At 66.6% G+C, this 112,903-nt stretch carries 111 protein-coding genes (2 of these 111 only partly in view); 50 read left to right on the top strand and 61 right to left on the bottom strand.

Going from position 1 to position 112,903, the window contains the following annotated elements; all coding sequences use genetic code 11:
- The 4 genes in view from ABZ195_RS00820 to ABZ195_RS00805 are tightly spaced (at most 36 nt apart) and all read right to left on the bottom strand, a layout consistent with a single transcriptional unit that may run on beyond the window.
- Positions 1 to 288, bottom strand: the 5' portion of a protein-coding gene (locus ABZ195_RS00820) for a hypothetical protein (protein WP_355213973.1). It extends 105 nt beyond the left edge of the window; 288 of the gene's 393 nt are visible here — the first part of the coding sequence; it begins with the start codon at positions 286 to 288; the stop codon falls past the left edge of the window.
- A 6-nt stretch (positions 289 to 294) separates the two neighbouring features.
- Positions 295 to 1,167 (bottom strand): threonine/serine exporter family protein, encoded by an 873-nt coding sequence (locus tag ABZ195_RS00815; RefSeq protein WP_355213971.1) that lies wholly within the window; start codon positions 1,165 to 1,167, stop codon positions 295 to 297.
- 34 nt (positions 1,168 to 1,201) lie between these two features.
- A complete protein-coding gene (locus ABZ195_RS00810) occupies positions 1,202 to 2,158 on the bottom strand; it encodes a hypothetical protein (RefSeq protein WP_355213969.1) in 957 nt (318 codons plus the stop codon).
- Between the two features lie 36 nt (positions 2,159 to 2,194).
- On the bottom strand, positions 2,195 to 3,628 hold the full coding sequence (locus ABZ195_RS00805) for a CocE/NonD family hydrolase (protein WP_355213967.1): 1,434 nt from the start codon (positions 3,626 to 3,628) through the stop codon (positions 2,195 to 2,197).
- A gap of 244 nt (positions 3,629 to 3,872) precedes the next feature.
- Between ABZ195_RS00805 and ABZ195_RS00800 the strand changes: the two genes are divergently transcribed.
- The 8 genes from ABZ195_RS00800 (at position 3,873) to ABZ195_RS00765 (ending at position 11,815) form a co-directional block, all read left to right on the top strand.
- A complete protein-coding gene (locus ABZ195_RS00800; protein WP_355213966.1) occupies positions 3,873 to 4,505 on the top strand; it encodes a DJ-1/PfpI family protein in 633 nt (210 codons plus the stop codon).
- Positions 4,506 to 4,573: 68 nt separating this feature from the next.
- On the top strand, positions 4,574 to 5,383 hold the full coding sequence (locus ABZ195_RS00795) for a DUF1906 domain-containing protein (protein ID WP_355213964.1): 810 nt from the start codon (positions 4,574 to 4,576) through the stop codon (positions 5,381 to 5,383).
- Between the two features lie 70 nt (positions 5,384 to 5,453).
- Positions 5,454 to 6,119 (top strand): XRE family transcriptional regulator, encoded by a 666-nt coding sequence (locus ABZ195_RS00790; RefSeq protein WP_355213962.1) that lies wholly within the window; start codon positions 5,454 to 5,456, stop codon positions 6,117 to 6,119.
- 170 nt (positions 6,120 to 6,289) lie between these two features.
- On the top strand, positions 6,290 to 7,480 hold the full coding sequence (locus ABZ195_RS00785) for an FAD-dependent oxidoreductase (RefSeq protein WP_355213961.1): 1,191 nt from the start codon (positions 6,290 to 6,292) through the stop codon (positions 7,478 to 7,480).
- The gene (gene glnT, locus ABZ195_RS00780) at positions 7,477 to 8,859 is read left to right on the top strand and encodes a type III glutamate--ammonia ligase (RefSeq protein ID WP_355213958.1); all 1,383 of its coding nucleotides are present in this window, start codon (positions 7,477 to 7,479) and stop codon (positions 8,857 to 8,859) included. Before ABZ195_RS00785 ends, glnT begins: the two co-directional genes overlap by 4 nt.
- A 26-nt stretch (positions 8,860 to 8,885) precedes the next feature.
- Positions 8,886 to 9,785, top strand: a complete 900-nt coding sequence (locus ABZ195_RS00775; RefSeq protein ID WP_355213957.1) for a glutamine amidotransferase family protein — start codon at positions 8,886 to 8,888, stop codon at positions 9,783 to 9,785.
- Positions 9,770 to 10,480 carry a protein glxC gene (locus ABZ195_RS00770; RefSeq protein WP_355213955.1) on the top strand — a complete coding sequence of 237 codons (711 nt, stop codon included), beginning with the start codon at positions 9,770 to 9,772 and terminating at the stop codon, positions 10,478 to 10,480. Before ABZ195_RS00775 ends, ABZ195_RS00770 begins: the two co-directional genes overlap by 16 nt.
- Positions 10,481 to 10,492: 12 nt before the next feature.
- Positions 10,493 to 11,815 carry an FMN-binding glutamate synthase family protein gene (locus ABZ195_RS00765; protein ID WP_355213953.1) on the top strand — a complete coding sequence of 441 codons (1,323 nt, stop codon included), beginning with the start codon at positions 10,493 to 10,495 and terminating at the stop codon, positions 11,813 to 11,815.
- 61 nt (positions 11,816 to 11,876) lie between these two features.
- Here ABZ195_RS00765 and ABZ195_RS00760 read toward each other — a convergent pair whose 3' ends face one another.
- Positions 11,877 to 12,329 carry a DUF2000 domain-containing protein gene (locus ABZ195_RS00760; protein WP_355213951.1) on the bottom strand — a complete coding sequence of 151 codons (453 nt, stop codon included), beginning with the start codon at positions 12,327 to 12,329 and terminating at the stop codon, positions 11,877 to 11,879.
- 79 nt (positions 12,330 to 12,408) lie between these two features.
- Between ABZ195_RS00760 and ABZ195_RS00755 the strand changes: the two genes are divergently transcribed.
- The gene (locus ABZ195_RS00755; RefSeq protein ID WP_355213949.1) at positions 12,409 to 12,867 is read left to right on the top strand and encodes an Lrp/AsnC family transcriptional regulator; all 459 of its coding nucleotides are present in this window, start codon (positions 12,409 to 12,411) and stop codon (positions 12,865 to 12,867) included.
- A gap of 75 nt (positions 12,868 to 12,942) precedes the next feature.
- Positions 12,943 to 13,860, top strand: a complete 918-nt coding sequence (locus ABZ195_RS00750; RefSeq protein WP_355213947.1) for a serine hydrolase — start codon at positions 12,943 to 12,945, stop codon at positions 13,858 to 13,860.
- Positions 13,861 to 13,893: 33 nt separating this feature from the next.
- Here the strand turns inward: ABZ195_RS00750 and ABZ195_RS00745 are convergent, their stop codons facing one another.
- Both ABZ195_RS00745 and ABZ195_RS00740 read right to left on the bottom strand, forming a co-directional pair.
- Positions 13,894 to 14,271, bottom strand: coding sequence for a DUF732 domain-containing protein (locus ABZ195_RS00745; RefSeq protein WP_355213945.1), 378 nt, complete (start codon positions 14,269 to 14,271; stop codon positions 13,894 to 13,896).
- A gap of 12 nt (positions 14,272 to 14,283) precedes the next feature.
- Complete coding sequence (locus ABZ195_RS00740) at positions 14,284 to 14,670, bottom strand: hypothetical protein (RefSeq protein WP_355213943.1); 387 nt, start codon at positions 14,668 to 14,670, stop codon at positions 14,284 to 14,286.
- Between the two features lie 418 nt (positions 14,671 to 15,088).
- Here ABZ195_RS00740 and ABZ195_RS00735 point away from each other — a divergent pair, with 418 nt between their 5' ends.
- Positions 15,089 to 17,023, top strand: coding sequence for a glycosyltransferase family 39 protein (locus ABZ195_RS00735; RefSeq protein ID WP_355213941.1), 1,935 nt, complete (start codon positions 15,089 to 15,091; stop codon positions 17,021 to 17,023).
- A gap of 24 nt (positions 17,024 to 17,047) precedes the next feature.
- Here ABZ195_RS00735 and ABZ195_RS00730 read toward each other — a convergent pair whose 3' ends face one another.
- The 7 genes from ABZ195_RS00730 to ABZ195_RS00700 all read right to left on the bottom strand — a co-directional run bounded on the left by ABZ195_RS00730 (position 17,048) and on the right by ABZ195_RS00700 (position 24,208).
- Complete coding sequence (locus ABZ195_RS00730; protein WP_355213940.1) at positions 17,048 to 17,851, bottom strand: response regulator transcription factor; 804 nt, start codon at positions 17,849 to 17,851, stop codon at positions 17,048 to 17,050.
- Positions 17,848 to 19,290, bottom strand: a complete 1,443-nt coding sequence (locus ABZ195_RS00725; protein WP_355213938.1) for a CotH kinase family protein — start codon at positions 19,288 to 19,290, stop codon at positions 17,848 to 17,850. The genes ABZ195_RS00730 and ABZ195_RS00725 overlap by 4 nt, the downstream gene beginning before the upstream one ends.
- On the bottom strand, positions 19,290 to 19,967 hold the full coding sequence (locus tag ABZ195_RS00720) for a DUF4956 domain-containing protein (RefSeq protein WP_355213937.1): 678 nt from the start codon (positions 19,965 to 19,967) through the stop codon (positions 19,290 to 19,292). Before ABZ195_RS00720 ends, ABZ195_RS00725 begins: the two co-directional genes overlap by 1 nt.
- Positions 19,964 to 20,887, bottom strand: coding sequence for a polyphosphate polymerase domain-containing protein (locus ABZ195_RS00715; RefSeq protein WP_355213935.1), 924 nt, complete (start codon positions 20,885 to 20,887; stop codon positions 19,964 to 19,966). The genes ABZ195_RS00720 and ABZ195_RS00715 overlap by 4 nt, the downstream gene beginning before the upstream one ends.
- A 324-nt stretch (positions 20,888 to 21,211) precedes the next feature.
- Entirely contained in the window at positions 21,212 to 21,808 is a 597-nt protein-coding gene (locus tag ABZ195_RS00710) for an MspA family porin (protein ID WP_355213933.1), read from the bottom strand.
- 131 nt (positions 21,809 to 21,939) lie between these two features.
- Positions 21,940 to 23,373: a HAMP domain-containing sensor histidine kinase gene (locus tag ABZ195_RS00705; RefSeq protein ID WP_355213931.1), complete on the bottom strand. Its 1,434-nt coding sequence runs from the start codon at positions 23,371 to 23,373 to the stop codon at positions 21,940 to 21,942.
- A 133-nt stretch (positions 23,374 to 23,506) separates the two neighbouring features.
- Positions 23,507 to 24,208 (bottom strand): response regulator transcription factor, encoded by a 702-nt coding sequence (locus ABZ195_RS00700; RefSeq protein WP_142271026.1) that lies wholly within the window; start codon positions 24,206 to 24,208, stop codon positions 23,507 to 23,509.
- 1,894 nt (positions 24,209 to 26,102) lie between these two features.
- Between ABZ195_RS00700 and ABZ195_RS00695 the strand changes: the two genes are divergently transcribed.
- Together ABZ195_RS00695 and ABZ195_RS00690 are read left to right on the top strand one after the other, a co-directional pair.
- Positions 26,103 to 27,332, top strand: a complete 1,230-nt coding sequence (locus ABZ195_RS00695) for a bifunctional glycosyltransferase family 2/GtrA family protein (protein ID WP_355214891.1) — start codon at positions 26,103 to 26,105, stop codon at positions 27,330 to 27,332.
- A 61-nt stretch (positions 27,333 to 27,393) separates the two neighbouring features.
- The gene (locus ABZ195_RS00690) at positions 27,394 to 29,361 is read left to right on the top strand and encodes a glycosyltransferase family 39 protein (RefSeq protein ID WP_355213929.1); all 1,968 of its coding nucleotides are present in this window, start codon (positions 27,394 to 27,396) and stop codon (positions 29,359 to 29,361) included.
- Positions 29,362 to 29,374: 13 nt separating this feature from the next.
- Here ABZ195_RS00690 and ABZ195_RS00685 read toward each other — a convergent pair whose 3' ends face one another.
- Positions 29,375 to 30,427 (bottom strand): glycoside hydrolase, encoded by a 1,053-nt coding sequence (locus tag ABZ195_RS00685; RefSeq protein WP_355213927.1) that lies wholly within the window; start codon positions 30,425 to 30,427, stop codon positions 29,375 to 29,377.
- A gap of 139 nt (positions 30,428 to 30,566) precedes the next feature.
- Between ABZ195_RS00685 and ABZ195_RS00680 the strand changes: the two genes are divergently transcribed.
- Complete coding sequence (locus ABZ195_RS00680) at positions 30,567 to 31,442, top strand: LysR substrate-binding domain-containing protein (protein ID WP_355213925.1); 876 nt, start codon at positions 30,567 to 30,569, stop codon at positions 31,440 to 31,442.
- Positions 31,443 to 31,563: 121 nt separating this feature from the next.
- On the top strand, positions 31,564 to 32,334 hold the full coding sequence (locus ABZ195_RS00675; protein WP_355213923.1) for an SDR family NAD(P)-dependent oxidoreductase: 771 nt from the start codon (positions 31,564 to 31,566) through the stop codon (positions 32,332 to 32,334).
- Here the strand turns inward: ABZ195_RS00675 and ABZ195_RS00670 are convergent.
- A complete protein-coding gene (locus ABZ195_RS00670; RefSeq protein ID WP_355213922.1) occupies positions 32,321 to 33,223 on the bottom strand; it encodes a LysR family transcriptional regulator in 903 nt (300 codons plus the stop codon). The genes ABZ195_RS00675 and ABZ195_RS00670 overlap by 14 nt on opposite strands.
- A 207-nt stretch (positions 33,224 to 33,430) precedes the next feature.
- Here ABZ195_RS00670 and ABZ195_RS00665 point away from each other — a divergent pair, with 207 nt between their 5' ends.
- Genes ABZ195_RS00665 through ABZ195_RS00655 form a run of 3 tightly spaced genes read left to right on the top strand, consistent with a single transcriptional unit; the run spans position 33,431 to position 35,971 of the window.
- Positions 33,431 to 34,189 carry an enoyl-CoA hydratase/isomerase family protein gene (locus tag ABZ195_RS00665; RefSeq protein ID WP_355213920.1) on the top strand — a complete coding sequence of 253 codons (759 nt, stop codon included), beginning with the start codon at positions 33,431 to 33,433 and terminating at the stop codon, positions 34,187 to 34,189.
- Positions 34,186 to 34,908 carry an SDR family oxidoreductase gene (locus ABZ195_RS00660; RefSeq protein ID WP_355213919.1) on the top strand — a complete coding sequence of 241 codons (723 nt, stop codon included), beginning with the start codon at positions 34,186 to 34,188 and terminating at the stop codon, positions 34,906 to 34,908. The genes ABZ195_RS00665 and ABZ195_RS00660 overlap by 4 nt, the downstream gene beginning before the upstream one ends.
- Positions 34,909 to 34,963: 55 nt before the next feature.
- Complete coding sequence (locus ABZ195_RS00655; protein WP_355213918.1) at positions 34,964 to 35,971, top strand: LLM class flavin-dependent oxidoreductase; 1,008 nt, start codon at positions 34,964 to 34,966, stop codon at positions 35,969 to 35,971.
- 63 nt (positions 35,972 to 36,034) lie between these two features.
- Here the strand turns inward: ABZ195_RS00655 and ABZ195_RS00650 are convergent, their stop codons facing one another.
- Entirely contained in the window at positions 36,035 to 36,262 is a 228-nt protein-coding gene (locus tag ABZ195_RS00650; RefSeq protein ID WP_355214890.1) for a hypothetical protein, read from the bottom strand.
- Between the two features lie 94 nt (positions 36,263 to 36,356).
- Between ABZ195_RS00650 and ABZ195_RS00645 the strand changes: the two genes are divergently transcribed.
- Positions 36,357 to 37,208, top strand: a complete 852-nt coding sequence (locus tag ABZ195_RS00645) for a sigma-70 family RNA polymerase sigma factor (RefSeq protein ID WP_355213916.1) — start codon at positions 36,357 to 36,359, stop codon at positions 37,206 to 37,208.
- A gap of 7 nt (positions 37,209 to 37,215) precedes the next feature.
- Here ABZ195_RS00645 and ABZ195_RS00640 read toward each other — a convergent pair whose 3' ends face one another.
- Both ABZ195_RS00640 and ABZ195_RS00635 read right to left on the bottom strand, forming a co-directional pair.
- Positions 37,216 to 38,256 (bottom strand): agmatine deiminase family protein, encoded by a 1,041-nt coding sequence (locus ABZ195_RS00640; RefSeq protein WP_355213915.1) that lies wholly within the window; start codon positions 38,254 to 38,256, stop codon positions 37,216 to 37,218.
- On the bottom strand, positions 38,253 to 38,981 hold the full coding sequence (locus ABZ195_RS00635; protein ID WP_355214888.1) for a TetR/AcrR family transcriptional regulator C-terminal domain-containing protein: 729 nt from the start codon (positions 38,979 to 38,981) through the stop codon (positions 38,253 to 38,255). The genes ABZ195_RS00640 and ABZ195_RS00635 overlap by 4 nt, the downstream gene beginning before the upstream one ends.
- A gap of 132 nt (positions 38,982 to 39,113) precedes the next feature.
- Between ABZ195_RS00635 and ABZ195_RS00630 the strand changes: the two genes are divergently transcribed.
- Positions 39,114 to 42,008 (top strand): aminotransferase, encoded by a 2,895-nt coding sequence (locus ABZ195_RS00630; protein WP_355213913.1) that lies wholly within the window; start codon positions 39,114 to 39,116, stop codon positions 42,006 to 42,008.
- A gap of 109 nt (positions 42,009 to 42,117) precedes the next feature.
- Here ABZ195_RS00630 and ABZ195_RS00625 read toward each other — a convergent pair whose 3' ends face one another.
- Positions 42,118 to 42,378, bottom strand: coding sequence for a lipopolysaccharide assembly protein LapA domain-containing protein (locus tag ABZ195_RS00625; protein WP_355213911.1), 261 nt, complete (start codon positions 42,376 to 42,378; stop codon positions 42,118 to 42,120).
- A gap of 295 nt (positions 42,379 to 42,673) precedes the next feature.
- On the opposite strand from ABZ195_RS00625, the gene ABZ195_RS00620 reads away from it, so the two are divergent.
- Positions 42,674 to 43,270 (top strand): sigma-70 family RNA polymerase sigma factor, encoded by a 597-nt coding sequence (locus ABZ195_RS00620; RefSeq protein WP_355213910.1) that lies wholly within the window; start codon positions 42,674 to 42,676, stop codon positions 43,268 to 43,270.
- Positions 43,261 to 43,761 (top strand): hypothetical protein, encoded by a 501-nt coding sequence (locus ABZ195_RS00615; protein WP_355213908.1) that lies wholly within the window; start codon positions 43,261 to 43,263, stop codon positions 43,759 to 43,761. Before ABZ195_RS00620 ends, ABZ195_RS00615 begins: the two co-directional genes overlap by 10 nt.
- Here the strand turns inward: ABZ195_RS00615 and ABZ195_RS00610 are convergent.
- Positions 43,722 to 44,345, bottom strand: a complete 624-nt coding sequence (locus tag ABZ195_RS00610) for a class I SAM-dependent methyltransferase (RefSeq protein ID WP_355213906.1) — start codon at positions 44,343 to 44,345, stop codon at positions 43,722 to 43,724. The genes ABZ195_RS00615 and ABZ195_RS00610 overlap by 40 nt on opposite strands.
- Positions 44,346 to 44,467: 122 nt before the next feature.
- On the opposite strand from ABZ195_RS00610, the gene ABZ195_RS00605 reads away from it, so the two are divergent.
- From ABZ195_RS00605 to ABZ195_RS00590, 4 genes are all read left to right on the top strand, one after another.
- Positions 44,468 to 47,095, top strand: a complete 2,628-nt coding sequence (locus ABZ195_RS00605) for an ATP-binding cassette domain-containing protein (protein ID WP_355213904.1) — start codon at positions 44,468 to 44,470, stop codon at positions 47,093 to 47,095.
- Positions 47,095 to 48,096, top strand: a complete 1,002-nt coding sequence (locus ABZ195_RS00600) for an ABC transporter permease (protein WP_355213902.1) — start codon at positions 47,095 to 47,097, stop codon at positions 48,094 to 48,096. Before ABZ195_RS00605 ends, ABZ195_RS00600 begins: the two co-directional genes overlap by 1 nt.
- A 76-nt stretch (positions 48,097 to 48,172) precedes the next feature.
- Positions 48,173 to 49,216 carry a substrate-binding domain-containing protein gene (locus ABZ195_RS00595; protein WP_355213900.1) on the top strand — a complete coding sequence of 348 codons (1,044 nt, stop codon included), beginning with the start codon at positions 48,173 to 48,175 and terminating at the stop codon, positions 49,214 to 49,216.
- Positions 49,217 to 49,302: 86 nt separating this feature from the next.
- A complete protein-coding gene (locus ABZ195_RS00590; RefSeq protein ID WP_355214886.1) occupies positions 49,303 to 50,310 on the top strand; it encodes a LacI family DNA-binding transcriptional regulator in 1,008 nt (335 codons plus the stop codon).
- A 28-nt stretch (positions 50,311 to 50,338) separates the two neighbouring features.
- Here the strand turns inward: ABZ195_RS00590 and ABZ195_RS00585 are convergent, their stop codons facing one another.
- Genes ABZ195_RS00585 through ABZ195_RS00575 form a run of 3 tightly spaced genes read right to left on the bottom strand, consistent with a single transcriptional unit; the run spans position 50,339 to position 53,687 of the window.
- Positions 50,339 to 51,265 (bottom strand): ATP-grasp fold amidoligase family protein, encoded by a 927-nt coding sequence (locus ABZ195_RS00585; protein ID WP_355213898.1) that lies wholly within the window; start codon positions 51,263 to 51,265, stop codon positions 50,339 to 50,341.
- Positions 51,262 to 52,614 (bottom strand): aspartate aminotransferase family protein, encoded by a 1,353-nt coding sequence (locus ABZ195_RS00580; RefSeq protein WP_355213896.1) that lies wholly within the window; start codon positions 52,612 to 52,614, stop codon positions 51,262 to 51,264. Before ABZ195_RS00580 ends, ABZ195_RS00585 begins: the two co-directional genes overlap by 4 nt.
- Positions 52,611 to 53,687: a phosphotransferase gene (locus ABZ195_RS00575; protein WP_355213894.1), complete on the bottom strand. Its 1,077-nt coding sequence runs from the start codon at positions 53,685 to 53,687 to the stop codon at positions 52,611 to 52,613. The genes ABZ195_RS00580 and ABZ195_RS00575 overlap by 4 nt, the downstream gene beginning before the upstream one ends.
- Before the next feature lie 78 nt (positions 53,688 to 53,765).
- On the opposite strand from ABZ195_RS00575, the gene ABZ195_RS00570 reads away from it, so the two are divergent.
- Together ABZ195_RS00570 and ABZ195_RS00565 are read left to right on the top strand one after the other, a co-directional pair.
- Positions 53,766 to 54,236, top strand: a complete 471-nt coding sequence (locus tag ABZ195_RS00570; protein ID WP_355213892.1) for a DUF4174 domain-containing protein — start codon at positions 53,766 to 53,768, stop codon at positions 54,234 to 54,236.
- The gene (locus ABZ195_RS00565) at positions 54,230 to 54,874 is read left to right on the top strand and encodes a CIA30 family protein (protein WP_355213890.1); all 645 of its coding nucleotides are present in this window, start codon (positions 54,230 to 54,232) and stop codon (positions 54,872 to 54,874) included. The genes ABZ195_RS00570 and ABZ195_RS00565 overlap by 7 nt, the downstream gene beginning before the upstream one ends.
- Before the next feature lie 30 nt (positions 54,875 to 54,904).
- Here ABZ195_RS00565 and ABZ195_RS00560 read toward each other — a convergent pair whose 3' ends face one another.
- On the bottom strand, positions 54,905 to 56,458 hold the full coding sequence (locus tag ABZ195_RS00560; RefSeq protein ID WP_355213888.1) for an FAD-dependent monooxygenase: 1,554 nt from the start codon (positions 56,456 to 56,458) through the stop codon (positions 54,905 to 54,907).
- A gap of 113 nt (positions 56,459 to 56,571) precedes the next feature.
- On the opposite strand from ABZ195_RS00560, the gene ABZ195_RS00555 reads away from it, so the two are divergent.
- Entirely contained in the window at positions 56,572 to 57,399 is an 828-nt protein-coding gene (locus ABZ195_RS00555) for a TetR/AcrR family transcriptional regulator (protein WP_355213886.1), read from the top strand.
- 32 nt (positions 57,400 to 57,431) lie between these two features.
- Here the strand turns inward: ABZ195_RS00555 and ABZ195_RS00550 are convergent, their stop codons facing one another.
- Positions 57,432 to 59,216: a serine/threonine-protein kinase PknD gene (locus tag ABZ195_RS00550; RefSeq protein ID WP_355213884.1), complete on the bottom strand. Its 1,785-nt coding sequence runs from the start codon at positions 59,214 to 59,216 to the stop codon at positions 57,432 to 57,434.
- Between the two features lie 215 nt (positions 59,217 to 59,431).
- Here ABZ195_RS00550 and ABZ195_RS00545 point away from each other — a divergent pair, with 215 nt between their 5' ends.
- The 6 genes from ABZ195_RS00545 to ABZ195_RS00520 all read left to right on the top strand — a co-directional run bounded on the left by ABZ195_RS00545 (position 59,432) and on the right by ABZ195_RS00520 (position 65,657).
- Positions 59,432 to 59,875, top strand: a complete 444-nt coding sequence (locus ABZ195_RS00545; protein ID WP_355213882.1) for a hypothetical protein — start codon at positions 59,432 to 59,434, stop codon at positions 59,873 to 59,875.
- Between the two features lie 207 nt (positions 59,876 to 60,082).
- Positions 60,083 to 60,880, top strand: coding sequence for an enoyl-CoA hydratase-related protein (locus ABZ195_RS00540; protein ID WP_355213880.1), 798 nt, complete (start codon positions 60,083 to 60,085; stop codon positions 60,878 to 60,880).
- Positions 60,877 to 62,412, top strand: a complete 1,536-nt coding sequence (locus tag ABZ195_RS00535) for a CoA-transferase (protein ID WP_355213878.1) — start codon at positions 60,877 to 60,879, stop codon at positions 62,410 to 62,412. The genes ABZ195_RS00540 and ABZ195_RS00535 overlap by 4 nt, the downstream gene beginning before the upstream one ends.
- A gap of 58 nt (positions 62,413 to 62,470) precedes the next feature.
- Positions 62,471 to 63,847: an MFS transporter gene (locus ABZ195_RS00530; RefSeq protein ID WP_355213876.1), complete on the top strand. Its 1,377-nt coding sequence runs from the start codon at positions 62,471 to 62,473 to the stop codon at positions 63,845 to 63,847.
- Positions 63,848 to 64,621: an SDR family oxidoreductase gene (locus ABZ195_RS00525; protein ID WP_355213874.1), complete on the top strand. Its 774-nt coding sequence runs from the start codon at positions 63,848 to 63,850 to the stop codon at positions 64,619 to 64,621.
- Positions 64,622 to 64,640: 19 nt separating this feature from the next.
- Positions 64,641 to 65,657 (top strand): LacI family DNA-binding transcriptional regulator, encoded by a 1,017-nt coding sequence (locus tag ABZ195_RS00520; protein WP_355213872.1) that lies wholly within the window; start codon positions 64,641 to 64,643, stop codon positions 65,655 to 65,657.
- Between the two features lie 9 nt (positions 65,658 to 65,666).
- On the opposite strand, the gene ABZ195_RS00515 is transcribed toward ABZ195_RS00520, so the two are convergent.
- Both ABZ195_RS00515 and ABZ195_RS00510 read right to left on the bottom strand, forming a co-directional pair.
- Positions 65,667 to 66,452: a sugar phosphate isomerase/epimerase family protein gene (locus ABZ195_RS00515; protein WP_355213870.1), complete on the bottom strand. Its 786-nt coding sequence runs from the start codon at positions 66,450 to 66,452 to the stop codon at positions 65,667 to 65,669.
- 23 nt (positions 66,453 to 66,475) lie between these two features.
- Positions 66,476 to 67,627, bottom strand: a complete 1,152-nt coding sequence (locus ABZ195_RS00510; protein ID WP_355213868.1) for a DUF993 family protein — start codon at positions 67,625 to 67,627, stop codon at positions 66,476 to 66,478.
- A gap of 65 nt (positions 67,628 to 67,692) precedes the next feature.
- Between ABZ195_RS00510 and ABZ195_RS00505 the strand changes: the two genes are divergently transcribed.
- A complete protein-coding gene (locus ABZ195_RS00505; RefSeq protein WP_355213866.1) occupies positions 67,693 to 68,148 on the top strand; it encodes a MaoC/PaaZ C-terminal domain-containing protein in 456 nt (151 codons plus the stop codon).
- 41 nt (positions 68,149 to 68,189) lie between these two features.
- On the opposite strand, the gene ABZ195_RS00500 is transcribed toward ABZ195_RS00505, so the two are convergent.
- From ABZ195_RS00500 to ABZ195_RS00490, 3 genes are all read right to left on the bottom strand, one after another.
- The gene (locus ABZ195_RS00500) at positions 68,190 to 69,476 is read right to left on the bottom strand and encodes an MFS transporter (protein ID WP_355213864.1); all 1,287 of its coding nucleotides are present in this window, start codon (positions 69,474 to 69,476) and stop codon (positions 68,190 to 68,192) included.
- A 45-nt stretch (positions 69,477 to 69,521) separates the two neighbouring features.
- A complete protein-coding gene (locus ABZ195_RS00495; RefSeq protein ID WP_355213863.1) occupies positions 69,522 to 70,922 on the bottom strand; it encodes a PP2C family protein-serine/threonine phosphatase in 1,401 nt (466 codons plus the stop codon).
- Positions 70,923 to 71,110: 188 nt separating this feature from the next.
- Complete coding sequence (locus ABZ195_RS00490) at positions 71,111 to 72,523, bottom strand: NCS2 family permease (RefSeq protein ID WP_355214884.1); 1,413 nt, start codon at positions 72,521 to 72,523, stop codon at positions 71,111 to 71,113.
- Between the two features lie 152 nt (positions 72,524 to 72,675).
- On the opposite strand from ABZ195_RS00490, the gene ABZ195_RS00485 reads away from it, so the two are divergent.
- Complete coding sequence (locus ABZ195_RS00485) at positions 72,676 to 72,963, top strand: hypothetical protein (RefSeq protein ID WP_355213861.1); 288 nt, start codon at positions 72,676 to 72,678, stop codon at positions 72,961 to 72,963.
- On the opposite strand, the gene ABZ195_RS00480 is transcribed toward ABZ195_RS00485, so the two are convergent.
- Both ABZ195_RS00480 and ABZ195_RS00475 read right to left on the bottom strand, forming a co-directional pair.
- Positions 72,933 to 73,373 carry a pyridoxamine 5'-phosphate oxidase family protein gene (locus ABZ195_RS00480; protein WP_355213859.1) on the bottom strand — a complete coding sequence of 147 codons (441 nt, stop codon included), beginning with the start codon at positions 73,371 to 73,373 and terminating at the stop codon, positions 72,933 to 72,935. The two genes, ABZ195_RS00485 and ABZ195_RS00480, sit on opposite strands and share 31 nt — an antisense overlap.
- Before the next feature lie 109 nt (positions 73,374 to 73,482).
- A complete protein-coding gene (locus ABZ195_RS00475) occupies positions 73,483 to 74,430 on the bottom strand; it encodes a helix-turn-helix transcriptional regulator (RefSeq protein ID WP_355213857.1) in 948 nt (315 codons plus the stop codon).
- A 158-nt stretch (positions 74,431 to 74,588) separates the two neighbouring features.
- Here ABZ195_RS00475 and ABZ195_RS00470 point away from each other — a divergent pair, with 158 nt between their 5' ends.
- From ABZ195_RS00470 to ABZ195_RS00460, 3 genes are read left to right on the top strand one after another with little or no spacing between them, the layout of a single operon-like run.
- Positions 74,589 to 74,921: a carboxymuconolactone decarboxylase family protein gene (locus ABZ195_RS00470; RefSeq protein ID WP_355213855.1), complete on the top strand. Its 333-nt coding sequence runs from the start codon at positions 74,589 to 74,591 to the stop codon at positions 74,919 to 74,921.
- A 2-nt stretch (positions 74,922 to 74,923) separates the two neighbouring features.
- Entirely contained in the window at positions 74,924 to 75,910 is a 987-nt protein-coding gene (locus tag ABZ195_RS00465; RefSeq protein ID WP_355213853.1) for an aldo/keto reductase, read from the top strand.
- A gap of 23 nt (positions 75,911 to 75,933) precedes the next feature.
- Complete coding sequence (locus ABZ195_RS00460) at positions 75,934 to 76,368, top strand: cupin domain-containing protein (protein WP_355213851.1); 435 nt, start codon at positions 75,934 to 75,936, stop codon at positions 76,366 to 76,368.
- A 10-nt stretch (positions 76,369 to 76,378) separates the two neighbouring features.
- Here the strand turns inward: ABZ195_RS00460 and ABZ195_RS00455 are convergent, their stop codons facing one another.
- The 9 genes from ABZ195_RS00455 to ABZ195_RS00415 all read right to left on the bottom strand — a co-directional run bounded on the left by ABZ195_RS00455 (position 76,379) and on the right by ABZ195_RS00415 (position 85,765).
- Positions 76,379 to 76,924, bottom strand: a complete 546-nt coding sequence (locus ABZ195_RS00455) for an LppA family lipoprotein (RefSeq protein WP_355213849.1) — start codon at positions 76,922 to 76,924, stop codon at positions 76,379 to 76,381.
- Positions 76,925 to 76,932: 8 nt separating this feature from the next.
- Entirely contained in the window at positions 76,933 to 78,759 is a 1,827-nt protein-coding gene (locus ABZ195_RS00450) for an alpha/beta hydrolase (protein WP_355213847.1), read from the bottom strand.
- On the bottom strand, positions 78,759 to 79,058 hold the full coding sequence (locus tag ABZ195_RS00445) for a WXG100 family type VII secretion target (protein ID WP_355213845.1): 300 nt from the start codon (positions 79,056 to 79,058) through the stop codon (positions 78,759 to 78,761). The genes ABZ195_RS00450 and ABZ195_RS00445 overlap by 1 nt, the downstream gene beginning before the upstream one ends.
- A gap of 204 nt (positions 79,059 to 79,262) precedes the next feature.
- Positions 79,263 to 80,417, bottom strand: coding sequence for an SGNH/GDSL hydrolase family protein (locus ABZ195_RS00440; protein WP_355213843.1), 1,155 nt, complete (start codon positions 80,415 to 80,417; stop codon positions 79,263 to 79,265).
- A 173-nt stretch (positions 80,418 to 80,590) separates the two neighbouring features.
- The gene (locus tag ABZ195_RS00435; RefSeq protein ID WP_355213841.1) at positions 80,591 to 82,078 is read right to left on the bottom strand and encodes an amino acid permease; all 1,488 of its coding nucleotides are present in this window, start codon (positions 82,076 to 82,078) and stop codon (positions 80,591 to 80,593) included.
- Between the two features lie 106 nt (positions 82,079 to 82,184).
- A complete protein-coding gene (locus ABZ195_RS00430; RefSeq protein ID WP_355214882.1) occupies positions 82,185 to 82,646 on the bottom strand; it encodes a cupin domain-containing protein in 462 nt (153 codons plus the stop codon).
- Between the two features lie 171 nt (positions 82,647 to 82,817).
- Positions 82,818 to 84,014 (bottom strand): alpha/beta fold hydrolase, encoded by a 1,197-nt coding sequence (locus ABZ195_RS00425; protein ID WP_355213839.1) that lies wholly within the window; start codon positions 84,012 to 84,014, stop codon positions 82,818 to 82,820.
- A gap of 35 nt (positions 84,015 to 84,049) precedes the next feature.
- Positions 84,050 to 84,970, bottom strand: coding sequence for an alpha/beta hydrolase (locus ABZ195_RS00420; protein ID WP_355213837.1), 921 nt, complete (start codon positions 84,968 to 84,970; stop codon positions 84,050 to 84,052).
- Between the two features lie 51 nt (positions 84,971 to 85,021).
- Positions 85,022 to 85,765 (bottom strand): SDR family oxidoreductase, encoded by a 744-nt coding sequence (locus tag ABZ195_RS00415; protein WP_355213835.1) that lies wholly within the window; start codon positions 85,763 to 85,765, stop codon positions 85,022 to 85,024.
- Between the two features lie 77 nt (positions 85,766 to 85,842).
- Between ABZ195_RS00415 and ABZ195_RS00410 the strand changes: the two genes are divergently transcribed.
- Positions 85,843 to 86,463 carry a TetR/AcrR family transcriptional regulator gene (locus tag ABZ195_RS00410; RefSeq protein WP_355213833.1) on the top strand — a complete coding sequence of 207 codons (621 nt, stop codon included), beginning with the start codon at positions 85,843 to 85,845 and terminating at the stop codon, positions 86,461 to 86,463.
- A 33-nt stretch (positions 86,464 to 86,496) separates the two neighbouring features.
- Here the strand turns inward: ABZ195_RS00410 and ABZ195_RS00405 are convergent, their stop codons facing one another.
- The 7 genes from ABZ195_RS00405 to ABZ195_RS00375 form a co-directional block, all read right to left on the bottom strand.
- Complete coding sequence (locus ABZ195_RS00405; protein WP_355213831.1) at positions 86,497 to 87,594, bottom strand: aminotransferase class I/II-fold pyridoxal phosphate-dependent enzyme; 1,098 nt, start codon at positions 87,592 to 87,594, stop codon at positions 86,497 to 86,499.
- A 51-nt stretch (positions 87,595 to 87,645) separates the two neighbouring features.
- Entirely contained in the window at positions 87,646 to 88,143 is a 498-nt protein-coding gene (locus ABZ195_RS00400; RefSeq protein WP_355213829.1) for a MarR family transcriptional regulator, read from the bottom strand.
- Positions 88,144 to 88,188: 45 nt separating this feature from the next.
- The gene (locus ABZ195_RS00395) at positions 88,189 to 89,178 is read right to left on the bottom strand and encodes an amidohydrolase family protein (RefSeq protein WP_355213827.1); all 990 of its coding nucleotides are present in this window, start codon (positions 89,176 to 89,178) and stop codon (positions 88,189 to 88,191) included.
- 14 nt (positions 89,179 to 89,192) lie between these two features.
- Positions 89,193 to 90,194 (bottom strand): 4,5-dihydroxyphthalate decarboxylase, encoded by a 1,002-nt coding sequence (locus ABZ195_RS00390; RefSeq protein ID WP_355213825.1) that lies wholly within the window; start codon positions 90,192 to 90,194, stop codon positions 89,193 to 89,195.
- A 73-nt stretch (positions 90,195 to 90,267) separates the two neighbouring features.
- Complete coding sequence (locus ABZ195_RS00385) at positions 90,268 to 91,161, bottom strand: aldo/keto reductase (protein WP_355213823.1); 894 nt, start codon at positions 91,159 to 91,161, stop codon at positions 90,268 to 90,270.
- Positions 91,162 to 91,231: 70 nt separating this feature from the next.
- Positions 91,232 to 92,140: an alpha/beta hydrolase gene (locus ABZ195_RS00380; protein WP_355213821.1), complete on the bottom strand. Its 909-nt coding sequence runs from the start codon at positions 92,138 to 92,140 to the stop codon at positions 91,232 to 91,234.
- Positions 92,137 to 92,754, bottom strand: a complete 618-nt coding sequence (locus tag ABZ195_RS00375) for a DUF308 domain-containing protein (protein ID WP_355213819.1) — start codon at positions 92,752 to 92,754, stop codon at positions 92,137 to 92,139. Before ABZ195_RS00375 ends, ABZ195_RS00380 begins: the two co-directional genes overlap by 4 nt.
- Before the next feature lie 198 nt (positions 92,755 to 92,952).
- On the opposite strand from ABZ195_RS00375, the gene ABZ195_RS00370 reads away from it, so the two are divergent.
- Positions 92,953 to 93,525 carry a helix-turn-helix domain-containing protein gene (locus ABZ195_RS00370; protein WP_355213817.1) on the top strand — a complete coding sequence of 191 codons (573 nt, stop codon included), beginning with the start codon at positions 92,953 to 92,955 and terminating at the stop codon, positions 93,523 to 93,525.
- A gap of 97 nt (positions 93,526 to 93,622) precedes the next feature.
- Here the strand turns inward: ABZ195_RS00370 and ABZ195_RS00365 are convergent, their stop codons facing one another.
- The 3 genes from ABZ195_RS00365 to ABZ195_RS00355 form a co-directional block, all read right to left on the bottom strand.
- Positions 93,623 to 94,267 (bottom strand): TetR/AcrR family transcriptional regulator, encoded by a 645-nt coding sequence (locus tag ABZ195_RS00365; RefSeq protein WP_355213815.1) that lies wholly within the window; start codon positions 94,265 to 94,267, stop codon positions 93,623 to 93,625.
- 17 nt (positions 94,268 to 94,284) lie between these two features.
- Positions 94,285 to 95,136, bottom strand: coding sequence for an oxidoreductase (locus ABZ195_RS00360; RefSeq protein WP_355213813.1), 852 nt, complete (start codon positions 95,134 to 95,136; stop codon positions 94,285 to 94,287).
- A gap of 156 nt (positions 95,137 to 95,292) precedes the next feature.
- Positions 95,293 to 96,120 (bottom strand): MerR family transcriptional regulator, encoded by an 828-nt coding sequence (locus ABZ195_RS00355; RefSeq protein ID WP_355213811.1) that lies wholly within the window; start codon positions 96,118 to 96,120, stop codon positions 95,293 to 95,295.
- A gap of 139 nt (positions 96,121 to 96,259) precedes the next feature.
- On the opposite strand from ABZ195_RS00355, the gene ABZ195_RS00350 reads away from it, so the two are divergent.
- Positions 96,260 to 96,604 carry a nuclear transport factor 2 family protein gene (locus tag ABZ195_RS00350; RefSeq protein ID WP_355213809.1) on the top strand — a complete coding sequence of 115 codons (345 nt, stop codon included), beginning with the start codon at positions 96,260 to 96,262 and terminating at the stop codon, positions 96,602 to 96,604.
- A complete protein-coding gene (locus ABZ195_RS00345) occupies positions 96,601 to 97,467 on the top strand; it encodes an SDR family NAD(P)-dependent oxidoreductase (protein WP_355213807.1) in 867 nt (288 codons plus the stop codon). The genes ABZ195_RS00350 and ABZ195_RS00345 overlap by 4 nt, the downstream gene beginning before the upstream one ends.
- Here the strand turns inward: ABZ195_RS00345 and ABZ195_RS00340 are convergent.
- Positions 97,457 to 98,335, bottom strand: coding sequence for an alpha/beta hydrolase (locus tag ABZ195_RS00340; protein WP_355213805.1), 879 nt, complete (start codon positions 98,333 to 98,335; stop codon positions 97,457 to 97,459). The two genes, ABZ195_RS00345 and ABZ195_RS00340, sit on opposite strands and share 11 nt — an antisense overlap.
- Positions 98,336 to 98,427: 92 nt before the next feature.
- Here ABZ195_RS00340 and ABZ195_RS00335 point away from each other — a divergent pair, with 92 nt between their 5' ends.
- From ABZ195_RS00335 to ABZ195_RS00315, 5 genes are all read left to right on the top strand, one after another.
- Positions 98,428 to 99,009, top strand: a complete 582-nt coding sequence (locus ABZ195_RS00335) for a TetR/AcrR family transcriptional regulator (RefSeq protein ID WP_355213803.1) — start codon at positions 98,428 to 98,430, stop codon at positions 99,007 to 99,009.
- Between the two features lie 175 nt (positions 99,010 to 99,184).
- Complete coding sequence (locus tag ABZ195_RS00330) at positions 99,185 to 100,048, top strand: NAD(P)-dependent oxidoreductase (protein ID WP_355213801.1); 864 nt, start codon at positions 99,185 to 99,187, stop codon at positions 100,046 to 100,048.
- 342 nt (positions 100,049 to 100,390) lie between these two features.
- A complete protein-coding gene (locus ABZ195_RS00325; protein ID WP_355213799.1) occupies positions 100,391 to 101,389 on the top strand; it encodes a sugar ABC transporter substrate-binding protein in 999 nt (332 codons plus the stop codon).
- A complete protein-coding gene (locus ABZ195_RS00320; protein ID WP_355213798.1) occupies positions 101,386 to 102,873 on the top strand; it encodes a sugar ABC transporter ATP-binding protein in 1,488 nt (495 codons plus the stop codon). Before ABZ195_RS00325 ends, ABZ195_RS00320 begins: the two co-directional genes overlap by 4 nt.
- Positions 102,874 to 102,888: 15 nt before the next feature.
- Entirely contained in the window at positions 102,889 to 103,920 is a 1,032-nt protein-coding gene (locus ABZ195_RS00315) for an ABC transporter permease (RefSeq protein WP_355213796.1), read from the top strand.
- Between the two features lie 13 nt (positions 103,921 to 103,933).
- Here the strand turns inward: ABZ195_RS00315 and ABZ195_RS00310 are convergent, their stop codons facing one another.
- The 6 genes from ABZ195_RS00310 to ABZ195_RS00285 all read right to left on the bottom strand — a co-directional run bounded on the left by ABZ195_RS00310 (position 103,934) and on the right by ABZ195_RS00285 (position 109,166).
- Entirely contained in the window at positions 103,934 to 104,722 is a 789-nt protein-coding gene (locus ABZ195_RS00310) for an SDR family NAD(P)-dependent oxidoreductase (protein ID WP_355213794.1), read from the bottom strand.
- 29 nt (positions 104,723 to 104,751) lie between these two features.
- The gene (locus tag ABZ195_RS00305; protein ID WP_355213792.1) at positions 104,752 to 105,513 is read right to left on the bottom strand and encodes an SDR family NAD(P)-dependent oxidoreductase; all 762 of its coding nucleotides are present in this window, start codon (positions 105,511 to 105,513) and stop codon (positions 104,752 to 104,754) included.
- A complete protein-coding gene (locus tag ABZ195_RS00300; protein WP_355213791.1) occupies positions 105,513 to 106,571 on the bottom strand; it encodes a 2,3-butanediol dehydrogenase in 1,059 nt (352 codons plus the stop codon). Before ABZ195_RS00300 ends, ABZ195_RS00305 begins: the two co-directional genes overlap by 1 nt.
- A 60-nt stretch (positions 106,572 to 106,631) precedes the next feature.
- Positions 106,632 to 107,405 carry an SDR family oxidoreductase gene (locus tag ABZ195_RS00295; protein ID WP_355213789.1) on the bottom strand — a complete coding sequence of 258 codons (774 nt, stop codon included), beginning with the start codon at positions 107,403 to 107,405 and terminating at the stop codon, positions 106,632 to 106,634.
- Positions 107,406 to 107,833: 428 nt separating this feature from the next.
- Complete coding sequence (locus tag ABZ195_RS00290) at positions 107,834 to 108,865, bottom strand: 2-dehydropantoate 2-reductase (protein ID WP_355213787.1); 1,032 nt, start codon at positions 108,863 to 108,865, stop codon at positions 107,834 to 107,836.
- 4 nt (positions 108,866 to 108,869) lie between these two features.
- Complete coding sequence (locus ABZ195_RS00285) at positions 108,870 to 109,166, bottom strand: Dabb family protein (protein ID WP_355213785.1); 297 nt, start codon at positions 109,164 to 109,166, stop codon at positions 108,870 to 108,872.
- Between the two features lie 234 nt (positions 109,167 to 109,400).
- Between ABZ195_RS00285 and ABZ195_RS00280 the strand changes: the two genes are divergently transcribed.
- Complete coding sequence (locus tag ABZ195_RS00280) at positions 109,401 to 110,447, top strand: 2-dehydropantoate 2-reductase N-terminal domain-containing protein (RefSeq protein ID WP_355213783.1); 1,047 nt, start codon at positions 109,401 to 109,403, stop codon at positions 110,445 to 110,447.
- A gap of 41 nt (positions 110,448 to 110,488) precedes the next feature.
- On the opposite strand, the gene ABZ195_RS00275 is transcribed toward ABZ195_RS00280, so the two are convergent.
- On the bottom strand, positions 110,489 to 111,844 hold the full coding sequence (locus ABZ195_RS00275; protein WP_355213781.1) for a dihydrolipoamide acetyltransferase family protein: 1,356 nt from the start codon (positions 111,842 to 111,844) through the stop codon (positions 110,489 to 110,491).
- Positions 111,844 to 112,903, bottom strand: partial view of a thiamine pyrophosphate-dependent enzyme gene (locus ABZ195_RS00270; protein ID WP_355213779.1) — the 3' end only. The gene runs 1,157 nt beyond the window's last position; the window shows 1,060 of its 2,217 coding nt (coding positions 1,158–2,217); its start codon lies off the right edge, out of view — the gene reads right to left on this strand; it ends in the stop codon at positions 111,844 to 111,846. Before ABZ195_RS00270 ends, ABZ195_RS00275 begins: the two co-directional genes overlap by 1 nt.

The following is a 112,903-nucleotide window of genomic DNA, read 5'->3' as shown; positions in this document are numbered from 1 at the left end:
CAGCAATCCGACCGCTATCGCGCTCACCACGGTCACCACCCCGAACGCGTTCGCCCCACCCCCGCCCGGGTTGGTCACCAACGTCGTGGTGGACAGCAGACCCAGACTGCCGGGCACCAGCAGCCAGAAGGCCGGCAGGAACACCACCAGCCGCGGCAGGTTCGGTCGCACGGCCTCGACGAGCGACGACCCGAGCGTGGCGGCGACCGCGCCGAGGAAGCTGCCCAGCGCCGCACCTCCGACGTGCTGCCCGAAGCTCTGCGCGGCGAACGCCAGCACCAAGACCACGGTGATCTAGGGCAGCAGCCGCAGCGGGGGACTCTCCAGGACGCCGATCCCGATGCTGATCAGGATGAGTCCCAGCGGCGCCGCCCACCAACCGAGCTCGTCGACCCGCAGATTGGTCAATTCCGTTGCTGGCACCGGTATCACGTGACTGGCCGCCACGATGCCGAGCGTGAAGAGCAACAGTTGCACCAGTCCGAACGTCAGTCGGGACGCGCCGGCCACCATGTCCCCGGCGGCCAGCTCGGACATCGCGGTGACGATCAACGCGCCGGGAAGCAGCACGGCCAGTGGTGGCAGCAGCGTTCGCAGCGGACCGTCGAGGAGGCCGGCGTTGGAGGCGGCGAACACACCGCACGCCAGCACGAACGCCGCCAGCGTCGGCAGCAGTGTGGCGACCAAGCCGAACCGCTGCCCCAGCCGGAACAGTACGACCACCACGACCGCCCCCACGGCGGCGAAGGCGACGTTCGGCCCGTCGGGTTGAAGGATCAGGGCGATGCCGGTGGCGATCGCGATCCACCCGAGGTTGGCCATCCACTGGGGATATCGGGGCGGGCGAGCACGCAGCGCGCGTAGTTCCGCGGTGGCGTCGGCGACGGTGAGGGTGGATCGCGACAACCGGTGTCGGATCGAGCGCACCTCGGCGGCCTGGTCGAGGCGCAGTCCGCCCCGTACCGACTCGAACGTGGCGGGGAGACCGCTCGCCAAGTTCAGGAACACGCCGGTCGGCGAGGCCGCGATCTGAACGTCGGGATGGCCCAGCACGATGCTCACCTCGGCGAGTTCGTCCTCCACGTCGCTGACCGGCTGCCCGGTGGCGACCATCGCGGCACCCAGGTAGGCCAGAAGGGCACGGACGGCGTCGTCGTCATCGGACACGGAGACACTCTGCCAGGTTCGCCCCGGTCGTCGACTACGTCAGCACCGACGCCGGCGCCGCCTTCACCGCCACCGCGTCGGTGATGGTCGGCAGCGACACCTGCAGGTTGGACACGGTCAGCGCACCGAACGCCCCGAAGTTCTCGTAATTGGCCGTCGACGCGACGAGTTGCAGAGTGAGCGTCTGGCCCGGCTTCAGCGTCTGTGCCACCTGCTCCATCGGGATGCTGATCATGTGCGTCTGGCCGTCGAGGGTCACCGGAATCGGTGTTGCCTGGTTGCCGAGGACTGCGCCGGTCGAATCGTCGACCAGTTGCGCGAAGACGTGCCTGCTGGTGCCGGTCCCGGAGTAGGTCAGGCTGAGCTGCGGCGCCCCCACCACGTACGTCGTCGTCGCGGCGGCCGGGATGGACAGGTTGTAGGCGTTGAGCGCCGCGGTCGCTCCGATCGGCAGGATGCCGAGCAACGGACCGGAACCGAACAACAGCGGCACCAGTGGCAGCACGCCGGGCTGGCCGCTGGCCGCGACGATCGGCGCGCCGGGCGCCGACGGGTAGGAGTTCGACGTGTAGTACTGCCCGCGCTGGTCCACCCACTCGAACTTGGGACCCGTCGACACGTTCTCACCCTTCACGTAGCGCGCCAACCAGTTCAGCGTCGCGTCGGTGACCACCTGTCCGTCGGTGGGGTCGAACAGGTTGTTGGTGCAGAGCCCGTGCCCGCCGCAGAAGTACAGCACCTTGGTCGGAATGCCCTGTGTCGCGAGCGCCTCCGCATTGTCCTGCGCCTCCTGTAGCGAGAACAGGGTGTCGATGGTGCCCTGGATGATCAGCGCCGGCGCAGTCACGCTGCCCAGCAGGGCGGCGGGTCCGCGGTCGGCGAGCAGCGCCTGCTGCGCGTCGGTGAGCACCCCGGTCAGGTCGCCCTGGATGGCGGCGGGATAGATCTCTGGGTTGGGGCGCGCACCGGTGAGCAGGAGCGCGGCAGTCAACAGGGTTCCCCAGCCGCTCTTGAAGGCGTCGCTCTTCTACAGCGACGTGTTCAGGGTGTTCCAGGAGATGCTGGGCACGATCGCGTCGACCCGGTGGTCGGTGGCCGCGGTGGTCCACTGGATGCCCCCGCCGTAGGACGCACCGACCATGCCCATCCGAGGGTCACCGGGTGAATCCAGTTGCGCCTCAGGCTGAGTCGCCAACCAGCTGATGATCGCCGAGACGTCCCTGGCCTCGTAGTCCGCGGAGTCCAACTCGAGCGTGCCGCCCGAGCGATACTCGCCGCGCGGGTCCCAGGTGACCACGTTGTATCCGGCGTGGCGCAGCGTGCCGACGCCTACGGCGCCGAGTGCGTCGGTCAGGATGCCGTCCAGCGGGGTGACTTCCAGGCTCGTCGAGCCGGGCATCCCGAGTCCGGGGCCCTCCAGGATGGTCGGCGCGACGCCCTTGGCCGGCAGCCCGGCCGCCGGCATGAAGTGGACGTAGATCTGCGTGCCGTCGAAGGACGTGACCATCACGTCGCGCGGCACCGGGGCGCCCGGAGAGCCGGGTTGCACCGGGTAGCCGATCAGCGGATGGATGATGTCGCCGACGATCGGAATCATGTGGATGGCGGCGACCACCGGCGTGATGAAGACCGGTCCGATGACCGGAATCTGCTGCAGCCACGCCAGCGGAGGCGTCTGGATCACCGCCATCGGTGGCGTCGTGTCGACCAGCGTCGGGGTCGGGGTGGCGAGGGTCGACGCAGCAGCGGCCGGTGTGCGCGTCGCCGGAACGAGCGTCTCCTTGCGCGCCGCCGCGGCCACCGTCCACGAGACCGGTGAGTCCGGGGGCGTCACCGGGGAACCGCCGGTCTGAGAGCCCGTCACGCTGACGACGCCGGCCGCGGCCGCCGTGACGGTGTCGTGCGCCGGGACGGGGTGCGCCGGCGGCACCTCGGCGACGGCGTTGCCGGTCTCGGGTGCGGTGGCGAGAACCGACGTCGGCTCGACCTCTGACGGCTTCGCGTCGCCGGCGGGCTTGGGGTCCTTGGTCGGCTTGGTGTCCGCGGTTGGCTTGGTGTCCTTGGTGGCGGAGTCTTGGTCGTCGGCCGTCGTCTCCTTGGACGGCTCCTTCTTCGACGGCTTCGCAGTGGTCGACGAATCGGGTCCGGGTTTCGCGGTCGTCGAGTGAGAGCCGCGATTCGGCTTGCTGGCGATCGTCACCGTGGCCACGGGCTTGGCGGTCTCGATCTTCGTCGGCGTGCCCGTGTCGTCCTGCAACGAAGAGGAGCCGGTCGTGTGCCCGGCGGACGAGTCGGCCGTCGACTTCGCCTCGGATCCCGACGACGAGGACGGGGAGTCCGCCGAACTGGACTGTCCAGTCGTGTCGGCCGAGGCGACCCCGCATCCCAGCCCGATGGCGACACCGATCCCCAAGGCTGCGGCCAGGCCGCCGATCCGACCAACGTGTGTTGATGCCCCCATGTGCCGACTGACCCCGATCGCGTGTGCCGTCAAAGAGAAGTGCGTAACGCAGCGGACGGTAGCCGTCTCGGACCGTTGACGAAGCTAGTTCGGCGAACAAAACCGGATGGTACGAATTACTATCCTGGTCAATATCTTTCGTAGTCTGGGCCGCTGGCTGCTCCACAGCTCCTCGGTGGCCGACCCTTGGCATCACCAGGCAGACTCGATCGCACCGCCACGTCGACTGAGTCGGAGCCCCACCATGCAGATCGCCATCGTGCTCTATCCCGGGTTCACCGCGCTCGACGTGGTCGGGCCGTACGAGGTGCTCGCGCGGCTCCCAGGCGCCGAGGTCGTCTTCGTCGCCGAGCGGCCGGGTCTCGTGCGCAACGATCTCGGGAGCCTGTCCATCGACGCCGTCGCCGGCCTCGACGAGGTCACCAGACCAGACGTCGTCGTGATCGGCGGTGGCCCCGGTCAGGCGAACCAGATGTCGGACGGCCCTCTGCACTCGTGGCTCCGCTCGGCCGACACCCACACGACATGGACGATGTCGGTCTGCACCGGATCGCTGATCCTCGCGGCGGCGGGGCTTCTCAGGGGACGTCGCGCGACGACCCACTGGCGCGCGCTGGAACAGTTGACGCAATTCGGCGCCAGCCCGTCGGAGGACCGCGTCGTCGTCGACGGGAATTACCTCATCGGCGCCGGCGTCTCCGCGGGAATCGACGCCGCCCTCACCTTGGCCGGCAAGATCGCGGGTGACGCGACGGCTCAGGCCGTCCAACTGCTCATCGAGTACGACCCTCGACCGCCGTACTCGGCAGGGTCGACCTCGACCGCACCGGCGTCGGTGATCCGGGAAGCCGAGGACATGCTGACGTCTCGACGCTGAACTCAGACCCCGACACGACCGGCCGCTCGTTGCAGCTTCAACATCCGTCACATTGGTAACATCGCCGCATGTTGGACTCGCCGGGCCCCACCGGCCCTCGGCGACCGCGCATGGTGTCCCGTCGGGACGCGCTGCGGTATGCCACCGCCGCGTCGGCCCTGGCCGGACTGGGCGCGGCCGCCGCGGCAACCGCCGCCCCCTCGGCGTCGGCCGCGGCTCCCACACTGATCGACTACGCCATGCGTCAGATCCCGGCCCAGGACATCCGCGCGGCGGGCCACGCCGGCGTCATCAACTACGTCTCCACCTCCCGACCCGGGTCGAGCTTCGGCGCGAAGCCGATCACGCTGCCCTACGCCAAGTCGTTGACCGCGGCCGGACTGGTGATCGTCAGTAACTACCAGTACGGCAAGCCGGGCGGCACGGCACCGTCGGACTTCACGCGCGGCTACGCCGGTGGAGTCTACGACGCTCGGACGGCCTGGCAACTGCACACCGCGGCCGGCGGCGGACAGAGCGCACCGGTCTTCTTCAGCGTCGACGACGACATCGACCGGGACACCTGGAACACAGTGGCACTGCCGTGGTTTCGCGGTATCAACTCCGTGATCGGCGTCCAGCGCACCGGCATCTACGGCGGCATCAACCCCTGCCAGTGGGCAGCCGCCGACCGCGTCATCGGCAATTCGTCATCACCCGGGCATGTGTGGGCATGGCAGACCCGGTCGTGGTCCCGCGGCCAGGTCTATCCCGCTGCAGTTCTCTACCAACGCATCGTGAGCACCGCCTCCAATCCGGGTCCCGTGGTCGGCGGGCTGGAGGTCGACGTCAACGACGTCATGGCCTCGGACGTCGGGCAGTGGAACCTGCACCCGTGAGGTCCACCCGAACGTCTCGGTGAATCCTCGCGTCGCGTCGCGGTCCGGGCCCGGCTTATAGACTTCGCCGATGACGAGCGCCGATCCCGTCGACGAGCACCGCGACACCGGGGACCCCGCCCCGGTGGCGCGCGAAGTTCCTCGCGACACCCCGACGGGCGTGGACCTCGAGAAGGTCATCGCCAAACGTGTTCGTGAGCTTCGTCGTTCGACCGGTCTGTCCGTCGGCGACATGGCCGCCAAGGTGGGCATCTCGAAGGCCATGCTGTCCAAGATCGAGAATGCTCAGACGTCGTGCAGCCTCAACACACTCGCGCGGTTGGCTTCGGGTCTCGACGTTCCCGTGACGTCGCTGTTCCGTGGTGCCGACACCGAACGCGAAGCCGTCTTCGTCGAGTCGGGCCACGGCGCGGTGATCGTCGGACGCGGAACCCGCATCGGCCACCACTACGAATTACTGGGCGCCCTTCGAGGACAACACAAACGACTCGAACCCGTGCTGGTGACCCTGACCGATGCCAGCGAGGTCTTCCCGCTCTTTCAGCATGCCGGCACCGAGATGCTCTACATGCTCGAGGGCGTGATGGTCTACGGCCACGGCGAATCGGAATACACACTTCGGCCGGGCGACTCCCTGCTGCTCGACGGCGAGGGCCTGCACGGTCCCCACGAGTTGGTCCGCTTGCCCATCAGGTTCTTGGCCGTCACCGCCTACCCCGACGAGTCGGACTCCTGACCGATCGCCTGCCGACACCGGCAGTCGACGTCTAACACGCGGAAACGACAGACCTCACCGCTTGACGACGCCTTGCATCGTCTTCAGCGCCCGGTCGAGATGCGGGGTCGTGAGTCTAATGCTAGGTTACGGTGACTCCTATCCGGAAACACGACTATCGCGGGGATCACGTGTCGGACACCACCACCTTCCTCGTCGTCGGGGGCGGTCTCGAAGGACTCGCCATCGCCTACTCGCTGGCCGAGCGTGGTGAGACCGACGTCGTGGTGCTCGAGCGCGACACCCTGTGCTCGGGCATGACCGCAAAGTCCAGCGGCGTCGTGCGTTGCCACTACGGCACGCCGTCGCTGGCCGCGATGGCCTGGTATGGCATCGACGTATTCACCCATGCCACGGAGCTGTTCGGCGACGACATCTCGTTTCGCCAGTGCGGCTATCTGGTCGGCGTCGGCGAGAACAACGTGAAGCCGCTCGAGGCCACGGTGGCGATGATGACGGGCTTGGGTATCACCACGGAATTCGTCGACCACGACACCGTCGCCGATCTGTGGCCCGGGATGTACCTCGACGACTTCGCCCGCTTCGCCTACGAACCCCTCGGCGGTCGTGGTGAGGCCTACATGACGGGCATGGCCTTCGCCGCCACCGCGCGCAAGATGGGCGTCACCATTCGCCAGGGCACCATGGTCACCGAACTCCTGACCGACCACGAGGGATCCGTGTACGGCGTGACCGTGGCCGACGGGTCCCAGATCCACGCCGACCACGTCATCCTCGCCAACGGCCCCTGGGCGCCCGCACTCGCCGCCGGCGCCGGGGTCGACATCGACGTCAAGGCCCAACGGGCCCAGCTGGTGCTCGTCGACCAGGGCATGCCCACTCCCGATGTGCCGGTGCTCTCCGATCTCGCCGGGCTGCAGTACATCTGTCGAGAGCCCAACGGCGAACTGCTGGTTGGCAATTCCGATCACCAGTCCCCCGAGTTCGTCGATCCCGACCGGTACGTCAACCGCGCCGACGACGACGCCATCGAGAAGAACGTCGTCAAGCTCGGCCATCGACTGCCCGACATGCCCGACCCGCGCATCACCAGCTCCTACGTCGGCGCCTATGACGTCACTCCCGACTACAACCCGATCATCGGCCCGTCGCCCGTCGACGGGCTGTTCCTCGCAACCGGCTTCTCCGGTCACGGCTTCAAGATCTCGCCCGCGGTCGGCAAGCTCGTCGCCGACCTGTTGGTCGACGGACGGACCGCACTACCCCACGTCGACACCGACGACTTCCGCTACTCGCGATTCGCCGAAGGCGACTCGACGATCAGCCTCCATCCCTACGAGGGCGCAGGAGAAATGCGATGACTCACACCGACGTCGACTTCGAGACGCGTGTTCCGCCGACCGCGTCGACCCCGGCGGCCGTGAACGGTGAACGGACACCCACCTTGTCGGAGGTGGCGCGGGCCAGCGGCACGACCTTCATCCTCGCCCTGTTCGTGACCCTGTCGGGGAAGCCCTGCGCCAAGCTCGTGCCCATCCAGGCGGTCGGGCAACTCGAGGCCGACGGGGTCGGCTTCGCCGGGTACGCCGCCGGACACATGGGTCAACAACCCAAGGACTCCGACCTGGTGGCGCGGGCCGACGTCACGTCGTTCACCCCGATTCCGTTCATCAAGCCGGGCCTGGCCCTCGTCCACTGCGATCCACACGTGGACGGCAAGCCGTGGCCCTTCGCGCCTCGAATCATCCTGCGGGAGCAGCTGCGTCGGGCCGCAGAGCTCGGATACACCGTCAACGTCGGCGCCGAGATCGAGTACTTCCTGGTCAACAGGGTCGACGGCGAACTGGTCACCGCCGACCGCAGCGACACCAGCGCTACCCCCTGTTACGACGCGCGCGACGTCACCCGCATGTACGACCACCTCACCGAGATCTCCGAGGCGATGAACACCCTTGGCTGGGGCAATTACGCCAACGACCACGAAGACGGCAACGGTCAGTTCGAGCAGAACTTCGACTACGCCGACGCCATGACGACCGCCGACCGCGTCGTCACGTTGCGGTATCTGCTGTCCGTCGTGGCCGAGAAGCGCGGTATGCAGGCGACTTTCATGCCCAAGCCGTTCACCACCCGCACGGGCAGCGGTCTGCACATGCACCTGTCGCTCTGGGACGACACGGGGGCGGTCTTCCCCGACGACGCCGACGAACAAGGGCTGGGGCTCTCCCGCACCGCGTATGCGTTCGTGGCGGGGATTCTCGAGCACGCGTGTGCGCTGCAGGGTCTGATCGCGCCAACAGTCAACTCCTACAAGCGAACCGGGGCGACCTCCACTACCAGCGGAGCGACCTGGTCACCGCGGTACGCCACCTACGGGGGCAACGACCGCACGCACTACCTTCGGGTGCCCGACCACAACCGCGTCGAACTGCGGGGCGGGGACGGCTCGGCGAATCCGTATCTCGCGGCCGCAGGCGCCATCGCCGCCGGTCTCGACGGAGTGCGACGTGACCTGCACCCCGGCAAGCCGGGGACCGGTGACTCCCCCAGCGAGATGCTGCCCATGACCCTGTTGCACGCGATGGACGCCTTGGAGGCCGACGCCGTGCTGACCGACGCCCTCGACGCCGCCGGACCCGGTGTCGCCGAGTACTTCGCGAAGTGCAAGCGCGAGGAATTCTTCGATTGGCACAACACGGTCTCCTCATGGGAGATCGACCGCTACCTCACCTCATTCTGATCACCCTTTCTTCCAGGAGGAAATCCATGTGTGGAATCGTCGGACTTCACCTGCGCGACGCCACGCTGCACCCCCGCTTGGGTGCGCTGTTGTCCGGGATGCTTGACGCCATGTGTGACCGCGGGCCCGACTCCGCCGGAATGGCCGTCTACGGCGACCCCACCTGGTCACCCGACGGCGAGTCGACCGTCTCGCTGCTCGACTCCCCCCTTCCCGCAACTGAACTCGCGCGCCAACTCGGCGCCCTACTGACCACACCGGTCACCGGGCACGACCTCGACCCGACCATCGTGGTGCATGCCGCCGTGGCGACCGAGGTACTGACCGCAGCAGTCCGGTCTGCCGTGCCCACCGCGCGGGTGATCGGATTCGGCGAGCATCTGACCGTGCTCAAGGGCATGGGCAACCCCACGGAGCTCGCCGACCGCTTCGGTCTGCGCACGGCCAGCGGATGGCAGGGGGTCGCCCACACCCGGATGGCCACCGAATCGGCCGTCACCGCCGAGGGGTCGCATCCGTTCGCCGTCGGCCCGGACCAGTGTCTGGTGCACAACGGGTCGTTCTCCAATCACATGTCGATCAAGCACGAACTCGAACGCGCGGGGGTCGGCTTCGACAGCGAGAACGACACCGAGGTGGGCGCGCGGTACGTCGCGAGACAGCTTGCCGAGGGGGTCGATCTGGAGAAGGCGCTGCTGATGCTCAACGAGACGTTCGACGGCTTCTACACGCTGTTGGTCTCCACCAGCGACTCGTTCGCGGTCGTCCGCGACGCCATCGCGTGCAAGCCGGCGATCGTCGCCGAGACCGACCGCTGGGTGGCCATGGCGTCGGAGTACCGCGCCCTCGCGCACTTGCCTGGCGTCGAGGCCGCCCGAATCTTCGAACCCGAGCCGGAAGAGGTCTACGCATGGCACCGACAGTGAGCACCACGACCCCGGCGACGAGCGGCGTCGTCGACCTTCGGACGTCGAGCACCCGCGAGGTCAACGAGTTGCTCAGCTCCCCGGGTGCCCCCAAGAGGCTCACCGTCACTCACCCCGACGGCGCACATGCCTTGGCCTGCGGCCTCGACGCCGAACTCGAGGTCACCGTCGACGGCCACGTCGGCTACTACTGCGCAGGCATGAATCAGAAGGCCACCGTCACCGTGAACGGGAACGCAGGCGTGGGCGTGGCGGAGAACATGATGTCGGGGCGCGTGCACGTCAAGGGCGACGCCTCGCAGTCGGCAGGGGCGACCGCCCACGGGGGCATGCTGATCGTCGACGGCAACGCCGCTGCGCGCTGCGGTATCTCGATGAAGGGGGTCGACGTCGTCGTCGGTGGCAATGTCGGCCACATGAGCGCCTTCATGGGTCAGGCCGGACGCTTGGTCGTCTGCGGCGACGCCGGCGAGGCCCTGGGCGATTCGATCTACGAGGCCCGTCTCTACGTCCGCGGCAGCGTGGCCTCGCTGGGCGCCGACTGCGTCGCGAAGGAGATGCGCGAAGAACACCTCGTCGAGCTCGCGCAGCTGCTCGAGGCGGCCGGGATGCACTACGAGCCAACCGAGTTCACCCGCTACGGGTCTGCCCGCCAGTTGTACAACTTCCACGTCGACAACGCCAGCGCGTACTAGGAGAGCCCGGTCATGACGACACCCACACCCTCGACGCCGCTGCGCGAGTCCGCCACCTTCGACCGCAGTGTGATCGCCGAGATCCAGCGTGCCGCCGAGACCGGCATCTACGACATCCGCGGATGGGGCGCCAAGCGCACGCTTCCACACTTCGACGACCTGCTGTTCCTCGGCGCGTCGGTCTCGCGTTATCCACTCGAGGGTTACCGCGAGAAGTGCGAGACCGACGTCGTGCTGGGCGACACGCATGCGAAGTTCCCTCTTCACCTGGACATTCCGATCACCATCGCGGGCATGAGCTTTGGCGCGCTGTCGGGGCAGGCCAAGGAGGCGCTGGGCCGCGGCGCCAGCGAGGTCGGCACGTCCACCACGACCGGTGACGGCGGGATGACGCCCGAGGAGCGGGGACAGTCCAAACACCTCGTCTACCAGTACCTGCCGTCGCGATACGGGATGAACCCGGTCGACCTTCGCAAGGCCGACGCGATCGAGATCGTCCTCGGCCAGGGCGCCAAGCCCGGTGGTGGCGGAATGCTGTTGGGACAGAAGATCACCGAGCGGGTGGCGGGCATGCGGACGCTGCCGATGGGCGTCGACCAGCGCAGCGCCTGCCGCCATCCCGACTGGACCGGGCCCGACGATCTCGCCATCAAGATCCTCGAGTTGCGCGAGATCACCAACTGGGAGAAGCCGATCTACGTCAAGGTCGGAGCGACTCGGACCTACTACGACGTCAAACTCGCGGTCAAGGCCGGGGCCGACGTCGTCGTCGTCGACGGCATGCAGGGCGGCACCGCGGCCACCCAGGAGGTGTTCATCGAGCACGTCGGCATTCCGACGCTCGCGGCCATACCGCAGGCGGTGCAGGCCTTGCAGGAGATGGGCGTGCACCGATCGGTCCAGCTGATCGTCTCGGGCGGCATTCGCAGCGGCGCCGACGTCGCCAAGGCGATGGCGCTCGGGGCCGACGCCGTCGCCATCGGCACCGCAGCGTTGATTGCTCTGGGCGACAACAGCCCTCGCTTCGCGAGGGAATACGGTGAGTTGGGATCTGCGGCCGGCTTCTACGACGACTTCCAGGCTGGCCGCGACCCGGCCGGCATCACGACCCAGGATCCAGAGCTCGCGAAGAATCTCGACCCGGTCGCCGGCGGGCGACGGCTGGCGAATTACCTGCGGGTGTTGACGATGGAGGCGCAGACGCTGGCGCGGGCGTGCGGCAAGTCCCATCTCCGCAACCTCGAACCCGAGGACCTCGTCGCCCTCACCGTCGAGGCCTCGGCGATGGCCCGGGTGCCGCTGGCGGGGACGAACTGGATCCCCGGCCGGTACTGACCCCGGTTCAGGGTGAGCTAGTTCTGGCGACCACCGACGATCCCCGGGGTCGCCCGCGCGATCAGCGGTGAAGTCTCAGTCCGTCGACGATCTTGTCCACGACCTTGCGCTCACCTCGGATCGCCAGACCGACCACGTCTAGCTCGGGGCGTCGAACGGCAGCTACGGCGGCCCGGTTGGCCTCGTCGTCACCGGTCCCGAACAGCGCCGTGGTGAAGATGGCCGGTGTCACGCCGCGGTCGACCGCCCGGTTGAGTGTGCGGAGCAGATGCGCCTTGTCGGTGCCGAACACCATGACGGGCTGACCGAACATCGGGGTGTATCCGGTGCCGTCGGCGTCCTCGTACCGCTCTCCGATGGAGTCGGCGGCACTTGCTGCGATCCCGCTGGCCACGAACGCGGTCACGTTGAGCTTCTGCCACGTTGGAAGGTCCTCGTCGAGCACGACGGCGATCTTGCTAAGCAGGCGAGTGGTTCGGTCCGAAGAGTCGACAGGCGTCGTTAGTTCGGTCATGGTGGTCACGCTAGACATGCATGCTGCCGATGCCATCCTTCACCGAATTTAATTCGGTCAGTCGTGCGACGATCGTCACGTGGACGAATTGGATGCGGCCATCGTGGCCGCGTTGCAGGCAGATGGTCGGCGCAGCAATCGCGACCTTGCCGCGGAACTCGGCGTCTCGCCGTCGACCACCCTGGAACGGGTACGCGCATTGCGGCAGAGCGGCGTGTTGTCGGGTGTGCACTTCGTCGTCGACCCCGCCCGGCTGGGCCGGCCCGTTCAAGCAATGATCACGGTGCGACTGCGCCCCCAATCCCGCGAGGTGGTCTTGGGGTTCAGGAACTTCGTCCTCACGTTGCCGGAGACCCTGCAGGTGTTCGTCACCACCGGCGCAGAGGACGTTCTCGTCCACGTCGCGGTGTCGTCGACTCAGGCGCTGCGGGACTTCGTGCTCGACTCGTTGACCAAGCGGCGCGAGGTGGCCGGAGTCCGCACCGACGTGGTCTTCGACCACGAGAGACGACACGTCGTCACCCCCGTGAGTCACTAGAGCGGGGCCGCACGGCCGCCGTACGGCGCTCCGGCCGATTAGGCTGGCCAGAACGATCTTCTCCAAGGGGGCTTCATGGGTCAGCGGCGCGCGAAGCAGACCATCACGCGGGCGGCAACCGTCTGCCTGGCGATACTGCTCGTCAACGGCTGCGAGGCTCGGGTCTGGGGTTCGCCTCCGCCCGCGGCCACGCAGACCAACCCGCCCGCCTCCAGCCCGATGCTTCCCGCGGCACCCCCTGCCGTGAACGTGGCGCCGCTGGAGGGACTCGACGCTCGGGTGCGCCAGGCCACCGCCGACGCAGCCGCGGTCGGGGCGGACATCGAGACCGTGGTGATGGACCGGGACACCGGCCAGATCGTCTCCAACGGGAGCAATGCGCCCTTCCCCATCGCCTCGGTCGTCAAGCTGTTCATCGCCGACGACCTGTTGAAGCAGGTCGCCGACGGCAAGACTCAACTCTCCGACGCCGACCGCAAGTCACTGGACGTCATGCTGCGGTCATCCGATGACACTGCGGCCCAGAACTTCTGGGACCGCGACGGCGGAAACGCGATCATCGGACGCGTGGTGGCCCGGTACGGGTTGACCAGCACGGTCGCGCCGTACAACGGCCACTGGGACGTCACCCAAAGCACCGCGAGCGATCTCGTCCGCTACTACGCCATGCTGCTGGACGGCACGGGTGGGTTGCCGCCCGAGCAAGCCACCGTCATCATGGCCAATCTGGCGCAGTCGACGCCGACGGGGACCGACGGATATCCGCAGCGATTCGGCATACCCGAGGGCCTGTATGCCGAGACCGTCGCGGTCAAGCAGGGCTGGTTCTGCTGCTGGAGCGGGTCGAATCAGCTGCACGTGTCCACCGGCGCGATCGGACCCGACCGCCGCTATCTGATGGCCATCAGCTCTCTGGACCCCACCAGCGCCGCAACCGCCCGTGCGAACATCACCCAGGCCGTCAAGACGATGTTCCCCGGGGGCAAGATCTAATCCCGCCAACGGATTCGAACGGTCGCCGGGAGTTCAGGACCCCGCCCCGAGCAGGCTCAGCCATTCCTCGCCCGGCAAGGTCGACATCATCGTCGGGCAGTAGAGACTGACGGAGAGTCCGGTCAAGATCCTGGAGATCCGTGGGGAGGTGCCATCTCGGGCGGCGAGAGCGGATGCGATCGACGTCATGGTCTCACCGGGTTGCCGGATCGCCGTGCAGATCGAGGTACCCAGAGAGGATGAGGGGTCCGCTCCAGTGGTCGACGCACCGGGAGGAGCGGTTGCGTTGAGGACGGGGTCAGTCCCGGTGTCTGCGTACGCCGGTGTCGGCGCCGCAGCCCACATCGAGACGACGGCCAACGGAACGAGGAAGCCCATCGCCGACTTGTGATCTCCATGCTGGCTAGACATTTCGACCCTCGCTCACGTGCCGGGCGTGGCGACGATGCCCGGCAGGGCACCGGTCACGGACGACAGTGGGCCGACACTTGGCGTTGCCAATCCCAGCATGTTCGCTGCGTTGCTCAAGACCGAGAAGTCGCCATTTGCCAAGGACGTCATGAAGTTTGGGCACTGGGATTGGATCGCCAAGCCGGCGATCCCGCCGGCAAGCTGCGATCCCAGCCCACCGTGGCCCCCCGCGGTCGTCACCGTACTGACGACCTGGCTGCCCGGTTGCACCAGCATGGGGCACAACGACGTTGCGAACTGTGCGATGAGCTGGCTGAGCGCGCCGTCGTTGCCGATTCCGAAGTCGCCGAGCAGGGACGAGTCTCCCGCATCGGCGCCGGCGGTTGCAGGAACCGCCATCGCGAACCCGACCGCGGCCGTCGCCGATACGAGAAGTCGTAGGGCAGCTGTGGTGGAACGTGCGCCACCTCGGTGGGTTGGCGTGCTCGCGGGGAGGGTGGAGGTGAGGGTCTCGGTAGTCATTCGTGCGGTGTTCCCGTCGTCCGGTGGGGTCCGCCGAGAGTGAAGAATTGGCGGCACGCGGATAACGTTCTGTCACTCTGGTCACGTTTGGAACACGAATCGATCACCGTCTTGAACCTGTGGGTGTTGCATGAAACGGACGTCTGGCTCGGGGTTGTATGAGGTCGTCGCGCCGCGATGCCATCCACAGCGGGCACAAATACTTCGCCTAGAGGATGCACATGTGCACGTTGCATGATCCTTGGCACCTGGTTCGGAACGCCGCCAGACCGAAGCACCGACCACGAGGGATGCGATGACGACCGCAGCACCAGCTACGGAGAACGACGACGATGCCTTGGGAGCGAAGGGCGTCGCGCGACGGCCCCCGTGGACCGGGCTCGCATTGACCGCACTTCTCGTCGGCACCGCAACGTTCTGGACGATCGGACTCAGCCGAAATGGCTGGGGCAATTCGTTCTACGCCGCCGCCGTTCAGGCGGGCACGCAAGACTGGAAGGCATTCCTGTTCGGATCGTCTGACGCGGCGAACACGATCACGGTGGACAAACCGCCCGCGTCGTTGTGGGTGATGGAGATCAGCGCGCGATTGTTCGGGGTCGACTCCTGGGCGATCCTCGTCCCCCAGGTACTGCTCGGCGTCGCATCGGTGGCACTCGTATATTCCTGCGTCCGTCGGTCTTTCGGACCAGCCGCAGGCTTGATCGCCGGCGCCGTGCTCGCGCTGACGCCGGTCGCCACGTTGATGTTCCGCTACGACAACCCCGACGCACTGCTCGTCTTCCTCATGGTGGCCGCGACGTGGGCACTGCTGCGCGGGATCGAGAACGGCCGTACGCGCTGGGTCGTGCTGTGCGGTGCGCTGATCGGCCTCGGCTTTCTCACCAAACAGCTGCAAGTCGTCCTGATCATGCCGGGTCTTGCAGCCGCCTATCTGCTCGCCGCACCGCCGCGGTTGCGAACACGGCTGCTTCAACTCCTCGCCGGCTTGGCCGCAGCCATGGCGACCGCCGGTTGGTGGGTGGCGCTGGTCGAACTGTGGCCGCGAGGAGATCGCCCCTACATCGGAGGATCCTCCGACGACAGCTTCCTGCAGCTGACACTCGGGTACAACGGGCTGGGCCGCATCCTCGGTGGTGGAGCTGGCGGCGGGGGTGGACTGCCGAGTCCCCCCGCTGGCGGCGGCCCCGGGGGTCCCGGTGGCGCACCGATGTTCGGCTCCGCGGGCATCACCCGGATGTTCGACTCCGCGTCTGCCACCCAGGTCTCCTGGCTGCTGCCCGCCGCCCTGGTGTTCCTCGTCGCCGGACTGGTGCTGTGCGGCCGCGTAGCCCGCACCGATCTCATCCGGGCGTCGTACCTCGCCTGGGGCGGCTGGCTCCTGGTCACCGGCCTGGTGTTCAGCTACATGTCGGGAATCTTCCACGACTACTACACCGTCGCGCTCGCGCCCGGCGTGGCTGCGGTGGTCGGGATGGGCTCGGTGCACCTGTGGCGTCATCGTGACGAGCGTTGGGTGACCATGCTGTTGGCCGGCGTGGCGGCCATCACCACCGGCTGGTCCTGGGTCTTGCTGGATAGGTCACCGGACTTCGTCCCCGCCCTACGCTGGATCGTCGTGGTGCTCGGCGTGGCGGCGACGGTCGGGTTGGTGGTCGTCGCCGCCCGGCCCGGGCTCACCTTTGCGATGGGCGGCCTCAAGACGTGGGCGGCAGGAGTGGCCGTCACCGCGGCACTCGCCGGCCCGGTGGCGTACTGCATCCAGACCGTCGGCACGGCGCACACCGGCCCCATCATCGTGGCAGGCCCCTCGACGAATGGGGGGCTGCCCCAGCCCCCTGATGGTGGCCACTTGCCCGGGCAGGGCAAGCCATCCGAGCAGGTGATCGAATTGCTCGCCGCCGATTCCGAGGACTACACCTGGGTGGCCGCGGCAATCGGATCCATGGAGGCGTCGGGATATCAACTGGCGACCGGTGATTCGGTGATGCCCATCGGTGGCTTTGCCGGCGCGGACCCAGCGCCGACTCTTCGGCAATTCCAGGAATACGTCGGCGAGGGTCGCATCCACTACTTCCTTGAGTCACCCCACCCGGGAATGCCCTCCTTCCGCACGGAGTCGGGTGCGAAGTCGGAGTCCACCGAGATCGGAGACTGGGTCAAGCAGCACTACGTCCCGACCACGGTGGACGGCGTCATGCTGTACGACCTGACGGCCACCGCACGATGACGCCCGCCCGCGCGGCTGGGGTTGTCACGAGATTCGGCCCGCCCGGCCCACGACCGAGGGTGGTGGGCTCGGGCGGATGCTGTCGCGAGCCGGTTTCAGGACGTACCCCGTCTTCCGCAACGTATGAATCATCGGGTCCCGACCGTCGTCGACTCGTCGGCGAAGATAGGACACGTAGAGCCTCACCTGCGGGGCCTGCCCCGTGTAGTCGTAGTGCCATACCCGGCCGAGGATCTCTCGGATGCCAAGGGCCCGGCAGGGATTGCGGATGAAGAAACGCATCAGCGCGAATTCGGTTGGTGTCAGGGCGATATGGTCTCCTCCACGCCACACGCGCAGATGCTCCTCGTCGAGGACGAGGTCGCCGACCGACGCGATGGGGCGGACGGACTCGTGGTCCACGCCATGGTTGCGGAGCGTTCTTCGCACCCGCGACATCGCGTCCTCGATGCTGAAGGGCTTCATCAACCAACCGTGGGGCTCGGCGTTCACCGTGGGACGCGAACCCCTCTGGTGCAGAAGAAGCGTCAGCAACGTCGGGTTGGACTCGTGCAGTCGATCGAGCAGCAGCTGACCGTTCATGTCGGGCAACCTGAGGTCGACTATTGCCAGATCTGGCTTGACGCGACGCGCTTCCGACAGAGCAGAGATACCGTCGCCCGCGGTGGTCGTGTGTATGCCACTGGCATTGAGGGCAATCGACAGCATCTCGGCGACCACCCGTTCGGCGTCGACGACGAGCACCCTGGGCTGCCGACTGGCGAGGTGACTTTGCGACAGGCCTCGGGTCCCGCTCCTTGCCGGCAGGTGCCACGCGTCTGTCATCATTCGGATCTCACCGCATCGAGGGATGCCATGCGCTGCTCGATCCAGGTGTCGAGAGCGCTGACAGCGGTCGAAAGTCGCTCCTCGTCAAGGCCATCGGTGATGGGCACCGTCGATGCGATGTCGTCGAGCGTCACCTTCGCGGTGCCGTCAGCATAGACGCGGTCATACAACTGCCAGTACGCGTCGTGGTACTTAGGCGCCCAGAGGTCGGACTCGAGGAAGCGGGTCTTGAGCGGGTTCCCGAAGTCCGGCGCGCCGGGGGCACCCGAGACCACGGTGCCCGGTGGCGGTCCGATCGCGACCTCGTCATCCGGCCCGGTGGTGGCACTACCGTTCATGGCCAGGTTCAGATCCCAAGAGACGACGGAGATCTTCGTCGTGGACAGGTCGTACCAGAGGTAGTAATTCTGTCCCGGCCCGCCCATGTCGTCACCGTTGGCCAGCAGGTTCTGGGTCGCAAGGTATCGCGCAAGAGAAGTCGTGTCCACCCAGTCCGAGACGTGGGCGTCGAACTCCTTCTGGTCGGCACCGTCCAGCCAGGCGAGGAAGTTGATGATCGGCTGCAGGTTTCCGTCGTCGACGGCGTTGATCTGCTTGAACTGGCCCGCGTACTGCGATTGGTCGGATCCTCGGTATTCCATGCGCGAGTTGGCATCCGCCTTGTAGAGGTACCCGTCGGTGTCGAACAGCGAGTTCGCGTACGCCTCGTCGGGGTGTTCGAGAAGGAGCCGCGTCGTCGTCCTTCCGTTGATGGTGTAGGTGGCGTACGCGTAGCGCTGACTGGGCTGCCCGGTGGCCGCCGTCAGGGACAGTGCCAGCGCTTCGTTGAGCACGGGCGTTCCCGGTCGCACCGACAGCTCGGTGAGTCCCTGGTAGCCGCGACCCTCTGCGTTCTCGTCGAAGCTGATCAGCAAGGGCAATGTCGTGGGGTCCTCGGCCGACGCCGCGGACATTCCCGACATGGCACCCGGTGGAGCGCCAGCACCGCCGGACTCGGGCGCGCCGGGTGGACGCACGCCGTCACCGCGCAATCCCATCAGGGTCGAGTTGCCCTTCAGACGCACCGCTGCATCACCAATCGGTGTGCCGTCGATCACCACGTTCGCGGTCACCCACTTCTTGTCGCCGTCCTTCTCGTAGGCCGAGATCATCCGTTGATACTGGGCATCGGAGACGTCGACGACGAGCGTGTGCGAAACAGTGGGGTCGAAGAGGTCGACCGTCCCCATGATGTCGTCGGTGATCTCCGAGCGCATGATCGTCACGTCGCCGGTGATGTAGGGCTGGATTCGGTAAGTACCCACCACCGAGGTCAATCCGATGGCCACCGTCGCCAACAGCAACAGCACCTTCCAGTGCTGTCGCAGTCGAACGGGCACTCGGTGGCCGATTCGTCTCTGCGGTGGCTCGTGGCGCACCGTCGGGCTGGTCTCCGGCATCAGATGTCTGTCTGGTCGTATCCGGTCAGCACGGTCACTCGTTGGCCAGTGTTGACGGCGCTGAGCGCAGCGATGAGGTCGCTTCCCTTGCGCCCCTTCTTCAACTGCGTGGTGTAGTAGAGCTCGTTCAGCGCGCCAGACCGCGCGGACTCCGTCGAGACCAGCTCGAACTCCGAGCAGAATTCGATGAGCACGTCCTCGACCCGGGCGGCATACTCGGGCTCGGGCGGCACCTGCACCTTGACCACCTGGCGCGCAACGTCGAGCTTGAACCAGTTGAACCGGTACATGATCACCAACACCAGGCAGATGACCACCGTGGCGGCGATGGCCAGCAGATAGAAGCGCGTTCCGGTGGTCATCCCGACCGCCATGGCCAGGAAGATGAAGCCGACGTCGCGAGTCTCCTTGATGGCGTTGCGGAATCGGATCACCGACAGTGCGCCGACTAGCGCGAAGGCTCGGGCGATGTTCGATCCGACGACGAGCATGATCACTGAGATGACCATGCACACCATGACCAGGGTCTGGACGTAGGACTGGCTGTAGGAGACGTTCTTGTGCGTGTAGCGGTATACCCATCCAATGGTCGACGCCAGGAGGAATGACAGGATCAACGACGCCGTCACGTCGAGTACCGTGAACGTTCCGCTGAGATCTTGCAGGTCGATGGTCATTGACGACCGTCCCTTCGAGGTGAGTCGGGTTGTGTGGTGTTCTCGGTTCGAGTCGTCGCGAAGACGTCGGAGGATGTTGGCGCCACGAGTTCCGGCGTTCCGTCGCGTGACCGAGGCACCATGCCGAAGGCCTGGACGGACTGGCAGTACTTGGACACCCGGATCACCGACATGTCGGTGCGTGCCGCGAGATCGGTCACCCAGTACGGCACGCGTTCGTTGGCCTTGATCTCGACGACGGCCAGCTTGGGCGGAATGACGAACTCGTTGGTCGCTCCGGAGGCAAAGTGGAAGTCCCGGTCACGTCCGTGCACTTGGTGGTCGATCGTCACACGCAGGCCCACGTCCGCATCGCGTCCGACGAACGCTTCCCGCAGATATCCCGTCGTCACGATGGGCCGTAGGTCGAGATTGCCAACCAACGTCGTCACCTCGTCGACGAATCCCTTCTGAGAGGGGTGACACTGCAACACCTCTCGGGTATCCAGCCATCGACGCGCGAGACCGTACGGCAATTCGATCCGACGTTTCTGTGTCACCCGGTTGACGCGTTGTTTGATCTCGACCTGAACGGGGGTGTGATCACCGCATTCGGACGGCGGGCCGTAGAGGCGCAAGCGCAACTTGCGCCGAAACCGCAGTCCCTCGATCTTCTCCCAGTAGAACCGCAGGTCCGCGGTGTCGTAGTACAACGAGGTCACCGGGTATCCACCCCGCGGCGAGAACGGATCGGCGGCCATCCGGGCCATGAGTTCGGCACGCAGGTCCGCAACCCTGAACTCGTCGAGGAGGTATTTGATCTCGTATCGGTTGAATGAGTGCAGACGACTCGCCGTCCGTTGAAAGCCAGTTGGCTCCGGCGGCACGTCGTCGTGTACGCGTGCTGGCGGTGAGGACCTACGCGCCAGAAACGTCTTCACGTCCTTCAATGCTGCAATGCCTTTCGCTGATCGTTCATTCATCGTTCGTAGACGAAACCATGTGCGTCTGTGGATGTCGTATGAGACGCGTAACCGATGGGTATCAGCGAACGGGCACGGCGGGTGGCGCCTGCTGGGCGGGGCGGCCCGTCGGTGCCGTCAAAGGTGGCCAGGAAAGCTCTGTCGGAGGCCATGATTCGATCGAACTACTGGCGGGTCCGTCGTCATCGTCGTCATCGTCGTCATCGGCATGGGCCACCCAGGCGACGCCGATCGCGATGGCCGTGGCTGCCAGTAGGGCGGCCATCGTTCTCCATGCCGCCCTCACAGCGGGAGCACTTCGCCGTAGACGTTCAGGGCGTCGTCCGAGGTATCCGAACTGGTCATCGCGGAGGCAAAGAGCCGCGTCGTGACGGCGCCGCCGCATTGGTCCACTTGCACGTGGGCGTCGAGGATGGAGATGCTGGCGGTGGAGCCCTTCAGCGCCTTCGCCCCGAACCCAATCACCTTGATGCCGCCCGACTTCAGCGTCGTCCCGATGCTGGGACCTAGGCCCACTTCGTTGTCGTCGTTGTCGAAGAGGTCGGTGTCGACGTTGACCCCGAGATCCAGCCCGTCGTCGAGATTGACCTGGCAGCCGAGCTGTGCGCCTACCACCAGTTGTCCGGTGTTGATCGGATGATCACCGGCACCGTCGACCGTCACCGTGACCCGGCCGCTGAGATAGCCCTCCTTCGAGAGGAGCGCATTGGCCATGTTCGGTACGGCGTCATATCGCGCGTCGGTCAGCGACAGCGTCACCTGCCACCCATCGATAGTGGTCACCTGCCGGACGACGTCCGGAACCTCCTCGACTTGGGCGTGAACCGCCGCGGTCGAACGGCCGAACATGACCACGATCAGCATCACGACGCCGGACATCCTGCGAAACGCCAACTTAACAACACTCCATGCTCGGTGAGTTCACGTAGTGGGCGTCGTCGCCAACACGTTTGGTCCCGCGAGCATGCCCGGCCAACATGGGCCGTTGCTGTGCAAAGTGTATCGAGGCGCTATCGCCGGGAGGTGACGGACATCGGGTCCGAACGTGCCACCCCGGGGGTGGTGGCCGAGCCGGTCCCGGGCAGCGTGACGGTGAAACAGGTGCCACTCTTGCTGCTGTCTACCTCGATGACACCGTCATGGGCGATCACCACGGCGCGAGTGATCGCCAGTCCGAGTCCGGTACTACCTGCGGCCCGAGATCTCGATCCGTCACCGCGCGCGAACCGCTCGAAGACGTTGGGCAGCAGTTCTTCTGGAATTCCTGGCCCGTCATCGCGGACGCTCAGCGTGACCGAATGATCTGCGTTCGACGCTACGGACGTGACGATCTTCGTCCCCGCCGGAGTGTGAACCCGAGCGTTGGACAACAGATTGGCCAGCGCCTGGAAGAGTCTCGACCGATCGCCGATCACGCTGACGGTGTCGGGAGGAATGTCCAAGACCCACTGGTGTCGGGGTCCCGCAATGTGAGCGTCGTGGACGGCATTGATGAGCAGGTCCGAGAGATCGACCGGCTCGCACTCGACGGGCCGTCCGGTGTCGAGTCTGGCCAATAGCAGCATGTCCTCGACGAGTTCGTTCATGCGTCGAGACTCGTCGCGAACCCTGCAGAGCGCGTGCGCGAGGTCGGATTGGTGGCGAACGTTTCCCTGCTCGTCGGTGTCGCCGACGAGGCGCTCGGCGAATTCGGTGTACCCCTGAATCGACGCCAATGGAGTTCGCAATTCGTGACTGGCGTCTGCGACGAATTGGCGAACTCGTGTCTCACTGGTGTGCCGTGCCGTCAGGCCCTCGGCCACCCGGTCGACCATCGTGTTGAACGCCGTGCCGAGCCGTCCAATCTCGGTGTGTGCCGTCTCGGGAGCCACCGGCTCCAGGGGTGTCGGCAGCCGTACCTCTCCGCGGTCCAGCTGCAGACCGGCGACGCGCTGTGCGGCCAACGACATGCGAGACAGGGGATCCAGCTGACGGCGGATGATCACCATGACAGCGGCGACGGTGGCCAGAAGTGCCGCCGTCGATGAAATGGCGATGATCCACGCAGCCGACGCCAGGGTCGCCTCCACGTCGGCCAAGGGAAGCCCGGACACCACCACGACGTCGGTGCCGTCGATTGGAACCGCGGTCAGCCGGTAGTCGCCGACACCGTCTAGCTCGACGCTGACCGTCCCCGTCGTCGGCACCTGAGAGAGTTGATCGACCGCGGTGGGGCTGAGTCCAACCCGGTTGCCGGTGCGAGTGATGACAGCAGCCTCGGACACGGTGCCGCCTGACCTCACGGCCCCGATCGTGCCGGACGACTGACCCGGACCGTCGAGAAACAGCGGGCCAGGACCGGAGAAGCGGACGACCGGCAGCTTGCCCATCTCGTAGAACATGGTGGAACGTGACTGCGCCTCCATCACCTGGGCGTCGAGTTGGTCCATGAGGTAGCTCCTCATCGCCAGCAGAGTCCCCGCGCCCACTGCGATACACAGGCACACTCCGAGACCCGTCACGACCGCGACCAGGCGGATCCGAAGCGGCCAGGTACGAGGAGTGAACAGGCGAATTACTCGAGCACTGCCGATGGCGCTACTGCGGCTTGATGACATATCCGACGCCCCGGACGGTGTGAATCATCGGTGGCCGATCTGCGTCGACCTTCTTGCGTAGATACGAGATGTAGAGCTCGACGACGTTGGAACGGCCGTCGAAGTCGTATTCCCAGACATGGTGCAAGATTTGGGCCTTCGTGAGCACGCGACGGGGGTTGTGCATGAGCACTCTCAACACGGAGAACTCCGTGGCGGTGAGGTAGAGCTGTTCGCCTGCACGGGTCACCTCGTGGCTGTCCTCGTCCAGGACCAGGTCACCGACGACCAGTTGGCTAGACCCGTCGACCACGCCCCGGCCGGACCGCTTGACGAGGGCTCGAAGTCGAAGGATCATCTCCTCGACGCTGAAGGGCTTGGTGACGTAGTCATCCCCTCCGGCGGCCAATCCGGCGATGCGATCCTCCATCGAATCCTTTGCGGTGAGAAGCAGCACGGGGAGCTCCGGACGGATGCGGTGTAGTTCGTGCAACACGTCGAGCCCACTCATGTCGGGCAGCATGAGATCCAGGACCACGACGTCCGGGCATCCAGCGGCGGCTTGTCGGATCGCCGCGGCGCCGTCAGCCGCCGTGGTCACGTTCCAACCTTCGTACCGCAAGACCATCGACACCAGATCACTGAGCGCAGGCTCGTCATCGACGACGAGCACCTGAATCGGAGAACCGTCGGGGTGGGTGATGCGGTCGGCTCCAGCCAACGCAGGCGATCGATGGACTACGTCACCGGTGTTGTGCACCTAGCAATTCTGTAGCAGCTCTCTAGCGATGCCCTGTGCAGAGTCTATGCATCGGCTATGCCTATTCTCGGCCCCACGCTGGAGTGTGTGGCCGTCCGGCCGGGCGATTTCCCCGGCCGGGCGGTACATCATTGTGTCGTCATCTGCCCGAACACATTCCGTCATCCGCCCGAACGGCCGCCGGGCACAGCCCTGGCACAGAACCTTGCTATGACACCCATAACCCTCAATGGGGTGCCGCCACACCGCGCCCCCCGGATTCGTGGCACCGTCGAAAGCGTTGGCGCAACACGTCGTCGACGTCGACTACGACAGAAGGGAATTCATGACCTTGCCATCGCACTTCCAGAGACCCAGCCGGGTGACCGCAGCGGTCCTGTGCGCGGGATCGGTCGCTCTGGGGCCGCTCTTCGCCACGGGGATCGCCAACGCGTCACCGCCACCACCGCCGTGTGCGGCGCCACCGGGGCAGCCGTGCCCTCCGCCGACTCCTCCCCCACCGCCCCCTCCGCGGTAGACCAAGACCCCACGACCGAAAGGGCCTCCTCCCCATGAAGAAGACAGTCAAGCGCTCCCACCGAGCCGTGCTCGGCTCGGCAATGATCGCGCTCGCTCTGATGGGCTCGTCGGCGGGCTTGTCCGCCGGCGTTGCGTCAGCAGAACCCCCACCCCCACCTTGTATGCCCGGAACACCCTGCGGCCTGGGTGGTCCCGGGCCCGGCCCAGGGATGGGTGGACCCGGCCCAGGGATGGGCGGACCGCCGGCTCCGCCTCCACCCGCACCCCGACCGCCCTGCGTGCCGTTGCTGCCCTGCTGATTCTCGTCGTGCACCGTTAGGTGACCTGGGGGTGCATCCCGCGCCCCAGGTCACCCCACGCCGGCCCGCTCAGGACTTCGGAGCGGACGTCTTGAAGCTCGTACAAGATGTTCGCCACCCAGTCGTCGTCGGTCACCCCGATTGGCTGCCGGGTGGTGATCGGTTGGCCGAAGCGCAGCTACATCCGCTTCGGGCTGGGAATGAGGGTCCGACCGATTTCGCGTGTCAAAGGCATTGTCATGTAAGCCTTTCCGGTAATCTCCTGGCCCACCTTCTCGGTGAGTCGCCCCAGGAAGCCGTCTCGCTCGACGACGCTGTGGTAGATGTCGTCACCGCCGACGTGGCCGACTGAAACGATCGGCTAGTCGTTGGCGATCGCCACCCGGGCGTTCACGACGACACCTCCGCAGGCGGCCAGGACGTCGCCGATCGGTCCCGGCATGGGCCACGCGCCCCTTCGTCCTCCCTCGAAGCGGTTAGAAGCCGCGGCCAGGCAGGAACGGAGCGCCCATGCCGAACCCGGGACCGGGGCCCATCATCGGTGCCGGCGGCGGGGGCGGGCCCCCGCATGGCAGGAACGGAAGGCACAGACCCGGCCCGGGGGGTGGCGGCGGAAAGGGAAACGCGTTGGCAGTCCCAGCGCCGAATCCTACAGCGGCCAGGGCCATCCCGCCGCAAACGGCTACCGAACCGGCAGCCATGCGCACCTGTGTTCTTCGATTCATCACGAAACTCCTTGTCATGTGTCACGGTCAGTCGCGATCTCGACGCTACGGTCACGACGTGGGCGTTCCGTAGCGGCACTGTGGGAACCAGATGTGAGCCGGCTTGCGGCTGCACGCCGATTGCCTCGTCCGAATTACTCAGCAGGACAACGTGAGCGGTGATTTCAGCCGGCCGTCAGTAGCGCGCAGAACTGCACTCACCCAGTCGACGATCCTCATAGCAGCCGCATAGGTTCGCCCCACGGTTCCCCCATGGCGGTACCCGACGATGGCGTCATGACTCAGCACAGCGCGATGGACGTAGTGGCTCCTTCAACGGCGGTGGCACGGCCGAGCGCCGTCGCCGAGGCACGGCATCGTGGGGTTCCGGTAGTCGACGTGGTGGTTCCGGTGTACAACGAGCAAGCGGCGCTCGGAGCCTCCATCCGGCGCCTGCACCGCTACCTTGCGGAGGCACTGCCGTTCACCGCCCGAATCACGATCGCCGACAACGCCAGCATCGACGAAACACCTCGCATCGCTGCAAAACTCGCCGACGAACTCGACGGAGTACGAGTGGTTCGGTTGGAGCAGAAGGGGCGCGGCCGTGCCCTGCACACCGTGTGGTCGTCATCGGACGCGCCAGTGCTCGCCTACATGGACGTCGACCTGTCCACCGACCTCGCCGCGCTGCAGCCTCTGCTGGCTCCGCTGATCTCCGGGCATTCGGATCTGGCCATCGGCACCCGCCTGGCCCGCAGCTCGCGCGTCGTACGCGGCGCCAAGCGCGAGGTCATCTCGCGGTGCTACAACCTGATCCTGCGCTCGACGCTGTCCGCGAAGTTCTCCGACGCACAATGCGGATTCAAGGCGATTCGCGCCGACGTGGCAGCCCGACTGCTCCCCCACGTCGAGGACACCGGCTGGTTCTTCGACACCGAGCTGCTGGTGTTGGCCGAGCGATCCGGTCTGCGCATCCACGAGGTGCCGGTGGACTGGGTCGACGACCCCGACAGCCGAGTCGACATCGTCGCAACTGCCACGGCCGACCTGAAGGGCATCACACGCATGCTGAAAGGCTTTGCAAGCGGGGCGATCCCCGTTCGGGAGATAGCCGCCCAGCTCGCTTCGGGACGGGCCGCCGCACCGCGCAGTCTGATGCGGCAGGGTGTCCGCTTTGGCGCCATCGGAGTGGCGTCGACGCTGGCGTACCTGATGATCTTCTCCCTGCTGAACGCCGCCGCCGGCGCCCAGGCCGCGAATCTGATCGCACTGCTGATCACCGCGATCGGCAACACCGCAGCCAATCGCCGCTTCACCTTCGGCGTGCGGGGCGGCAGTGGCATGCTGCGCCACCACGTCGAGGGGTTCGCCGTCTTCGGCCTTGCGCTCGCGCTCACCAGCGGCTCGCTTCTCGGCGTCCACAGCCTGGTGTCCCCCACACCGCTCTGGCTTGAACTCTCGGTGCTGATCACCGCCAACCTCGCTGCGACTGCACTGCGCTTCACGTTGATGCGCGGCTGGGTGTTTCACCCCAACCGCTGAACGGCCCACCGCAATCCCAGACCACCATGGACCAGCGATCATGCTGAGCGAGAGGAACACGATGCCCGCATTCGCGGACACCACGCAACGACCCGCAACCACCGAACAACCCGAGCCATCAGTCGATCCGCGCTGGGCGAAGCCCGCGCTGGCGACTCTGCTCGTGGCCACCGCGGGGTTCTGGTGCATCGGCCTTGGCCGAAACGGTTGGGCCAACGCCTTCTACGCCGCCGCCGTCCAGGCAGGGACCAAGAGCTGGAAGGCATTCCTGTTCGGGTCTTCTGATGCCGCCAACGCCATCACGGTCGACAAGCCACCGGCGTCGCTGTGGCCGATGGAGATCTCCGCCCGCATCTTCGGAGTCAGCTCCTGGTCCATCCAGTTGCCGCAGGTCCTACTCGGCGTGGCGTCGGTCGCGCTGCTCTACGTCATCGTCAAGAAGCAGTTCGGACCCGCGGCAGGACTGATTGCGGGCGTCACCTTGGCCCTGACACCGGTGGCCACCTTGATGTTCCGCTACGACAACCCCGATGCGCTGCTGGTCTTCTTGATGGTCGCCTCGGTGTGGGCCCTGCTGCGCGCCGTCCACGACGGTCGTACCCGCTGGCTGGTGTCGTGCGGCGTCTTGCTCGGCATGGGATTTCTGACCAAGCAACTGCAGGTTCTGCTCGTCGTGCCCGGGCTGGCGCTGACCTATCTGCTCGCCGGTCCGCCCCGGTTACGCGTGCGACTCGCACAACTCCTCGCGGGTCTTGGCGCCATGCTCGTTGCGGCGGGCTGGTGGGTGCTGCTGGTCGAACTGTGGCCCGCCGACGACCGGCCCTACATCGGCGGATCGGAGAACAACAGCTTCCTCGACCTGACCTTTGGCTACAACGGACTAGGGCGGCTCATGGGCGGAGAAGGCAACTCGCCCGGAGGCGGCTCGATGCCCGCCATGCCCGGTGGGGGTGACAGTCCGTTCGGTCATGCCGGCATCGGCCGAATGTTCACCGGCGAGTCGGGAGCTCAGATCTCCTGGTTGTTGCCCGCTGCCCTCATCGCGTTGGTCGTCGGTCTCGTCGTCACCCGACGCCTCCCACGCACCGACCGGGACCGCGCTCAATATCTGGCGTGGGGTGGCTGGCTGATCGGCACGGCCGGTGTATTCAGCGCCATGTCGGGCTTGTTCCACGACTACTACACCGTCGCACTGGCTCCGGCGGTCGCCGCGCTCGTCGGAATCGGTGCGGCCGACCTGTGGCGCCGTCGCGCAAGCACGTGGGCGGTCACCGTGCTCGCCGGGACGACCGCGGTGACGGGCGGATGGTCGTGGATTCTGCTGAGTCGCACAACGGATTTCGTTGGATGGCTGCGCTGGGTCGTTCTCGCGGCGGCACTGGTGGCCGCCTCGGCGTTGGCGATCTCGGCCCTCCCGACTGCGCGTCGCCCGAGAATGCAATCCGTGGCCGCAGCCGTGGCTATCGCCATGGCCATTGCCGGTCCGCTCTCGTACTCGATCCAAACCGTCAGCACGGCCCACACCGGCGGTGTCGTGACGGCCGGCCCCCAGATTCCTGGTACGGGGATGGCAGCGATGGGCCCGGCCTCCGACTCCGTTGGCGCATCCGCACCGCCGGGACGCGCCGACACCGAGGTTCCTGCCGAGGTGGTCACCACGCTGTCGAGCGACAGTGAACGGTTCACTTGGGTCGCCGCGACACCGGGTTCCACCGAAGCCGGCTATTACCAACTGGCGACTGATCTTCCGGTGATGGCACTCGGCGGCTTCGGATCGTCTGACCCCGCTCCCACGCTGACGCAGTTCCAGGGCTACGTCGCCGACGGCCGGGTGCATTACTACGTCGAGTCGACCGGGTTGGGTCTTCCCAAGGGCATGAACGACTCCGGCACGCCGCTGGCGCCACCCGGAGCGAACGGGTCGACGGAGGCCGAGCAGATCAAGGACTGGGTCGAGAAGGAATTCACGCCCGTCACCGTCGACGGCGTCACCCTCTACGACCTAACCGCACCGCTGTCCGGATCGTGAACGAGCGCGATGGTCAGCGGCGCGGCGTCGTGGTGATGTGCACGTGGTCGAAGTGGCCGTAGCCCGAGGCTTGCGGCCCGGCGGGCGTGTTGTAGGTGCCACGCCAGATGACGTCCTGTATCCCGAAGCGCGCCGAGTTGCTCATCGCGAAGGCGAGGATCTGGTCTCCGAGCGCGATGCCCTCGGGACTCTCGGGGTTGGGGATCATGATGTCGATGGCCAGTCCGCTGGGATGCCACGGCTTCGAATCGGGCCGGACGCCGTCGATCTCGGCGATCTGGGGAAACTGCACGCTGACGGCCCTCGCCGCGAGGATGGTGTTGGGCTGCAACCCAGCCTCTGACGCGACGCCGACGGGCAGCGACTCCGGCAGCTCTCCGGCGACGACCTCGGGCGGGGAGGCGACGTCGCCGGGGGGCAGGGCAGGCATGGCGGCGACCGCCCGCTGCTGCGACGGGGTCAAGGCCGCGTACTGCGCCTCCGCGGCGGCGATCTGACGCAGCAGGTCCCTCCACTTCTCCTGCAGTTCCGTGTTCCGTCGGGCGGCTGACTCCGCCGCGGCGCTCGCCTCGGCCGCCGATCCCCGTGACACCTCGGCGGCGGAACTCGCCCGATCGCGTGCGGCATGGAAGACCGCCACCTGCTGGGCGATCCCGGAGGCCACAGTCGACTGCAGCGCCAGCCGGTCGATCAATTCCCCCGGCGAGGCTGCGGTCAGCGCGGCGGCGAATTGCCCGGTGCTTCCGCTGGTGTAGTGCATCGCCGCCACCCGGTCGAAGGCAGCCTGGTGGGGCGCGAGTTCGAGGTTGGCGGCGTCCAGAGCAGCCAGGTCGACGCGGTGGCGGTCGAGCGCGATCGTCTGCTCGGCCAATGTGGCGTCGGCGTCACGCTGGGCCGCGGTGACGGCTTCACGACTCTGCACCGCCTGGCGGGAGAGCTCGTCGAGACGGGCCAGCGCGTCGACCGCCGGATCGGCCCTGACCTCACCGACGGCGATGAGCACTACGAGGGCGGCCGCGGCGAGAGAACACGTCGTTCGCCGGAGGGACTGGCCGACGGCGGTCACGCGGATGTCACGGTCCTTCGTTCGGGGACCGCTTCTGGCCCGGTGTCGACGTCCCGGGCAAGGCTACGAAGTGTCACCGACGATGTCTACCCGCGGCACTCGCCATACTGGACGGGTACGTCCCTGCGGAAGGCCGTCGATGGACATCGATTTGCGTAGGCTGCGGTACTTCGTCGCCCTCGCCGAGGAGCTGAACTACCGAGCCGCTGCGCAGCGCCTTCACCTCGCCCAACCCGTACTCAGCCGCCAGATCCAGACGTTGGAGCGGGAATTGGGCGCGCAGCTCTTCTTGCGGGACAAGACGGGCACCCGCCTCACCGCCGCCGGCGAGCAGCTTTGGAAGGATTCCGTTGCGCTGCTGGCGAGCGCGGAGGGGCTGCGCCGGCGGGTCGGTGCCGCAGCAGGGACCACCCGCACCTTCACCGTCGGCTTCATGCCTGGCTTGACCGTCACCTTCGCCACCCGCGCGGTCGCCGACACCCATCCCGACGTGTCGGTGGAGGTCTTGCGGACCGACTGGACCGACCAGGTGGAGGTGCTCCATGCCGGTCGGGTCGACGTCGGATTCGTCCGGATGCCGATTGATCTGACCGGGCTGTCCTCGATTCACCTGTTCACCGAGCCGCATGTCGCGGTGGTGCCGACCGGGCACCCGCTGGCCGGCCACGACGTGGTCGACATCGCCGATCTCACCGCAGACGTGCTGTTGCAAAGCGCCGACGCAATCCCGGAGTGGCGGGCCCTCATGGGCCACGAGACGCACCGCGGCCCGACGCCTGCCGCGCGCAGCATGGAGGAGAAACTGGAATGGGTGGCCAGCGGCCGCGGATTCAGCGTGCTTCCGAAGTCGGTCGTGGACTACTACCGCCGTCCCGACATCGCTGCCCTGGCGCTGCGGGACGTGGCGCCCAACGAGGTCCGGCTGGCCTGGCTCGACGACCAGGGGACCCCGATCCTCGACGACTTCGTCGACGTGGTGCGCAATGGCCTCGCCGACTGGACTGCGCCGCGTTAGGTCTGCCATCGCCGACCGGTGATACCCGCCGGGCATCAGCATGAACTCAAGAGGTCTTGGACCGACCCGAGTGCCGTCGGCATCGTGGACGGTGACCACGACTCGAGGAGAGGACCCGAACATGGCTCGAATATTCATCACCGGATCAACCGACGGGCTGGGCCTGATGGCAGCCCGGCTACTCGCCGACGGCGGTCATGCTGTGACCTTGCACGCCCGAACCGCCGGTCGGGCCGAGGAGGTCACCGCCACCCTGCCGGGAGCCGACGGCGTCGTCGTCGGTGACGTGTCGAGAATCGACCACATGCGGTCGGTCGCCGAGCAGGCCAGCGACACAGGAGCCTTCGACGCGGTAATCCACAACGTAGGACTCGGATTTCAGGCGTCCGAACGCGTTTCCACGGTCGACGGGCTCGAGCGAACCTTCGCCGTCAACGTCTTGGCGCCCTACGTCATCACAGCGTGCATGCCGCGGCCGAAGCGCCTGGTGTACCTCAGTTCGGTGCTCCACCAGGAGGGTGCCTTCAGCCTGGATGATCCGCAATGGACGAGCCGCCCGTGGAACGGCAACCAGTCGTACTCCGACAGCAAGCTGTTCGATCTCCTGCTGGCCTTCGGCATCGCGCGCCGCTGGCAGGACGTGCTGGTCAACACCGTCGAACCAGGTTGGGTACCAACGAAACTAGGCGGGGACGAGGCCACCGACGACCTCGAAGCGGGTCCGGTGACCCAGGCCTGGTTGGCGGTCAGTGATGATCCAGGCGCAACGGTCACCGGACAGCACTTCTACCACCAGAAGCCCGCTGCCACCCATCCCGATGCGCGGTCCGTCGAGTTCCAGGATGCGTTGATCGACTACTGCGCAAGTCTTTCCGACGTCAAGATTCCATAGCGGATTCATTCTGAAGTGCATCGACGAACACCGCGATGTCACGGCGCCTGGACTCGGCCGGCCACACCGCCCAGGTGCGGCGGACGAGCGGATGCCCGGTCAACGGATACCAGCTCACGTCCTCCGGCATGGGTTGTGACCAATGCGGTGGCGCCAACGCGAAGGCGCGACCCGAGGTGACGGCAGCCAGTTTCACCTCCGCGATCAATTGCTCCCCGGCTGTCGGCTCGGCGCCTGGGTTCACCCCGTGGCTGCGCAGGATCGCGGTGAGTTCGTCAAACCAGGCCGGGCTGCCGGAGCGTGGGAACCCGACCCAATCCAGCCCGGCCAAGGCGTCCAAGCGGACCCCCCGGTCGGTGGCGATCTCGGCCGCCCGCGTCCGGGCCAGCAGAACGCCGAGGCGTTCCTCGACGGCCAGGGTCGCATCCAGGTCGGGCGCCGCTGGTCGCTCACGGACCAGCCCGACGTCGAGGTCTCCGCTGTGGAGTGCCTCAAGCTGCGCTGCGGTCGACGCATGCCGGGCCTGGACGCGTGTCTCGGGATGTGCGGCGCCCAATCTGGCCAGGGGTCCCGGCAAGAGATTAGGCGGCAATTCCAGTGGTATGCCGAGGCGCAAGACGTCCCCGGGGGTGGCGTGCCGGCTCAGCGCGGCTAGGGCTTGGTCGTGCCGGGCCAGAACCGCTTGCGATTCCACGAGCAGGGTGCGACCGGCATCGGTCGGCGAGATGCCGGTGCGGTGGCGGATCAGCAGATCCAACCCGAGGCGACGTTCGAGGGCAACCATCGCCTGCGACAGCGCGGGCTGGCTGATGTGCAAGCGGCGTGCCGCCGCGGTGACGCTGCCCTCCTCGATGACGGCGACGAACATGCGCATCTCTCGAAGTTCCACCCGACCATCAGACCACCTGCACCCATAAGCGCGGCCAATGGCAGGCATCGCAACCGGTATGCGTCAGCCAGAACGGCTTGCCGCAAAACGGTGTTGAGTCATGTGGGTCCGCGTAGTTCGAGCCGCCTGCGCGAGCTGTCTCCCTGCGACAGCCCCCTCGAATCCGTTGCCGCGAAGCCGAACCCCGATGAGAACAGGAGCATCACCATGTCCGATCCCGCTTACTTCAGCCGCTACGAGAACCTCGCCTTCGAGCGCACCGACGACGGCATCCTTACTCTGCGATTCCACACCGACGGTGGCCCCGTCACCTTCACCGGGCAGACCCACGAGGACTTGCCCTCCGCGCTCGAGGACATCGCTCTCGACACCGACAACCAGGCACTCATCCTCACCGGCACCGGTGAGTCCTTCATGGACGCCATCGACGGGGACAGCCTGGGAGAGATCTTCAAGCCCGCCCTCTGGGAGAAGATCCGCCGTGAAGGGCTGGCCGTGCTCCAACGCCTGCTGAGCTTGCCGATCCCGGTGGTCGGCATTGCCAACGGCCCGGCGACCGTCCACTCGGAGTACCTCTTGCTCACCGACGTCCACATCGCCTCCGAGCGGGCCACCTACGGCGACTTCCCGCATCCCGCCTTCGGCATCACCGCGGGCGACGGGTTGCAGGTGGTGTGGGAGGAGATTGCCGGAACCGCGCGCGCCAAATGGCTGCTGTGGACCGGTGAGACGATCGACGCTGCGACGGCCGAACGCTGGGGTGTGGTCAACGAAGTCGTGGCACACGACCGGGTCCATGACCGCGGGCTGGAGATCGCCCGCACGCTGGCCGCCAAGCCGCGACTGTATCGATCGTTGCAGAAGCAGACCCTCAACCAGAAGTTGCTGCGCCGGATCGTCGACGGGGTGCCGTTCGGGATGGCTCTGGAAGGCCTGACCGCCGCAGACCTGGCCTACCAGCGATGAGCGACTCCCGATCCCGGCGGGTCGTCATCACCGGTGCGTCGAAGGGGATTGGCCGGGCACTCGCGCACCTGCTCGCCGACGCGGGGCATCACCCGGTCGGGATCGCGCGCACCGCGCCGGCTCACTTCCCCGGCACGTTCGTCACCGCCGACCTGGCCGACCGTACCGAGACTGCCGACGCGTTCGCCGGAATACTGTCCGGAGGTTCGGTCGACGCCCTGGTGAACAACGTCGGTCTGGTACGCCCTGGACGCCTTGGCACGGTGGATCTGGACGATCTGGCCGCCGTGTTCGACGTCAACGTCCGGGTGGCCGTTCAAGCGACGCAAGCCGTCCTTCCCGGAATGCTGGAGCGGGGGTGGGGACGCATCGTCAACGTGACCAGCCTGGTCACCGTCGGGATGGCGGAACGCACGGCCTACGGTTCCGCCAAGGCGGCCTTGGAGTTCTGCACGCGCGCGTGGGCCGGGGAACTGGCGCGCAGCGGCATCACCGTGAACGCGTTGGCTCCAGGTCCCACCGAGACCGAGCTGTTCCGCGCCAACAATCCTCCGGGGTCCGACGGAGAGGCGCGGTACCTCGACGCGGTGCCGATGCGCAGATTCGCCACTCCGCAGGAGATCTCGGCGACGGTGGCCTTCCTGCTCTCCGACGACGCAGCCTTCACCACCGGGCAGATCCTCCGCGTCGACGGCGGCGGTTCGATAGGAGCCGGGTGAGGAGGACATGTCCCACCCCCTGGCGACACGACACACTACGAACGCGGAGACCATCATGACCGAAGTCGAGTTCACCGTCGGGCTACCCCCGACGTCGAGGGTGCCCGAATTGTTCTCCTACGCCGAAGGTCTGGGATACGCCCAGGGTTACGTCTTCGACACGGCATTTCAGGGGGACGACGTCTGGCAGCAGCTGCACCGCGCCGCGAAGGCCACCACCACGTTGAGGCTGGGCCCCGGAGTCCTCATCCCCACCCAGCGTCACCCCCTGGTGAACGCCGCGCAGACCCTCTCGCTCCACACGCTGGCCCCGGGCCGGGTGACGACATCCTTCGGAACCGGGTTCTCCAGTCGAGCCGCCATCGGGCTTCCGCCGGTGAGGTGGTCCTACATGGAGGACTACGTCACCGCCTACCAACGACTCCTTGCCGGGGAGACGGCGGAATGGGAGGGTGCGCCCATCGAGCTGCTGTTGCGCGGAACGGAGTGGGAAGATGCACTGCCCGTTGATATTCCACTCATCATGAGCGGTGTCGGACCCAAGGGTGACGCCGTCTCACGACGCCTCGGCGCGCAGGGGATGATGTCGCTGTTCGCAGTCACCCCGCAGCAGGCCGCCTACGAGAAGCGCGTCGTGGTGGTGATGGGCACCGTGCTCGACGACGGCGAGACGGTCTCCGACGACCGCGTCCGAGATGCCGTGGGAGTGGTGGCGGGCGTGCAACTGCACTTCGCGTGGACCCTGCAGGGCCCCGATGCGGTGCTGAACATGCCCGGCGGCAAGGAGTGGCTCGAGGTGATCGACCGACGACCGCCGCGGGAGAGGCACCTTGCCGTCCACCAGGGACATCTTCTGAGGATGAGCGACGCCGATGCCGCGGCCTGGCGAGCCGGCAGCCACGAACTGCTGCCGGGCAACACGCTGACCGGACCGGCCGACGAGGTGTCCGCCGCCATTCGCAAACTCCTCGACGACGGCGCCACCGAGATCCACTTCCAACCCTCCGGTCCCGACATTCACCGCGAACTCGACCGCTTCATGGCGGCCGCGCGGCGCGCCTGATGGCACGCGGGCCAGGCGAAGGGGCGCCGTGCCTACCCGCGGCGCTCGGATCACGGACGGCCCTCAGCGCTCCGGGAGCTCGGCGAATCGCTTCTTGACGTCGTTGTACCAGTTCAGCGATTTCTTTGGGTGGCGCCAGCGTCCCTTCATGTCGTGGCGGGCGGGCACGTGCTCGTCGTCGCCGGCCGCGACGAGCTCCTTGAGGTGCCGGTCTTGGGCGTTGATGATGTCGTCGGCGCTGTCGCCGCGGTGTTCGCGGTCGCAGGGTCCCCCGAGATCCTTGCAGGTCATGGTCTTCACGACGACGTTCCCTTCTGTCCGGTCACACCGGTCGGTTCCGATGCGTCACCGTGGTGACGCACCCGACGACGAAAGTGTGACCACGATGGTGAGCCCGACCCCCCTCGACGACGGATTCGAGGCCGAACGTCCTCGTCTACGTCGCATCGCCGCTCGCATCCTCGGTGACGCCGATGCGGCTCAGGACGTCGTCCAGCAGGCGTGGCTGCGCCTGAACGCCACCAGCGAGCCCATCGACAACCTCGCCGGCTGGCTCACCATCGTGACCTCGCGGTTGTGTCTCGACCAGCTGCGGATGCGGACGCCGGTGCCGATAGGTTCGGTCGACCCCGACCAGGCGACCGCACCCGACCCGGCAGAGGACGTGGTGCTCGCCGACACCGTCGGCATCGCCCTGCAGGTGGTGCTCGACCGACTCAGTCCCGCCGAGCGGGTGGCCTTCGTGCTGCACGACAGTTTCGGCGTCGACTTCGGCTCCATTGCCACGATGCTCGACACCACGCCCGCAGCTGCACGCAAGCTTGCCTCGCGGGCGCGAAGCCGGGTGCGCCCCGCCGCGCAGGTCGACGCCCTCGCCGACTGGGAGATCGTGGACGCCTTCATGGCCGCGGCTCGCGAGGGGGACTTCTCACGCCTGCTGGAACTGCTGGCACCCGACGTGGTCGTGACGGCCGACGCCGCAGCCATCGCCTTGGGTACGCCGGCGCGCATGACGGGGCGCGACGAGGTCGCGGCGTTCTTGAACGGCGCCGCGGCGGCGGCGCATCCGGTCTTCCTGGACACCCGGCCAGGTGCGGCCTGGATTCACCGGGGGCTCGTCAAGGTCGCCTTCGACTTCACCGTCGGCGAGGGGCGGGTCCGCCAGCTGACGTTCCGTGCCTCCGACGACGTGCTGGCCCGGGTGCGGCGACGCAAGGGCGGGAACACTCGGGACTGATCTGGTTCTATTCGCTCGCAAGCACTTTGGGTTGCTGCTGGGTGATGCAGTGGACGCCACCACCGCGGGCGAAGATCGGACGTGCCTCGACGCTGACCACCCGTCGACCTGGGTAGGCGTCGGCGAGCAGGTCACGGGCCCGGGCGTCCGCCACCTCCTCGCCGAAGCTGCATGCAATCACACCGTCGTTGACGACGTGGTGGTTGACGTAGCTCCAGTCGACGAACCCGTCGTCGTCGCGGAGGGTGGCGGGTGCCGGGAGGTCGACGATGTCCCACCTGCGCCCGGCGGCATCGGTGGTGTCGGCCAATGACGCGCGCACCTCCCGGGTCACCTGATGGTCGGGATGGGCGGGGTCGGTTTGAGCGTGCACCAGCAGACGGCCCGGCGACGGTATGGTCGCCACGATGTCGACGTGACCGTTGGTGCCGAAGTCCTCGTAGTCCCGCGTCAGACCGCGCGTCAACCAAATCACCTGCGTCGCACCGACCGTGCGGCCCATCTCGGCCTCCACTCGGGCCTTGTCGGCATAGGGGTTTCGGCGCGGGTCCAGCTGCACCGTCTCGGTGAGCAGCACAGTGCCCTCACCATCGACGTGGATGCCGCCCCCCTCGTTGACGAGGGCTGAGCTGACGAGCTCGGCTCCCACGTGCGCAGCGACGAATCGGGCGACTTCGGCCGACTTCGTCCACTCCGCCCACTTCGGTGCGCCCCAGCCGTTGAAGCACCAGTCGACTGCGCCGAGCACTCCGGGGCGGTCGTCGTCGAGCACGAAGGTGGGACCGAAGTCGCGCATCCAGAACTCGTCCAAGGGCGCCTCGACGATCTCGACGTCGGACGTCAACATCCGTCGAGCCCGCGTGACCTCGCTGGGGTCGACCACCATGCTCACGGGCTCGAACTCGACGATCGCGTGAGCCACCTCGACCCAGGCGGCATAGCACTCCTCGCGGGAGGAGTCGTCGTCACCCATCGTGATTCCCTCACGCGGAAAGGCCATCCACGTTCTGTCGTGCGGAGCGGTTTCGGAGGGCATGCGCCAGGTCATGGATCCGATCTCCCTCGAAGTGTCCGATCGCGTGATCGCACGCGTCCCTTGGGGCGAGCCGAGGCAACCAGCATCGCCAATCCCCGTTCGAACGCGCGGGTCGCGATCGGATCGTCTGACTGCCGTTCCTGCAGTGTGGAATACGCGGCGCTGAATCGCGGGAAACGCTCCTCCTGGCCTACCGGGTCGTAGACGACGCTCGGGCCCGACATGTCCAGGACGCTGCCCAGGATGAACGACTCGAACGCGGTGAGGAGTGGCAGCACCTCCGCGCTCGGCCAGCCGACGCGCTCCGCGGCGACCACGAAGTCCTCGTACTCTGCGAGCAGCACCGACGCCGATGCGCGGGTGGTCATCAGCAGGGGCACGGCCCGGTGGTGCCGCGCGAACGCCAGCCGGTAGGACCGCGCCCACGCCATCAGCCCGTCTTCCCAGGCCATTTCGCGCAGCGGGGCGGAATCGATTCGCGCCGACACGAGTGCCCGGACGTCCTCGACCATCGCGGCGCGGTCGGGGACGTGGTTGTAGAGCGAAGCCGGGTTCACCCCCAACTTCTGGGCGACGCGCCGCATGCTCGCACCGTCGACGCCATGGCGATCCACCAGTGCCAACGCTGTGCGGGCAATGAGATCGCGGCTCAGGATTGGGCGCGGGGGTCGAGCGATGACCGGCCTCCTCTCGAACGCGGACCAGGGTACAGGCCACCACCGAAGCTTCGCCGCCACGAGATGGCTGCGACCGCCGAGGACCACTGGCGTCGCCAAAACGAACGATGTATGTTTTAGCCGATTCGACACATCGGCGCGGCACGGTCAACCCGGTCGCACCGCCGGTGGCGCGACCGCCTACGAGAAGAAGTGACCGACCCGCTGATGTCCGCCGACCTGTTCGACTTCTTCACCCATCACGAGCTGCCCACGCCGACCGTGTCCGTCGACGAGGCCCGTCGGCTCATGTCCGCGAACTTCGGATTGATCTGCGACGTCACCGAGTTGGGCAGTCAGCAGGACCAGAACTTCGTCGTCTCCGACGGAGCGGGCGCCGCGCCGCTCGGCATCCTCAAACTCAGCAACCCGGCGTTCAGCGAGGCCGAGATCGACCTGCAGGATCTCGCCGCCCAGACCGTCGCCGATCGCGAACCCGCGCTGCGGGTACCCCGTGTGGTGGTGGGGCCGCAGGGCCCCATGTCCGGGTGGTGGGACACCTCGCAGGGGCGCATCCATGCTCGCGTCATCGCCTACGTCTGCGGCTCGACCCTGACGGGCTCGAGGCATCTGGCCCCTCGCACGGTCGCACGGATGGGTGAGCTCGCCGCCAAGGTGAGCCTCGCACTGCGCGACGTTCGCCATCCTGCGACGGTTCGGGTGTTGCAGTGGGATCTGCGCCATGCGGCCCGCGTGATCGACACGTTGCTCCCCGACGAACCCGACGCCGAGATGCGCCGCTTAGTCACCACCGCCGCCGAGTCCGCGCAACGCCACCTCGGCCCGCTCGCGTCACGATTGCCGTTGCAAGCCGGGCACTTCGACATCACCGACGACAACGTGATCGCGCCGTCCACCCCGACGGCCCTGCCGGACGCGGTCATCGACTTCGGCGACGTGGTCGAGTCGTGGGCCGTCGGAGAGATCGCCGTCACCGTCTCCTCCCTGCTGCACCACGACGGCCTCACCCCGGCCGACGCACTGCCCGCCATTCGCGCCTTCCACGAGGGGCGCCCGCTCAGCGAGGACGAGGTCGACGCCCTCTGGCCTCTGGTCGTCCTGCGCGGGGTGGTACTCGTGTTGAGTGGCCGCCATCAGGTGCGGCTGGACGCCGAGAACGCCTACGCAGACTCCGCACTCGACCGAGAGCTGTTGATCCTGCAGCAGGCGGTGTCGGTGCCGTTGCCGGTACTGGGTGAGTTCACCCGGTGCGCATTGGGTTTCGCGCCACGCACGCGGCCGCAGTGGCGCGGGACTCCCGTGGTGGCTGGACTCTCCGGCGCCGTGATACTCGACGCGGGCACGACATCACCGCTCAACGACGAGGGCAGGTGGCTCGACCCGAACGCACTCGAGGAGGCCGCCCTCGCCGCTCTCGACCGGCACGCGCCCGTGGCGGTCGTGCCTGCGTGGACACCGCGCCTCACCGGTGCGCCCGCCCGGACTCCCGAAGTGCCGGCGACCCTCCCCACCTCGATCACCCTGTGGCTGGCAACCACCACCACCGTCGACGTGCCGGCGGGCGAACGCCTCACCCCGGCGCCTCATGGCTTCACCGTCTCCTCCGGGGATCACGAAATCCGTTTCCACGTACAAGGGTTCGAACCGGGTGTGCTGCCAGCCCGCACTCGAATCGACGTCCAGTTCACCCTCGACTCGGCGGACGAGGTTCCGCTCTACGTCGACCCGAGGTACGCCGGCGGCTGGCAACTCCTCGCGGGCGATCCTGGTCCGACGCTCGGCCTTCCGGCGTCGGCTGCAAACAGCGCCGACGACACTCTGCTGCTGCGCGACCGAGTGCTCGCGGAGGTGCAGGAGCACTACTACGCCGATCCTCCGCGTATCGAGCGAGGATGGCGCGAGTTCCTCGCCGATCTAGACGGCCGCGTGTACCTCGACATGGTCAACAACGTCGCCTCCGTCGGACACGCCCATCCTCGGGTCGTCGAGGCCGCGAACCGCCAGATGCATCTGCTGAACACGAACTCGCGCTTCAACTATCGCGTGATCGCCGATTTCGCGGATCGGGTCGCGGCGACGTTGCCGGAGGACTTGGACACCGTGTTCTTCGTCAACTCCGGCTCCGAGGCAACGGATTTGGCGATCCGAATCGCGATGGCCGCCACCGGTCGGACCGACATCGTCGCCATGCGCGAGGCCTATCACGGTTGGACGTTCGCCAGCGACGCCGTGTCGACGTCGATCGCCGACAACCCCAATGCACTGACGACGCGGCCATCCTGGGTGCACACCGTCGATGCGGCCAACAGCTACCGCGGCGTGCACCGCGGTCCCGACGCCGTCCGCTACGCACCCGAGGCAGTCCGCGTGATCGACGACCTGGCGGCTGCGGGGACACCCCTCGCGGGCTTCATCTGTGAGTCGTACTTCGGCAACGCCGGCGGCGTCGCACTCCCCGACGGCTACCTGGCACAGGTCTACGCCGCGGTACGACGGCATGGTGGTCTGGCGATCGCAGACGAGGTTCAGGTCGGTTACGGCCGTCTGGGACAATGGTTTTGGGGGTTCCAGCAGCAACAGGCGGTGCCCGACGTCGTGGCCGTCGCGAAGTCCGTGGGTGCCGGCCAGCCAATCGGCATCGTCGTCACCCGCCGAGAGATCGCCGAGCGGTACCGCACCGGCGGCTACTTCTTCTCCTCCACGGGTGGTTCACCGGTGTCGTCCGCAATCGGCCTGGCCGTACTCGACGTCATCGAAGGAGAAGGCCTGCAGGAGAACGCCCGGGTGACCGGTGCGCACCTCAAGACGCGCCTACTTCAGCTCGCCGACGACCACCCCATCGTAGGCACCGTGCACGGGTCCGGGTTGTACCTCGGGCTGGAGTTCGTCCGAGACCGGGTCACGTTGGAACCCGCCACCGAGGAGACCGCCGCCATCTGTGATCGTCTCCTGACGCTGGGGGTCGTCATGCAACCGACCGGCGACTTCCTGAACGTCCTCAAGATCAAGCCGCCGCTGGTGGTCACCAAGGACTCCGTGGACTACTTCGTCGATTCGTTGGATCGGGTGCTCTCGACCGGTTGGTAGTCGCGGCCGAGGCTGTGCGACAGACAGGAGACCGTTGACTCGCGACCGCGCGAATTCATCCGCAATGTGTGGCGAGTTGCGGATGAATTCGCACGGTCAGCGACGGCGACTACTTGACCGCCCTGCGCAACCGAATCGCACCACTGACGATCAGCGTGATGACGCCTCCGACGACGGCGGCACCGAGCAGCGAAACACTCTGCGCCAGATCGAAGTTCCATCCGAAGAAGTTGATCTTCGTGTGCACGGTGTTCTGCAGGATGAAGATCACCAGGACGACGCTCAAGACCGCCGCGACGACGAGCGACAACTTGGCGGCAATTCCGCCGGAGCGGCGGGCGGGGGTGCGATTCGGGGTGGACGTGGTCATCGGAGGTTCCCTTCGTTTGGCGTCACCGTGTGTGACGCTGATGTCCATGTAGTCGGTGCCGACGGCTCATTCCGAACGCCGTCGGCGGGTGTTCTGGTTCACATCACGTCTGCAAACGGGGCGGCGCACTGACCCGCGATGGCAAATGTCGGAATCTGACAGAAAAGCCGTTCACGTCAATAGATGCTGGACGTTTAGCCGATCGGCAAACTGGGCAAACTCGCTGCGTCCTGCCGCATGGCACACGACCGACACCCTCGATCATCGACGGCGTTGGCGATCGAGGAAGCGCCCGTTGACGACTTTGCTGCCGACACGCCCCCAAGAAGCAGGGGCGCCGCCTTCGCCCGACCTCGGGGATCGCGCCCTCGTCGACTCCGCCGTACTCGGCGACGGCCAGGCATTCGAGACATTGGTACTGCGCTACGGACCAGCCCTGCATCGCTACGCCCGGCGGATGTTGCGGGATGCAGGTGACGTCGAGGAAGTCGTCCAGGACACCTTCGTCGCAGCGTGGCGGCAACTCGCCTCGTTCCGTGGCGACTCCTCGATTCAGACCTGGTTCTTCGCCATCTGCTCGCGCAAGATCGCCGACACCCACAGGGTCAAGCGGAACCTGCCCGTCGACGACCGTCTGATGGAGCCGCTGGTGCTGTCGTCGCCGAGAGAGGATCCCTTCGTCGTCGCGTCCAACGCCGAGTTCCTCTCCGCCTTGGAGGCTGCGCTGGCCGAACTCCCCCCACGTCAGCGGGCCACGTGGGTTCTGCGCGAGATCGAGGCGATGAGCTTCGTCGACGTCGGCACGGTCTTGTCTCTGAGCCCAGACGCGGCACGCGGACACCACCGCAGGGCTCGCGCCACTCTCGGCGATCGACTGGCGAGATGGCGATGAAGGAGGACCCCGTCGTCGCCCTGCTCGACCGCGCGGGGAGCATTCTCCGGCTGTTGGCAGAACCGGGTTGGGAACGCATCGCCGAGGCCGTCATCGCGGCTATCCGTGCCGCGCCGCGCGGCGGATCGCCACTGGCCGCGGAAGATCCCGGCGACACCGGGCGTGAGGGCTCGATCTCGGTGAGCGACCTGGTCGTGCGGCTCGTGCTGGCACGGGCGCTTCGTCTCGAGCATCTGGGTCAGCTGAACTCCATCGACGTCGCGGCCGACGGCACCGAGCTTCGGAGTATCCACATCGAGCTGACCGCGCGATACGGCGCCGAACTGAACGACCTCGTCGACCGCGTTCGGCGCGTCGCGACGACGGTCGTCCACGACCTCCTCGGTGACGTCGGCACGATCCCACGCGTGGTCGACGTCGTCATCACCGACGTCGTCGAGGCGTCGGCCAGTCAGTCAGAAGAAGTTCTCGGCTTGACCCAGCGCCACTGACGGGTTGAGCACTCGACGGCGTCGGGCAGTCGATCCCGCACTGCGGCAACCACTCCCGGCCACCACTGCTCGTCGTAGTCGTCACCGGACAGCCACCCGCCAGGTGCCACCTTCGGCAACCAGCCGTCGATGTCGGCGAGCACGCTGTCGTACTCGTGGCGGGCGTCGAGGTGCACCCAGGCCAACGATGCGTCGGCGAAGAGCGCAGCGGCCGCGGGCGACGGACTGATCACCAGATGCACCCGGTCGGCGAAGCCGCACGCGATCACGTTGCGGTGCAATTGCCCGGCCAACGTGCCACCCCCGTCGGCGACGGCGGCGGCATGGGAATCCTTGTCCGCCGTGCCCTCGCGGCCGCTGCCGCGGCAGTAGTCGACGCCGACGACCGTGACGTCTCGGTTCGACGCAAGGACGACCTCGGCCAGTGAGCACAGGCTGCGGCCCAGGTAGGAGCCGACTTCGACGAACGTGCTGCCCTCGGGGAAGGTCGCGACCGCCTCCTCCTGCAGATCCCGCCAACCGAACCAGCCGTGTATCCGAGACCAGTGCATGGGTTCGACGGGGTGGTCGGCGGGTGGCGTCACACCTCAAATCCTCTCCTGACCGATGAGTCCGACGAGCGCGAAAGCGGTTGCGTAATCGTTTTTATGAATTAGTGTGGCGCAGAGCACACTGGCAACGTCAACGTCGACCTTGAGGATGGGCAGTGACCGGGAGCGTCGAACCGCACGACGAACACGGGGGCGTCGACGTCCTCGGCGAAGACCATCGGGTGCAGGCCGAACTCGTCGGCGCCTCGAAGCGCTTCGACGCCATCTACGCCGTGCGCGACGTGTCGTTGCAGATCAGAGCCGGTGAAGTGCTGGCCCTCGTCGGTGAGAACGGGGCTGGCAAGAGCACTTGCGTGAAGATGCTGGGCGGGGTGTACCACCCCACCGACGGTGTGATCCGCGTCGGCGGCGAGGACGTCACGCTCCGCACCCCACTCGACGCCCAAGCACTCGGCATCGCCGTGGTGCACCAGCACCCCGGCCTCTTCCCCGATCTGCCGATCTACGAGAACGTCTACGCCGGTCGGCCGCTGACCAGCCGGTTCGGCCTTCTGGACCATGCCCGGATGAGCGAGGAAGCCAGACGCTGGCTGGAGACGCTCGGCCTCCGCGTGGACCCGGACATGTCGGCCGGTCTGCTCAGCACCTCCGAGCAACAACTGGTGGAGATCGCGAAGGCGCTCGCCTTCGACGCGCGAATCCTGATCCTCGACGAACCCACCGCATCCCTGACCATCGGTGAGACCGAACGGCTGTTCTCGGTCATCGAAGACCTCAAGGCCCGCGGGGTGGCCATGCTCTTCGTCGGGCACCGGCTCGAGGAGATCATGGCGGTCTCGGACCGCATCACCGTCATGCGCGACGGCCGCTGGGTCGCCGACCTGGTCACCGCGGACACCGATCAGCGCCGCGTCGTCGAGCTGATGGTGGGTCGCGAGCTGACCGACATCTACCCCGAACGGGTCGCCACCATCGGCGACGTCGTCCTACGCCTTCGCGACCTCGGGGTCGGCGGTTACGTCTCCGACGTCAGCCTGGACGTCCGCGCCGGCGAGGTGGTCGGGCTCGCCGGGCTCGTCGGCGCCGGCCGCACCGAGGTGGCCCGAGCCGTATTCGGCATCGACCGCCCCACGGATGGTCAGATCGAACTCGACGGTCAGCCGGTACGCATCACCTCGCCGGCGTCGGCCCTGGCGCGCGGCATCGCCTACGCATCGGAGGATCGTCGCGGGCAGAGCATCATCGAGGACTTCTCGATCCTCGACAACGCCACCCTCCCCGTGGTCGACCAGGCGTCGCGTTTCGGCCTGATTCGACGGCGCGCCGAGTTCGCCCTGGTGGACGGGCCGCTGCAGCGCATGCGACTCAAGTTCGCGAGCTATGCGCAGCCGATCGGCAACCTCTCCGGCGGCAACCAGCAGAAGGTCGTGCTGGCCAAGTGGCTGGCGACCAACCCACGGCTCCTGATCCTCGACGAGCCCACGCAGGGCGTCGACGTCCAGGCCAAGTCCGAGGTCCACCACATCATCGCGGAGCTGGCCCAGCAGGGGCTCGCCATTCTGATGATCTCCTCCGACATGCCGGAGCTACTCGGCACCTGCGACCGGATCTACGTCATGCACCAGGGCAGGATCACCGCGGAATTCGACGCCGAACGCGCCAACCAGATCGACATCGGCTTGGCCGCAACCGGATTGCTGACCTCCGACGCCAAGATCGGCACCACCTCCGAGTCGGACCTGGAGATCCTGAGGTCCAAGGAGGAGGAGAAGAAGGCCGAGGTGGTCAGCGTCAGCCGTGGCGACCGACCCGCGTGGCGAAGGGCGTTGGCCCGTCGCGAGTTCGGGCTGCTGGTGGCCATGATCGCCGTCCTGTTCCCGCTCGGGATCATGAACCCCGACCTGCTCGGTGCCTCCAACCTGGGCAACCTCGCGGTGACGACCGCGCTGATCGGCGTGGCCTGCCTCGGCCAGATGGTCGTGATGCTGACCCGCAACATCGACCTGTCCCTGGGGTCGGTGATCGGGCTCTCGGCCTACGCCTCGGCATGGGCGATGAGCGATCTGCCGAACATGCCTGCGGTCGTCGGGATCGCGATCGCCATTTGCGTCGGCGTCGTGTGCGGCGCCGTCAACGGGGTCATCGTCGCCTATGGCCGGGTGCCCTCCATCGTGGTCACTCTCGGCACCCTGGCGATCTTCCGGGGCGTCGACGCCATCCTCTCGAGCGGTCGCCAGATCTCCTCGGGCATGGTGCCGCGCGGCTGGCTCGACTGGACGGCGGGTCGCTTCCTCGGCATCTCCATGCTGGTGTGGATCGGTCTTGCGCTCTTCGTGCTCTTCGCCGTGTTCTTGCGCACCACCCGGTTTGGCCGCGACATCTACGCCAGCGGCTCCAACCCTGCCGGGGCCGATCTCATCGGCATCCGGACCCGGATGCTCGTCTTCGCCGCCTTCGTCATCTCGGGCACTCTCGCCGGCTTCGCCGGCGCGATGTGGGCGTCGCACTTCGCCACCGTCGACGGCCAGCTCGCCTACGGTCTGGAACTCACGCTGGTCGCCTCGGTCGTGGTGGGCGGGGTGTCCCTGCGGGGCGGGGCCGGCACCGTGGTCGGCGTTCTGCTCGGCACCATCACCCTGATCATCATTCAGAACGCCATCACCGTCGCCCGCATCAATCCGTCCTACCTGCAGGCCTTCTTCGGCGGAGCGATCCTGCTCACCGTTCTGGTCGACACGCTGCTCTCCCGACGCAGTACCCGGCTCACCCGGGGGGCGCGCTGATGTTCGACGCAGTCGTGGCCAAGTTCAAGACGTGGGAATTCGTCCTGCTCGTCCTCGTGGTGGCGATGTTGGTGGCAGCCTCGGCACTGGTTCCTGGCTTCACCCGGCCGTTCAGCATCTCCACCGGAGTGGCCACCTTCGCTCCGGCGGCACTGATGGCCCTGCCGCTGGCGCTGCTGGTGATCGTTCGCGACATCGACATCTCCGTGGCCAGCATCGCCGGTTTGTCCTCGGTCGCAGCAGGACTGGCGATCCAGGCGGGCCAACCCGTGTGGGCGGTGGTGGCGTTCGCCTTGGTCACCGGTCTCGTCTGCGGCGCCGTCAACGGTTTCTTCGTCGCCGTGCTGGGTCTGCCCGCCCTGCTGGTCACCCTGGGAACCCTCGCCCTGTTCCGAGGGCTCTGCTACGTGCTGCTGGGCGGCACGCCGATCTCACCGCTGCCGGACTTCTTCACCGCGCTGGGCACCGACGACATTCCCGGGCTCGTCATCCCCTGGGCGATCGTGCCGTTCGCCGTTCTGGCCGTGGTGTTCGGCATCGTGCTGCACCGCTCCACCGTGGGCAGACGCATCTACGCGATCGGCGGCAATCCGGAGACCGCGCGCTACAGCGGAATCCACGTCACACGAATCCGATTCCTCTTGTTCGTCGTCTCCGGCGTCGTCTCGGCCTTGGCCGGAATGATCAACATGGGCATCACCAGCCAGGTCGCCCCCGACGGTGCCCTGGGTCTGGAACTCGACGTCATCACCGTCGTCTTCCTGGCCGGGGTCAGCGTCCTCGGCGGCAAGGGCCGGATCACCGGCGTCGTCCTCGCCAGCATCCTCATCCTCGCGTTGCGGAAGTCGTTGCAGCTGTTGAACGTCAGCGGATACACCCAGGGCATCGCGGTCGGCGGCGTGCTGATCGCCTCACTACTGGTCACCAATCTCTCCCGGCAGTTCATCGAGGCGAGGCGCGAACGACGCCCCGACGCGAGCGTCGACCCGGTCCATGTCTGACTCACACGACCGCACCCCAGCCATCCCGCAGCCACCACGACCGGTGACTGCCAGCCCGACCACGAAGGGAACTCAGATGAAGAAGTCGGTTACCACGGTGGCCATCGGAGCAGCAGCTCTGATGGCCTTCCAGCTCAGCGGTTGCGCATCATCCACCGATTCGAACAGCGCCTCGGGCGCCGACTCGGGCAATTGCGTGACGGGACCCATCAAGATCGGACTGATCCCCAAGCTGGGCACCGACCCCTACATGGTCACGGTCAAGAACGCCGTCGAAGCCGCCGCGGCCAAGGACGGGTCGACGGTGATCTACACCTCCCCCAGCGACGCCACCGGTGCCGCCCAGATCCCGTTCGTCAACCAGTTGATCTCGCAGGGTGTCAACGTCATCGCGATCTCGGGCAGCGACCTCAACAGCACCTCCGCCGCGCTGGCCAAGGCCAAACAAGCTGGCATCAAGGTCATTTCATGGGATTCCGACGTCGCTCCGGAGTCTTGTGGCTTCTTCCTCAACCAGGCCGACACCGCGCTGATCGGCGATCAGATGCTGACCTCGCTCTACAACATGATCGGTGGCGAGGGGGAGTTCGCCATCCTGTCGTCCACCCAGACCGCGGTGAACCAGAATGCGTGGATCGCAAGCATCAAGGACAAACTGTCGAAGGACCCGAAGTACGCCAAGATGAAGCTCGTCACGGTGGCGTACGGCGAGGAGAAGGCTGACGTAAACGCCCAGAAGGCACAGGAGTTGGTGCAGGCCTATCCGCAGCTGAAGGGCATCATCGTGCCGGCGGGCATCGGGCTTCCGGCTGCGGCCGAGGCGTTGTCCCAGAGCGGCGATCTGGGCCGGATCAAGCTCTCCGGTCTCGGACCCGTGACGTTGGTCAACCAGTACATCAAGACCGGCAACGTTCAGGACGTGTGGTGGAACGTGACCAACCTCGGCACGCTGACCTTCGCGACCGCTCAGCAGTACGCCCAGTGCAAGATCGAGCCGAAGCAGGGAACGTCCTACGACGTCGACGGGCTCGGCAAGTTCACCGTCGGCGAGAATGGCACCGTGCTCCTGGGGCAGCCCACCATCGTGACTCCCGAGAACGAGAAGGACTTCCCGTTCTGAGCGGCTGCACCGAGGGTCGGTTCGACCGGCCCTCGGTCTCGGCCCTGCCCCCTGACGGGCTCCGAAACCGATTGGAGTAGTGCCCGCTGTCCACCATCAAGGACGTCGCGCGACAGGCCGGGGTGTCGGTCGCGACGGTGTCTCACGTGCTGAACGGCACGCGGTTCGTCAGCGACGCCACCCGCGAACGCGTGGAGCATGCCGTCGCCGCACTGGACTACGTCGGCAACCCCATGGCCAAGTCGCTGCGGACCGGGCGCACCCAGACCTTCGGACTGGTCATGTCCGCGCTGATGAACCCCTACTTCAACGACGTCGTCACTTCCATCGAGAAGTCAACGGTCGCAAGCGGTTACACTCTGCTGCTGGCCGACCACCGCGACGAAGGCGACCTCGAGTACCGCGCCGTGCTGAACCTGTGCCAGCGCAAGGTCGACGGCGTGTTGCTCCAACCGTCCGGCGATCCCAGTCGGTCGCTGAGGGTACTCGAGAGTCAGCACGTGCCAACGGTGTTCGTCGACCGGTTCGATCAGGCGCACGGCGTCGACGGCTACGACTTCGTCGGAACCGAGAACGTGGAGGCCACGAAGACGGTCGTACGTCACCTGATCGACCACGGCCACCGGCGGATCGGCATGGTGTGCGGTCAGGCACGAAGTTCGACCACCGACGAACGGATCGCGGGGTACCGAGCGGCGCTGGCCGAGGCGGGTCTCGACTTCGACCCCGCCTTGATCCAACCGGGTTTCTCCGACGAGACCCGCGCGCAGACGGCCACCAACGCGTTGCTCGGCCTCCCCGATCCGCCAACTGCACTGTTCTCGGGCAACAATCGGATGACGATCGGGATCATGCGGGCGTTGCAGGCCAAGGGAATCGTCCCACCGGAGAAGATCGCGCTCGGCGTCTTCGACGACTTTCCGTGGGCAGATCTCTTCAGCCCTCGGTTGACCTGCGCCGCACAACAATCCGATCAGATCGGCGCCAGCAGCGTTGCCCTGCTGCTTCGTCGCATCGCCGAACCGGATCGAGCGCACGAGGCCGTCCGGTTTCCCACCCGGTTCACCCGGCGAAACTCCTGCGGGTGTCATTAGGGCCCGGTCGAATCCGGCGGTCCCCGACCTACCGGTACCGCCGAGGGACCGTCCACGGACGACCGAACACCTCGTCGAACGACTCGGGGTGGAACGGGCTGTCACCCCCGGCGGGGAAGCTGGTGAGTTCCCCGAAGACGATGCGACCGTCGACGTCGTACAGGTCGACGCGGACGAAGTCGGTGCCGACGCCGAGCCGTTCGGCCACGTGCATCATCTCGTCCAGTCGAGCGGGGCGCGTGGGTTCGGAATCGGCCCATGGCGGCCCGGCGTGGAGCGGCAAATGGGACCAGTCGGATGTGAAGAAGTCCTGAGTTCGGCAACCGAACCGCCCGGAGTCCACCTGCACGAACGCGCACCTACCGTGAAACACGAAGAACTTGTAGTCGTCGGGGATAGAGCCCTCGGCGGTGGCGAGCAACTCCTCGACGATCACCCGCCGCGGTATCTGCCCGTAGACCCATTCCCGGTTCGGACCCTGGCCGTACAGCTGGGCGACCCAGCCCCCCGCGATCCGCACGACGTCGGCCCGGGGCGCAACCTCGGCGCAGACGTGGCGGTACACCCAGCTCCCCGGCTCCGACGGCAGACGCGCGTCACGCGGAGCGCGGTGGGAGACGACGATGGCCGCTCCGCTGCCGTGGGTGGGCTTGACGACGTAACCGGCGGGCAGTGCGAGGTCGTGCAAGTCGGCGGGATCGTCGACGATCGCGTAGACCCGTGGGAGGAGTGGTTCGCCAACCACGGCGGCGACGTAGTCGCGGACCGCCGCCTTGTCGGCGAACGTGACGACGAGGTCGCGATGGTCGCGAAGCATCTTGTAGCGCACCTTGTCCCGGAAGGTACGCGGATTGCGGGTACGCCACAGTCGCCCGGCGCGCACGAGTCTGCTGCGCTCGCGCCAGCGGACGCCGTCGCGCCCGGCACCGCGGTTCACCGCTTCCCCTGGGCTCATTCGCGGCGCCGAGGCCGACCGCTCGTGAGATCGGCGAGGACGCCGTCGAGCGTCGACGCGAGCTGTTCGGCGTGAGACCTCGCGAAGGGCAGCGGCGGCCGGATCTTGAGGACGTTCGCCGCGCGTCCTGATGCGCTGATCAGGATCCCGCGGTCACGTAGGCCGTTGACCACGTCGGCCGCCAGGACGGGATCGGGAGCGTGATCGTCGGTGACCATCTCCACGGCGAGGAACAGTCCGCTTCCCCGTACCCGTCCCACCGCGGGGTAGCGTTGCGCCACCTCCTGTAGATCGGCGTGCAAGCCGGCTCCGGTCCGGCGGGCGTTGTCGATCAACCCCTCGTCCTCGATGACGTCGAGCACGGCGGTCGCCGCGGCGATGCTCACCGGGTTGCCGCCGAAGGTGTTGAAGTAACGCATGTCTCGACCGAACTTCGCCATCGCCTCGGCCCGCCCGACGACCGCGGCGATGGGTACCCCGTTGCCCATCGGCTTCCCCAGCACGACGAGGTCCGGTGCCAACCCGTGGCGGGCGAAGCCCCACCAGCCCGCTCCGAGGCGGCCGAATCCGGACTGCACTTCGTCGGCGATCCACAGCCCGCCGGCCGCGCGGACGATGTCGGACGCCGGGCGCAGGAAGCCCGCGGGGTCGCATTGCACTCCGTCGCTGGACAACACCGAGTCGACGATCATCGCGGCCAGGCCGAACCCGCGCCCGGCCAGGACGTCGACGGCCTCGCGGACCCGATCGGCGAATCGCTCACCGACCCCCTCGGTCGGCTCGTGAAGCAGGTCGGGGGCGTCGACGACCACTACGTGAGGCGGAATCGTGTTGTTGGGGCCCAGACTCGGTGAGATCTCTGCCGCCGCAGTGGTCACGCCGTGATAGGCGTGGGCCGTACACACGACGCCCAGCGCCGCGGTGTGATGGCGTGCGGTCCGGAGCGCGAGGTCCACGGCCTCGCTGCCCGTGCAGGTGTAGACGACCTTGGACAGTTCGTCGGGAAACAACGCCAGCAGCCGCTCGGAGTAGCGCACCACCGACTCGGTGAGATACCGCGTATGGGTGTTGAGTAGGCCCAACTGGTCGGCCACCAGCCGCTGCACGCGTGGATGACTGTGCCCGATGACGGGAACGTTGTTGTACGCGTCGAGGAATCGGTTGCCCTCGGTGTCGTAGAGCCACACCCCCGCCCCCCGCTCCAGTGCGACGGGCTTGCGGTAGAACAGGCGATAGCTCGGTCCCATGGCCGCGTTTCGACGCTCGCTGAGGTCACGACTCGCGGCGTCGAGTTGGTCGGCGGTGGTCCCGTCGTAGGCGTTGGCCATGTGGGTGGGTTCCGACGTCATCGAGGTTCGCCTCCGAAGTCCAGGCCAGGGGAATCGGCCGCCGCGCACGCCTCGAGCAGACGTACGGTCGCATGCGCGGGTTCGATGCGAAGCAGGCGGTCCAAGGTGGGTGCCGTGTGTCGCATCCGCATCGCGCCGTACGCCGAGGGATGGGTGCGGGCCCGCACCGTCCACGTCAGCACCTGGACGCAGAGCCGAGCGGTGGCCAGCGCGAAGACCACGCCGATCTCGGCCTCGGCAAGCTTCGTCACCGAGTGGTGGCCGGCCACGACGTGAGCGAGGGCCGAAAGTGGATCGTCCTTGCGCAGCATCGCGTACGCGCCGGCGATGGCAGGCTCGGCGACGCGCATGCCATACAGCGCGTCGTTGAAGTCGAGCACACCTGAAACGTGTTGTCGTCCTTCGGATGTCTTCACCAGGACGTTGTTGTCGTTGAGGTCCTGGTGAACCAACGCCCGCGGCAGCGTGGCGAATGTCGGTTCCATCTCGGCGAGACGCCCCAGGACCAGGTCGGCGCCGAATTCGGCGGCCAGCGCGGGGTGGGCGTCGAGCGTCTCCCGAATGACGTCACCGGAACGGGCGAGGTCCCAATGGTGGGTTTGGTGAAGAGTTGGTGACGTGAACCCCACCAGCGCCGAAGAGATGGCGGCCGCCGTGGCGCCGATGTCACGGAGCAACGCCGTGGAGTGTTCGCCGACGCGACTGAGCTCGGTTCCCGTCACCCAGTCGAGCACGCGTAGCAGTCCGCGCGCGTCACCGTCGGAGAAGGTGACGTGTAGGGCGTCGTCGACGGTGCGCACGATGCGTGGCACCGCGACACCCGTGTCCCGGCCCTCCAGATGCACGAGAATGGCTTCCTGCCATTGCAATTCGTCGATGTCGCGGACCGGGAAGTGCACCTTCACCAGGTACGTCTCACCGGACTCGGCGGTCAGCCGGTAGTTGCGATCCCATTCACCGCCGAGGAAGGCGAAGTCACGGGCGCCGATGCCGTAGCTCTGCACGAGGCAGTTGGCCAGGAACGTCGTCGACGCGCCGTCCGTCGCGGTCCGGCCTTCCGGGACTCGGCTCATCGACGGCCCTTCCGCATCATTTCCACCACCGTTCGTGCCTCACCCACCGAGCCGTGGTCGGTAGAGTCAGGAATCACCATGATAGGTAGACGCACTGTTCGGCGATTTGCGCTCGTGCTGGTCGCCCTGGTGGCCGGCCTCGCCCTCGGATCGGGCACCGCCGGCGCGGTGGAACTCGGCGACTACCGCTGGGAACGTCGGCCCCTGCTGGTGTTCGCGCCGACGAACGACGACCCACGACTACTCGAGACGGTGCGCCGCGTGGAGGCGAGCAGGTGTGACTTCGCGGCGCGGGAGATGGTGCTCGGCGTACTGGTCGCCGACGGCGACAGCACCCTCGACGGTCGCGCCGTCGAGGCCGGTCAGTCACGGCGACTGAGGAGTCAGTTCGGCATTCGGGACGACGACTTCGCCCTGCTGCTCATCGGCAAGGACGGTGGCGAGAAGCTTCGCCTCGGCGAGGTGCCGGAACTGGGGGCCGTCTACGGCGTAGTCGACGGAATGCCCATGCGCAGAGGTGAGATGACCAACGGTCCGGGGCGATGCTGAGCAGCGTGCACCCCGTGCGGCGCGGGCTGGTCGGCATCGTATGTGCGGCGATGGCGGTGCTGGCCGTATCGTGCGCCAGTGCCGGGTCGTCCCCCGACACGGCGGCGACTACGACGGACTCCCCGGCCGGGGCCGAGGTGGTCCTGCTCGATCTCGCCGAGGCGGGCGCAGTAGCCGCGTGGACGACCGTCAACGATCCGGTCATGGGTGGCAAGTCCACCTCGACCACGAGGTTCGGCGACGGTGGCCTGGTGTTCTCCGGTGACGTCTCCCTGGAGAACAATGGCGGTTTCGCCTCGGCCCGCGGGCCGCTGGACCCCGGCATCGGACGACGGGCGGCGGGCGCGGCGGCGCTGCGCGTGCACGCACGTGGCGACGGTAAGACCTATCTGATCAAGGTGGGCGTCGACGGGCAGCCGTGGTCCTACATCCAACGCTTCTCCACGGTGGCCGCCGTCCAGCAGACCTACGACCTGCCGATTGCAGGCTTCGAACCGGTGGGTACGCGCCTGGATCCCGAACCCGACGCGCCGCGCACTCTCGACCCGGCACTGATCGACCAGGTCTCGTTGTACATCCTCGACGAGCAACAGGGGCCGTTCGCGATCACCGTCACCGGGGTCGACGCCGCCCGTTGATCGACCTGGGCGTGCAGACCAGTCACTCGCTCAGATCGCCAGATCGTGGGCGGCGACGGCGTCCTGCAGCATCGCGGTGTCAATCGCATTGCCCTGCAGTGGTATCGAGGCCGCCACGAACTGATCGGGCCGGATCAGATAGACCCGATCGCGACGAAGTCTCCCGTGCGGGTCGGCACCGAAGTCGGTTGGCCCGCCGAACCAGTCCGGAAGATCCGGGCGCGCCACCTCACCTGCACCGTAGGTGTGCAGCTGCCAATCCATCGGGCGCAGCGCGTTCTGGTTGTCTGCCACCGGCGGCACGCGCCGTCCCACCGCGGAATCCTGCGCCCAGACCGGCAGGTTCTCGTCGTCGGCGAAGTGGTAGTGCACCCGGTACTGGCCGATGAGGCCGCCGCCGAACGAACCAACCTTCGAACCCTTGATCAACGGAACGACGAACGTGCCCAAGGGGCCGCTGACGAACCTGCGGGCCAGCCGTGCAGACAGGTTGCGGCGTCCGATGTAACCGAACGCGCGGTCGGTGACGTTGACCAGCTTCAGTGCTATCGGCCGTCGTTCGCGTTCGTATCGACTCAACGCCGCCGGCTTGACTCGACCCTGCTCCACGTCGGCGAGGAGCATGGCCAGGTTGTGCGCGTCCTGCAACCCGGTGTTCATGCCCTGTCCACCGACGGGTGAGTGCACGTGGCCGGCATCGCCCGCGAGGAACACCGATCCCATTCGAAACTTGGTGGCCACCCGATGGTGCACCCTGTAGGTGGAGAACCAGTCGACTTTGCCGTAGCTGAGCCCGAATTCGTCGTTGAGCGTGGCAAGAGCCTCGGCCTGGGTGATCTCGTCCTTGGGTGCCATGGCAACGAACCGGGTGTGGCCACCGGGCCCGAGCGGAAAGACGACCGCGAACAGCGTCCTGCCGATGCGAAGGTTCATGGCCCCCTCCGGCACCCCCTTGACGTCGTGAACGTCGGCGACCCAGAACGTGGCATCGTCGGTGGAGCCCTCGAAGGGCAGGTTCAACGATCGTCGTACCGCCGAGGACGCGCCGTCGGCCCCGATGCACCACCGGGCGCGGATGCGCAGCAGCGTTCCGTCGTCCACGGATTCGATCAGCGCCTCCACCCGGCCGCCCGGCTCGGAAGTCCCGTCCACCAGGTCGACCAGGCGGTGGCGCCAACGGATGTCACCGCCTTCGGCACTCAAGGTCTCGCTGAGCAGCGTCTCGTTGCGGCTCTGCTCGAAGATCCGCATCCCCGGAAAGCGGGTCGCCGATCCCATCATTGCGGCGAAGTCAGGGCCGCTGGCCGACATCTTGTTGCCGATCTTCATCGTCATCGCGGGGAACGCGCCGTCGATCACCTCGTCGGCAAGACCCAACTGGTCGTAGATCTCCATGGTGCGGGCCTGCACCGCCAGGGCCTTCGACTCTCGTGTCGGACCGGCCTTTCGGTCGACCAGCACGGCGGCCACTCCGCGGCGTGCCAACACCAGGCCGGCCATCAATCCCGTCGGACCTGCGCCGACGACCAACACGTCGGTGTCCACAGCCGAGATGTCAGCGATGCCGATCTGGCCTGCGTTCATGGTGGTCACCTGATCCCGTCGTTGTGGAACTCTATTGCAGAAAACATTAGATAGAGTGTCAGCGGATGTAAAGGAGTGTGCTCCGTGATCGTTGCGTCGGGTAGGACTGAGCCGTGACGCCCAACCGCTCGGCCGCGCCCCTCGTCGCCGCCGATCTCGTCGAGGCCGCGCTGAGAGCCGCCGACGGACTCGGCCGTGACGTCGCGGACGTCCCCGTGGCCGCCATCGCCGCCGAGGCGGGGATGTCTCGGAGTACGTTGCTGCGACGACTCGGCGGCTCCCGCGCCGCCTTGGACGCCGCCGTGCGCGTGGCCGGAGTAGACCCCGGCGGCCAACCTCCGGTACGCGTCCGCGCACTGGACGCTGCGGCCGCCCTGATCAGCGAATCCGGTTTGACTGCAGCTACTTTGGAGGCCATCGCAGCGCGGGCAGAATGCTCGGTGTTCAGCTTGCACGCCTCGTTCGGTGGACGTGACGGGCTGATGCGTGCCGTCTTCGAGCGGCACAGCCCCATTCTGGACTTCGAGGAATTCTTCGGGCAATCCCATGGAGACCTGCGCGCCACCGTTGGCGCGTTCTACCGCGTGATGGCCACCGCACTCGGTCGGGAACCTCGGGTGGTGCCCGCCATGTTCGCCGAGACCTTCGCCCGGCCCGACAGTCCGGCGGCACGCTCCCTAATAGGACATGCCGGCCCTCGGATGTTCGGGGTACTGGGACGTTGGCTCGGCGACCAGATCGACGGGGGCCAGGTTCGCGACCTGCCCGTACCGCTGCTCGCTCAACAACTCATGGCGCCCATGCTGTTTCACCTGTTCACGCGGCCAGCCGCCCACGAGGTCTTCCCCGCCCCGCTCTCCGACGTCGACACCGTCTGCGATGTGTTCGCCGACGCCTTCGTCCGAGCCGTCGGCACCGAACGCACGGACCCCGACACCTGACCCGTGCCTGGCGCACCAAGGCGGCACACGGCCTACGATGCCGGGAGCTTCAGCGCGCGCTCCGGGTCGTCGGTCACGTAGACGACCCCCGCTGAATCGACCGCGGCGCCGGTGGGAGCCTGAAGGCCGTTGAATGGCAACACTTCCTGACTCGACGAACCAGCCGGAAGCTTCACCACTCGTTGGGTTCCATGGTCGGTGACGTAGACGTCGCCGTGCGGGCCTACGGCCACACCGGAGGGACTGTCGAGATCGGTGAACGGCAGCACGTCTTGGATGCGTGACCCGGCCGCCAACCTCACCACCCGCTTGTTGCCGGGATCGCTGACGTAGACGGTTCCCGCGGAATCGACCGCCACTCCGTAGGGGTTGTCGAGCCCGGCAAAGGGCAGCACTTCTTGACTGGACGATCCGGCTGGCAGCATGACCACCCGGTTGGCTCGCCGGTCGGTGACGTAGACGGCACCCGCGGGGCCCACCGCCACGTTCTCGGGCGAGTCGAGATTGGTGAACGGCACCACCTGCTGAATCGACGAGCCAACCGGCAACTTCACCACTTGGCGGTTACCGGAATCGGCGACGTACACGCCGCCAACGGAATCCACCGCTACGCCAGTGGGTTTGACGAGACCGGTGAAGGGCAACGCCTCTTGGTCCGACGAGGCTGCCGACAGCTTCACCACGCGATCGTTGCCGAAGTCGGCGACGTAGACGTCACCTGCGGAATCCACTGCCACAGCGCCCGGGAGGTTGAGACCGGTGATCGGCAATACTCGCTGCGACGGTGCGGGCGTGGGAACCGGCGGTGCCGCAGCGGGAGTGGACGGCGATCGGCCACTCAGCCCGACCCCCAGTACGAGCGCGACGACGGCCACGACGGCAACTCCTCCCGCGGCGAGAGCGATCCTGGCCCGCCGACTGAATCGCCGGTTGCGCGCTCCGCGCGGGGACGTCTTCGGGAGAGGCGACGCGGCAACCGTTGCCGTTTGCGACGTCGTAGCGGCGATCGCGTTGCGGGCGGCGTTCGCGAACTCGACAGTCGTCTCGTGTCGGTCGTCGGGATTCTTCGCCATGCCCTTGGCGATTACCGCGTCGATCTGGACGGGCAGCTCGGGTCGGGCGGTCGAGGGCTTCGGCGGGGGGCTGTTGAGGTGCGCGGCGATGAGGCTTGGATAGTCGCTTCCTCGGAACGGCGGGGAGCCGGTCAAGCATTCGTAGAGGGTGCACGCCAGTGCGTAGACGTCGACGCGGCCGTCCTCGTCGTCCGAATTCGCTTGCAGCCGTTCCGGAGCCATGTAGCGGAGCGTTCCCGGAGCATAGCCGACCTCGGTCAGTCGGCTCTCGTCGACGGCACGTGCGATTCCGAAGTCGATGAGGTACGCGAAGTCGTCCGCGTCGACGAGAACGTTGGAGGGTTTGACGTCGCGGTGCACCAGTCCAGCTCGATGGGCGGCGTGCAACGCCTTGGCCACCTGCCCGACGATGCTCACCGCCCGCGCGGGCTGCATCGGTCCGCCGGCCATCACCAGTTCCAGGTCGCGGCCTTCGACCAGGCGCATGTCGACGTACAACCGCCCGTCGATCTCGCCGTAGTTGTGAATCGGGATGATGTGCGGGTCGTTGAGTCGGGCTGCGGCATCTGCCTCGCGACGAAAGCGCACCAGGTAGGTGCTGTCGTTGGCCAGATGCGGCGGCAGCAGCTTTATCGCAACCATGCGGTCGTTGGCCGCCGTGTCACGGGCGCGCCACACTTCACCCATGCCACCGCGCCCGAGCAACTCGACCAAGTGGTAACGACCGAATTGAGTTTCGTTCACGTCCGCCTCTCGCGCCTGTTGGAGACACTCTAGGCGCCGCCACGGTCGCCGAGTGGCCAGCACAGCAAAGCCGTCCCCCGATCGGGGGAACTCGACGTCATCTCGTCGCGCATCCGATCGCCGGACAGACGGTGCCATGGCGCTGCGGCACAGTAATGGCATCACCGGCACTAGCCGGAACACCGTCAAACACCCAGCAAGACAGGGGAAGCGCCATGAACACCACCACCACCTCGTACCTCGTGCGCCGCGTTGCGAGCGGAGCCGTCTTGGTCGCGGCGACCGCGCTGGTCAGCCTCGGCGTCCCAGCCGTCAGCCACGCCGACGCCGTGCCCGGCATGGGATGCGAGACCGTCCACTGGGGCTTCTTCGGCGGTGACCGCCGCCAGATCTGCGACGGCCCCCAGCAGGCGGACGGCTCGTGGCAGCGCACCCGCACGGTGTACACCCCGGCGAAGGTCTTGCCGCTTCGGTGCAACACCTACGGCGACGTCACCAGCAGCTACGGCCAGATGATCGGAAACCCCAGCATCAGTTGCACCGGTGGCTACCCCGTTCCCCAGACCACCTTGAACCAGGAGTCCTACGTGGTGACGCCCGCAACGGTCTTGCCCGACGAGCCCGGTTGGTTGTCGCCGGGCACCGACAACATCCTCTAGATCCCCCAGTTCGATTCCAGTGGTTCACGATCGGTGCGGCCGCCGCCCATCTCGCAGAACCTCGAGGGCTTGCCTGACGGCTAACTCACCAGCGTGCTGCGGCACCTGACTGAGTTGGCCAACCCTAGGTGCCTTGCCTAAGTTCGACGGTCGCTGTACCGTCGGTCACGGTGTAGGTAACCGGTTACCTCAGGCGGAGGGCAAGCGATGGCGGGACGCGTCGAATTCTCGACGAGCGGAGCAATTGGGGTGATCCGCCTGGTCAACCCGCCCTTGAACCCCCTCACCAATGCCATGCGGTCGACGCTTCACCAGGTCGCGCTCGCGGTCTCCGATCGGTCCGACATCCGCGCGGTCGTCCTGACCTCACACGGCGAGCAGTCGCTGTCGGTGGGCTCCGACATCAAGAGCTTCCCCGCGACCGCTGAGGCGGGACGCGAGGTGTCCGAGGCCGAACACGCCGCCTACGACGCCCTGGCGTCGATTCCGCAACCGACGGTCGCCGCGTTGCGTGGCCACACGCTCGGCGGCGGACTCGAACTCGCCCTCACCGCCGACATCCGAGTAGCCGAGGAATCCACCGTGCTCGGCCTGCCCGAAGTGAAGATTGGCGTCTTCGCCTCCGGCGGAGGCACTCAACGACTTCCTCGGCTCATCGGTGCGGCGCGTGCCAATCACCTGCTCCTACTTGGCGACAGCATCGACGCGAGGACCGCGGAGCAATGGGGACTCGTCACCGTCGTGGTGCCCGAGCGCGCCGCAGAGACCGAGGCCATTCGCATCGCCAAGCAACTCGCCGGCCTGCCGCAACTCGCCCTACGTGCCACCAAACACTGCGTCAGCACCGGCCTGCTTCACGGCAGGACGGCCGGGCGACGAGCCGAGATCACCTCGATTGCAGCGGTATACGACTCGGCAGACGCACGTGAGGGGGCCGCCGCGTTCATCGCGAAGCGTGCCCCAACGTTCACCCACCAGCTCGACATGGAAGGACCCATTCGATGAAAGTGGTCGACGCCGACGAAGCGGTGCGTTCGATTGACAGCCACGACACGTTGGTGATCGGCGGATCTGGCGGTGGCCACGCCGTGCCCGAGAGTCTGCTCCAAGCACTCGAACGGCGCTTCCTCGACGAAGGATCGCCCACCGATCTGACGACGGTGCACCCCGTCGGCATTGGTGACAAGTCGACCAAGGGTCTGCACCGACTTCGCCACCGAGGACTCCTCAAGCGCGTCGTGTGCGGCACCGTCGTCGATGCACCCGGCGTTGCAGAAGCTGCCAGCCGCAACGAGATCGAACTGTTCACTCTCCCGCAAGGATCGCTGTCGCAACTGATGCGCGAGTCCGCGGCGAAACGGCCTGGTCTGTTCACCGACGTCGGCGTCGGCACGTACGTGGACCCGCGGCATGGCGGTGGCCGTCAGGGCGCAGAGGCCGTCGACCCTCCTTCTGCGGCCATCGAGATCGACGGCCGTCCCCTGATCCACTACCGGCCGATCGCGCCGCAGGTTGCTCTGCTCAGAGGTACGACCTCCGACACGTTGGGCAACATCTCCATGGAGGGCGAGGCATACTTCGGCGAGATGCTGTCGATGGCCCAGGCGGTCTACAACAACGGTGGCATCGTCATCGTCCAGGTTGCGCAGGTGGTCGAAGAGCACACTCTCGCACCGAAATCAGTGAAGATTCCGCACTTCCTCGTGAATCTGGTCGTCGTCGACGAGCACCAGACCACCACCTACGAGTCGTCCAACAACACGGGTTACGCAGGCCAGGCGCGGGTCGCGGTCGACGAACTCGACCCACTGCCGAAGGGCCCCCGGGCGCTCATCGCCCGCCGAGCAGCCCAAGAACTGTTCGCGGGTGCGGTGTGCAACCTGGGTTCTGGCATCTCCACGGGTGTGTCGATCGCCGCGGCGGAGTCTGGCGTCCTGGACGGTGTCGTGCTGACCAACGAACAAGGCCTCGTCGGTGGTCTTCCCATGAGCGGACTCGACGCCGGGGCGGCCGTGAACTACGACGCGATGATCGATCAGCCCTACCAATTCGACTTCTACGACGGCGGTGGTCTCGACATCGCGTTCCTCTCCTTCGCCGAGGTCTCCCGCCACGGCGACGTGAACATCTCCCGTTTCGGCGGGCGCATCGTCGGCGTCGGAGGATTCGTCAACATCAGCCAGGGTGCGCGCACGGTCGTCTTCAGCGGAACGCTCACCGCCGGTGGTTTGCAGACGTCGTGGGACACGGCCGCGGGTGCGCTGTCAGTCGACGTCGAAGGTCGGGCACTGCGCTTCGTCGGGGAAGTCGAACAGGTCTGCTTCAGCGGTCCTCTCGCCGTCGAGCGAGGCCAACGAGTCGTCTTCATCACCGAGCGCGCGGTCTTCGAGGTCAACGACCGTGGCGAGCTCGAACTCGTCGAGGTTGCACCCGGCCTGGACGTCGAACGAGATGTGCTCGCGCTGGTCGGCTTCGACGTGTCCATCCCGCACGAACCCAAGGAGATGGATCGGTCACTGTTCGACCTTTCCTACTGAGATCAACTCGCCAACAACCGATTCCGTTATCCTCCCACTGACACCAAAGGATGCTGCAGTGCCTGAGACCCCGTCACCTTCAAGCCCGTCGACCAGCCCACCACCCGGGGTCGACGCCGTTCAAGAACGCCGGGTGCTGGTCGCCGGCACCGTCGGCTCCGTCGTCGAGTGGTACGACTTCGGCCTCTTCGGCGCCGCTTCGGCTCTCGTCATCGGCCCGCTGTTCTTCTCCAGCGACCTGTCGCAATCTGCGGCGACCCTGGCCGCCTTCGCGACGTTCGCCGTCGGATTCTTCGCGCGGCCCGTCGGTGGCATGCTCATCGCCAACTTCGGCGACAAACTGGGTCGCAAGCCGGCGCTGATCTTCACCCTGGTGCTGATGGGTGCGTCGACGTTCCTCATGGGCTGCCTGCCGACCTACGACCAGATCGGTCTCTGGGCGCCGGCCCTCCTCGTGTTCTTGCGGTTGCTCCAAGGCGCAGGTGCCGGGGCGGAACTGGCGGGCACCTTCACGATCATCTCCGAGACCATCCGTCCCAGCAGGCGCGCATTCGGCACCGCCGTTCCGAACGGTGCGACGGCCATCGGAACGGCGCTGGGCGTGGTGACGTTCCTCGGGGTCGCCCTCCTGCCCGGTGATGTCTTCCTGACATGGGGCTGGCGCCTTCCCTTCCTCTTCAGCGCGGTGATCCTCGTCGTGGCGGTGTTCATTCGCAACAAGGTGGAGGAGGCGCCCGAGTTCCTGGCGGCCAAGGCACGTGCCGAACGCAAGGCGGAGAAGCGAGTTCCGGTATTCGCGCTGCTGCGGGGTCACTGGCGCAGTGTGCTCGTCGGCTTCGGCGTGATGGTCGGGCACCAGGCGATGACCTACATCACCACGACGTTCGCGCTGAGTTACATCACGACGACGCTGGACATGCCCCGGAGCGTGGCGCTGACGGCGTCGTTGACGGCTTCTGTGATCGGCGCGGTGTTGTGCGCCTGCTTCGGACTCCTCGCCGACCGTATCGGGGTGTATCACCGCGTCATCGTCTTCGGAGCCGCGTACTGCCTACTGATGGCCTTTCCGATGTTCGCGCTGCTCGACACCCGCGTCCCGTCGTTGATCGGGCTGGCGTTGGTTCTGACGTACTCGGTGTCCTTCGGCGCGATGGGCGGCGCCCAAGGTGCCTTTCTGGTGGGACTCTTTCCCGCCGACGTCCGCTTCTCGGGTGTGGCACTGTGCCGTGAACTCTCCGGCACCCTGGTCGGTGGACCTGCTCCACTGGTGGCCGCCAGCCTGGTCATCGCAGCGGGCGGTTCACCATGGCCGGTGGCGATACTGCTAGCCGTCTGTTGCGCCGTCACCCTGGTGTCGCTGGCCATCGCCAGCGCACGGATCCGACGCGGTACGGCGCACGTCGAGCCCGACGTGTCCGTCGCCCGGGTCGTCTGAATGGCACCCGACGCCGACGCCGCGAGCCCGTTCCGACTGGACGACGACGTCGTCCTGATCACCGGCGCGACAGGCGGTCTCGGCTCTGCCCTGGCCCATGCGTTCGGTGCCGCTGGCGCCACCGTCGTCGTGCACCACCTCGATGACGAGCACCGGGCGAACTCCATCGTGCGGGATCTCACCGCCGCCGGAGGCGAGGCGATGTCGGTCGGCGGCGACGTCACCGACGAACCCACCGTCGATGCGATCTTCGCGGCGATCACCGAACGGTTCGGCTCGTGCACGACCCTGGTCAACAACGCCGGCGTGATGGACCGCCGCCGCTTCGTCGAGATGACGCTGAGCGAATGGAATCGGACCATCGACGCCGACCTGACCGGCCCGATGCTGATGGCGCAACGCTTCGCCCGCCAACCCGGCGCTCACGGTTCGATCATCAACGTCTCCTCACAGTTGGCGTTCAAGGGTGCTCACGAGTTCGTGTCCTACTCCGCGGCCAAGGCCGGGGTCGTGGGAATGACGCGGGCGCTGGCACGTGAACTTGGTCCACGAATCCGGGTCAACGCGATCGCGCCCGGCCCGGTGGTCACTCCGCTGATCGCCGACCTCGCGGACGACGACGAATGGGTCAGCGAACGCACCCGCGGATCAGTGACGAAGGAGTTGCACAGCCCGGAGGACATCGCCCCGACGGCCGTCTTCTTGGCCGCTCCCGCCGGACGCCTATTGCACGGGCAGACCCTGCACGTCAACGGTGGCGGCGTGATGGGGTGACCCGCCTAGGATCGTCACGGTGACCATCCGGCCCGCTGCCAAGAAGCCGACCGTCAGAGACGTGGCCGCCGCGGCCGAGGTCTCGGTCGCGACCGTGTCGCGGGTTCTCGCCGGGGCTCCCAAGACCGTCAGCGACAAGACCCAGCGCCGCGTATTGGAGGCCGCCGCACGCTTGGGCTACGAAGTGAACATCGCGGCGAAGTCACTGGCCACCGGTCGACACGGGAACATCGCGGTGCTGGTGCCCGATCTCGGCAACCAACACTTCACGAGCATCGTTCAGTCGGTGATCCACGCATCCAACGACATTGGCCATCACGTGTTCGTTGGAGACAGCTTGAACTCACCCGATCTAGAGGTGTCACTCGCCACCGAGATGCTGCTGCGTTCAGATGGGCTCATCCTCTGCAGCCCAAGGTGTTCTGACGAAGGCGGTCGCGCCATCTTCGACACCGGCAAGCCCGTCGTGACGGTCAACCGCCGGTTTCCGTGGGCGGGCCGAACGGCGTCCGTGCAAACCGACGCCGTCGACGCGACGACCCAGATCGTCGACACGTTGCTCGATCTCGGCCACCGCTCCTTTGGATTCGTGGTGGCGCAGAGCGGTTCGCAACAGGTGTCCAGGCGCTGGGAAGTGGTGGAGGGCCGAACCATCGCAGCAGGAGCGTCCGCGGTGCACGTTGCGCTGCCGGAACCACTGGGCGAGGTGACGGTCGAGGTTCGCGCTCTCGTCGAGCAGGGATGCACGGCACTGGTGTGCGCCAACGACGTGACGGCGGCTGCAGTCGTCTACGCGATTGCCGAGATGGGGCTGCGCGTCCCCGACGACGTCTCCGTCACCGGTTTCGACGACACTCCCCTGGCGCGATGGGTCACGCCTCGTCTCACCACCGCGCGCATGCACGAGGACCAACTCGGCCGCGCCGCCTGGGAGGCGATGACGCAGCTGTTGCTTCCCAATCCGGTGCGGGCCGACCGGATCTTCCACGCCGACGTGGTGTTTCGAGATTCCTCTGGCCCGGCACCTCACCGTTGACGACCCGATTCACAGGGCGGACACACCTCGCAGCATGGCGTCGACCACCACCTGCGGCGGCTGACCCGCCCAGCGGTCGCTGAGGACCTCGACCTCGACCAATCCCCCGAACCCTGCCGCACGGACCGCCGCCATGAAATGGCGTAGGTCGATCATCCCCTCTCCCGGCATACCCCGACTGCGCAGGTGGTGATCGATGGGCAGCGTCCAATCGCTGATCTGGACGGTGTGAATGCGGCCCGCGGCCCGCATGGCCTCTCGTGGATAGTCCACGTCCCAGAAGACGTGATAGGCGTCGATGGCCAATCCGACGCCACGGTCGGTCAGTGGGTCGACGAGGTCCACCGCTTCGGATAGGGACGTGATGACCGACCTGTCGGCGATCATCATCGGGTGCATCGGTTCCACCGCGAGCTTGACACCCGCCGTGGCGGCGTAGGCGGCGAGATCGTCGAGGCCGTCGGCGACCTGACGGCGCGCCTCGGTGAGGTCGGGGGTCGCGCCGGCGCCGCAGACGACCACCAGGCAGTCGGCGCCAAGAGCCTGGGCCTCGTCCACCGCCCGCACGTTGTCATCACGCGTCGCACGGGCCGCGCCGTCCGACGACTGCGGGAACATGCCGGCGCGACAAACCGAGGTCACCGCCAGGCCGGCGGATTCGATCAGACGCGATGCCTGGCGAACCCCGGTGTCGGCGTAGACGTGACGCCATAACCCGATGCCACCAAGGGAATTGGCTGCGGCAATGTCGATCAGACCTTCGAGGTTCAGGTTGGGTACGGTAGCCGAGTTCACGCTCACCGACGTGGCGTCCACGATCAGCCGACCCCGTGCGCAGCGAAGAAGGTTCGGAGCCGCACCTCCGTCAGCTCGGGGTCGGGGAAGTACGCCATGGCATTTGCGAGGTGAACCAGCTCGGCGAGATGCAGTAGATCGCGACCGGTCTCGAAGCCGCCCAGCATGCGTGAATGGTCTTGAGCACCGCTGAGATAGGCCAGCCATACGATGCCGACCTTGTAGTACTGAGTTGGAGTCGCGAACACGGCGCGGCTAAGCGGTTCGGTGGGCCCCAGGATGGTTCGGAACCCCGGTTCGTCACCCGCGTCGAGCCGGGCGAACGCCGCCGAGGCCCACGGCGCCAACGCCGCGAACGCACCCAGCAGGGCGTGGCTCGCCCCGGTGTGGTCCCCGGCAATCATGTCCGTGTAATTGAAGTCGTCACCGGTGAACACGGCCACCCCCCGAGGCAACCGTCTGCGCAGCTCGAGCTCGAAGGCCGGATCCAGCAGCGACACCTTGATGCCGGACACCTTGTCTCGATGCGTCTCGATCAGTTCGATCACCGTGTTCAAGGCCGCCGCCGGATCGGCGACACCCCAGTAGCCGGCGAGTGCCGGATCGAACACCTCGCCGAGCCAATGCAAGATCACCGGACTGCTGCACTGACTCAACAGTTCCCCGTACACGCGGTGGTAGTCGTCCGGGCCGTCGGCCGTCCGCGCCAAATGCCTGCTGGCCATCAGGACCGGCGTGCCGCCGTGATCGGTGACGAACCGCATCTGCTCCAGGTAGGCGTCGACGATCTCGGACAACGCCGGCGTCGACGCGGGGTGCAGCGCGTCGGTGTTGACGCCGACCACTGTCCCGGCGCCGCCGCGCGGGTCGTCGGCGAGAGTGCGCTTGGCGAGTTCCATTGCTTGGGCAGCGGACAGCCCCATGCCCCGTTGTGCGGTGTCCATGGATTCGGCCACCCCGAGACCGACGTCCCAAATGTCATGGCGCAAAGCAAGTGTCGCATCCCAGTCGATCTGGCCGTCGGCCGTGGAGGTTCGGAGCGGATCGGCGACGACGTGGCTGGCCGCGAAGACCATCCGACTGGTCGGCGGGAGTGCCGACACCTCGAGCCGTGGACGCGCCGCGATCCGGACCTCGATAAGCCCACCGTCTGAGGCGGGAAGTCTCACTGTCATTTGGCATCACCTTAGGTAACCGGTTACCTTGGACCATAACATCACTCTGCAGAGAGGGGAACGGGATGCTTCGGGAACCCGTGTCCTGGTCCGACCTGTCGATCGGACTCACGTTCAGCAGCCCGGGCCGGACGATCACCGAAACCGATGTCGTGACGTTCGCCGGCAATACTGCCGACTACTCGCCGATTCACGTCGACCACGAATTCGCCCGGGCGTCACAGTTCGGCGGCGTGATAGCCCATGGGCTGCTCGGTCTGTCCATCGCACACGGTCTGATGTTCGGCGGTGGATTGTTGGGGCACAATGCGATTGCCTTCCTCGGCATGTCGGATTGGAACTTTCGCGCGCCGATCATGCCCGGTGACACGATCCGCGTGGACTTCGAGGTTGCCGAGCTCCGACGCCGATCTAGCGTTCCCGACCAAGGCATCGTCACCTTCGCCGTGCGAGTCCTCAACCAGAGGGATCACGTCGTGCAGGAGGGCCGCAAGGCGTTGCTACTGCACGCTCCGACCTGATGAATGGCGCGTTCATGCCCACAGGTGCGAGCAGCCACGCATCACGGCTCCTCGACGATGTCGTGTCGATAGCGTCGTGCAGCAAGCGCATAACACCCGACGGCGATCAGCTGCATGGTCGGCACCAGGAGTAAGAGCGCACGGCCCAGGGCCTGCGACCCCAACTCGTCGGTGAGTGAATCGCTGATGACACCGGTCAGGAACGGCCCGGCCGCTCCCAGCGTCGCGTTGAAGAACAAGAAGATGGCCGACGCCGTCGCACGCTGCTCGGGCGACACCAGACGCTGGATGGCCGCGATCGACGGCGCGAGATACGCGATGCCGATGACGTAGGCCAGCGCCAGCAAGGCGACACACCACGTCCGGCTCTCGACGACGAACGCCAACACCGACGCCGGCAGCAGGGCGGCGATCAGGATGACCACGATCCACTGCAGCCAGCGGGGGTCACGAATCGCCAACCGGTCGGAGATCCGCCCCACGACGAGCAGCCCGACTACTCCGAGCACACCGGTAGCCAGGCCGTACTCGACGCCGACCTGCCCGAGGGACATGCCCCGGGTCCGCATCAGGAAGGCGGGCGCGAAGGTGGTCAGCGAGTAGCCGGCCGCCGACACGAGAGAAGTACCCGCCACCATGGCCAGGAAGCTGGGCTTGCGCAGCAGATCCCACCAGTGCAGCGTCGCCGAACGATCCCGCGGCGGCGGGGCGGGCAGTCGTTGACGGGTCCCGACCACCCAGAGAACCAGCGGTGCGAGCAGCACACTGATTGCACCCATCACGACGAAAGCTGCACGCCAGCCCAAGCTTTGGGCGAGCAGACCGCCACCGAGCAGACTGGCGGCACTGGCCAGCGGTATCGACATGGTGATGACCGCCAGCGGCGCGGACCGTCTCTCGGGGCGGAAGTTGCGCGCCACGTAGGCGTGCGCCGCCGGTGTGCTGCCCGCTTCCCCGACGGCGACACCGACTCGGGTCAGGGCGAGCTGCAGGCCGGACTGGACCGCGCCGCCCAGCATGGTCATCGAGCCCCACAGTGTCAGACAGCCGGCGACGACGGCACCGAACATGCCGCGATCGGCGACCCGTGCGATCACGATGCCCACCACGGCGTAGACGATGAGGAAGCCAAACCCGTTGATGACGCCAATTGCGGTGTCGGACAGTGCCAGATCGCGCTTGATCGGTTCCGCCAGCACGCCCGGCAGGAATCGGTCGACGTAGTTGAGGGTGCCGACGAAGGCGAGCACGGCGACGGCAGCCCAGGCGCGAGTGGGCCCGTGCGTGGTCACTGGATCGCGCCCATCGGTGTCCTGCAGCGTCGACATCGCTCTCCTCGTCAATCGATGCCGATCAGCGTTTCAGACGCCTCGTCAGTCGAGTGCGCCGAGGGCCAGAAGGGCGACGTCGTCGGACGGGGTCAGCTTGGGGACGAGGGTTCCAACGTCGGCGATGAGCGTGCTGACGTCCATGCACGCTCTCTCGGCGAGGAAGGCCGCCAGGCTTGTCTCGTCGAAGGCTTGGTCGCCACGGCGGGCCTCGACGATTCCGTCGGTGTAGAGCACGAGTGTCTGCCCGGGCCGCAGCCGTACCGAGCACGTGTGGAATTCCGCCTCTGCAAAGGCGCCCACGATCATCCCCGACGTGGGCCGCACCGGGTAGGCGGACATCTCCGCGGGATTCAAGAGCAGAGCCGGAAGGTGTCCGCCGGTGGCCAATGTGACCTGGAAGCCACCGTCGTCGTCACGCTGCACGGAGCCGAGGAGCACAGTGCACAGTCGTCGGTCGTGGACTTCGCGCAGCATCACCTCGTTGAGTTCGGAGAGGACGGCCACCAGGTCGCGGTGATGCAAGGCGGCAGATCGGAGCGTGTACCGGATCAGCGATGTGACCACTGCCGCCTCGACGCCGTGGCCCTCGACGTCGCCGATGAAGAATGCCCACCGGTCCTCGGCCAAGGCGAACACGTCGTAGAAGTCGCCGCCGACCTGGTGTGTGGACGCCGGGTAATAGTGCGCCGCCACCGCCATCCCGTCGATGCGGGGCAGTATCGGCGGCAGCAGCGTCCGTTGCAGAACCGAGGCGTATTGGGCCACTTCGTCTCGGTCGTCCTCGGCGATGTCACGATCTCGCTCGGCGTCGTCGCGATCGCGGAACGCGCGGTCACGGTCTCCCCACGCGTCGAGGCGTCCGAGCTCGGCCTCCCGACGGCTCGATCGCGCGTCGTCGCGATCGCGCCGCGCCTCGTCTCGCGCCGTCACCGCGCCGTCGAAGTCACGCCGCGCATCCTGACGGGCGTACTCCGCGGCGTCACCGCGACGTCGTTCGGCCCGCAGCGACTCTCGGCGCACCCGTCGCAGCTGAAGCTGCTCCATCACCACCGCGGCCACATCGTGCAGGCGGTCGAACTGACCGGTGCCCAGTGTGCGCGCCGTGGTGTCCATGACCGCGACCGTGCCCAGCACGTTGCCGCTGGCATCCTGGATGGGCGCACAGGCGTAGAACCGGATGTCGTACTTGCGGACGAACGGGTTGGACTGGACCCGGGGATCGTCCACCACGGCGGAGTACTCCCGAGGAATCTCACCGTCGACGACGGCACCGCACAGCCCTTGGTCACGCGGTACGTCCCCGGTGGGGGACAGACCGTGCACGCCGAGGAACCAATTGCGTCGATCGTCGACCAGCGAGACCGTCGCCATCGACGTTCCGTGAATTCCCGCTGCCAAGGCTGCAATTCGATGAAACACCCGAGAGTCGTCGGCGTCGGTCATCACGTACTGCTTGACCGCTTCGAGGCGGGCAGCCTCCCCGTCGACGGCGGGTCCCTGTGAAATGGCGTCACATCCTGCGTGGTGTCGGACGACATCGTCAGTCGGTGCCGCGAACGTCACTCGATGATTCCACCAGCGCGCGCGATCACGCAACGCCGCCCGGCGGGTCCGACACCACGCTCGCGGTCTCAGAGCCCAATCAGCCCCTCGAGCCACCCGCGCGCGAAGTAGACGACGAACCCCGCCGTCACGATCCACAGCAGCGGGCTGATCTCGCGGACCTTGCCGGTCGCCGACCGCGTGACGACCCAGGCGATGAATCCGATTCCGATGCCGTTGGCGATCGAATACGTGAACGGCATCGCTGCCACGGTGAGCACCACGGGCATGGCGACCGAGAACTCCGAGACGTCGATGTGCCGCAGCTGCGACACCATCATCACGCCCACGACGACCAACGCGGCGGCGGCCACCTCGGTCGGCACGATCGATGCCAGCGGCGAGATGAACATCGCCGCCAGGAACAGCACGCCGGTCACCACGTTGGCCAGGCCGGTTCGCGCACCCTCCTCGACTCCGGCGCCCGATTCGATGAAGACGGTGTTGGACGACGCCGACGTCGCACCGCCGACGGCCGCGCCCGCGCCCTCCACGATCAAAGACGCCTTCAGCCGCGGGAAGTTGCCCTTCTCGTCGGACAGCCCGGCCTCACGTGACAGCCCGGTCAGAGTTCCCATGGCGTCGAAGAAGTTCGCGAACACCAGGGTGAAGACGAGCATCACCGCGGCCAGCACGCCAATGCGGCTGAAGCTGTCGAGCGTGAACGCGCCGACCAGCGAGAGGTCCGGCAGCGCGAACGGTGAGCCCGAGAGCGTGGGCACTGACAGGCTCCACCCGCCCGGTCGGTCGACCGCGGAGCCCAGGTGCCAGATGGCCTCGATCACGACGGCGACCAACGTGCCCGCGACGAGACCAATCAGGATGCCGCCGCGCACCTTCCGAACCACCAGCACGCCGGTCAGCAGAAGGGTGAACACGAACACCAGGACGGGCACGGTGCTGATCGACCCGGCTCCACCGGTGCCCAACCCCACCGGTGGGGACGGCACGCCGGTGGCTCCGACGAATCCCGCGTCGACCAGGCCGATGAACAGGATGAACAACCCGATGCCCGCGGTGATCGCGAGCTTGAGTTCCATGGGCACGGCGTCGAACACCAGCCGGCGCAGTCCGGTCGCCGCGAGGATCACGATGATGACGCCGTTGATCACGACCAGGCCCATGGCCTCGGGCCAGGTGACCGAGCCGACCACGGTCGTCGCGAGGAACGAGTTGATGCCGAGGCCGGCCGCGAAGGCGAACGGCAGCCGCGCGATGAGGCCGAACAGGATCGTCATCACGCCTGCCGCCAACGACGTGGTGGCGGACACCTGCGCGAAGTCGAGACGATTACCGGCCACGTCCGGCGCGCTGGACAGGATGATCGGGTTCAGCACGATGATGTAGGCCATCGCGATGAACGTGACCAGTCCACCGCGAATCTCGGTGCCAATCGTCGACTGCCGCGCGGTGATCTCGAAGAAGCGATCGAGACGGTTCACGGATTCGTTGTCCTCCACGCCGACGACCTTAGAGTGGCCCGTCGATCTCGTCAGTACTTTGCCGGGCGGCTTTCGCCAGGCCTTCTCGACCGTGAGGACGACGTGGGTACGGTTCTTACTACCACCGAATGGTCGAGTTCACCCGGGGAGTCATGACCCAACAACCGCCCAACCCGCCGTCGCCGCCCCATGGTTCGGCGTGGGACGGAGAGCCCTATACGCATCCGCCCGGGCCTCCACCGCCCAGGCGTGGCGTCACCTTCACCCCCACGATGCTGATGATCGTCGCCGTGGTTGCCGCCGTGGTGATCGCCGCGATAGTGGGTCTCGTCATCGCGTCGAGCCACTCGTCGGAACGCGGCGGCTCGACGTCGCGGGCAGCAGACTCGCCGGTGGTGGTGAGAGTCGGCTACGTCTGGCCCGGCTTGGTCTCCGAGTAATCCCACGACCTCGTTCGGACGGGTGTCACGCGGATGTAGGCCGCACCTGGCCTAGGTTCGATGGGCCATTCGGACTCCGGTACGCCACGTGCGCGGGCACCCTGCCTCGCGAGCTCGAGCGCCTCGTCTGATTCGCGCACGATGCGGGCGTGACCTTGGAGCATGACTCCCCGGATGTCCGCCATGGTGGAGCCGTCTTCGAGCAAGATGCTCACGTTCGGGTTGGCTTCGACATTGGCGATCTTGTGCGTACCGTCCCGCACACCCATGACGACGTCGCGACCAAGGCGGAAGTATCCCAGGGGCACGCTGTGCGGAAATCCATCGCCGTCGATGGTGCTCAATATCGCCCAGCCCGGGCGGCTGTCGAGATACGCCTCGACTTCTTCGTCAGTGAGTTTGCGCGGCATACGGCAAGGTTACTGGATCTAGATCCCTGGCGAGCGTGACGATTCTGCGACGAGATACGCGATCAATTCATCAGCCGCGCAGCGTCTTTGGACGTCAAGCCCGAGGCCATCACCGTTGGTCGTGACCCGATGCGGTCCCGGGGGCGAGGACGTCGGACCCGTCAGTAGTCGGTCGAGCGCCAGTCGGTAGTTCCGGCGCCGTCGCGGCCCAGCTGGCGAGCATCTTCAACTTGTCATCGGCCTCGGTCCCCGATGCGGCGGTGTACCCGTTGAGCACCATCACGCCATCGCCGGAGGAACGGACGTCGAGGGAGTCGTAGTCCAGGTCGATCGGTCCGACGACGGGGTGGTTGAAGTGCTTGAGCCCGGTGGTGTGGTTTCGCACGTTGTGGGCACCCCATCGACTGCGGAAATCTTCACTGCGAGTGGCGAGTTCACCCACCAGATCGGTGAGGTCCTTGTCGTACGGGTCGCGACCGGCCTCGGTACGCAGCAGGGCGACGGTGGTGTCCATCGAACCCTGGAAGTCGGGGAAGAAGTCGGCAGCACGCTCGTCGAGGAAGTTGAATCGGGCGATGTTGGCCTTCCACGCAGGTTGGTCGAGGACTGGTGCGTAGAGCGCCCGGCCCAGGGCGTTGGTGGCGATGATGTCGAGCCGTCCGTTGCGGATGAACGCGGCTGCTTCGGTCATCGCGTCGAGGAATTGTTGCAGGCTGTCCGGCAGTTTCACGGGTGCCCGACGCCGCGGGGTACGCGCGGGCCTGGCGGCGCGTGCCAGGTGGAACAGATGCGCGGTCTCGGCGTCGTCGAGCAGCAGTGCCCGGGCGACCGCGGAGAGCACCTCGTCGGAAACGCCGCGGATGTGGCCCTTCTCCAGCCGGGTGTACCAGTCCGTGCTCACCCCGGCGAGCACGGCGACCTCTTCCCGGCGCAGACCTGGAACCCGGCGTTGAGTACCGCCGGCCGGCAGGCCGACCCGCTCGGGGGTGATTCGAGCCCGACGGGTGGCCAGAAAGTCCCGAATGTCGGCTCGATCGGGGGCACCGCTGGTGTTCACGATCTCGACGGTACGACGAACCACCCTGGGTGTGGGGGGTCGCGTTGGTCCCCCCTCTCATTCAACCTGTCGCACACGACTGATCGAGGGTTCTCTGGATCAGGTGATGTTCCAGAAAGCCACCGTCACCGCGTGACCAGACCCGACGAGGAGAACCGATGACCGACGTACAGAACTCCGGCTGGACCGGAGGGCAACGTGCCTTCGGCGACTTCGCGCCGGGCATGGTGCATTTCACCGACCGCGTGCTCTTCGACGAGGTGTGGGAACGACCCGACCTGTCAAAGCGGGATCGCAGCCTGATCACCGTCGCGGCGTTGACCGCCATGGGTAAGACAGAACAGCTCCAATTCCACCTCGGTTTCGCGCGCCAGAACGGGGTCACCGACGACGAACTTCAGGAAGCCCTGCTGCACCTGGCGTTCTACAGCGGCTGGCCGAATGGCATGGGCGCCACCACGGTGCTCAAGAAGGTCATCGAGGAGGACTGAACATGCACACCAGAACACTCGGCCAGGGCCTGGAGGTCTCCGCAGTCGGGATCGGCGCGATGGGCATGTCGCAGAGCTACGGCCCCAATCCCGGTACCCGCGATGACATGATCGGAGTGCTTCGCTCCGCTGTCGAGGAGGGCGTCACGTTCTTCGACACCGCGGAGGTCTACGGCCCCTTCGTCAACGAGGAGCTCGTCGGCGAGGCCCTGGAACCGCTCCGGGACGGGGTCGTGATCGCCACCAAGTTCGGTTGGGACATCCAGGCCGGTCACATGGCCGGGCTCGACAGCCGTCCTGAGCAGATCCGTCGTGTCGCGGAGGCGTCGCTGAAGCGACTGAGGACGGACGTGATCGACCTGTTGTACCAGCACCGCGTGGATCCGGCCGTGCCGATCGAGGATGTCGCTGGCACCGTCGGCGAGCTGGTCGCGGAGGGAAAGGTGAGGCACTTCGGCTTGTCCGAGGCGTCGGCCCTGACGATCCGTCGCGCACACGCCGTGCACCCGGTCACCGCCGTGCAGAGCGAGTATTCGCTGTGGACAAGGGATCCCGAGGCCGAGGTGCTGCCCACGCTGGCGGAGCTGGGAATCGGCTTCGTACCGTTCAGCCCCCTCGGCAAGGGGTTTCTCACCGGCACCGTCGATGCGTCGACGGACTTCACCGAGGGCGACATCCGCCGCCGGGTCCCGCGCTTCGAGGCGGACAACCTCGCCGCAAATCAGGCGCTGGTCGAGCACGTGAAGATACTCGCCGAGGCGAAGGGCGCGTCGACTGGGCAGATCGCCCTGGCATGGCTGCTCGCCCAACAGACGTGGATCGTGCCGATCCCCGGAACCCGCCGCACCGAACGCATCCGGGAGAACGCTTCTGCGACCGGGGTTGCGCTGTCCGCCGACGAGCGCGCCGACCTCGACGGCCTGGCTCGGCGCACCGGCGTTCGCGGGGACCGCTACAACGCCCAGCACATGACCTACGTCAATCGCTGATGGCAGCAGGAGGACGCCACGACATGCCTGACGACCAGTTCGACCAGACCTTTCCCCTCGGGGAACCCAATGACGCCTACGCCCAGTACTTCGTCGGCCAGAGTTACCTGGCCCCGCTCACCGACGGGTGCGTCCCGGTCAGCAACGTGAGCTTCGAGCCGGGCTGTCGCAACGACTGGCACATCCACCATGGCACCGGCGGTGGAGGCGACCAGATCCTGCTGTGCACGGCGGGCAGCGGCTGGTACCACGCCGAGGGTCAGGACCCCATCAGCATGGAGCCCGGCACCGCAATCCGCGTACCGGCCGGCACGAAGCACTGGCACGGCGCCAAGGCCGACTCCTGGTTCTCCCACCTCGCGTTCATCACCCCGGGCGAAGGCGTCGGCAACGAGTGGCTCGAACCCGTCACCGACGAGGTCTACGGCGAGCTGCCGAAGAACGGACTCGAGCTCTGATCAGCCTGGCTTACTTCACAGCCTTCGGCAACCGGCAACCGGTGTTGCCCGAGACGACCAGGTTGCCCTGATAGCCAATCTTGATGGAGATCCCCGCGGGGCCGTAGAAGCCGACGTCGTGATTCGACGGCCCGTCCTGCATGACCTGCATGTTGGTGGCGCCGATCTTCGCCGCCGATTCCCTTCCGGCGGTGAGGATCACCTGCCACTGTTGATCCGTGACGTCGGCGCCCGCGGTCAGATCGGGAAGGAAGACACTCTGGCCGTCGGTCTGATCGAATGGCGCGCCACAGCCGTTCGGTGTCTCGCCGTGTAGGGGTGACCATTGCAGCGTCGGGATCACGCGGGACGCGGCAGCGGTGATCTCATCCATGGCCCCCTGCACCTGCATCTTCGTATCCTCCAGTGAGGGAAGCGCTTTGAGCTGGTCGACTGCGTCGATCGAACTGGTCGCCGGAGTAGGCGAATCAGGCTGGTTCATGTGACATCCCGTCGCTAGCAGTGTAATTGCCATGGTTCCCAGGGTGATACGTCCGCGAACCTCGACCCGTGGCATCGGCAATCTCATTTCTGTCGGATCGCGTTGTCGGTGAGACCTGCAATGACCGCAGCGATGTTGTAGTTGGTGGTCCTGGGCACTCCGTCGTCCCCGAAGCGGGGGTAGTCGCTGTGCCCCGATGCACTGCCCAGCGCAAGAGTGCCGCCCCTACCGTCGGGCACCGAGGTCGCGCCGGTCTCGAGGTGCGTGAAGTTGGGATTGGTCGCCGGGTTGGGCCCAAAGGCACCGGCCCCCGTGGCGTCCATGCCGCCGACGACCGTCCCGAGCAGGGGACCCCACGGTCCAGGCAAGGCACCCAGACCGTGCAGCAGCAGCTTGCTGTCGTATACGTACTGGATGGGGTCGTCGGGGGTCTCCATGGTGAAGACGTGCCCGTCGGCTACGTGCAGCTGGCCCGCCGTGGTTGCCTCGATTCCAGGAGAGCCGTAGAAGATCGCATCCGTGACGCCATGACTCCCGGGCTCCTGCAGCGCGAGACCGGTGGTCAACGAGCCATAGGAGTGTCCGATCGCGGTGACCTGTGCCGGTGCGCCTTCGTGACTGGCCTGCAGGCCGTCGTAGAAGCGCGCCAGATCGTGGGCGCCGGCCTTGGCCATGTCGTCGTGGCTCACGCCCCACAGTCCCTCCGCTGAGCCGCCGACGTCATTCCAACCGGGGACTCGTGGTGCGTCGTAGCCCAGCCAAGCCACCGTGGCCACCGATTCGAGGGAGTGGTCGGGAGACAGGCTGAGCTGACGCAAGGATTCTCGCTGCAGGTTCGTGGCCTCCGTGGTCATGCTGCCGATGCTGGCGTGGACGTTGGTGTTCAATCCGCCTGTGGTGACCGAGATGTGGTCGGCGGTGTCTGGATTGCCGATGGCGACGGCGGCATGCACCTGGTCTCCGCCGCGCGTGTCGAGCTGCAGCAGTTTGCGGTTCGGATCGAGGCCGACCGACTTGTCGATCGCCTGGAGATCGGGCAGATTCTTGGCGCCCGCGGCGGCAGCGTCGTACTTCTGCTTCCATGCGGCGTAGGCCGCCTTGTTGGCCGCGAAGTTTCCGGGGGTCCGAATGTTCGGCTCGTGACCGGCAGCCCAGTCCGGGTGCTGTCTCGCGAGCGCGTCGAGTTGGGACTGCGCGGCCCTGGCCTGGGCGAGTTCATCACCGAGAACCTGCCGGTTGTAGTAGTCACGGTCGACCGCCGGCATGCCGTCACGATTGCCAATCGAGTGGTCACGCTGGTAGAGCGCGTCCTTCTCCTCGGGCGTGAGCCTGTCCCACAGGTCGTTGAACTGTCTCGGATCGTCGGGCAATGGCTTGGACAGCGCGTCGAGGACATCGGGACGTGTCTCCGCGCGTCCCTCGGCATCGCTTCCCGCGGAATTGAGCGCTCGGGCCAGGTCGGCGTCAGTGGCGTTGGCTTCGGCCAGGAGCTTGCGGATGCGGGTCTCGAGGTCGGCCTGTTGCAGCGCATACAGGGGATCGCCGACCAAGTCGGTCCTCAGCGGCGTCACCTCACCAGTCGCCGTGTCGATCGAGAAGCCCTCCCGCTTGGCGTCGGCGTCGACGTTCGCCAACGCCGCCTTGATCCGGTCGATGCCGTCGGCGGCGTCGTGCGTCGCCGATGACAGCTTGTTCATCTCTTCGCCATGCGCCGCCAGGTAGGCGCTGAGCTCGTCCAGGGAAGCGCGCGCGGCATCGCCCCCGGTGCCTTGCCAGGTGGCAATCAGCGGGAGCTTCGTCAAGCCGCTGCGGACGTCACCGGCGCTGGATCCACGCTTGGCGAGCGCGGATGAGACATCACGGACTGCGCCTGCATCCCAGCGCTGGACGTCGGCCAGAGTGAGAGGCATCAGAATTGGTCGTCGAGGTGCTCGGCGCTGTCGTCGTCGACGCTCGCGTAGCGCTGCGCGGCGCTGTGGAAGGCGACGCCGTGGGCGGCGATGTCGGTGGTGATCTTCGAGGTGGCTTCCTGCCACTCCGCGAACCTCGTCTGCAGCGCTGCGCCCGACGCGCCGACCCAGCCGGTCTGCGCCGCTTCGATGTCGTCGTTGGCCGCCGTGTGGGCGGCCGACAGTTCCGACCGGTGCATGTCCATGTGATCTGAGGACAAGTGCAGATCGACCGGGTCGACTGACAAGTCTTCTGGCACCGAAACACCTCCCGCACCTCGGCGAATCGCAGCGGCGACGCCCCTCTTCCCGTCCACGATAAACCGCCGTCAGCACCGGGGCGTGCACTCTTTTGCCGCAGCCTGGAGGGGGTACCGTCGAACATCGGGACCCCCTGGGGGCCATCACTCGCACGCGTGGCGCGCCGCCCAGCCGACCAGCAGGCCGCACGGGTGATGACCGACTCAGGAGCAGGCGCGATCGGCGATCGATTCCAGCGGAACGGCGTTGGCCATCGCCTGGTAACCGGCGAGGTTGAAGTGCAGATGATCGGAACCGTCGTATGCGGGATCGATCCGCGAGGGATCGGCGGGATCACGGACGGCGGCGTCGAAGTCGACCACGCCGTCCGCAGGGCTCTGCTCCCGGATCCAGGAGTTGACGGCCTGACGCACGGCCTCGCTGCCGGGCGGGGCGGAGCTGCCACCAGCCGGGGTGAGCGTGCCCTGCAGCACTCGCAGACCCTGGGCGTGCAGACGGTCGATCACGTCGCGGTACCCGCCGGTCAGCTCGTCGACGGTGACATTGGGAGACATCAGCAGGTCGTTGATTCCCTCGAGCCAAATCACCGTCGTGACGCCCCGTTGCGTTGACACATCGGCGTCGAGTCGCCGAATCACCGCCGCTCCCTGCACGTCTGGTTGGCCACCGACCGCCGAGTCCTGCAGCACTCGGTTGCCCGCAATACCAAGGTTGAGCACCGACAGCGGCCGACCCGCGGTGGCCAGCCGGCGGGCGAGGTCGTCGGGCCAGCGCCCGTCGGCATCGATACCCTCCAGCGTCTCCGGGGCCCCGGCCGGGACTGCCTGGTAGCCGTCGGTGATCGAGTCACCGAGGGCCGCGACCGCGCCGTCGGACAGTGGCGCCAGTACCTCGAGACCGCTGACGAATGGGCGACTGGTGGTGCGCTGGGTGAACGCGTCCCCGCCGACGTCGGCGGTGTGGTCGCCGGTGCCCTCGGGGGTGAGGTAGGACGTCTGCCGCGCAACGTCGTGCTCGGTCGGCATACCGACGTCGCCGGCCACGTGAAGGGTCACGGCCACCGACTCGAAGGCCTGGACCCCGAATTCGACGGGGTCGCTCAGGACATCCTGTCCGGTGGCCACGGTGACGCTCCGGTCGCCACCGAAGGACAACGGTGCGACGGTACCGGGAACCACCGCCGGGCCCGAGGCACGGCGAGCGACGGTGGCCCGTGCGAATGTCACCGGGATGGTGCCGAACCGGTTGGACAACCGGACCCGCGCGGTGGTGCCACCGAACGTCGGTGTGAGGACGGCCCGGATGGTTTCATCGCGCACCACTGACTTCGGGTTCATCGACAGGTCTTGACGATCCATGTCGTCAGTGCCACGAGAGGCATCGGACGGGGCGGCCGCCCACACCCCGAGCCAGCTCTGATCCGAACAGTTGGGCAGTGGATCGGCCGACGCTGTGCCGGGCGCCGCGAGTTGGGCGACGAGACCGGCTACGACGGCCGCCGTCAACAGCCGACCGCGTGTGCCGCATCGGATCACGGGGCAACGTCCGATGCCGACCCCGCGGAGTCGTCGACGCCCGGTTCGGTGTCGAGGATCTCGCGGTGGAGGAAGTACAAGTACGCGAAGTACACGCCGCCGGCGAGGATCAGGCCCACGACGATGAGCACCGGAATGGTGTTGTCCCCGGGCGTGACGAGTACGAACAGGACGAACGCCTCCCAGATCAGCGCGGCGACGGCGACCGGCATCTCGAAGCGCCCCAGGCTGAAGCCACCCTCCCTGTGCTCGAGCCCCTTTCGCACCGACAGATACAGGATCACGATGCCGGTGTAGATCATCGCGGGCAGGAGCGTCGACCCCACGATCAGCGGGATCAGCGCTTGACCCGGCAGGGCGAGCATCAAGACGACACCGACGGCGAGGATCAGTAGCGTGGCCGGGACTGGAGTCTGGGTCTTGGGATTGACCTTCTTCATCAGCCGGTGCGCCGGGAATCGTTGATCGCGCGCCATCGCGAAAACCTGCCGTGAGCACGCGGCGATGACGACCATGCCTGCACCGAACATCGCAAACACCAGACCCGCCAACAAGATTCGCTCCGCGACCGGTCCGAACTGGCCGCGGATGATTGCGGCGACCGGCGAACCGCTAGAGGTGACCGCCGGGATGTCCTTGATGGCAATGGTCAAGACGATCAGGAAGAGGAATCCGAGTACGCCCGCAGCGATCACCGAGGCGACGATCGCGCGGGGGACGCTCGTGAACGGATCCTTGGCCTCCTCGGCGAGGTTCGCCGCGGAGTCGAAGCCGACCAACGTGGTGAGACCCATGATCATGCCGGCCATCAATCCGCCGCCGATGGCGAAGTAGTTCGATGAGTCGGCGGTGACACCGCGTGAGGTGAGGTTGGCCAGATCGCCACTCCCGGTGAGCGACATGAACACCGCCAGCGCGATCACCAAGACGACGATGATCGCCAGTTCGATGCCCACCGCACTGGACGTGATCATTCCCAGCAGGCGCGTCGAAGCGATCACCAGCGCCGCCTGGACCACCAGTATGACCACCGTGATGATTCGTGCGGTGTCCTCGTTCTCCGCCATCCCGACGAGCGGCATGAACGCCTGGCTGGCGAGCGCATTGTCCAGAGCGACCACCGCGATCGCCAAGTACCAGAAGGTCAACCAGCCGAACAGCCAGCCGATCTTCGGATTGGCCAGCCTCGAGGCCCACTGGTACGACGATCCGCTGAGCGCGATGCGGGCGGCGAACTGCGCCACCACCAGTGCGACCAACGCCTGCCCGACCGCGGCGAGGATCCACAGCCAGATGCCGACCGGTCCGGAGCTGCTGAGGAGGTCGTCGTAGGTGGCGAAGATGCCGACGGCCACCGAGATGAACGCAAAGGAGACGGCGAAGACTTGAAAGCCGCCGAGAGTTCGTTTCAGTTCCGGTTCGGGATCGCGACCCCGACCGTCTTCGGGTGACGCGCTGGTGCCCGCCACGTTCTCTGCCGTCATCGACGTTCCGATCTTCTGTGGCTGGTCCTCAGGGGAGGTTAGAGCAACGTGGTGTCCTGCTGATGCCAAATGTGAATTGGCGCCGCCGAAGAAGTGGACGCGCAATCTAACGGGGCGGACCGAGGATGACTTGACCGTGTTCCTCTGCGCCTTCGGCCATCCGCTGCGGCGAGATGGTGAAGTCGTCGGGTCTCGGGGTCGCCCGGTCCCGACCGGAGTGGCGGAACATGCCTTCGATGCCGGCCGGGGTGTTGATCATCAGTAGGTCGGCCGTGGCGGAGGTGATGCGATAGGCATGGGGGATGTTCTTGGGCAGGAACACTATTCCACCTTCTGCCAACTCCGTTTCCTGATCCTCGAGCCATACCAGCGCCGTGCCCTTGATCAGCATGAAGACTTCGTCCTCGCGGGTGTGCATGTGGTAGGGCGGTGCCTCACCCCTGCTGACGTCGAACCGACCAACCATCAACTGACCGTCGGTTGCCGCCCCGTCGAGCAAGATGGCCAGCGTGCCGCCGTCAAGCCATTCGAGTCGTTGTTGTTGGTCGGGTTGTGCCAGGTACGCCATGCTCACGACAGTTCACCCCTGATCTGAGATCTCGACTTCAGAACAGTCTGCGATGATCTGGTCGATCGCGGGCAGAACCGACCCAATTGGTGCGGCGGGTCGACGCACGACGGGCCACTCTTGATGCAGAGCGGAGGCCCGTCACGGGAATCACCAGCGGAACCTGGCTGATCAGTCTCGCGCCAGCATGATCAGGCGGTCGAGCACCCGGCCCCCGTCGGCACGCAGGCCATCGTGCAGATATTCATCGGTCAGCCAACGCCGCATCCCGGGCAGTAAGTCGGCCGTCTCCTCCGAGAAGTGACGCAGCACGTAGGGGTCGTCGGCATAGATCACGGCAGCGCACGGAACGTCGACCCGTGCCAGCACCTCGGCGTCGTACAGACAGGGCCAGTCATGTTGGGCGAGTTCCCGGGCGATGTCGGCGTAGGGCCGCAGCCCGGCCGTCTCCTCGAAGTGCCACGGGAAGATGTGCTCGGCCGTAAGGAGAAGGGATTCGCCACCGAAGTCGTCGGGCTGGGTCCGGTCGGCCGACCACCGCGTGGCCCCGCCGTCTGCCCAACTCGATTCGTGCAGGATCGCGTACAACGGATTTCGGGGACCAAACGGCAGCATCGCCGCTGCGTCGTGCCGGAACCCGGGCGAGGTGAAGTCGAGCTCGAGCAGGTGGTGCACACTCTCCGCGCCACCGCCCATGCCCAGTCGGTGACCGATGGTGCGCATCGAACGCCGCGAGATCGGATCACCGTCCAAGGTGTGCACCTCTCCTGCGTCACATCGGTCGAGCAGGTCCCGCAGGCGAGCAGCATCCTCCGGGAATCGCTTGTGGTAGTGACGATTTAGCGTACGCATCATGTCGTAGGCCGCCGAGTAGACGTCGTCGACGGGACATCCGACGGGCGGCAGGCCACCGGTGAAGAACACCTCGCGCAGGCTGTCCGGCGCGACGGTCAGATAGTGCAGCGAGCAGAAGCCGCCGAAGGACTGACCCAACAAGCTCCACGTCCGGACGCCGAGATGCTCCCGAAGAAGTTCCGCGTCCTGGACGATCGAATCGGCGCGGAAGTGCGTCAGCCGTTCCGCATCCTCGGCTCGCGGCGTCCCGTACGGCGTCGACCTGCCGGTGCCCCGCTGGTCGAGCAGGACGACGCGGTAGTCCTGAAGCGCGCGCTCGAGCCACGACGGTGACAACGCCCCCGACGTGGTGGGGCGGGGTGCCTCGTTGCCCGGGCCGCCTTGCAGGAAGAGCAGGTATGGCAGGTCCCGCCCGCCATCCCGGGCGATCTCCCGTGAGTAGACCTCCAGGGTGCGCCCGTCCGGGTGGCGGTGATTCAGCGGAACAGTGATCACGTGATCGTCGATCAGCACGGTTGAAGCCTAACCAGCACTCACACCTTCCGTCGTCAAAGATTCTCGGCGAAGAACCCACTCATCCGAGCTATGGCCTGATCCACGTACGTGGGCTCGTCATACATTTCGTAGTGGCCCGCGCGCTCGACGACGAACAGGTCGACGGGGTTGGGTGCCATGTTCCACAGCTTCAATCCCGCCTCGTACTGGCCGGTGTTGCCCCGGCGTCCTGCGACGATCACCTGCAGCGGTTGCGTGAGCAGTTGGTCGACGAGATGGAATGCGTCGTATCCGAGGAGCAGCGAATCACTCCGCAGGAGACGGCGGTTCGTCGAATGCTCGTGCTGTCCCCGCGGGGTTCGGTAGTACCTGACCGCCTCAGTCGTGTCGAGGTCGACGACACCGGCGGCCGACGCCTCTTCGGGAGTGTCCGGCAACCAGTTGACCCTCTGGAGGGTGTGGGTCACGACCTCGTCCGTCCGCGCCACGGCAAGATCCTCGAGGGCCCCCACGGGTCCGCCGGGTGAGAATCCCGCACTGCGCCACGAGTCGCCCATGTTGCCGGCGACCACCGTCGCGATCGCCTTGATTCGGTGATCCGTGCGCGCGGTGTGGACGGCGTAGCCACCACCGGCGCAGATGCCCAGTGCACCAATGCGTCCGGGGTCGATACCCGTGAGCGTGCTGACAGCGTCGATCACGTAGGAGATGTCTTCACCCCGCCGATAGGGATCTTCGAGGTCGCGGGGCTCCCCACCACTGTCCCCCTGATGTGCAGGATCGAATGTCACTGCGGCATAACCATTCTCGGCAAGGCGGGAGGCATAGTTGGCACCGATCTGCTCCTTCACGCTGCTGCCAGGCGTGGACAGCACGACGGCAGCAGAGGGATCTCCCTCACCGAAGCCCTCCGGAAGGTAGAGGTCCGCTGCGAGACTGATCGGTCCGCGAGGGATCGAGATGTGCTGTGGCATGGCGATGCGCCTTTCACGAGCAGTTCTGGACGGGGTGTTCTCCGATTGCGATCACAATTGCCCGGCGCCACCATCGACGTAGACCTCTGATCCGGTCATGAAGCTACTGCCGTCCGAGGCCAAGAATGCGATCACGTTGCCGATTTCATCGGGATGTGCGCGGCGCTTCATCGGAATGGACGAGGTCAGGTCGGCAAGAGCGTCGTCGGCGCCTGCGAACAGGTCGGCCAGGCCCGGCGTGTCGGTGACACCTGGAGCGACGACGTTGACGCGGATCTCGCGGTCGACGAGTTCGGCGGCCCAACTACGGGCCAGAGACCGGATCGCGGCCTTGGAGGCGGCATAGACGCTCGTTCCCGGTGCGGCCTTCACATCGCCGGCGGAACCGCACAAGATCACCGAAGCGCCCGGCCGGAGAAGCGGAAGCACTGCCTGCACGGTGAAGATGACGCCACCGACATTGGTGTTGAACGTTCTGACGTAGGGCTCCCACGTGAGATCGCCCAACACGGCGACCTCGGCGACACCTGCGTTGGCGAAGACGATGTCGAGCTTGCGACCACTGGCCTCGATGGCCGAGGTCATCCACTGGAGGTCGGCGCGATCGGTCACATCTGCTCGGATCGCACTGGCCTGCCCCGCACCGATCTCGGCGACGGCGTCGTCGAGCGCCTCTTGGCGGCGCCCGACCACGAAGACGTGAGCGCCGTCCCGGGCTAGAGCACGCGCTCCGGCGAGGCCGATTCCGGAGGTCGCTCCGGAGACGAGTGCAGTTCGTCCTGTCAATGGCGCCACGTGGTCCTCCTGTTTTGTACCGATCGGTTGTGCAGTTCGACCGTACCAGTTTTGTACCGTTCGGTAGAGTCGACTCCATGAGCGCTGATCAGCGACGTGTGGGTGGCCGTCCGCGCGCCTTCGACGAAGACCAGGCGCTCGACGGTGCGATCGACACGTTCTGGCGTCGTGGATACGAGGGCGCATCGTTGGCCGAGTTGACGCGCGCCATGGGTATCAACAAGCCGAGCCTCTACGCCGTCTTCGGCAGCAAGGAAGAACTCTTCGTCCGTGCTCTGGAGCGCTACGGCCGTTGCCGCAGAGAGGGGCTCGACGCGGCGCTCGCCAGATCCACCACCTACGAGGTCATCGAGTCCTACCTGCGCGCCACTGCGGAGTCGGCGACCCACGGAAGCGTCCTGGGATGTCTGTCAATTCAAGGCGGACTCTCGTGCGGGCCGGACAACACGCGCATACCGCAACTCCTCGCAGGCTATCGCGAGGGTCTCGAAGACACGGTGGCGAAGGCGCTGGCCAAGACCGAGGACGCATCGCCGCACCGACCTGGAGTCGACGACAGCGCGTCCCTCGCGGCATACGCCGTGGCGATGGGACAGGGACTCGCGGTACACGCAGCTGCCGGAGTGACGCAGGCGAAGCTCGACGCCATCATCGACGTCGCGCTCGCCGGCCTCGAGAGACTCCGCGGGATGCTCTGAGCCAGATGCCGCTGCCTAGACCAAGCTGCGCCATCACCGGCGAGTGGCAGTGTCGTCGAGTACCCGGGTAAGCGCATCCAGCCCACGCTCGAGTTCGTTGCGACCCAGCGCAATCCGGAGATGTTGTCCCGGTGCGCGCAGGGCGGTCGAGGGCACGGTGAAGACCTCGTGCTCGACCGCCAGGCGCCGGGCGACGTCCTCGGCGTCGTGGGTGAGCAGCTCGACCCAGGCGCTGGTGCCGCCCTGCGGTGGGGCGTAGTCGACGTCGTCCCGGCCGTCGACGAGGTCGCGGACCAGGGCGGCGTTGTCGCCGACGATACGGGTGGCACGGGCCTGCAGCCTGGGTGCGACGCGCAGGGTGTGGACGGCCAGGGCGTCTGTCACCGGCGAGGAGGACAGGGTGGTCCAGTAGCGGACGGTGCGCAGTCGGTCGCGTAGCCCCTCGTCCCGTGCGACCACCCACCCCACCCTCAGCCCTGCCGTGCCGAAGGTCTTGGACACCGATCCCACCACGACGGCGCCGTCGTGCAATTCCACCGCCGTGGACCTCGTCGGCCCGATGCCGCGGTAGACCTCGTCGCTGACGAGGACCGCGCCGGCGTCGTTCGCGAGGGCGGCGAGCTCAGTCACTTGTGCGTCGGTGGCCGTCCAGCCGGTCGGGTTGTTCGGCGAATTCACGACGACGGCGCGGGTGGTGTCGCGGATGGCGTCGGCGACCGCCGCCGTCGGCAACACCCAACGGTCGCCGTCACGGACCAGTGCCACCGCAGTGACCGACGCGCCGAGCGCCGCAGGCAGGTCGACGAGCAGCTGGTAGGCGGGGGTGACCACGACGACGTGGTCATCGGGCTCCAGCAGCGCGGCATAGACGGCGAGGACGGCTTCGGTCGCGCCCGCCGTGCACTGCACGTCGGATGCGTCGGTGCCGGGATGCAGGGCGGCGACCTGCTCTCGCAGTGCGGCCGAGCCGATTGCTCCGCCGTAGCCGAGCGCGATGTCGTCGAGCCGGGCTCCGGGTTCGAGCAGGTCGAAGACCGAGACCGGTTCGACGTCCGAGCTGCCCATGTTCACGGCGCACCCGGGCTTGTAACGGGCGAACCAGTCTTCCAGGGCGAAACGGGGCAAGAGCATGGTCAGATCCTCGTCGACGGCTTCTCGTCACACGGTGAACAGGAGGGGAATTCAGCGAGACTCGTCGTCACCGGCCGTCCTCTGCTCGGTACGCAGCAGCGCTTGCAACAGGTGCCCGCCGGGCATGCCTTCCTCACCGAAGAGTCGACGCTGCACGTCGATGACGCGAGGGAGTGCCGCGTGCAGCGCGACGAGCCCGGCCGTCGTCACGGCGACGCTCCTGGCACGTTCATCGGTCGAACTGCGGGGCCGGGTGATCAGTCCGCGCTGTTCGAGTGCCTTCATCATGTTGGAGATCTGCATCTTTTGGATGTCACCCGCCCGGGCAATCTCGGCCTGGCTGGCTGGTGCACCCTTACGGCCGAGCCATGCGGTGAGGGCCAGCGTCTGGAACTGAAGATGGGTCAATTCGAGGTCGGCGAGCGCGCGGTTGACCTCGCGGACGTAGTGGTGCAGCACGCGCCACAGGACGAAGCCCACGGCCCGCTCGGGCGCCCCCAAGGACACCTCGTCGAATAGCTTCGAGATCGCATCGGAATCAGCGCTCACGGGGCAACCGTACGGTTGCGGTGGGGGAACCGCCGACGGTGGTCATCACCGCTGAATGTCGGCACAGAGGCGTTCCCAGTTGCCGCTGGCGATCTTCGCCCGATCGGTCGGGCTGAGGTCGGCGTCGTCGAGGAATCTCCGGGCCGCACCGTCGGACGCGAGTTGAAACGGATAGTCGGTGGCGAACAACACCCGATCGACTCCCAGGACCTCGACCGCCCATCGGAGGTATCTCTGGCTGAAGATCCCACCGGGAGTCACCGAGACGTTCGTGGTGAAGTATTCGGACACCTTTCGTGGCAACCCGGCCGGCTCGGTGAGCAGGTCGACGCGGTCGAGGTAGAACAGCACGACCTCGCCCCAGTGCCCGAGGATGAGCTGCAGGTCGGGCAGGCGGTCGAATGTCCCTGACAGGACGAGGCGCAGCGCTTGGATGCCGGTCTCGTAGTGCCAGCCGATGCCGCCGGTCGCGAAGGCGGTGACGAGCGTGTGGTCGAAACCCTCGTAGTAGGACCGGCGCACCGGTGGCGGGGGTGATTGCGGGTGAAGGTAGAGCGGGCATCGCAGCTCGGCGGCGACTTCGAGGATCGGCAGGAAGTCCGCGTGGTCGATGTTGCGTTCATCGTGGCGACCGAACACCATGGCGCCGCTCAGACCGAGTTCGGTTACAGCCCTTCGTAATTCGTGGGCGGCATCGGCCGGGGCGCTGGTCGGCAGGGTGGCGAACCCTTGGAACCGATCGGGGTGCGCGCGAATGGTCTCGGCCATCACGTCGTTGGCGGCGCGGGCCAGCGGAACCGCGGTCGTCGGGTCGAGGTTCTCTACCCCGGTGGTGGTCACCGAGAGCACCTGCACGTCGACGCCCGCCTCGTCCATGTGGGCGATCCGCTCGTCGGCGAGATCGATCAGTCGTCGCCGAGTGTCGACCCCGCCGGACATCTCCACGGCGTAGTCACGCACCCCGGGCGGCACTGACTGCCACGCGTCGACGATCTCTGCCGTCGCAAAGTGCTCCTCCAAGGCAACGACTTTCATGGTCCTGCCTCCCGTCAGGTGTCCAGCAGCCCGTCGACGAACACGTCGTCGACGGCGAACCGGCGGGCAGTGATGCCCTGCTCGTGGTGGTACCGCAGAACGGCGTCGAGCGCGGCGCGATTGGCCTCGATGCCGTAGGGCCACCAGTCCTCGCCGAGCAAGCTGCGGTCGTCGGCGATGAGCTTGCTCAGCCACGGAATCATCGCTTGCATGTTGTTGAACGTCATGCCCTTGACCAACCCGTCGGCCATCGCATTCTTTGCGGCCAAGAAGCCGTCGTAGACGGCCCGAATCAGATCAGGCCGCGCAAGAGCCAACTCCTTGCGCACGACCACGGCGTGCATGATCGGGAAGATGCCGGTGCGGCGGAAGTAGTCCCGCTCGACCACGTCGTAGTCGGGGAACAGGCGGCCGACGGTGGGTGACTCCCTCAGAACTGCGGCGGGGGCGTCGGCGGAGATCAGCGCGTCGATCTCACCGGCCTCGAGCATCTCCCCCAGATCCGCTTCGGGGCCGGCCCAGCTCACCTCGACGTCAGCCGGGTGAGGTTGAGGGATGAAGTCGAGCGGGTTCAGCGGAAAGTCGATGCCTCCGATCACCCACCGGCACTGCTGCGGGGTCAGCCCGAATTCATCGGACAGGATGCCCCTGGGCATGATGCCCGCGTCGTGCCCGTACACGGCGAGTTCACCGATCGTCTTGCCCGCCAGGTCCTGCGGCCGAGTGATGCCCTTGGTGGTGTTGACGTAGATCGCCGAGTGCCGGAAGGAACGGACGGGAAACACGGGTATCGCGAGGAACGGGGGGTCGTCGAGTTCCATCGTGCGCAGGAAGTACGTCATGCCCAGTTCGGAGACGTCGTAGGCCCGGTCGCGGATCATCTTCTCGAAGATCTCGGTGACGATCCGTCCGCTGTGGAACGTGGCGTCGACGCCGTCGATGCGTACCGTGCCGTCGACGAGTGCACGCGTGCGGTCGTAATCCCAGAACGCGATGTCCAGCTGGGTGTCGGTCATGGTCGTTGCCTCCTTCGGCGTCGAATGCCACACCAAAGGTATACACGTTTACTATCTTGCCGTCGACCGGCGATCAACCGACAGACGCGCTCAACTCGTCGACCTGTGCCGTCGTCAACCGCACGTCGACGGCAGCAAGGTTCTCTTCCAGATGCGCGCGCCGCGACGTGCCCGGGATGGGAAGCATCGCCGGCGAGAGATGCAACAACCAGGCGATCGCCACCTGGCCCACAGTGCATTCGTGCGCCCGCGCGATGGCGGCAAGCGTTCGGTGTGCCGAGTCGAGCCCGCCCTGCGCCACCGGCGCCCACGGAATGAACGTGAGCCCGTCACGCTCGCACACCTTCAAGATGTCGCTGGCGTCCCGGTCCATGACGTTGAAACGACTTTGGACACTGACGATATCGGCGATTCGCCGGGCTTCGTCGAGCTGCGCCACCGTACATTGCGACATGCCGATCGCGCGTATCTTGCCCTCATCCTGGAGCGCCTTGAGCTCGCCGACCTGTTCTGCCAGGGGCACTTTGGGATCCACCCGATGCAGCTGCAACAGACCGATGTGGTCGACCCCCAACCGGCGCATGCTCATCAACACCTGCTGACGCAGGTATTCGGGTCGTCCGACCGGTGGCCACGCCGCCGGCCCGAGGCGTCTCGGCCCGGAGTCGGTGTCGATGACGTCCGGCCCGTTTCGCGTCAGGCCCGCCTTCGTCGCGATCATGACGTCATCTGGATACGGATGCAGCGCCTCGTACAAGATTCGTTCGGCGACGTGCGGACCGTATGAGTCGGCCGTGTCGATGAACTGCACGCCCAGGTCGACCGCCCGACGGGCCACGGTGATGCATTCCTCCCGGTCCTCGGGCTCACCCCAGATGCCGCGGCCCGTGAATCTCATGGATCCAAAGCCCAAGCGCGAAACTGTCTTACCGGCAATGTCGATCGTCTCCGGATTCGCGTTCACCATTGCAACTACCTCAACTTCCTGCGTTTGCCTATAGGTCATCGGGACCGGGCGGGCCGATCAGCCGCAAGCGCTACGAGGTCTCGCCCCGAGCTGCCGCGTCGAACTCGCAGAACATCCTGGTGAAGTATTCGGGCTGTTCCTCGGCCACCCAGTGACCGCAGTCCGGGACGAGTCGATCCGTCACCGACTCAGCGATCTCTTCACACATCGCTCGGAAGTTGCTCGCGAGAGGCCCGCACGCACCCCCCGAGGCCAGCACCGGGACGGTGAGCTTGCCGTGTCGCTTCAGCGCGGCGCGATTGTCGTCGGCGTCGCGGTCGAGTTCCCGGTAGACCTCGCACAATGCGCGAATCGCTCCCGGGGCTTCGAACGCGCGGGCGTAGACGTCGAGGTCGTCATTGGATATCGCATCCGGTTGGTAGCTCAAGTCGTCGAAGAACCGGTTGACGTACCAACGTTCACGTCCGTGCACCAGGTACACCGCGATGTCCGGGTTGGCATGAAAGGAGAACTGCCAGGCGGACTTCTGAGTTACGCGCCACTCGTAGTAGGCGGTCCCGGGTAGCGGTGCTTCCATGAAGGTGGCGCTCACGACCTCGTCGCGATAGCGCAGCGCGAAGCTCAGAGCCAGTGCCGACCCGAGATCATGTCCGACCAGCGAGATGGGCTCCGCCACGCTCAGCGTCTCGCGCACGAGGCTGTGAATGTCACCGGCCATCGTCCACTTGTCGTACCCGTCTCGGGGTTTGTCAGACGCGCCGGCGCCGCGATAGTCGGGCATGATCACGCGATAGCCGGAGGCGGCGAGCGGCATCATGACCTTGCGCCATTCGTATCGCGTCTGGGGGGCGCCGTGGAGAAGCACGACTGTCTTGGTTGGTTCAGGCGGAGTGAGGACCGTATAGCCGATGCGGATCTTCTCGTCCTGGTCGACCCAGGCCCGTCCGTGGTGGATCTCCACGTCGCGCGCCGTGGTCACGTTCCTTCACCTTCGTGTGACCGCAGGGCGCTGGCCTGACGTCGGCGTCGCGCAGCCGAGACGGTCAACCAGACAGCTGACACCAGGAAGTAGAAGGCGCCGAACGCGGCGTAGGGGGCGACGTCGACGACGCCAGGCGTCTCTGGCCCACCGGCCGCCAGAACGAACACTGCACCGGCAGCGGCGGATTGAGCTCCACTGATGATCATCACCCACTGCGCTCCAGCGCGTTTCCATCGGCGCACAGCCGTTGCGAGTTGCAGCAGCCCCGACAGTGCCGCCCAGACGCCGAAGACACCCAAGACGGCATTCAGGCTCACGGTGAGTGCGATGGCGACGGCCACGGTCGTCAGCCCGCTGACCGCCATGTTGAACGCCTGGGTGGGATTGGGCCGCAAGCCGCCGTTCTGCCGTGCGTCGAGCACGTTGGCGACGGCATCCCACGCCGGGTAGGACAGCAACAGTGCACCGCCGACGAATGCCGACGTGGCGCCGACGGTAAGTGCCGCCGCGACCCAAACGAGCGAAACGACGCCTCGTGCTGCGTAATGGGATGCCAACTTGCCACTGGCATCAGCGCTTTGGTGATGCTGTCGGAGTAGTTGATCGGCCATGCGTTCTCCTTGAATGGTGTTCGAAGTGGTCACTCGATCTCGTTCAGTGGCGAGATGGCTCAACGGCCCCGAGGCAAGACGCGACCCTGGGCATTGCCGTCGAGGAGGGTTGGCGGGTCGATTCCCCTGCGACGTTGGGTCCGTCGTCGTCGTGGCCTCTCGCGTTGTAGTCGATTGACTACAAGCTACTGTAGTCAGGTGACTACAGCAAGTGGTGGGCAGACCAACGCGGCCAAACGTGTCCGTGCCACCGTGCTACCCCATGCGGCAGACCTGTTCGCCGAGCGGGGTCCGGCGGCGACGTCCATGCGCGATATCGCCGATCGGTCAGAAGTCAACGCCGGATTGATCTTTCGACACATCGGCACGAAGGAGGCGGTCGTGGCGTCCGTGCTGGAGTACCTCGCCGACGACCTGGCATCGGCGCGAGACGCCCATGCCTCGCGCGAGGTGATCGAAGCTCGCGCCGAACGCAGCTGGCGAGTCATTGCCCGTGCACTTCTCGACGGATTCGACGTCGCGCGGCTTCAGCAGCGATTCCCGAACATCGACCAACTCTTGGCAGACGCCCGGGATCAGCACGACGACGACTACGCAGCACGTGTCGCCACTGCGGACGCGATTGCACTGCAGCTGGGATGGCGACTCTTCGGCCCCTTCCTCAGGGCCGCCACCGGACTCGACGAACAAACCGTCGGGCTCATTCCCGCTCCGGCAACCGGTGTCATCAGCGCACACCTGGGTGACCCCCGCGGCCTGCGACACGACTGATGCGTCCGACGCCGTCAGTCGCTCGGCGGCACCGGGTCGACGAAAGGCCGCGGCCAAGGGTGCTCTTCACCCCAGCGCTCTAGGGCCCGTCACCTCATCAGAGGACCGGTGACGGGTTACCCGAGGCATTGGCCCATGTCGTCAGTCGCGTCCACACGATCAGACATGTCTGCCTGGCCTGCTCGATCTCGTCTGGCGAGACCCGAGCAGCCTGGTAGAAACTACGCTCGATCATCCAACACAGGGCACGGGCAAGTGCCTGTGCGTCACCCGGGCCATCCCCTGGCGACACACCCGCTCGACGCAAGGTACCGGCGATCGCGTCGATGAAGACGTCCGCGGTGCGGGTCCACAGCTGGTCGATCTCCGTGACGGTCGAACTCAGGTCGACTGCCGCGCGCATCACGGCCCCGTGCTCGCGCCAGAGCTCTGCGGTCCGCCCCAAGGCGGTGGCGAATACCGCTTCGGGCGCCGCCGTGTCGTCGCGCAATGACTCCGACTTCTGCTCCAGCAGCACAGTGGCACGGGCGACCAGTGCCGTGACGACGTCTTGCTTGGACGCGAAGTAGAAGTACAACGCAGCCCGAGTGATTCCAGTCGCCGCCGCGATGTCGCCTACCGTCATGCGAGCGAAACCATGGGTCGCCAACAGGTCCTCAGCGGCATCGAGGATCTGCTGTTCGCGCACGTCTCCCTTGCGCTGTCGGACCGCAGAACGCCGTCCCGGCGACGAAGTGGGCATCACCTGCACAGTCTGTCTCAGTGCGACGCCAGTTGCGCGCCGTCGGCGAAGTCGGTACTGCGGGAGAGCGTTTCCCACGTGCGGATGTCGCGGTCGACGGCCGACCGGGCGGCGCCGATGAGTCGCAAGGCATCGGAGCCCAACACCAGGTGTGCCGGGGGTGACGGCTCTTCCAAGATCGACAGGACGGCTTCAGCCGCTTTGACGGGGTCGCCCAACTGGTTGCCACTGGCCTTCACACGAGCTGCGCGGATCGGCTCGAAGAGTTCGTCGTAGTCGTCGATGACGCGCTCGGCTCGGGTCATGGACCGACCAGCCCAGTCCGTGCGAAAGGACCCGGGCTCGATCGCGGTGACGTGAATGCCGAAGGACGAGACCTCCTTGCCCAGTGACTCCAGCAGACCTTCCACGGCGAACTTGCTCGCGCAGTACGCCGACATTCCGGGCACCGCCATCAAACCGCCCATCGAGGTTACCGCCATCAGGTGACCACGGCGGCGCTCACGCATGTATGGCAGCGCCGCCTGCAACGTCGCAGCCACCCCGAAGACGTTGGTGGCGAACTGTTCTCGCAGCGCGGCAAGCGGAGTCTCCTCGAAGATGCCCTCCACGCCGTAGCCGGCGTTGGCGATCACCACGTCGATCGGACCAACCGTCGCCTCGACGTCGACCACTACCTGTCTCACCGCGGCGTCGTCGGTGACGTCGAGCCGGCGGGCCAGGCTGCGACCAGGTACCACCGCCTCGAAGGCAGCGCCGTCCTCGTCCTTGCGGACGGTGCCGACGACGCGATGTCCGGCGCGCAATGCAGCGACGGCGAACGCGCGGCCCAGGCCGCTGCTGACACCAGTGATCAAGAAGGTCTTCATGCTCCACGTCTCCGTTTCGACATCGCTCGATGCCTTCATCGCAGTCTACAGAACGTCAACAATAATTGACGGACCGTAGATTACCAGATTGAGCACGGCGCTGCGAGAGCAGCGCGAGCCAGCTGCCTCATTCGGGTCGGCGTGTCGGGGGCTCGCTCATTCTGGCGGTTGGGCGGTGCTGAAGATTGGCCAACAGATTTCGGTGGCGGTGAATGTCGTTGGCTCTGAGTGCGTTCCGCCGATGTAGTGCTCGCGGATCGGCCCCTGATGGCTGATCAGACGTTCGTTCACGTAGGTGCCGAGAGCCGCGTAGCTGCGGTCGATGCCGTCGTGACCGCCGGAGTGGGTGAGAACTGCGAATTCAGCCGGGGGCAACACCTCGGCCCGAACGCCGTCCGGGGGGACCGCTGATTGCGGCGCGGCGACGAAGAGCTTTGCCTCGCCCTGCGTTTCGAGGAACAGTGCGCGTTCGTAGAGGCCACCCGGCACGACGACGCAGTCGTCACCTGCTGCCGTCGCGACTGCGTCCCGTAGCGTGCTCAGTGCCGATCCGAACCAGCTGTCGATCTCGGCAGTCGCGATGGTGCCGCCGACGGCCCACACGGCGAGCGCCGGCTCGTAACGTACCTCCACGTGGGCGGGTGTCTGCACGGGAAAAAGTAGTTCGCGCAGCGCGCCAACGGTGTCACGAGTGTGTTGCAGCTGCGCCTCCATCTGTTCGAGATGAGTCGTGATGATGTCGTTTCGGTCCGCGGCGTCTTCTGAGCTCAGCAGCGCCTTGATGTCGGGAATGGACATGCCCAGAGACCTGAACCGGCGGATGATGTGTGCATGGTCGACTTGGCTGGTGTCGTAGAAGCGGTAGCCGCTGTGGGTGTCGACGTGCGCTGGCTCGAGGATGCCGATGTCGTGGTAATGCCGTAGCGCCTTCCTGCTCAGGCTGGTCATCACGGCGAAGTCGCCGATCGAGACTCGAGCGCCCATGGCGTCCTCCTTTGCGTTCCCTTAGCCCACGTGACGGGACTTGGCCATCCTCAACCCTCCCCTCGGGGCAAGGTCAACACAACGGCGCGAGCCGAATCGGGGTTGACCTTCCCCTTACGGGAACTCGCATCGTGGGGTCATGACCAACGCCACAGACTGGGATGCACTCCCAGAGAACGTAAGAACGTTCATGACTGCCCTCGACGCCCGGGAGGTCGATCGAGTGCTGGCCACACTCGCCACCGATGCCGTGGTGACCGACGAAGGCCACGACTACGCGGGCCATGACGAGATCGGATCCTGGATCGCCACCGCAGCCGGCGAATACACCTACACCACCGAGTTCACCGGTGCCCTGACGACCGGCACGACCGTCGACCTCACCCAGCACCTGGAGGGCGACTTCCCCGGTGGGGTAGCCGACCTGCATTATCGCTTCACCATCGACGGCGCCTCGATCAGCCGGGTGGTGATCGAGCCATGACCAAGAGGTGGTTCATCACCGGAGGCACGCCCGGCAACTTCGGGATGGCGTTCGCCGAGGCGGCACTCGAGGTCGGGGATCGTGTGGTTCTCACGTCACGGCGCCCCGAGGCACTGTCGGCGTGGGCGGAGCAATACGGCGAGCGTGTTCTGATCGTCCCCCTCGAACTCACCGACACGGCGCAGGTGCAGGATGCGGTGCGTGTGGCCGAGGAGCACTTCGGCGGTGTCGACGTGTTGGTCAACAACGCCGGTCGCGGGTGGTTCGGATCGATCGAGGGCATGGACGAGCCCTCGATGCGAGCAATGTTCGAGCTGAACTTCTTCGCGCCACTGTCCGTGATTCGCGCGGTCCTGCCAGGGATGCGGGCCCGAGGCAACGGGTGGATCGTCAACGTGTCCTCGGTGGCCGGGCTCGTCTCGGCGCCCGGATTCGGCTACTACAGCGCGACGAAGTTCGCCATCGAGGCGGTCACCGATGCGCTTCGCAACGAGGTCGCCGGGCAGGGTATCTCCGTACTGGCGGTCGAACCGGGAGCGTTCCGCACCAACGCCTACGCCGGCTTCGCGAACGAGCCTGTTGCGGAGCGGATTCCGGACTACCACGACCTGCTGGAGCAGGTTCGCGCCACATTCGTCGAGATGGACGGTGTGCAGCCCGGCGATCCGCGCCGAGGTGCCCATGGGGTGATCGCGGCGATGGCCCTGGACCCGCCGCCTCGAAGGCTGGTTCTGGGCAACGGCGGCTACGACGCCGTGATCGACAGCCTGGAAGCGACCCTGGCTGAGATCCGGTCCAACGAGAACCTATCTCGCAGCGCGGATTTCCCCGACAGCGGCGGAGCCGGAGGCGTCATAGGCTGAGGAAGTCGGCGGCGACGCGTGCGAAGTCATCGTGAAACTGGAAGATGCCGCCATGGCCGGAGTCGGGGTAGATGATCAGCTGGGACCCCTTGATGCGCCGGTGAAGATCCTCGGAAAGTGCCGAAGGCACCATGCGGTCGTTGTCGCCATTGGCGATGAGCGTCGGCTGGCTGAGCTTCGCCAGGTCCGACGGCGCGGAGCGCCCGAATTTCTGGATCGCCTTGAGCTGCGTTCGAAACGCCGTGACGCCGATCTTCTCGTCGCGATCGGTAGTGCGCTCCTCCAACCGCTTGACGAATGCCTTTCCGGCGGCCTTGCCGGCGGCGTTGCGGTTGAAGAACAAGAACTCCTTCGGATCCGACCGGGTCAGAGTCGCCCGCAGGATGTCCCAGTACGTCGTGCGAACGACCTTGTCCATGTCCTTGCCACCGCGCGGGCCCGTGCCGGTGAGAACGAGCTTTCGTACCAGGTCGGGATGCTCGACCACGAGATCCTGGGCAATCATCCCGCCCATCGAGAACGAGAAGACGTCCACCTCGTCGAACCCAAGTGCGGTGATGAACGCATACGCATCGTCGGCCGCCTCCTCGATGGTGTCGGGGACTTTACCGGTGGACGCTCCGACACCCTTGTTGTCGAAGGCGATGACATGTCGACTCTTCGCGATCGGGTCGACGATGCGCGGATCCCAGTTGTCCAACGTGGCGGCGAGGTGGACGAAGAAGATGACCGGTATGCCACCCCTGGGGCCCAACTCGCGATAGCTGTAGGTCGTGCCGCCCGCGGTGACGGCCCGAACGGGCGCCTGTGCGTAGGAGGTGACGACGGGTTCGGTGCCGTCCTTCCACGTCGTCGTCTTCGTGGTCATTCGTTGCCTTTCACGCCTAGGAGGCGGACTCCGGTATACCTTTTGGTGTACTTGCCTTGCGACGATAGTAAACCGATTGGTATATTGCAAGCATGCGCGTTCGCGATCGACTGACTTCGGCCACTGCCACCCTGATGCAGCGTCACGGCGTGGCGGGCACCGGCATCGCGCAGATCCTCGAGACGAGCGGGGTCACCCGCCGTTCGATCTATCTGAATTTTCCTGGCGGGAAGGCCGAACTCGTCTCCGCTGCAACACGTTCTGCGGGCGACGAGATGACCGCCACCATCCGCGAGTACCTCGACCAACCAAATCTCGTGGCCGCATTCACCCAGATGTGGAGCGATGTCCTGGTGAGCACCAACTTCAACGGCGGCTGCCCCATCGTCGCCGCGGCATGCAGTCGAGACGAGGCCCCCGAGGCCGCTGCCGCCGCCGCGGATGTGTTCGCCGACTGGGGTCGGCTCCTCACCGAGAGATTCACGGGTGATGGGGTGGAACCCACGGTGGCACAATCACTCTCGACGACAGTCGTCGCCGCCGTCGAGGGCGCGGTGATTCTCTCGCGGGCGGCGCGGTCGACCACGCCACTCGATCAGGTAGCCCACCACCTCGAGGAACTCATCGCCGCGAACCGTCCGACCGCCGGACGCAGGCGCCGCGCGGCGAACTAGCGCCGATCCGCACGCAATTCGCGGGACTGGCTGCGAGCGCCCCCGGTGCCCAATCCGTCACCGAGACCGTGGAGGCCGCACATGTACATTCGGACTGAACACCCCCATGATGAGCTTCACCAATTGGTCGCTGCCAGTGCGTGACGACCACTCGGCACGACGAGAGGACGACACCATGGCGTCACTGGGATTCATCGGGCTCGGGACGATGGGCGCCGGAATGGCGCGGCGCCTGCTGGACGCGGGCCACGACGTCGTCGTGTGGAATCGATCGAAGGCCGCCGCCGAGCCGTTGGCCGCCGCCGGCGCCCATGTCGCCGCAAGCGTCGACGAGGCGCTGCAGTCGGATCTCTCCTTCTCCATGCTGGCCAATGACGACGCCGTCCTGAGCGTCCTCTCCGACGACGCCTTGGCCTCCGCCCCCGGCGGGACCCACGTCAACATGGCAACGGTGAGCATGGACACCGCGCGCACCCTGGCTGCCAAACATCGCGTCGCCGGAATCGGTTACGTCGCCGCTCCCGTGCTGGGCCGGCCGCATCTCGCCGCCAGCGGTCAACTGAACATCGTCGCCGCCGGCGCGTCCGCAGACGTCGAACGTGCACGCCCCTTCCTCGACGTGCTGGGGAAGCGAATCTGGTCCGTTGGCAGCGAGCCAGAGCGGGCAAACCTCGTCAAGATCGCGGTGAATTACAACCTCATTCACACCCTGCAGGCACTCGCGGAATCGGTGACGATGGTCGAGCGCGGCGGCGTCGCGGGTGACACCTTCATCGAGATCCTCACCGACGCGGCCTACACCGGAAGTGCCTACGGCGGTTACGGTCCGATGATCGTACGGCGACGCTACGAGCCCGTGGGCTTCACCGTCGCCCTGGGCCTCAAGGATCTCGGGCTAGCCGAGCAGGCGGCGGCCGACACCGGCACGACGCTACCCACCAGTCCCACGTTGCGATCGTTGTTCGAGTCCGCCCTGGCCGACGAAGACCTCTCCACCTTGGATTGGTCAGCGATCGCCGAGGTCACCCGTCGACTCTGACGGAGCCGCGGGGCGGCTCGAGAGTCGACGAGCCGCTGCAGACGCGCGGTCTGACTACAGTGTGGCTACACACCGCGAGTGAGAACTGCAGTCGTGCTCGCGACGAGACCGCGGCACATCCAGGCAGATCGCGCTCGGTACACGGACTCTAGCTGGGAAGATGCTCTGGAACGGGTCTCACGGCAGACGGCGGCGTCGTCAGCTGAAGAGGTTCAGGTCACAATCCGACTGTATAGTGAGAGTTGACACACTGTTCACCGTCACCCTAGGCTGACGACGGCAAGAGGCCGCCTGCGACGACACCCCTCCGCCGGCCTCGAAAGTCCACGAGGAGATGACGGAATGACGAACCTGATGCGCCCACTGACCGCGTGCGCGTTGAGCCTGGCCTGCGTGGCCAGCCTGTCCGCGTGCAACCGCGGTTCCGAAGCATCCTCGACGACCGTCGGGTACAGCACCTACACGGTGTCCAACCCGTTCTTCGCCGGCATGCAGAAGGGACTCGACTCCGGTAGCAGTCAGAACGGCTATCAAATGGTGACGACCAACGCGAATGGTGAACCAAGCCAACAGGTCAGCGACATCGAAAACCTCCTGAACCGCGGCGCCCAGTACCTCCTGCTCACTCCGGCCGACGGCAAGGCCGTCACCCCGGCCCTGAATGCCGCCATGGCGAAGAACGTTCCGGTCATCTCGATCGCCGACTCCGTCGAGGCGGACATCACCTCGACGGTCAATCTGGACAACGTCGCGGCCGGTCAGCTGGCCGCCCAGCAGATCGTCCAGTTTCTGAACACCGTGAACGGCGGCCCCCGCGGCAACGTCGTCAACATCACCGGAATCATCGGCACCCCTTCGGCTTCCGACCGCAACAAGGGCTTCCTCGACGAGGTGGGCAAGTACCCCGACATCAAGATCGTGGCCACCCAAGATGGTGGCTACGACACGGAGAAGTCCAATGCGGCGATGAACGACATCCTGCAGGCCAACCCGAAGATCGACGCCGTCTTCAACGGCAACGACGCCGAAGCGGTCGGGGTCAGCGCGGCCATCGAGGCCGCCGGGCGCTTCCGGCCAGTGGGCACCCCGGGCCACATCTACGTGATCGGGGTCGACGGTTCGAAGCCCGCGATCGCCAACGTCCGCGCGGGCATCCAGGACGCATCCGTCAGTCAGAACCCGATCAAGATGGCCGAGAAGGCAATCGAGTTGGTCGCCGACCTCAAGGCGGGCAAGGAGGTTCCCAAGAACGTGGTCTACCCCGCACAGTTGATCACCAAGGCCAACATCGACTCCCCCGAGGTCAAGGCGTACGGCATCTGGGCAGACGAGGTGCAATGACCTCCGGCGCAGCGGAGTTGACACTGGAATCGCTCACCAAGTCCTACGGCGGAGTGCACGCCCTGACCGACGTCTCCGTGACATTGCGCCCCGGCAGCGTCGTCGCGCTCGCCGGCGAGAACCGCGCGGGCAAGTCGACCCTGATCAAGATCCTCGCGGGTGCCGTATCAGCCGACCGGGGACGGGTTCTGCTCGACGGCGCCGAGTTGCCCGCCGATCCCAGACGCGTCATCTACGCCGGTGTCAGCGTCATCTATCAGGAGCTGACCGACATTCCGGACATGTCCGTCGTGGACAACGTGATGTTGGGTCGGCCGCTGCACACCGCCAACATGACCAACCGACGGGGCAACAAGCGTGCCGCCCGCGATGCGCTGTCCCGGGTCGGACTCACCGACGTCGACGTGACCCGAGCCGTCAGGTCACTGACTCTGGCGCAACGTCAGCTGGTGGAGATCGCGAGATGCCTCGCGCGCGACGCCCGCGTGCTGGTCTTCGACGAGCCCACCTCCGCGCTCCCCGAACACGACGTCGAGAACCTGCACGCTCTGATCGGGCGGCTCAAGCAGGAGGGGCTGACCATCGTCTACGTCAGCCACCACCTCGACGAGTTGTTCGCGATCGCGGACAGGATCTGCGTGCTCCGCGACGGGCGGATCGTCGACGACCGCCCAATCGCCGAATGGAGCGAGCCGTCGTTGATCAAGGCCATGCTCGCCAAGGACCTGGAGCAGGCCTACCCCTTCGAGGCGCGGGATCTCGGCGAGGTTCGCCTGGCCGTGTCCGACCTGAGCGCACCCGGCATTCGCCACGCGACGGTGACCGCGCGGGCAGGCGAGATCGTCGGTCTCGTCGGTCTCGCCGGTGCGGGACGAACCGAACTGATGAAGGCGATCGCAGGGATCCACGACGCCTCCGCCGGCACCGTCACCCGCGACGCCACCTCATTGCGGACGGGCAGCATCGTCGCGGCCAAGAAGCTTGGCATCGTGTACTCGCCGGAGGACCGCAAGACCGAAGGCGTGATACTGGACAAGAGCATTCAGGACAACATGATCTACGGCCTCTACTCCCGGGTGTCGCGTTACGGCATCCGGATGCCAGCTGCCCAGCGGAAGTTTGCGACGGCGGCGATGAAGCGTTTCGGCGTCAAGGCGGAGTCGCCGGCCACGGCCGTCGGCATGCTGTCCGGGGGAAACCAGCAGAAGGTCGTCCTAGCCCGAGCAGCTGCGGGGCAGCCCTCCGTCATGCTGCTGGACGATCCCACCCGCGGCGTCGACGTCGGTGCGAAATCCGGTATCTACCAACAGATCACCAACCTGGCGAAGACCGGTGTCGCCGTCGTGCTGACGAGCTCGGACACCGACGAGGTGCTGGCGATGGCCGACCGCGTCTACGTCCTTCGGGCGGGTCGGGTCGTCGGCGAAGTCGCCCGAGCAGAGTACGACCGCGAACACATCCTCCACCTCGCCGCGGCGGGCTGAGCGAAAGCGCACACCATGACCACCACGACCACCGGAACGTCGCCCGCCAGCGAGGGGCACACGACGTCGGACGACCAGCGCTCGACCAGGGTCGACACCATCCGCCGAATGGCGAAGAGCCCACTGTTTCCCATCGTCGCAGCCCTCGTCGTCGCCTGCGTCATCATGTTCATCCTGACGCCCAAGTTCCTCACCACGTCGAACCTGACGAACATCGTCACGCAGTCGTCGATCGTCGGAATCGCCGCCGTGGGAGCGACGTTCATCATCATCACCGGTGGCATCGACCTGTCGGTCGGCTCCAACATCGCCCTGTCCGGGATGCTCGCCGCGACGCTGGTGGGTGGCGGTCTCGACGGCGTGCTCGGAGTCGTCCTCACCGTCGTCGTCGCGGCCTTGATCGGTGGGCTCAACGGGTTCTCCGTCACGGTGCTACGCCTCGCCCCGTTCATCGTCACCCTCGCCGTGCTGGGCATGGGTCGGGGTCTCACGCTGCAGATCAGCGGTGGGCAGAGCGTGTACGACCTGCCCGCCTCGTTCACCTGGCTGGGCGGCGGAACGCTGCTGGGACTGCCCGTCCCCGTCGTCACCACGATAGTGATGTTCGCGATCGGCTACTTCGTGCTGAGCCGCACCACGTTCGGCCATCAGGTCTACGCCGTCGGCGGCAACCGGGAAGCAGCGCGTCTGGCCGGCATCCGCGATCGCCGCGTCCTGTTCTCGGTCTACGTCATCGCCGGGGTCTGTGCGGGCATTGCCGCCATCACCCTGGTCGGTCGGCTGGGATCTGCGACGCCCACTGCCGCAACGGGATTGGAGCTCCAGGTCATCGCGGCGGTGGTCATCGGCGGCACCAGCCTCTTCGGTGGCAAGGGAAGCCTGGCAGGCACCTTCGTCGGTGTGCTGCTCATCGGCGTCATCAACAACGGCCTGACGCTGCTGAACGTCAGCCCATTCTGGGTGCAGTTCATGCAGGGTGCACTGATCTTCATCGCCGTGCTGCTGGACTCCTACAACTCTCGCAGGTTGTCCAAGGGCACGCGCTGAGATCGGAGACGGCCTACACCAACACCATTCCGCCGTCGATCGCCATCACCTGGCCGGTGATGAAGTCACTGTCCGCGCTGGCGAGGAACACCGCGGTCGGAACGATGTCCGCCACCTGCGCGGCCCGACCCAGTAGCGCCCCGGACGCGAAGGCGGCGAAGGCGTCGCCTTCCTTCTCGGCGGCGTGAATGTCGACCATGTCCTTGTCGAGCTGAGCCCACAGCGGGGTCTCCACCACGCCAGGGGAAAAGCCGTTGACGGTGATGTGGTCGCCGGCCAGCGCCCGGGCACCGGCCTGGATGATGGCCACCACCGCAAACTTGCTCGCGCAGTAGGGAACGAACTCGGCATAGCCCTGCCGGGAGGCGATCGAGGCGGTGTTGACGATCTTGCCGCCGCCGCCCTGGGCGATCATCTGCTTGGCCGCCTCCTGGGTGCCGATCAGGACGCCGAGCGCGTTGACGTCCATGACGAGGTTCCAGTTCTCCTCGGTGACGTCGAGGAACTGCATGGGCTTGTTGAGGCCGGCATTGTTGAACATGACGTCGAGTCGCCCGAATTCGCCGACCGTCTCGGCGATCGCGGCGCGCACGTCGTCGCGCTTGGTGACGTCCATCCCGATGCTCATCGCTGGACGTCCCTCCGCCCGGAGGTCTGCGGCGACGGCATCGGCGGCGGCCACGTTGACGTCACCGATGGCGACGTTGGCCCCCTCGGCCGCCAGCGCGCGGGCGATGCCGGCGCCCATTCCCTGGCCTGCTCCGGTGACGAGAACGGTTCGGCCACCTACCCTGTCGACCATTCTGAGCTCCTATCCGTGTCATGGCGCCGTCAGTGGAAGACGACGCCGCCGTTGACGTCGAGCGATGCCCCGGTGACGTACGACGCCGCCGGGGATGCCAGCCAGACCAGGGCATCGGCGATGGCCGACGGAGGTCCGGCGATCTTGAGCGGGATCTTGGCCCACTCGATGTCCTTCATCTCCTCGAAGGTGATGCCCCGCTCTGCGGCCTCGGTGTGCAGGGCCGCGCGGTGCATCTTCGTGTCGATGTTCCCCGGGCACACCGTGTTCACTCGGATCTCCGGGGCCAACTCCTCGGCCAACGCTTGCGCGAAGACGATGACGGCCGCCTTCGAGGCGCAGTACGACGAGAAGTAGGCGTGCCCGGAACGGCCCCACCAGGACGAGATGAAGGTGATGCTGCCATCGTCACGGGACAGCAGCGGCGTCAGCGAGCGGGTCAGCAAGAAGGGCCCGGTGAGGTTGACGTCCATCACCTTTCGGAACTCGGCAGGATCTAGCTCGGTCACGGCGGCGGCGCTCTGCACGACACCGGCGACCAGCGCGATCGTGTTTAGTTGGCCGTGGACGGACCCAACTTCGGAGGCGAGCTCGCTGACACTCCGTTCATCGGTGATGTCGGTGACCGTGGTGGTGACGCGCGCACCGTCGACGCCCAACTCCTCGGGAAGCTGATGGACGGTGTCGACGGCGTCGACTGCCACCACGTCGTATCCGTTGTTCAGGAACGCTCTTACGGTCTCGCGACCGATGCCGCCCGCGGCCCCGGTCACCAGGGCTACGGGGCTCATCAGACCTCCACCAGGATCTTCTGCGCGTCTCCGCTGGGGTCGAGCAGCCGGTCGAACCCACGCTCGACGATGTCGGCCACCGGTACGACGTCACTGACCGCCTTCTCCACCGGAAACCGCCCGGATGCCACCAGCGCGATGATCCGCGGCCAGTCCGTGACCGGATAGCACCACGTCCCGATCAGGCTCAGGTCCCGGTTGGAGAGGTTCATCGGATCGAAGGAGGCCGGTTTGATGTGCAACCCGACCTGGGTGACGGTGCCGTGCGAGCGCACGGCATTCAGCGCCGCGTTCAGACCGGGCTCCGAGCCGGAGCACTCAGCGGCCACGTCGACGCCGACGCCGCCCGTCAGGTCCCTCACCGCCGTGGTGACGTCGTCGGACGTGGGGTCGAGAATCGTGGCGATGCCGAACGACTCGGCCAGCGCACGGCGTTTGGGGTTGGGCTCGGAGATGATGACCTGCGATGCGCCCGCCGCGTAGGCGTAGAGCGCGGACAGGGCACCGATGGGGCCGGCGCCGGTGATCAGGATCGAGTCTCCCGCCCTGAACCCGGTCCGGTCGACACCGTAGGCGGCGACCGCCGACGGTTCGATCAACGCACCCTGCGTGTCGCTGACGGCATCGGGGAGCACGCTCACCTGACTGGCGCTGAGGACCAGCTGTTCGGAGATCCCACCACCGTCGAAGCTGAGTCCGACGCAGGCCATCTGCACGCACAGGTGGTTGAGTCCACGCCTGCAGAAGTAGCACTCACCGCAGAAGACCAAGGGCTGCACGGAAACTCGATCACCCACTGCCACTGAGGCGACGTCGTCGGCGACTTCGAGGACCCGAGCGGACAACTCGTGCCCGAGCACCTGTGGCGCGGCCGAGCCGGTGAGCGGGTGCGGCGATGTCGGGATGACGATTGGTCCGGCGAGATATTCGTGTAGGTCCGTCCCGCAGATGCCGCACAGGATGGGACGCAGTCGAACCTGACCCGGCTTCAGCGGGCCGGGCTCGACCACGTCTTCGACGCGGATGTCATGCTCGTCATGGAAGATGGCGGCGCGCATTCGTTTCTCCTCTTCTGATTTCAGCAGAACGATCGTGTGTGAGTCGGAGGGCGAGGTGTCTCAGACACTGGTGATGCCTCCGTCGATGACGACCGCCGACCCGGTCTGGTAGGCAACGTCGCCGCGAAGCAGGAACATGACGGTCTCGGCGATCTCCCGGGGCGAGGCATAGCGGCCGATCGGTGTGCCCTCCTCGAACCGGCGCCGCTCCCAGTCGGGATCCTCGGGATTGACGAGGAGCTCGGAGCGCCGCATGAGCGGCGTCTCGATGGGACCCGGGCACAAACAGTTGATTCTGATGCCGTGTGTCGCCATCTCACTGGCGGCGCTGCGGGTGAGACCCAGGACGGCGTGCTTGGTGACGGCGTAATCGGACCGGTCCGGGGCTGACTTCAGACTGAGAATCGACCCCGTATTGACCACGGCGCCAGCACCTTCGGCCACCATGTGGGGCAGGACCGCCTGAAGTCCCCAGAACATGCTGTTGAGGTTGACGTCCATGACCCGCAGCCAGTCGGCGGGGTCGGTGTCGATGATCGACCTGTGTACGCCCTCTACTCCGGCGTTGTTGAAGAACAACGTGGGTGTGCCGTGCTCGGCCGTCGCGGCTTCCGCATAGCCGAATACCTGTGCCCGATCGGCGACGTCGGCCCGATGCGGCACGACGGTCGCCGCAGCTTCGTTCGCGGTCGCCTTGGCTGCGTCACCGTCGACGTCGACGGCCAGCACCTTTGCGCCTGCCGCGGCGAGGGTGAGCGTCACCGCCTTGCCGATCCCGCTGCCCGCGCCGGTCACGACCGCGGACCGTCCCTCGAAGGACCATTCGGTAGTCATCGCATGATGTCCTGTTCGCCGTTCCTGCACCCGGCCCGCACGGGCGCGGGCTGTTCGGTATTAGTGGACAGCCCGTGGAGTGTCCGTGGCAGTCCACACCTCGACCCTCGTCACGATCCCACCCGGGTGCTGCCGGGCTGACCCGAAAGGCTAAGGTCAGACGCCACTGGCTGGCTTCTCGACGGCCGAGGGAGCGACGACGTCCGATGCGACGAGCGTCACATGTGTACTGATTCATGACACTAAACACTTGCCATCGTGAAGTCAACCGATCAGGGCGTCGACGATCGGGCCCAGCGTGTCGGGTAGACCCGGCTCCGGACGCTCGGAGCAACGGTCGCCTGCGCAGCGCACCCGTTGCGCGCCAAGGCATCCGTCGATGCAATGACGGCATCGAGGCAACGCCGACGCGCGTCGAGGGAGTCCGATCAGGCCGAGGGGGCGAGGGCAGCGCGCAAGGCCGCCACGTTGTCGACGGAGCGCTTCAGATCGCCCAGCTCGATCCGGTGTGCGAGCTCGACGACGGCGGCGTTGACCGGAGCCGCCCGTCCGACCCGACCCAGCTCCTCGACGACGCGGCCGTTGATCTGGTCGACTTCGCTGCGGCGTGACTTCATCCAGTCCTGAAGCACGGTGGACAGCGTGTGCGACAAGACGTACTTCTCCAGGAGTACGTCCATCAGCACGTCGACGAACCCGTGCGGGTTGCCGGGATCCACGGAGGTGAGGCCGAAGATGGGGACCACGGACCGGCCCGCCGCGAGAGCGGCGTCGACCGCTTCGTAGCCGGCCTGCATCATCACCTCCTTCATCCCGGGATGATGACCCGCCTCGACGATCGACAGGTCGAGGATGGCCGAAGGAACGAGTTCGGCCGCGTTGATGACCAGCTTCATCCACTTCGCCGATCGGATGTCGTCCACGACGTCGACGTCTCCGGAGTGGCGAAGCAGCGACGCGATCTCGTCCTCCCGGCCTGACGTGCCCGGTCCGAGGCTGCCCACGGCGAACCAGCTTCGCGACCGCGGCGAGTGACGATCGACCAAGCCCGGCTCGAACATCGTCGACGAGATCTCGATGACGGCCCCCAACGTGCGCTCTGGGCCCAGGATTTCGGTCATGTCGTCGACCGACATGCCGTTCTGCACACCGACGGCGAGCCCGTCGTCGGCAAGGTAGGGCTTGATCAGCTCACACGCCCAGCGCGTGTCGTAGGCCTTCACGACCATCAACACGACGTCGAACTTGCGCCGTAGCGTGGCCACCTCGCAGAAGTGCAGGACTGGCACGTTGACCGAGACCTTCTCCTCCGGCGTCTCGACGCGAATGCCGTGCTGACGGATCGCCTCGACGTGAGCCGGCCACTGCTCGATGAAGGTGACGTCGTGGCCGGCTTCGGCAAGGTCCGCACCGATGGCCGCACCGTTGGCGCCGGTTCCGACTACCGCGATGGAGGACACGCGATCAGAACTGGTAGTCGACGATGGCTCGCCGGGCGACGAATTCGGCCGCAATCTTGGCTGCCTGCTGATGCCGCGGGTGAGCTTGATATGCCTCGAGATCGGCGGCGGACCGGTGCTCGGACACGAGCACCACGTCCCAGTGCCCGTCGACGGTCCCCAGATCCGGGCGCACCGTGATCGATTCGACCTCGTCGAGAGTCGACAAGGCCTCGAGCACGTCCTGCATCCGCCGGATATGCGTCTCTCGCGCCTGCTCGTCGGGCGTGTCGAGTTCGAAGGCCACGATGTGTCTGATCACGAACTGCTCCTCGATGACGTACCTCGACGGTGTGCAACGCAGATTAACACCGATCTTCGAATCGTCATAGAGTGAATCGTGTGGTTCAATCCCACCTTCACTTATTGCGTTGCGATGCAACGTGTTACGTGTCAATGCCGCCCGGTGAGCACCCACATCCGGACTGAATCGCCCGCGGATTTGAGCGCGCCTACGTAGCATGCTGCTAAACACTGCCCAGAAACGAGGTGCGTGGTGAGCATCGAAGAGCTCCACATCGCGGTGGTCGGGACGGGCGCCAACGGGGCCTCGCTCGGCGCAGACATGATCCGCGCGGGACTGTCGGTCACATACGTCGATCAGTGGCCAGCCCACGTCGAGGCGATGCGGACCGACGGCCTCACCGTCAACTTCCCCGACGGCACGGTCGAGCGCACCGAGGTGGACGCCTACCACCTGTGTCAGGTCGCCGAACTTCGCCGTCCCTTCGACATCGTGTTCGTCAGCGTGAAGACCTACGACACCCGCTGGGCGGTCGAACTGCTCAAGCCGCTGCTGCGCGAGGAGTCCGTCGTCGTGGGCCTCCAGAACGGCATGACGATCGACGACGTAGCCGACATCGTGGGTCCTGAGCGAACCGTCGGCGCAGTACTGGGCATCGCGGCCAACATGTTCGAGCCTGGCGTCGTGAACCGCCAGGTCTCACGTGCGGACACCTGGACCACCGTCGGGACGTACGTCGGCCCCACGACCCCGCAGCTGGAGAATGTCCAGGCTGTCCTTTCCACGGCCGCGGTGACCGAAACGTCCCACGACATCCGGGCATCGAAGTGGATGAAGCTTCTGGCCAACATTCCCGAGATGCTCCCCTCGGCCATCCTCGGCGTGCCCCTGCTCACCGCGGTCCACGTTCCCGGAGTCCGGGAGACCATGGACGAGGCGTCGCGCGAGGCATACGCACTGGCCAGGGATCTCGGGATCGCGATGGTGCCGATCTTCGGCATGACCGCAAGAGACGTTCCCGATTCGGATCAGTACGCGCTCGATTTGCTCGACGCCGTCCTGAAGTCGTACTCGCTGGAGGACACCCGGGTTGCGGTGCTGCAGGATTGGGACAAGAAGCGGCATGCCGAACTCGACGCCTACAACGGCTACATCGTCGAGACCCGTCGGAAGGTCGGCGGCAGCGCGCCGGTGAACGAGGCAATCCTGAAGATCGCCAACCGGATCGAATCAGGAGACTTGGAGCCCGGGCTGCACAACGCAGGCCTCCTGACCGGTGCTCGCACTCTCACCGACTGATCGAGCGGCGGGGGTGCGCTGCGCATTTCGCCGGGTCTCCCCTAGATCAGGATCGTCAACGGGTTCTCGATGCGTCTGACGAACGCGGCCATCCACTGGGCGGAGACCGCGCCGTCGATCACCCGGTGATCGGCCGAGAGCGTGACCGTCATGACGGTGGCGGTGGCCAATTCACCGTCCACGACGACCGGACGCGGTGCCGCGCCCCCCACGGCGAGGATGCCGGACTGAGGCGGGTTGAGGATCGCCGAGAACTCGCCCACCCCGTACATCCCCAGATTCGACACGGAGAAGCTGCCGCCTTCGAGCTCGGCCTGCTTGAGCCGACCCTCGCGGGCACGGTGGGCGAGGTCGGCGACGGTGCTCGCGACGACGGAGAGCGACATGCGGTCCACACCCCGCAACACGGGGGTGAGCAGACCGCCGTCGACGGCGACGGCGACCGCGAGGTCGACGGTCTCGAAACGCCGGATCGACGTGTCGTTCCAGATCGAGTTGGCCTCGGGCACTTCGACGAGCGCTCCCGCAACGGCCTTCAAGACGAAGTCGTTGAGCGAAATCTTCACCGCCGCGGCCTCGTTGACCGAGTGGCGCAGCTCCATCAGCGCGTCCACCCGACAGTCCGCCTTCACGTAGAAATGCGGCACGGTGGTCTTGCTCTCGGTCAGACGCCGGGCGATCGCCTTGCGCATGCCGGTGAGCGGGACGTCGGTGAAGCCGTCGGCCACCGCCGCCGGTGCCGAGGCAGGCGTCGGCTTCGCCGGCTCGACCGTCGGCACGTCGACGGCAGCCACCTGCGCGACGTCCAACCGGTCCAGGTCGCGTCGCACGATGCGACCACCCGGTCCGGTGCCCGTCACCGAGGCGAGGTCGATGTTCCTCTCGCCGGCCAGTTTTCGCACCAGGGGCGTGGCGAAGAGGCGTTCACCATTGGTGCCGGGCGACGCGGTGGGCGGCGCCTCACGCCTGGGTTCGGCGGTCTGCTGGTTGGCCGCCGCGCGCACGGGTGCGGACTCGCGCTGCGACGCAGCCTCCAGCACGGGGGCCCCCGAGTCGGGGTCGGCCGTCGTGGCGTCGGCCTCGAGGTCGGGGTCGGCATCGGGGGTCGCAGGCGCGGGGTCGGCCGGGAGTTCGGCGTCGAGGTCGGCGTCACTCTCTCCGGGGGCCAGCACGATCGCGATGGGGTCACCGACGGCGATGGTCGCGCCCGGTTCGGCGATCAACCGCCCCACCACGCCCGCGACTTCGGCGGCCAGTTCGACCACGGCCTTCTCGGTCTCCACTTCGGCCAGCGGATCACCGACCTCGATCTCCTGTCCCTCCGCGACGAGCCAGGACTGGATCACGGCCTCGGTCGCGTTGGCGAGCACCTCGGGCATCCGTACCACGGTGGGCATCAGCGGTTACTTCCCGTCGTTTCGCTCGTCACGGGCTGACCCATGCCGACTCTGATCTTCTCCAACCCGGCGACGACTTCCTCGGTACCGGCAATTGCGGCTCGCTCCAGTACTTTCGAGATGCTCGGGGAGGCCTCCCCTCCGGAGACGCGCTCGATGGGCTGGTCCAGCCAGTCGAACAGGCGACGTTGAATTTCGTCCGCCAACCAACCGCCGTAGGAACTGCCCCGCGCCCCCTGCTCGACGATCAGCACGGCATTGGTCTTCTTGATGCTGGCGGTGATCGTGTCCCAGTCGATCGACGCGCGGTCCAGCCAGCGCAGGTCGATGAGCTCGGCGTCGATCCCGGTCTGCTCGATGGCCTCTGCGCATCGGGCGACCATCGACAGGTAGCTGATCACGGTGACCTCGGTGCCCTGCCTGCGGATCGCCGCGTTGCCGGGCGGGATCACGTAGTCCAGATCTCCCTCGGGCACCTCGTCCGCCTTGGCATAGAGGTCGATGTGTTCGATCACCAGCACCGGATCCTGCAGCGCTAGTGCGGCGTTCATCAAACCGACGTAGTCGGCGGCGGTCGAGGGCGCCACGATCCGCCAGCCGGGGCTGGTGGAGAACACGCCTGCCGGGTCCATCAGGTGCTGGGAGCCGTAGCCCGATCCCATCGCCACCTTGGTCCGCAGCACGAACGGCACCGGGTTCTCGCCGCCGAACATGTGGCGCGCCTTGCCGATCTGGTTGAAGACCTGATCGGCGGCCACCCACATGAAGTCGGGGTACATGAACTCGACGACGGGCCGGAACCTTCCGTCGAGCGCCAACCCACCCCCGACGCCGGTGAAGGCGTTCTCGCTGATTGGGGTGCCGATCACCCGAGCGTCGCCGTACTTGGCGAGTCCCTTGGTGGCGCCGTTGGTGCCGCCGCCGAGTCTGTGTACGTCTTCGCCGAACACCACGATGCGGTCGTCGGTCTCCATCCGGCGGTCCATGACACCGGCGACCGCGTCGACGAACTTGGTCTTGCGCCAGGGGCCTTGATAGTCGAGGGGGTTCATGGCCGTC

Source organism: Mycobacterium sp. NPDC006124, assembly GCF_040614235.1.
Taxonomy (GTDB): Bacteria; Actinomycetota; Actinomycetes; order Mycobacteriales; family Mycobacteriaceae; genus Mycobacterium.
The sequence above is the reverse complement of the archived record's forward strand: the minus strand, read 5'-3'. Positions and strand labels throughout refer to the sequence as shown.

Excerpts from the sequence above, each read along its gene's own strand:
- ABZ195_RS00805 (WP_355213967.1), bottom strand. The coding sequence starts at position 3,628 with ATGGGGGCATCAACACACGTTGGTCGGATCGGCGGCCTGGCCGCAGCC.
- ABZ195_RS00800 (WP_355213966.1), top strand. The coding sequence starts at position 3,873 with ATGCAGATCGCCATCGTGCTCTATCCCGGGTTCACCGCGCTCGACGTG.
- ABZ195_RS00795 (WP_355213964.1), top strand. The coding sequence starts at position 4,574 with ATGTTGGACTCGCCGGGCCCCACCGGCCCTCGGCGACCGCGCATGGTG.
- ABZ195_RS00790 (WP_355213962.1), top strand. The coding sequence starts at position 5,454 with ATGACGAGCGCCGATCCCGTCGACGAGCACCGCGACACCGGGGACCCC.
- glnT (WP_355213958.1), top strand. The coding sequence starts at position 7,477 with ATGACTCACACCGACGTCGACTTCGAGACGCGTGTTCCGCCGACCGCG.
- ABZ195_RS00775 (WP_355213957.1), top strand. The coding sequence starts at position 8,886 with ATGTGTGGAATCGTCGGACTTCACCTGCGCGACGCCACGCTGCACCCC.
- ABZ195_RS00770 (WP_355213955.1), top strand. The coding sequence starts at position 9,770 with ATGGCACCGACAGTGAGCACCACGACCCCGGCGACGAGCGGCGTCGTC.
- ABZ195_RS00765 (WP_355213953.1), top strand. The coding sequence starts at position 10,493 with ATGACGACACCCACACCCTCGACGCCGCTGCGCGAGTCCGCCACCTTC.
- ABZ195_RS00760 (WP_355213951.1), bottom strand. The coding sequence starts at position 12,329 with ATGACCGAACTAACGACGCCTGTCGACTCTTCGGACCGAACCACTCGC.
- ABZ195_RS00750 (WP_355213947.1), top strand. The coding sequence starts at position 12,943 with ATGGGTCAGCGGCGCGCGAAGCAGACCATCACGCGGGCGGCAACCGTC.
- ABZ195_RS00745 (WP_355213945.1), bottom strand. The coding sequence starts at position 14,271 with ATGTCTAGCCAGCATGGAGATCACAAGTCGGCGATGGGCTTCCTCGTT.
- ABZ195_RS00740 (WP_355213943.1), bottom strand. The coding sequence starts at position 14,670 with ATGGCGGTTCCTGCAACCGCCGGCGCCGATGCGGGAGACTCGTCCCTG.
- ABZ195_RS00735 (WP_355213941.1), top strand. The coding sequence starts at position 15,089 with ATGACGACCGCAGCACCAGCTACGGAGAACGACGACGATGCCTTGGGA.
- ABZ195_RS00730 (WP_355213940.1), bottom strand. The coding sequence starts at position 17,851 with ATGATGACAGACGCGTGGCACCTGCCGGCAAGGAGCGGGACCCGAGGC.
- ABZ195_RS00725 (WP_355213938.1), bottom strand. The coding sequence starts at position 19,290 with ATGCCGGAGACCAGCCCGACGGTGCGCCACGAGCCACCGCAGAGACGA.
- ABZ195_RS00720 (WP_355213937.1), bottom strand. The coding sequence starts at position 19,967 with ATGACCATCGACCTGCAAGATCTCAGCGGAACGTTCACGGTACTCGAC.
- ABZ195_RS00710 (WP_355213933.1), bottom strand. The coding sequence starts at position 21,808 with ATGTCCGGCGTCGTGATGCTGATCGTGGTCATGTTCGGCCGTTCGACC.
- ABZ195_RS00705 (WP_355213931.1), bottom strand. The coding sequence starts at position 23,373 with ATGAGGAGCTACCTCATGGACCAACTCGACGCCCAGGTGATGGAGGCG.
- ABZ195_RS00695 (WP_355214891.1), top strand. The coding sequence starts at position 26,103 with ATGGACGTAGTGGCTCCTTCAACGGCGGTGGCACGGCCGAGCGCCGTC.
- ABZ195_RS00690 (WP_355213929.1), top strand. The coding sequence starts at position 27,394 with ATGCCCGCATTCGCGGACACCACGCAACGACCCGCAACCACCGAACAA.
- ABZ195_RS00680 (WP_355213925.1), top strand. The coding sequence starts at position 30,567 with ATGGACATCGATTTGCGTAGGCTGCGGTACTTCGTCGCCCTCGCCGAG.
- ABZ195_RS00675 (WP_355213923.1), top strand. The coding sequence starts at position 31,564 with ATGGCTCGAATATTCATCACCGGATCAACCGACGGGCTGGGCCTGATG.
- ABZ195_RS00665 (WP_355213920.1), top strand. The coding sequence starts at position 33,431 with ATGTCCGATCCCGCTTACTTCAGCCGCTACGAGAACCTCGCCTTCGAG.
- ABZ195_RS00660 (WP_355213919.1), top strand. The coding sequence starts at position 34,186 with ATGAGCGACTCCCGATCCCGGCGGGTCGTCATCACCGGTGCGTCGAAG.
- ABZ195_RS00655 (WP_355213918.1), top strand. The coding sequence starts at position 34,964 with ATGACCGAAGTCGAGTTCACCGTCGGGCTACCCCCGACGTCGAGGGTG.
- ABZ195_RS00650 (WP_355214890.1), bottom strand. The coding sequence starts at position 36,262 with ATGACCTGCAAGGATCTCGGGGGACCCTGCGACCGCGAACACCGCGGC.
- ABZ195_RS00645 (WP_355213916.1), top strand. The coding sequence starts at position 36,357 with ATGGTGAGCCCGACCCCCCTCGACGACGGATTCGAGGCCGAACGTCCT.
- ABZ195_RS00640 (WP_355213915.1), bottom strand. The coding sequence starts at position 38,256 with ATGACCTGGCGCATGCCCTCCGAAACCGCTCCGCACGACAGAACGTGG.
- ABZ195_RS00625 (WP_355213911.1), bottom strand. The coding sequence starts at position 42,378 with ATGACCACGTCCACCCCGAATCGCACCCCCGCCCGCCGCTCCGGCGGA.
- ABZ195_RS00615 (WP_355213908.1), top strand. The coding sequence starts at position 43,261 with ATGGCGATGAAGGAGGACCCCGTCGTCGCCCTGCTCGACCGCGCGGGG.
- ABZ195_RS00600 (WP_355213902.1), top strand. The coding sequence starts at position 47,095 with ATGTTCGACGCAGTCGTGGCCAAGTTCAAGACGTGGGAATTCGTCCTG.
- ABZ195_RS00595 (WP_355213900.1), top strand. The coding sequence starts at position 48,173 with ATGAAGAAGTCGGTTACCACGGTGGCCATCGGAGCAGCAGCTCTGATG.
- ABZ195_RS00585 (WP_355213898.1), bottom strand. The coding sequence starts at position 51,265 with ATGAGCCCAGGGGAAGCGGTGAACCGCGGTGCCGGGCGCGACGGCGTC.
- ABZ195_RS00580 (WP_355213896.1), bottom strand. The coding sequence starts at position 52,614 with ATGACGTCGGAACCCACCCACATGGCCAACGCCTACGACGGGACCACC.
- ABZ195_RS00575 (WP_355213894.1), bottom strand. The coding sequence starts at position 53,687 with ATGAGCCGAGTCCCGGAAGGCCGGACCGCGACGGACGGCGCGTCGACG.
- ABZ195_RS00570 (WP_355213892.1), top strand. The coding sequence starts at position 53,766 with ATGATAGGTAGACGCACTGTTCGGCGATTTGCGCTCGTGCTGGTCGCC.
- ABZ195_RS00565 (WP_355213890.1), top strand. The coding sequence starts at position 54,230 with ATGCTGAGCAGCGTGCACCCCGTGCGGCGCGGGCTGGTCGGCATCGTA.
- ABZ195_RS00560 (WP_355213888.1), bottom strand. The coding sequence starts at position 56,458 with ATGAACGCAGGCCAGATCGGCATCGCTGACATCTCGGCTGTGGACACC.
- ABZ195_RS00545 (WP_355213882.1), top strand. The coding sequence starts at position 59,432 with ATGAACACCACCACCACCTCGTACCTCGTGCGCCGCGTTGCGAGCGGA.
- ABZ195_RS00540 (WP_355213880.1), top strand. The coding sequence starts at position 60,083 with ATGGCGGGACGCGTCGAATTCTCGACGAGCGGAGCAATTGGGGTGATC.
- ABZ195_RS00535 (WP_355213878.1), top strand. The coding sequence starts at position 60,877 with ATGAAAGTGGTCGACGCCGACGAAGCGGTGCGTTCGATTGACAGCCAC.
- ABZ195_RS00525 (WP_355213874.1), top strand. The coding sequence starts at position 63,848 with ATGGCACCCGACGCCGACGCCGCGAGCCCGTTCCGACTGGACGACGAC.
- ABZ195_RS00510 (WP_355213868.1), bottom strand. The coding sequence starts at position 67,627 with ATGACAGTGAGACTTCCCGCCTCAGACGGTGGGCTTATCGAGGTCCGG.
- ABZ195_RS00505 (WP_355213866.1), top strand. The coding sequence starts at position 67,693 with ATGCTTCGGGAACCCGTGTCCTGGTCCGACCTGTCGATCGGACTCACG.
- ABZ195_RS00500 (WP_355213864.1), bottom strand. The coding sequence starts at position 69,476 with ATGTCGACGCTGCAGGACACCGATGGGCGCGATCCAGTGACCACGCAC.
- ABZ195_RS00495 (WP_355213863.1), bottom strand. The coding sequence starts at position 70,922 with ATGACCGACGCCGACGACTCTCGGGTGTTTCATCGAATTGCAGCCTTG.
- ABZ195_RS00485 (WP_355213861.1), top strand. The coding sequence starts at position 72,676 with ATGACCCAACAACCGCCCAACCCGCCGTCGCCGCCCCATGGTTCGGCG.
- ABZ195_RS00480 (WP_355213859.1), bottom strand. The coding sequence starts at position 73,373 with ATGCCGCGCAAACTCACTGACGAAGAAGTCGAGGCGTATCTCGACAGC.
- ABZ195_RS00470 (WP_355213855.1), top strand. The coding sequence starts at position 74,589 with ATGACCGACGTACAGAACTCCGGCTGGACCGGAGGGCAACGTGCCTTC.
- ABZ195_RS00465 (WP_355213853.1), top strand. The coding sequence starts at position 74,924 with ATGCACACCAGAACACTCGGCCAGGGCCTGGAGGTCTCCGCAGTCGGG.
- ABZ195_RS00460 (WP_355213851.1), top strand. The coding sequence starts at position 75,934 with ATGCCTGACGACCAGTTCGACCAGACCTTTCCCCTCGGGGAACCCAAT.
- ABZ195_RS00455 (WP_355213849.1), bottom strand. The coding sequence starts at position 76,924 with ATGCCACGGGTCGAGGTTCGCGGACGTATCACCCTGGGAACCATGGCA.
- ABZ195_RS00450 (WP_355213847.1), bottom strand. The coding sequence starts at position 78,759 with ATGCCTCTCACTCTGGCCGACGTCCAGCGCTGGGATGCAGGCGCAGTC.
- ABZ195_RS00440 (WP_355213843.1), bottom strand. The coding sequence starts at position 80,417 with ATGGATCGTCAAGACCTGTCGATGAACCCGAAGTCAGTGGTGCGCGAT.
- ABZ195_RS00435 (WP_355213841.1), bottom strand. The coding sequence starts at position 82,078 with ATGACGGCAGAGAACGTGGCGGGCACCAGCGCGTCACCCGAAGACGGT.
- ABZ195_RS00430 (WP_355214882.1), bottom strand. The coding sequence starts at position 82,646 with ATGGCGTACCTGGCACAACCCGACCAACAACAACGACTCGAATGGCTT.
- ABZ195_RS00420 (WP_355213837.1), bottom strand. The coding sequence starts at position 84,970 with ATGCCACAGCACATCTCGATCCCTCGCGGACCGATCAGTCTCGCAGCG.
- ABZ195_RS00410 (WP_355213833.1), top strand. The coding sequence starts at position 85,843 with ATGAGCGCTGATCAGCGACGTGTGGGTGGCCGTCCGCGCGCCTTCGAC.
- ABZ195_RS00405 (WP_355213831.1), bottom strand. The coding sequence starts at position 87,594 with ATGCTCTTGCCCCGTTTCGCCCTGGAAGACTGGTTCGCCCGTTACAAG.
- ABZ195_RS00395 (WP_355213827.1), bottom strand. The coding sequence starts at position 89,178 with ATGAAAGTCGTTGCCTTGGAGGAGCACTTTGCGACGGCAGAGATCGTC.
- ABZ195_RS00390 (WP_355213825.1), bottom strand. The coding sequence starts at position 90,194 with ATGACCGACACCCAGCTGGACATCGCGTTCTGGGATTACGACCGCACG.
- ABZ195_RS00385 (WP_355213823.1), bottom strand. The coding sequence starts at position 91,161 with ATGGTGAACGCGAATCCGGAGACGATCGACATTGCCGGTAAGACAGTT.
- ABZ195_RS00375 (WP_355213819.1), bottom strand. The coding sequence starts at position 92,754 with ATGGCCGATCAACTACTCCGACAGCATCACCAAAGCGCTGATGCCAGT.
- ABZ195_RS00365 (WP_355213815.1), bottom strand. The coding sequence starts at position 94,267 with ATGCCCACTTCGTCGCCGGGACGGCGTTCTGCGGTCCGACAGCGCAAG.
- ABZ195_RS00360 (WP_355213813.1), bottom strand. The coding sequence starts at position 95,136 with ATGAAGACCTTCTTGATCACTGGTGTCAGCAGCGGCCTGGGCCGCGCG.
- ABZ195_RS00355 (WP_355213811.1), bottom strand. The coding sequence starts at position 96,120 with ATGGGCGCTCGAGTCTCGATCGGCGACTTCGCCGTGATGACCAGCCTG.
- ABZ195_RS00350 (WP_355213809.1), top strand. The coding sequence starts at position 96,260 with ATGACCAACGCCACAGACTGGGATGCACTCCCAGAGAACGTAAGAACG.
- ABZ195_RS00345 (WP_355213807.1), top strand. The coding sequence starts at position 96,601 with ATGACCAAGAGGTGGTTCATCACCGGAGGCACGCCCGGCAACTTCGGG.
- ABZ195_RS00340 (WP_355213805.1), bottom strand. The coding sequence starts at position 98,335 with ATGACCACGAAGACGACGACGTGGAAGGACGGCACCGAACCCGTCGTC.
- ABZ195_RS00335 (WP_355213803.1), top strand. The coding sequence starts at position 98,428 with ATGCGCGTTCGCGATCGACTGACTTCGGCCACTGCCACCCTGATGCAG.
- ABZ195_RS00330 (WP_355213801.1), top strand. The coding sequence starts at position 99,185 with ATGGCGTCACTGGGATTCATCGGGCTCGGGACGATGGGCGCCGGAATG.
- ABZ195_RS00325 (WP_355213799.1), top strand. The coding sequence starts at position 100,391 with ATGACGAACCTGATGCGCCCACTGACCGCGTGCGCGTTGAGCCTGGCC.
- ABZ195_RS00320 (WP_355213798.1), top strand. The coding sequence starts at position 101,386 with ATGACCTCCGGCGCAGCGGAGTTGACACTGGAATCGCTCACCAAGTCC.
- ABZ195_RS00315 (WP_355213796.1), top strand. The coding sequence starts at position 102,889 with ATGACCACCACGACCACCGGAACGTCGCCCGCCAGCGAGGGGCACACG.
- ABZ195_RS00310 (WP_355213794.1), bottom strand. The coding sequence starts at position 104,722 with ATGGTCGACAGGGTAGGTGGCCGAACCGTTCTCGTCACCGGAGCAGGC.
- ABZ195_RS00305 (WP_355213792.1), bottom strand. The coding sequence starts at position 105,513 with ATGAGCCCCGTAGCCCTGGTGACCGGGGCCGCGGGCGGCATCGGTCGC.
- ABZ195_RS00300 (WP_355213791.1), bottom strand. The coding sequence starts at position 106,571 with ATGCGCGCCGCCATCTTCCATGACGAGCATGACATCCGCGTCGAAGAC.
- ABZ195_RS00295 (WP_355213789.1), bottom strand. The coding sequence starts at position 107,405 with ATGACTACCGAATGGTCCTTCGAGGGACGGTCCGCGGTCGTGACCGGC.
- ABZ195_RS00275 (WP_355213781.1), bottom strand. The coding sequence starts at position 111,844 with ATGCCCACCGTGGTACGGATGCCCGAGGTGCTCGCCAACGCGACCGAG.